A 110,511-nucleotide genomic window follows, 5' to 3' on the forward strand; every position below is an offset into this window, starting at 1 on the left:
ACCTGGCCTTGCTGCAATCGCTCGGATTCGAGGCGCGAGGGATCAGCGGCCGCGTGGTCATGGGCCAGCCCGAAGGCGCGTGGACAGCCCGCACTCACCGCTTGAGCCTGGTCACCCTGGACGGCGCACGCTACATCAGCGACGTCGGTTTCGGCGGCATGGTGCCCACCGCACCGTTGTTGCTCGATACTGCCGATGAACAACCCACGCCGCATGAGTCTTATCGCATCGAGCAACACGTCGATGGCTACACCCTGAGCGCCAGGGTCGCGGACGAATGGCGAGCGATGTACATCTTCGACCTGCAGCGCCAGGAGGACATCGATTACGCCGTGGGCAACTGGTATGTCTCGACCCACCCTGAATCACCGTTCGCCAGGCAACTGATGGTGGCGCGGACCGGGGAGGGGTGGCGGCGTACACTCAACAACGGCAGTTTTGCGATTCATCGCGTGGGGCTTGATAGCGAGCGTCGGCAAGTGGCCGATGTACAGGCGTTGATCGGCTTGCTGGAGAGCGAGTTCGACATACGTGTACCGGCCCATGCGACGTTGATGCGCACACTTGAACGATTGATAGTGCCGCAATAGCAAGAACATCGTGCACACAAAAAAGGGGCGAATTGGATAATTCTGCCCCTTTTTCGCACTTTTCCGGGGCTCGCTTCACGCTCGGTCTCCTTGTGATATTCACTGACCGCTTTGAGCGCGCCTTTCCCAGAGTGTTCAGACCCTGCAACGATTGTTTTGCCTATAAACACAAGCGGGTATGGATGATGGTCGCCCGGAATTCGAAAGACGGGTGAGCGCAGGATCGACGGCCTGTGCGGATATATTCCGTGGTTTTTTAGAAGGTTGCACACACTGGCACACAGGCTGCATGGATAACCGTTCATAATTTGACTGGCTAGTTGTATACAATTCTATAGACAGTTGTCCTGAGTCTTGAATACAGTGTGCGCATAACAAAAACCAGGGAACCCCCTAACATGAAAACGCCCCATGTTTCACACCAACGGCCTGAAGATGAGAATCTCGGGGTCGGCGCGAATATGGCTTACGGCCTGCAACATGTTCTGACCATGTACGGCGGCATCGTCGCGGTGCCTTTGATCATCGGTCAGGCAGCCGGGCTTTCGCCGGCGGACATAGGTTTGTTGATTGCTGCTTCATTGTTTGCGGGGGGGCTGGCCACGTTGCTGCAAACCCTGGGTCTACCGTTTTTCGGCTGTCAGTTGCCGCTGGTACAGGGCGTGTCATTCTCGGGTGTCGCAACCATGGTGGCGATTGTCAGTAGCGGCGGCGAGGGCGGGTTTCAGTCAATTCTGGGAGCGGTGATTGCGGCATCCCTGATTGGTTTGCTGATCACGCCGGTGTTCTCTCGAATCACCAAGTTCTTCCCGCCGCTGGTCACTGGCATCGTGATTACCACCATTGGCCTGACGCTGATGCCGGTGGCGGCGCGCTGGGCCATGGGCGGTAACAGCCATTCGCCCGAATTTGGCAGCATGGCCAACATTGGCCTGGCCGCTGTGACGCTGGTGCTGGTGCTGTTTCTGAGCAAGATTGGAAGCGCGACCATCTCCCGTTTGTCGATCCTGCTGGCCATGGTCATCGGTACGATCGTCGCGGTGGTGCTCGGCATGGCGGATTTCTCGTCCGTGACCCAGGGCCCGATGTTCGGTTTTCCTGCGCCGTTCCATTTCGGCATGCCGACTTTTCACTTCGCAGCGATCCTGTCGATGTGCATTGTGGTGATGGTGACCCTGGTTGAAACCTCGGCCGATATCCTGGCCGTCGGTGAAATTATCGGCACCAAGGTTGATTCCAAGCGCCTGGGGAACGGTCTGCGTGCCGACATGCTGTCGAGCATGATCGCGCCGATTTTTGGCTCATTCACCCAAAGCGCCTTTGCCCAGAACGTCGGGCTGGTGGCGGTGACCGGAATCAAGAGCCGCTTTGTCGTGGCCACGGGTGGGCTGTTCCTGGTGATCCTCGGCCTGCTGCCGTTCATGGGGCGTGTCATCGCCGCGGTGCCGACCTCCGTGCTGGGTGGTGCTGGTATCGTGTTGTTCGGCACGGTGGCCGCCAGCGGTATCCGTACGCTGTCTAAGGTCGACTACCGCAACAACGTCAACCTGATCATCGTCGCCACCTCCATCGGCTTCGGCATGATCCCCATCGCTGCGCCGAACTTCTACGATCACTTCCCAAGTTGGTTCGCCACCATTTTCCACTCCGGCATCAGTTCCTCGGCGATCATGGCCATCGTGCTGAACCTGACGTTCAATCACCTCACCGCCGGCAACTCCGACCAGCAGTCAGTATTTGCCGCAGGGACCGAGCGGGTGCTGCGTTATCAGGATCTGGCGGCGTTGCGCGAAGGGGATTACTTCAGTGACGGCAAGCTGCATGACTGCGATGGCAAGGAGATTCCGGTGGTGGAGCCCGACCATGGACATGGAGAGCCGCGGGCGATGCATGCGAAAAGTAGCGAGCATGTCTGACACGTTCCGCGAATGAAAAGAGCCGATCTGTTGAATAGACAGATCGGCTTTTTCTTTGTGGATCAAAAAAACGCAGCCACAAAAAAGCCCCTGATCTTTCGATTCAGGGGCTTCTTGATGTTGCTGTCTGGCTCCACGACCTGGACTCGAACCAGGGACCCAGTGATTAACAGTCACTTGCTCTACCAACTGAGCTATCGCGGAATGGCGCCTATGTTACTGATTCAAAAAGAGAAGTCAAGCGCCTGATAGAAAAATGATGAATTCGTCGGGACGGACGGTGGTTTATCGGTGATTGGCGGTTACCAGAACCACAGCAGAGGACTACCATGGCCGCCCGGAAGTGGTTACACGCGCTACCGGCCATTCGCCGAAAAGGTACGCGCCATGAATCACCCTAGCATCTCACCCCGTCAAAACGGGGTGCTCACATGAGCATTGCTCAGATCAGTCTGCCCAAGGGCGTCGGTCCGCACGCCGAAAAACTGTTCGATGCGATCACCCAGGCCAGCAGCGCCGACGAATTGAACCGCGCCGGCGGCAAGGCCGAAGGTTTTGTCCTCGGCCTGGAAAGCACCAAGGCGATCAAGAGTCAGGTCGCTGAATCGCTGTACGTCGCCTACGATGACGCCGCCAGCCAGCGAGCAACCGAACTGGCCTAGCCGCCGAAAGTGAAGGTGCCGAGCATCAGCTTGGCATAAAGCGCTGTGGCGCCCAGTTGCACCAGCCACAGCGCCAGGCCGCCGAGGAATACGCCGGCGGCGACTTGCATCACCAGGTTGTTGCCGCGTTTGGCCGGGGCGCGGGGGACGAATTCATCCAGGTCATCGCGGTCAGCGCGTAGGTCATCGTTTTTCATGTGGGGTCTCGTCGAATCTCGGGTGGGCATCAAACCTTTAGGGGCGAGCCGGGTGAAGTTTAGAGGGCTGGGCCTCTGCTTTGAGAATTATCTGCGACAAATAAAAAACGGGAAGCCAAAAGGCTTCCCGTTTTTCGTATCAGCGCGCGATTCAGATCACCTGAACAATGGCATCCGTCACGACATTGATGTTGCTCTGGTTCAGCGCAGCCACGCAGATGCGGCCCGTGTCGAGGGCATAGATGCCGAACTCATTGCGCAGACGATGAACCTGCTCAACGCTCAGGCCGGAGTACGAGAACATGCCGCGCTGACGACCAACGAAGCTGAAATCGCGCTGCGGTGCGTTTTTCGCCAGCAGTTCGACCATCTGGGTGCGCATGCCGCGAATCCGCAGGCGCATTTCGGCCAGTTCCGCTTCCCATTGGGCGCGCAGTTCCGGGCTGTTCAGTACGGCGGCGACGATGCTTGCACCGTGGGTCGGCGGGTTGGAGTAGTTGGTGCGGATGACGCGTTTGACCTGCGACAGTACGCGCGCGCTTTCTTCTTTCGATTCGCTGACGATCGACAGGGCGCCAACGCGCTCGCCGTACAGCGAGAAGGATTTGGAGAACGAGCTGGAGACGAAGAAGGTCAGGCCCGATTCAGCGAACAAGCGTACAGCGGCGGCATCTTCGTCGATGCCATCGCCAAAGCCCTGGTAAGCCATGTCGAGGAACGGCACGTGACCTTTGGCTTTCACCACTTCCAGCACGTTTTTCCAGTCCGCCGGGCTCAGGTCTACGCCGGTCGGGTTGTGGCAGCAGGCGTGCAGCACAATGATCGAGCCGTTTGGCAGCGCGTTCAGGTCTTCCAGCAGGCCGACGCGGTTCACGTCATGGGTCGCGGCGTCGTAGTAGCGGTAGTTCTGTACCGGGAAACCGGCGGTTTCAAACAGCGCTCGGTGGTTTTCCCAGCTCGGGTCGCTGATGGCCACGACGGCGTTCGGCAGCAGTTGCTTGAGGAAGTCAGCACCGATTTTCAGTGCGCCAGTACCGCCAACGGCCTGGGTGGTGATGACGCGGCCAGCGGCGATCAGTGGCGAATCGTTACCGAACAGCAGTTTTTGCACGGCCTGGTCGTAGGCGGCGATGCCGTCGATTGGCAGGTAGCCACGAGAGGCGTGTTGAGCGACGCGAATGGTTTCGGCTTCGACAACGGCGCGCAGGAGTGGAATTTTCCCCTCCTCGTTGCAGTAAACACCGACTCCCAGGTTGACCTTGTTGGTACGGGTATCGGCGTTGAATGCTTCGTTGAGGCCCAGGATTGGATCGCGTGGTGCCATTTCGACAGCGGAGAACAGGCTCATTTTTGCGGCGGCTCTGAATGGAGAGTGGAGGGACGTGTCGCGCTCCAGCCGAATGCACTAGAGCGGTGCACAAACGGGGAGCTAGTATAGAGGCCATCGGCGATTGATGGCGACAGACGATTCCGCTTTTACGGTAAGTTTTTCCGATTATTTTCCGACCGTTAGTCGATTGGCATCGTCAAAGACTTCGAGGGATGTAGGACGTTTGCCTTGAAAGCGAGTGCAATCGGCTCCACATTGAGCACAATCCAGTTTTTTCCTCGGGCGACGTGCGTCGTTTGTGGCCTTTTTCGTTCCTGCCAGTTTGACTGTGCAGGCGCGAATTCCTGCACCGAGAACCGAGAGGTACTACATGTCTGAATTTCAGCTAGTCACCCGTTTTCAGCCCGCCGGCGATCAGCCGGAAGCCATCCGCCTGATGGTCGAGGGTATCGAAGCCGGGTTGGCGCACCAGACGTTGCTCGGTGTGACCGGCTCGGGCAAGACCTTCAGTATCGCCAACGTCATCGCCCAGGTGCAGCGCCCGACCCTGGTACTGGCGCCAAACAAGACCCTGGCCGCGCAGTTGTACGGAGAGTTCAAGGCGTTCTTCCCGAACAACGCCGTGGAGTATTTCGTTTCCTACTACGACTACTATCAGCCTGAAGCCTATGTGCCGTCGTCCGACACCTTCATCGAGAAAGACGCGTCGATCAACGACCACATTGAGCAGATGCGGCTGTCGGCAACCAAGGCGCTGCTGGAGCGCAAGGACGCGATCATCGTCACCACGGTGTCGTGTATCTATGGCTTGGGCAGTCCGGAAACCTATTTGAAGATGGTGTTGCACGTGGATCGCGGCGACAAGCTCGATCAACGGGAATTGCTGCGGCGTCTGGCCGACCTGCAATACACCCGCAACGACATGGAGTTCGCCCGTGCGACCTTCCGTGTGCGCGGCGATGTGATAGATATCCACCCGGCCGAGTCCGACTTCGAAGCGATCCGCATCGAGCTGTTCGATGATGAAGTGGAAAGCCTGTCGGCCTTCGACCCGCTGACCGGTGAAGTCATCCGCAAGCTGCCGCGCTTCACCTTCTACCCCAAAAGCCACTACGTGACGCCACGGGAAACCCTGATGGGCGCCGTTGAAGGGATCAAGGTCGAATTGAAGGAGCGCCTGGAATACCTGCGTTCCAACAACAAACTGGTGGAAGCCCAGCGTCTGGAGCAGCGCACCCGTTTCGATCTGGAGATGATCCTCGAACTGGGCTACTGCAACGGCATCGAAAACTACTCGCGCTATCTGTCCGGCCGTGAGGCTGGCGCGCCGCCGCCGACCCTTTACGACTACCTGCCGGCCGACGCCTTGTTGGTGATCGACGAGTCCCACGTCAGCGTGCCGCAGGTCGGCGCGATGTACAAAGGTGACCGCTCGCGCAAGGAAACCCTGGTCGAGTACGGCTTCCGTCTACCGTCTGCGCTGGACAACCGGCCAATGCGTTTTGACGAATGGGAAAGCATCAGCCCGCAGACGATTTTTGTCTCGGCAACCCCGGGCAACTATGAGGCCGAGCACGCCGGGCGCGTGATTGACATGGTGGTGCGTCCGACCGGGCTGGTGGATCCGCAAATCGAGATCCGCCCGGCACTGACCCAGGTCGACGACTTGCTGTCGGAAATCACCAAGCGCGTCGCCGTCGAGGAGCGAGTGCTGGTCACTACGCTGACCAAGCGCATGGCCGAAGACCTGACCGACTACCTGGCCGACCACGGCGTGCGCGTACGCTATTTGCACTCGGACATCGACACCGTGGAGCGAGTCGAGATCATCCGCGATCTGCGCCTCGGCACTTTTGACGTACTGGTGGGGATCAACCTGTTGCGCGAAGGCCTGGACATGCCGGAAGTGTCGCTGGTGGCGATTCTTGATGCGGACAAGGAAGGCTTTCTGCGCTCCGAACGCTCGCTGATCCAGACCATCGGCCGGGCGGCGCGTAACCTCAATGGCCGGGCGATTCTCTATGCCGATCGCATCACCGGCTCCATGGAGCGCGCGATCGGTGAAACCGAGCGCCGTCGCGACAAGCAGATCGCCTTCAACCTGGCCAATGGCATTACGCCCAAGGGCGTGTTCAAGGATGTGGCCGACATCATGGAAGGCGCCACCGTGCCGGGCTCGCGCAGCAAGAAACGCAAAGGCATGGCCAAGGCCGCCGAGGAAAATGCCCGATACGAAGCCGAGTTGCGGTCGCCGGGTGAGATTGCCAAGCGGATCAAGGCGCTGGAAGAGAAGATGTACCAGCTGGCACGTGATCTGGAATTCGAAGCCGCAGCACAGATGCGTGACGAGATTGCCAAGTTGCGCGAGCGGTTGATTACAGTCTGATGGCGTGTGGCGAGGGGGCAGCCCCTCGCCACAGTGTTGAGCGCATGATCGGTATCAATGCGCTTCGCCGGCTTTAAGCCCCGCTGGCAACTTCCTGGTCAGTAACACCGCCAGCATGCTGACCCCCAGCGCGATTCCGACAAGATGAAACGCATCGTTGTAGGCCATGATCGACGCCTGTTGATGGGCAATCTCGCTGAGTTTGCCCAGCGCCGCCGTTTCATTGCCCAGGGTGCTGGTCAAGGATGCCAGGCGCTCGGCCACCTGCGGGTTACTCGGCACGATGGACTCGCGCAAATAATCGAAATAGGTCTTGGTTCGCGCATCCAGCAGGGTGGCGAGCAGGGCGATGCCGATGGCGCCGCCGAGGTTGCGCAGGATGTTGAACAGGCTCGACGCCGAGCCCGCGTCCTGCGGCAGGATGTAGGCCGTGGCGATCAGCGAGATGGTGACCATGATCAGTGGCTGGCCCAACGCGCGCACGATCTGAATCTGATTGAACTGCGGTCCGGCGAAGTCCGGGTTTAGCACGCCCGATGAAAAGCTCGCGAAGCCGAACAGGCCGAAACCCAGCGCGCACAGCCATTTTGGCGAGATGTATTTCATCAGCTTGGGCACCAGCGGAATCAGAAACAGCTGCGGCACGCCCATCCACATGATCACTTCACCGATCTGCAGGGCGTTGTAGTTCTGGATCTGCGCCAGATACAGCGGCAACAGATAAATCGAACCGTACAAGCCGACCCCCATCCCGACGCTGGAAATGCTCGATAGACCGAAGTTGCGATTGCCGAGGATGCGCAGGTTGATCAGCGGATTGGGCCTGGAAAACTGCACGATCACAAACGTAATCAGACTGAGCAACGCGATGCTGCCGAGGCTGACGATCAGGTTCGACTCGAGCCAGTCCTTGCGATGGCCTTCTTCCAGAAATACCTGCAAACAGCCAAGGCCCATGCCGAGGGTGACGATCCCGGCGTAATCGGTGCTTTTGAGCAGTTCCCAGTGTGATTCCTTCTTCTCCAGGCCGTACATCAGGCCCGCGATCATGAGCAGGCCGGGGGGGATGTTGATGTAGAAGATGTATTCCCAGCCCCAGTTTTCCGTCAGCCAGCCGCCCAGTGTCGGGCCGATCGACGGTGCGAAGGTGGCGGTCATGGCGAACATGGCCATGCCCTTGGCGCGGTGGTGTTCGGGAAGTTTGATCAGGGTGAGGGTGAACGCCAGCGGGATCAGCGCGCCACCGGTGAAGCCTTGCAAGGCGCGGAAGACGATCATGCTCTCCAGGCTCCAGGCCATGGAGCAAAGGAGGGAGGCGGCGAGAAACCCAAGGGACACCCACACCGCCAGGCGTCGCGCCGACAATAGCTGAACCAGCCACGCGGTCAGCGGGATCATGATGATTTCCGCCACCAGGTACGAGGTGGAAATCCATGAGCCTTCTTCCAGGGTCGCCGACAGCGCACCCTGAATATCCTTGAGCGATGAGTTGGTGATCTGGATGTCGAGCACCGCCATGAAGGCGCCGAGCATCGCGCTCATGACCGCGATCCAGTCCCGCCGGGTCGGTTCCCCGGCCGGCCGGATCAGTTGATCACCGGCCATTGTCAGGGGCGTCTTTGATATTCACTTTGACCGTGACCGACATGCCCGGCCGGATTTTGCCGCGCAGGGGATTGTCCGCGGCGAAGGTCAGTTTTACCGGAATCCGTTGTACGACTTTGGTGAAGTTGCCCGTGGCATTGTCCGGCGGCAACAGGCTGAACTGCGCGCCCGACGCGGCGAACAGGCTGTCGACCCGTGCTTCGATCGGGGTATCGCTGTAGGCGTCGAAAGTCAGCTCGGCTTTCTGACCGGGTTGCATATGGCCGATCTGGGTTTCCTTGAAGTTGGCCTGAATCCAGATGTCTTCATCCGGCACGATCGACAGCAAATAGGCGCCGGCCTGTACGTACTGGCCTTCGCGCGCGGCGCGTTGGCCGATCAGGCCGCTGATGGGGGCGTGGATTTCGCTGCGGGTGAGGTTCAGTTCAGCTTGGGCCAGATCGGTTTTGGCGTTGGCAATTTGCGCGTCGAGGCGTTTGATCTCGGCGGTCAGTGCGTTGATTTGCTGGCGCTGACCCTGGGCATCTGCCTGGGCCTTGGCCAGTTGCGAGCGGGCAATGTGGGCGTCGGCGGAGAGGGTGGTGACCCGTTCCTCCGAGACGTAGCCGGGTTTGCGCAAGGTCTCGGCGCGGTTCAGGTCGATCTGTGAGCGACCCAGGCTCGCTTGCGTGGACGCGACTTGCGCATCGCTGGCGGCAATCAGGCTGCTTTGTTGCGTCAGTTTGCTCTGGGCTTGCAAGCGTTCGGCTTCGCGAGTGGCGAGGGCTGCGTTTGCGCGGTCGACGGCGAGGTGGAAATCATCACCTTCGAGCTTGATCAGTAACTGATCTTTCTCGACATGCTGGTTGTCCTGGACCAGCACCTTGTCGATGCGTGCCCCCAACTGGCTCGACACGCGGGTGATCTCGCCCTGCACGTACGCGTTGTCAGTGCTTTCGTAAAAACGCCCCTTGAAAAACCAATGGGCAAAAAAGCCTCCGGCGATCAGCAGGACAATTAACAGGAAAATAGACAGGCGACGCTTGAGTTGGGCAGGCATGGGGCAAACTGTAGTCGAGAAATTGTCAGGAAAGTTATCAGCAGGCAAATCTTGCATACAGCCGATAAACGGTAAATGCCGTTGGCTGATATTCAGTCATTCGCCGTGGCAAACGGTCGTTGTAGACGCAACCTTGGCTTAAATGCCCTGCTGACTGGAGCCGGGCGGGTGTCGCCTGTTACCATTCGCCCCTTGTCTGATCCTCGCTTTCTATTCTTTTGTTGAGACTTGCCATGACCACCGTCCGCACGCGCATCGCGCCATCGCCTACCGGGGACCCCCACGTAGGTACCGCTTACATCGCATTGTTCAACTACTGCTTTGCCAAGCAGCACGGCGGTGAGTTCATCCTGCGGATCGAAGACACTGACCAGCTGCGTTCGACCCGTGAGTCCGAACAGCAGATTTTCGACGCCTTGCGCTGGTTGGGCATCGACTGGAGCGAAGGCCCGGACGTGGGTGGCCCGCACGGTCCTTACCGTCAGAGCGAGCGTGGCGAGATTTATCAGAAGTATTGCCAGCAGCTGGTCGATATGGGCCATGCCTTCCCGTGCTTCTGCACCGCCGAAGAGCTGGACCAGATGCGCGCCGAGCAGATGGCTCGCGGCGAGACGCCGCGTTACGACGGTCGTGCGCTGTTGTTGTCCAAGGAAGAAGTCGCGCGTCGCCTGGCCGCTGGCGAGCCGCACGTGATCCGCATGAAGGTGCCGAGCGAAGGCGTCTGCGTGGTTCCGGACATGCTGCGTGGCGACGTCGAAATCCCGTGGGACCGCATGGACATGCAAGTCCTGATGAAGACTGACGGCCTGCCGACCTACTTCCTGGCCAACGTGGTCGATGACCACCTGATGGGCATCACCCACGTGTTGCGCGGTGAAGAGTGGTTGCCATCGGCGCCGAAACTGATCCTCTTGTACGAATACTTCGGTTGGGAACAGCCGGAGCTGTGCTACATGCCGCTGCTGCGTAACCCGGACAAGAGCAAGCTGTCCAAGCGCAAGAACCCGACCTCGGTGACGTTCTACGAGCGCATGGGTTTCATGCCCGAAGCAATGCTCAACTACCTGGGGCGCATGGGCTGGTCGATGCCGGACGAGCGCGAGAAGTTCTCCCTGCAGGAGATGGTCGATAACTTCGATCTGAAGCGTGTGTCCCTGGGCGGGCCGATTTTCGACATCGAGAAATTGTCGTGGCTCAACGGCCAGTGGCTGCGCGACCTGCCGGTGGAAGAATTCGCCGCGCGCGTCCAGAAGTGGGCCTTCAATTCCGAATACATGATGAAGATCGCGCCGCACGTGCAGGGCCGCGTCGAGACCTTCAGCCAGGTTGCACCGCTGGCCGGGTTCTTCTTTGCCGGTGGCGTGAACCCGGACGCAAAACTGTTCGAGTCGAAGAAGCTGTCCGGCGATCAGGTTCGTCAGTTGATGCAGTTGATCCTGTGGAAGCTGGAAAGCCTGCGTCAGTGGGAGAAGGACAGCATCACCGCGACCATTCAGGCCGTGGTCGAGTCCCTGGAGCTGAAGCTGCGTGATGCCATGCCGCTGATGTTTGCCGCGATCACAGGTCAGGCGAGCTCGGTGTCTGTGCTCGATGCGATGGAAATCCTCGGTCCGGACCTGACGCGTTTCCGTCTGCGCCAGGCGATCGACCTGCTGGGTGGCGTGTCGAAGAAAGAAAACAAAGAGTGGGAAAAGCTCCTGGGCGCTATTGCCTGAGCACGTCTGACTCTGCGGTAGCCGTCGGAGGCCGGGATCTTTTGCTCCTGTCCTCCGGCGTTTTCTCCTGAATTTACGGGGGAAGGGCGGTAAGTGGTTGTTATGCCGACAAAAAATTTTGAAATTTTTCAAAAATAAGTTTGACAGGCTTTCGATACACCCTTAAGATTCGCCCCGTCCTCAGCGATGACATCAACGATGAGGGGCTATAGCTCAGCTGGGAGAGCGCTTGCATGGCATGCAAGAGGTCGACGGTTCGATCCCGTCTAGCTCCACCAATTTACACTTCAAGGTCTGGCCACACCGGCCTTGAAGCGATCAACACTCAGCGTTGATCAGTTGTATAGAAGGGTTTGCGTCCCCTTCGTCTAGTGGCCTAGGACACCGCCCTTTCACGGCGGTAACAGGGGTTCGAGTCCCCTAGGGGACGCCAGTTTTATAGAAGCGATGTTGCAAAATGTCGCTCCGCCGCGAGGCGAAAAATCCGGGGCTATAGCTCAGCTGGGAGAGCGCTTGCATGGCATGCAAGAGGTCGACGGTTCGATCCCGTCTAGCTCCACCAATTTTACAGTTCAAGGTCTGGCCACACCGGCCTTGAATCGATCAGCTCTCAGCACTGGTCAGTTGTATAGAAGGGTTTGTGTCCCCTTCGTCTAGTGGCCTAGGACACCGCCCTTTCACGGCGGTAACAGGGGTTCGAGTCCCCTAGGGGACGCCACGATTACCCGCTCTGCGGGATTTTATAAGGGTCATTCAATTATTGAATGGCCCTTTTGTTTGTCTGGCGTTTAGCCAAATTCCCCCATTTCTTTCAAACTGTTCTTCAGACCAGCGGTCACATCTACGACTTGCAGAAAATTATTATGAGAATAATATTCTAGTCGTAATATTCGGAGGCAACGATGAACGATAAAAAAGCTCAAACCCGTGAACGCATCCTCAAGGCTGCCAGCGCAGCGCTGATTCAGCGTGGCCCGGCCGAGCCTAGCGTGGGCGAAGTAATGGGCGCAGCCGGCCTGACCGTCGGCGGCTTTTATGCGCACTTCGAAAGCAAGGACGCAATGATGCTGGAGGCGTTCAAGCAATTGCTGGGGCGTCGCCGTGACCTGATTGCTGACATGGATGCCGAACTGACCGGTGAAGAGCGTCGCGCCCTGGTCGCGGCGTTCTATCTGTCGCGCAAACACCGTGATTCCAGCGAGTCTGCGTGCCCGATTCCGGCCTCGATCGGTGAGCTCGGACGTCTGCCCGATGCCTTCCGGATCGCACTGAATGAACACATGGAGCTGATGGTCGCGCAGTTGGCGGCCAGTCCCGAAGACACCGATAAAGCCCTGGCCGACATGGCCTTGATGGTGGGCGGTCTGGCGCTGGCACGGGCGCTGGGCCCCGGTGATTTATCCGACCGATTGCTTCGCGCTGCCAAGTCGGCTGTGCGTTGACCTGAAGGCTGCAGCCTGAGGAGAGAGCGATGAGCGCGTTAAAGTGGGTTCGTGGCGTCAATGGCACCTTGGGTTGGTTTGCTCCAAAACTGGTTGCAAGAAAAATGCGGCTGGCGTTCATGACGCCGCGAGATTTGCCTCCGCGTGATTGGGAATTGCCGCTCCTGGCCAAATCCGAACGGATCACTTTGCGTTTCGGTCTCTCGGCATTGCGCTGGGGGCAGGGCCCGGCAGTGCTGCTGATGCACGGTTGGGAAGGTCGGCCTACGCAGTTTGCCAGTCTCATCACTGCCCTGGTCGATGCCGGGTACACGGTGGTTGCCCTCGACGGCCCGGCGCACGGTCGCTCGCCGGGAACCGAGGCGAATGTCGCGCTGTTCGCTCGCGCCATGCTTGAAGCCGCCGCCGAGCTGCCACCGCTTCAAGCCGTCATCGGTCACTCCATGGGCGGCGCCAGCGCCATGCTCGCCGTGCAACTGGGCTTGCGCACCGAAACCCTGGTCACCATCGCGGCTCCTGCGCGAATCCTCGGCGTGCTGCGCGGCTTCGCGCGCTATGTGGGGTTGCCGCCGAAAGCTCGCTCGGCATTCATCCGTCAGGTTGAGAAAGACGTCGGCATGCGCGCTGCCACGCTGGATGTGGCGCACTACCAACTCGATATGCCCGGCCTGATCGTCCATGCCGAAGACGACAAGTTTGTTTCGGTGAAGGAATCGCAGGCGATCCACGAAGCCTGGTTCGACAGCCGTCTGCTGTGTCTGCAAGAAGGCGGTCATCAGCGAGTATTGGCCGACCCTCGGGTGATTGATGGCGTGCTATCACTGCTGGCCGGACGCAGCCTGCAATCGCGGCAATCGGCCTGAGCATCCGTTACACTGCCCCGGTCGACATCATTTGACCGGGAGTGGGGCATGGGCTGGGATCGGGCAACGCCATTTATCATCGATCTGCAAGTGGGCGCCGAGGACATCGACGGGCTCGGGCACGCCAATAATGCGGTGTACGTCACCTGGCTCGAGCGCTGTGCGTGGCGCCACTCCCAGCGCCTGGGACTGGATCTGGTCGAGTATCGTCGACTGGATCGGGCGATGGCGGTGGTGCGGCATGAGATCGATTACCTGGCGGCCGCTTATGAGGGCGACGAGCTGCAATTGGCGACCTGGATCGTCGATTGGGATCAGCGCCTGAAAATGACCCGACACTTCCAGTTGAAGCGCCCGAGCGACAACGCCACGCTGCTGCGGGCGCAAACCACCTTTGTTTGTATCGAACTGTCCACCGGTCGGCCCAAGCGCATGCCAGCGGAGTTCATCGAGGGTTATGGCCCGGCGTTGCTGTCGCTCCAACCCTTGTAGGAGCGAGCTCGCTCCTGCAAAGGAACTGCGATGTTCTGCAGATTTCTTGCGTAATCCAGTAAACTGCCGCACGTTTTTCGTTGAGTGTGTTTTTCATGCAAATTGCCTTGGCGCCCATGGAGGGGTTGGTCGACGACATCCTGCGCGACGTACTGACCCGCGTGGGTGGCATTGATTGGTGCGTAACCGAATTCATTCGTGTCAACGATCAGTTGCTCACGCCTGCCTATTTCCACAAGTTCGGCCCGGAATTGCTCAACGGTGCTCGCACCGCTGCCGGTGTGCCGCTGCGCGTGCAGTTATTGGGTTCCGATCCGGTGTGCCTGGCAGAGAACGCCGCGCTGGCCTGTGAGCTGGGTTCCGAAGTGATTGATCTGAACTTCGGCTGCCCGGCCAAAACCGTGAACAAGTCTCGTGGTGGTGCAGTGCTGCTCAAGGAGCCGGAGCTGCTGAACCAGATCGTCGAACATGTCCGTCGCGCCGTTCCGTCGCACATTCCCGTGACTGCCAAGATGCGCCTGGGCTTCGACAGCCCGGATGGCTCACTGGTGTGCGCCACGGCCCTGGCCGAAGGTGGCGCTGCGCACATCGTGGTCCATGCACGAACCAAAACCGACGGCTACAAGCCTCCAGCGCATTGGGAGTGGATTCCGCGGGTTCAGGACGTGGTCAAGGTGCCGGTGTTTGCCAATGGCGATATCTGGAGTGTCGAAGACTGGCGCCGTTGCCGCGAAATCAGCGGTGTGGAGGACATCATGCTCGGTCGCGGCCTGGTTTCACGTCCGGACCTGGCTCGGCAAATTGCTGCGGCAAGGGCCGGTGAAGAGGTCATTGAGATGACCTGGGCCGAGCTGCTGCCTCTGATTCAGGATTTCTGGCTGCAAGCCAAGGCGCAGATGACGCCTCGCCAATCACCGGGCCGTTTGAAGCAATGGCTGGCGATGCTTACCCGCAATTATCCCGAAGCGGTGGAGCTGTTCAGTGTCCTGCGTCGTGAGACCGAGCTGGATCAGGTCTCGCGTTTGTTGGGGCTGCAGGTCGCTGAAGCCGCCTGAAAATCGTTAAAAAAAATTTGGAAAAAATCTCTTGAAAAGCAATTGGCGGTCCCTATCTAAGGGTTACGCGATGCCGAATTCGGGTCGCGGAGACAAATAACTTGCTGATTATTTTCAGGAGATTTGAATCATGAGTACTGCATTTTCCCTGGCGCCTCTGTTCCGTTCCTCGGTAGGCTTCGATCGTTTCAACGACCTGTTCGAAACCGCCCTGCGTAACGAGCCAGGCAGCACCTACCCACCGTACAACGTCGAAAAGCACGGTGACGATCAATACCGCATCGTCGTGGCGGCGGCCGGTTTCCAGGAAGAAGACCTGGAGCTGCAAGTCGAGAAGGGTGTGCTGACCATCAGTGGCGGCAAACGTGACAGCAACGAAGGCGTGACCTTCCTGCACCAGGGCATTGCCCAGCGTGCATTCAAGCTGTCGTTCCGACTGGCGGACCATATCGAAATCAAGGCTGCCGGCCTGAGCAACGGTCTGTTGAGCATCGACCTGCTGCGGGTGATTCCGGAAGAGGCGAAAGCCAAACGCATCCCGATCAACGGGACGGAAAAACCGGCTCTGCAGCACTGAGTCAGAGCAACAAGAAGGGGCGCCATGGGCGCCCCTTTTTTGTATGCCATTCCCGCAAAGATCTGATTACCTCAGGAGTTTCTGAAACTCCTCCACCGGCAACGGCTGGCTGTGCAGGTAACCCTGGTAGAAATGGCAGTCCAGCCCTTGCAAGAACGCGAGTTGCTCCGGCGTTTCCACGCCTTCGGCGATCACCTTCAATTCCAGGCTGCGCGCCATGGCGACGATGGCGCGGATGATTTCGGCGTCGTTGGGGTCGGTGGTGGCGTCGCGGATGAACGATTGGTCGATTTTCAGCGTGTCGACCGGCAGGCGCTTGAGGTAGGTCAGCGAGGAGTAACCGGTGCCGAAGTCGTCCATGGCGAAGCTCACGCCGAGTTTTTTCAGGCGGCGCATCTTATTGATGGTGTCTTCCAGGTTCTGGATGACGATGCCTTCGGTGATTTCCAGTTTCAGCAGCGAGCAGGGCAGGCCGTGGCTGGCGAGGCTGTTTTCGATGCGTTCGACAAAGTCGTTCTGGCGGAACTGCCTTGGGCTGATGTTGACGCACAGGCTGAAGTTCAGCGGGTCAATCAGGCGATTGGCGATCAATTGCCGGAAGGCCTGACAGGCTTCGTCGAGAATCCAGGTGCCGACCTCCAGGATCAGCCCGCTGTCCTCCAGCACCTTGATGAATTCGGTTGGCGATTGCGCGCCGAGTTCGGGGTGGGTCCAGCGCACCAGGGCCTCGGCACCGACGATACGGTTATTCCGGGCGTCGAGCTGGGGTTGGTAGTGCACGCGAAACTCACCCCGGGACAGCGCCAGGCGCAGATCGGTCTCCATGCGCAGGCGCTCGCTCGCGGCCTTCTGCATGGTGTTGTGATACATCTGCGCGATGTTGCGCCCCGAATCTTTGGCGCGATAAAGGGCAATGTCAGCGCGTTTGAGCAAATCCGTCGGCGTGGAGCCATGATCAGGAATCAGTGCAATGCCAATGCTCGGCGTCACTTGCAGGCGCTGGCCATCGAGGAACATCGGTTCTGACAGCAGTTCGCGCAAGGTGTCAGCCAGTTCGCGCACCTGCTCACTGACTTCACTGCGCGAGCCTTCGAGACCGCTGAGCAGGACGACGAATTCGTCGCCGCCCAGGCGCGCGACAGTATCTTCCATGCGCACACTGGCTTCCAGGCGTGCGGTGATGATCTTCAGCACCGTATCGCCCACCGGATGGCCGAGGGAATCGTTGATGTGCTTGAAGTGATCAAGGTCGAGAAACATCAATGCGCCGCGCAGGTTGTGGCGTTTGAGCAGGGCAATCTGCTGGCTCAAACGGTCCATCAGCAGCGCGCGGTTGGGAAGGTTGGTCAATGGGTCGTGGTACGCCAGGTGGCGGATCTGCGCTTCGGCGTTTTTCAGCAAGCTGACGTCTCGGGCGGTCAGCAGCAGGCACGCGGTTTCGTTCAGGTTGATCGGTTCTACCGACACTTCCACCGTCAACAACTCGCCGCGCTTGTTGCGCCCGAGCATTTCCTGATGGTGAACCCGGCCCTTGATCTGCAGTTCAGCCAGCAATGCCGCGCGTTGTTTTTCTTCGGCCCAGATTCCGACCTGATACACCGTGCGCCCGATCACTTCGTCGGCGCGGTAGCCGGTCAGGCGGCAGAAACCGTCGTTGACCTCCAGATAGCGGCCGGTGTCGCGTTCGGTGATGGTGATGGCGTCGGGGCTTGAGTGGAACGCCTTGGCGAACTTCTCTTCGCTGGCCTTGAGCGCTGCTTCCGAGCGTTGTTGCTGGGTGATGTCGCGTAACGTGGTGACGATGCATGGCTGCTCGCCGACGTTGATCTGACGGCTGGAAATCACGCAGGTCAGAGACTGCCCGTCCTTGTGCTGGACGAGGATGGCCACGTTATTCAGGCTTTGCTCGCGGATTACCTGTTCGATGCGCTGCAGGCTTTTGGCCGAGGCGTCCCACAGGCCGATTTCGTCAGCGCTGCGGCCAATCACATCGGCGGTGCCCCAGCCAAAGGTCTGGGTGAAACTGGAATTGATCTCGATGAACTGACCGGTGTCCTGGCGGGTGACGCAGATCGGGTCCGGGCTGACCTGGAACAGGGTGGCGAATTTCTCTTCGGAGGCCACCAGCTGTTGCTCGCGTTCGACTTGATCGGTGATGTCCAGCAGGGTCCCGGCCATGCGCAGCGGCGCGCCATTTTCATCGCGGTACAGCCGGGCGCGACTTTCCAGGTAGCGTGAAGTGCCGTCTTCCAGTTGTACGCGGTAAGTCAGTTGATAGTTGCCCGCCGGGCCTTCGCGCAAGCTGCGGTAAGCGTCGCGCATGTTGTCGCGTTCTTCGCCGGGAACCCCTTCGAAAAATTCGTCGAAAGATTCATGAAAAGGCTTCGCATCCATCCCGTGCAGTTGGGCGGCGCGGGCCGAACCGTAAAGCATGCCGCTGGGAATGTGCCAGTCCCAAGTGCCCAGCTGCGCCGAATCCAGTGCCAGGTCGAGGCGTTCCTGACTGTCTTTCAAGGCGTGCTCGGCGGCTTTGCGTTCGGTGGTGTCGAGGAAGGTGCTCAACAGGTACGGCTGGCCTTCGAGCTCGACCTTTTGTGCGCTGAGGATGCCGTCGTGGATCTGGCCATTGCTGGCGCGAAACTGCACCTCCATGTTGATCAGTTCGCCCTTGGCCTTGGTGGCTTTGACCAGTGTCGTGCGTTGTTCGGGGTTCACCCAAAGGCCCAACTCCAGGGTGGTGCGGCCGATCGCGTCTTGCACCGGCCAGCCAAACAGGCTTTCGAAATACTGATTGGCTTCGGTGATCAGGCCGTCTTCCTGGCGTGTCAGCAACACCATGTTCGGGCACAGATGGAACAGGGTGGCGAACCGCTTCTCCGAACTGCTCAGCGCCTGCTCGCGCTGACGTTGGTGGGTGATCTCGCGAATCACGCCGATCATGCGTGGACGGCCATTTTTGTCCGGCAGCAGGCTGCCGTTGATCTCCAGCCAGTGCAGGCTGCCGTCGGGCCAGCGAATGCGGTGGTGCATCGCTTGCTCCAGCGGTGCGCCGGCGATCACGGCATGGAAGGCACGAATGGTTTTCGCCCGGTCTTCCGGCGGCAGCAAATCGAGGTATTCCAGATCGGCGGGCAACGGTTGGCGCGGATCAAAGCCGAACAGCGCCTGAGTACCCCGTGACCAACTGATCTGCCCGCGTTCGATGTCCCAATACCAGGCACCCAGCCGGGCGCCGTTCAGGGCGGCCAACAATTGGGGGGCACTTTCCCAGCTCTGCTCGGATCGTTGTGGATCAAGTGCCTGAATACGCGGCATCGGCGGAATACGGTCAACAGATTTCGGCATTGGCAAGCCTTAGGCTGATTTGGGCATTTTGCACAGGAATTTGCGGCTCTATAGCAGTAGCACAAGTTAACCCTGAATCCCTGGCAGATCGATTTGAGCATCCAGCAGGGCCATGAAGGCCCGTGCTGCATTCGATAGCGTCCGTTCTGTGTGCAGGATATAGCCTAGCTGGCGAGACAGTTGTATGCCCGGCAGGGGTATTCGTGCAACTTGATCGTCGAGCATGGTGCGCGGCAACACGCTCCAGGCCAGGCCAATCGACACCATCATCTTGATCGTTTCCAGATAATTGGTGCTCATGGCGATGTTCGGCGTCAGCCCCTGGGCTTCGAACAGGCGCTGGACGATGTGGTGGGTGAACGTGTTGCCGCCGGGGAACACCGCCGGATGCCGGGCAATGTCCGCCAGGCTGACCGGGCCATTATTGAGCAGCGAATGCTCCGGCGCGACCACGAAGTCCAGCGGGTCGTCCCACACCGGCGTGGCCTTGACCAGTGCGTGGGGTTCCGGCGCCAGGGTGATGACGGCCAATTCGGCACGACCATGAAGGATTTCTTCGTAGGCCACTTCCGAATCGAGGAATTGAATATCCAGCGCGACGTCGGGGTAGCGTCGAGTGAACTCCCTGAGTAACGGAGGCAAACGGTGCAGGCCGATGTGGTGACTGGTGGCCAGGGTCAGACGGCCGGTCACTTCGCCGGTGAGGTTGGTCAGGGCGCGGCGAGTATCATCCAGTACGTTCAGAATCTGATAAGCACGCGGCAGCAGCGCGCGGCCTGCCTCGGTCAGGCCGACTTCACGACCCAGTCGATCGAACAGCCTCACCTTCAATTGCTGCTCCAGCCCGGCGATGCGTTTACTGATGGCGGGTTGGGTCAGGTGCAGGCGCTCGCCGGCGCCGGAGAAGCTTCCTGTCTCGGCGATGGCAATAAAGGCATTGAGGTTGGCCAGGTCCATGGTTGTATTCCAGTTGGTTATCCAAAGCATAAAAAATATGAATTTGAGTTATTTAATGTAACCCCATAGGATCAGCCTCACAAGCCAAGGGGTTATTGAGATATCAAAGCCCGGGGCATAGAAACAAGCTGATGAGGAAAACGTCTGATGGCCGGCAAAACGCTCTACGACAAGCTCTGGGATTCGCATTTGGTCAAGCAGCGCGACGATGGTTCTGCGCTGATCTACATCGACCGTCACATCATTCACGAAGTGACCTCGCCGCAAGCCTTCGAAGGCCTGCGTCTGGCCGGGCGCAAGCCTTGGCGCATCGATGCCAACATCGCCACCCCGGACCACAACGTACCGACCACGCCGGAGCGCAAGGGCGGCATCGACGCCATCGTTGACCAGGTCTCGCGCCTGCAGGTCCAGACCCTGGACGACAACTGCGATGAATACGGCATTGTCGAATTCAAGATGAACGACGTGCGCCAAGGCATCGTTCACGTCATCGGCCCGGAGCAGGGTGCAACGTTGCCGGGCATGACCGTGGTCTGCGGCGACTCCCATACGTCGACCCACGGCGCCTTCGGTGCCCTGGCTCACGGTATCGGCACCTCCGAGGTCGAGCACGTGCTGGCCACCCAGTGCCTGGTCGCCAAGAAAATGAAAAACATGCTGGTGCGCGTCGAAGGCCAATTGCCGTTTGGCGTGACCGCCAAGGACATCGTGCTCGCAGTGATCGGCAAGATCGGTACCGCCGGTGGTAACGGCCATGCCATCGAATTCGCCGGTAGCGCGATTCGTGACCTGTCCGTCGAAGGGCGCATGACTATCTGCAACATGTCCATCGAGGCTGGCGCTCGCGTAGGTCTGGTGGCAGCCGACGAAAAAACCGTGGCTTACGTGAAGGGCCGTCCATTCGCCCCGAAAGGCGCTGAATGGGACTTGGCGGTCGAAGCCTGGAAAGACCTGGTGTCGGATGCCGACGCGGTGTTCGATACCGTGGTCGAGCTCGACGCGACCCAGATCAAGCCGCAAGTCAGCTGGGGCACCTCGCCTGAGATGGTTTTGGCCGTTGATCAGAACGTGCCGGACCCGGCCAAGGAAATGGACCTGGTCAAGCGCGGCTCCATCGAGCGCGCCCTGAAATACATGGGGCTGACCGCCAATCAGGCGATCACTGACATTCAACTGGACCGCGTGTTCATCGGCTCCTGCACCAATTCGCGGATCGAAGATTTGCGCGCGGCTGCCGTCATTGCCAAGGGCCGCAAAGTGGCCTCGACCATCAAGCAGGCCATCGTCGTGCCGGGCTCGGGTCTGGTGAAGGCGCAGGCTGAATCTGAAGGCCTGGACAAGATTTTCCTCGAAGCCGGTTTCGAATGGCGTGAGCCGGGTTGCTCGATGTGTCTGGCGATGAACCCGGACCGTTTGGAGTCCGGCGAACACTGCGCCTCGACGTCCAACCGTAACTTCGAAGGCCGTCAGGGCGCGGGTGGCCGTACCCACCTCGTGAGCCCGGCCATGGCCGCGGCCGCCGCCGTGAACGGTCGTTTCATCGACGTCCGTGAATTGATCTAAAGGAGCGCAGCATGAAAGCTTTTACCCAGCACACTGGACTTGTCGCGCCTCTGGATCGTGCCAACGTCGACACCGACCAGATCATTCCGAAGCAATTCCTGAAGTCGATCAAGCGCACGGGTTTCGGCCCGAACCTGTTCGATGAATGGCGCTACCTGGATGTGGGGCAGCCGTATCAGGACAACTCCAAGCGCCCGCTGAACAAGGACTTCGTCCTCAACGCCGAGCGTTATCAAGGCGCCAGCGTGTTGCTGGCCCGCGAGAACTTCGGTTGCGGTTCCAGCCGTGAACACGCGCCGTGGGCCCTGGAAGAGTACGGTTTCCGCAGCATCATCGCGCCGAGCTATGCCGACATCTTCTTCAACAACAGCTTCAAGAACGGCTTGTTGCCGATCATCTTGAGCGATGCCGAAGTCGACGAACTGTTCCAGCAGGTCGAAGCCAATCCGGGCTACCAGTTGCAGATCGACCTGCAAGCCCAGACCGTGACCCGCCCGGACGGCAAGGTCCTGAGCTTCGAAATCGACGCCTTCCGCAAACACTGCCTGCTCAATGGCCTGGACGACATCGGCCTGACCTTGCAGGACGGCGACGCGATTGCGGCGTTTGAAACCAAGCACCGTGCGAGCCAGCCTTGGTTGTTTCGCGACGCTTGATTGATTCGAGATTTTTGTAGTCAGCGCCGGCCCGCGATGAGGCCGGAACAGGCGCCACAAGACTAAAAGGAAGTCACCATGACCAGCACCGCCCAGCACAGCCAGGTAGTCCAAAAGCAATTCGGTGAACAGGCTTCGGCCTACCTGAGCAGCGCCGTACACGCTCAAGGCACTGAATTTGCGCTGCTACAGGCCGAACTGGCGGGGCAGGGCGATGCCCGCGTGCTGGACCTGGGTTGCGGTGCCGGTCATGTGAGTTTTCACGTGGCTGGGCTGGTCAAGGAAGTGGTGGCTTACGACCTGTCGCAGCAGATGCTTGACGTGGTCGCCGCAGCCGCCGCTGATCGTGGATTGAGCAACGTGTCCACGGTCAATGGCGCCGCCGAACGCTTGCCGTTTGCCGACGGTGAATTCGATTTCGTCTTCAGTCGCTATTCGGCCCACCATTGGAGCGATCTCGGCCTGGCCCTGCGGGAAGTGCGTCGGGTGTTGAAACCGGGTGGCGTGGCGGCGTTCATCGATGTGTTGTCACCGGGCAGCCCGTTGTTCGACACTTACCTGCAAAGCGTCGAAGTGCTGCGTGACACCAGCCATGTGCGTGATTATTCCGCCGGTGAATGGTTGCGCCAGATCAGCGAAGCGGGGCTGCACACCCGTAGCACCACGCGGCAGCGCCTGCGCCTGGAGTACAACTCCTGGGTCGAGCGCATGCGCACGCCACAGGTGATGCGTGCGGCGATCCGCGAGTTGCAACAGTCAATGGGCAACGAAGTACGCGAATATTTCGAGATTGAGGCCGATGGTTCGTTCAGCACGGATGTGTTGGTGCTGTTTGTAGAAAGATAGGTACCGATCGATAGATTTTTTCCGGGCGCGCCCCAGGGTGCACCGACTGATGACATGAGGAAAGCATGAGCAAGCAGATTCTGATTCTCCCGGGTGACGGTATTGGCCCGGAAATCATGACCGAAGCGGTCAAGGTGCTGGAACTGGCCAACGACAAGTACGCCCTGGGCTTCGAGCTGAGCCACGACGTGATCGGTGGTGCCGCCATCGACAAGCACGGCGTGCCGTTGGCCGATGAAACCCTGGAACGTGCCCGCGCAGCCGATGCCGTGCTGCTGGGCGCCGTTGGCGGCCCGAAATGGGACACCATCGAGCGTGACATCCGCCCTGAGCGTGGTCTGCTGAAAATCCGTGCGCAACTGGGCCTGTTCGGCAACCTGCGTCCGGCGATCCTGTACCCGCAACTGGCCGAAGCTTCGAGCCTGAAGCCAGAGATCGTCTCCGGCCTGGACATCCTGATCGTTCGCGAGCTGACTGGCGGTATCTATTTCGGCGCCCCGCGTGGTACCCGCACCCTGGAAAACGGCGAGCGTCAGTCCTACGACACCCTGCCGTACAGCGAAAGCGAAATCCGCCGCATCGCCCGTGTCGGTTTCGACATGGCCATGGTCCGCGGCAAGAAACTGTGCTCGGTCGACAAGGCCAACGTACTGGCCTCCAGCCAGCTGTGGCGTGAAGTGGTCGAGCAAGTGGCCAAGGATTATCCTGAAGTCGAACTGAGCCACATGTACGTCGATAACGCCGCAATGCAGCTGGTGCGTGCGCCGAAGCAGTTCGACGTGATCGTCACCGACAACATGTTCGGCGATATCCTGTCCGACCAGGCCTCGATGCTCACCGGCTCCATCGGCATGCTGCCATCGGCGTCCCTGGACACCAACAACAAAGGCATGTACGAGCCGTGCCACGGTTCGGCGCCGGATATCGCGGGCAAAGGCATCGCCAACCCATTGGCGACCATTTTGTCGGTATCGATGATGCTGCGTTACAGCTTCAACCAGCAGGCCGCAGCCGATGCCATCGAAAAAGCCGTCAGCCTGGTGCTGGACCAGGGGTTGCGTACGGGCGACATCTGGTCGGCCGGTTGCACTAAAGTCGGTACGCAGGAAATGGGTGACGCAGTAGTCGCCGCGCTGCGGAATCTGTAATCTCTCGGGCCCGCTGCCACTTTCATCCCCGAAAGCAGCGGCCCACTTTTCAAGAAGGTGTAGTTGCGATGAAACGTGTAGGTCTGATCGGTTGGCGCGGTATGGTCGGTTCCGTGCTCATGCAGCGGATGCTGGAAGAGCAGGATTTCGATCTTATCGAGCCGGTGTTTTTCACCACTTCCAATGTCGGTGGCCAAGGCCCGTCCGTGGGCAAGGACATTGCTCCGCTCAAGGACGCTTACAGCATTGAAGAGCTGAAAACCCTCGACGTGATTCTGACCTGCCAGGGTGGTGACTACACCAGTGAAGTCTTCCCGAAACTGCGCGAAGCCGGCTGGCAGGGCTACTGGATCGACGCCGCTTCCAGCCTGCGCATGCAGGATGACGCGGTCATCGTCCTGGACCCGGTCAACCGCAAGGTCATCGACCAGCAGCTGGATGCGGGCACCAAGAACTATATCGGCGGCAACTGCACCGTCAGCCTGATGCTGATGGGCCTGGGCGGTCTGTTCGAAGCTGGCCTGGTGGAGTGGATGAGCGCCATGACCTATCAGGCGGCGTCCGGTGCCGGCGCGCAGAACATGCGTGAACTGATCAAGCAAATGGGTGCGACCCACGCAGCGGTGGCCGATCAACTGGCCGACCCGGCGAGCGCGATCCTCGACATCGACCGTCGTGTCGCCGAAGCCATGCGCAGCGACGCGTACCCGACCGAAAACTTCGGCGTACCGCTGGCCGGCAGCCTGATCCCGTGGATCGACAAAGAGCTGCCTAACGGCCAGAGCCGTGAAGAGTGGAAGGCCCAGGCCGAGACCAACAAGATCCTCGGTCGCTTCAAGAGCCCGATCCCGGTCGACGGCATCTGCGTTCGCATTGGTGCCATGCGTTGCCACAGCCAGGCGCTGACCATCAAGTTGAACAAAGACGTGCCGATCGCCGATATCGAAGGGCTGATCAGCCAGCACAACCCTTGGGTCAAGCTGGTGCCGAACAACCGCGAGATCAGCATGCAGGAGCTGAGTCCTACCAAGGTCACGGGTACCCTGAATGTGCCGGTCGGTCGTCTGCGCAAGTTGAACATGGGGTCGCAATTCGTCGGTGCGTTCACCGTCGGCGACCAACTGCTCTGGGGCGCGGCCGAACCGCTGCGTCGCATGCTGCGGATCCTGCTTGAGCGTTGATCGATTGAAGCTGTGAAGGAACCCGTGCCTTGAAAGAGGCGCGGGTTTTTTTATTCCAGGCCGCCAGATGTTGATGAGGTGCCTGATGTTCCGTGATCGCGGGCAGAACAGACGCCACATAATTGCCTGCATCCCCACCACCCGGTAAAGTGCCGCTCCCCCGTTTCGCCTGAGGTAGAACCATGAGCCAGTCCTTCGATATTGCCGTGATCGGCGCCACCGGTACTGTCGGCGAGACGCTCGTACAGATTCTTGAAGAGCGCGACTTTCCGGTCGGCAACCTGCACTTGCTGGCCAGTAGCGAATCCGCCGGGCACTCGGTGCCTTTTCGTGGCAAGAACGTTCGGGTGCGGGAAGTCGATGAGTTCGACTTCGGCAAAGTCCAGTTGGTGTTCTTCGCCGCCGGCCCGGCCGTGACCCTGAGTTTTGCCGCGCGCGCCACGGCTGCCGGTTGCTCGGTCATTGACCTGTCCGGCGCGTTGCCGGCCGACCAGGCACCGCAAGTCGTGCCGGAAGCCAACGCGCAGGTGTTGGTCGGCCTGAAAAAGCCATTCCGGATCAGCAGCCCGAGCCCTTCGGCTACGACGCTGGCGGTGGTGCTGGCGCCGTTGCTGGGTTTGATCGATTTGCAGCGCATTAACCTGACCGCGTGCCTGGCGGTTTCCGCCCAGGGCCGCGAGGCCGTGACCGAGCTGGCCCGGCAGACCGCCGAGTTGCTTAACGTGCGCCCATTGGAGCCGACCTTTTTCGATCGGCAGATGGCGTTCAATTTGTTGGCCCAGGTCGGCAAGCCGGACGAGCGAGGTCATACGCTGCTGGAAAAGCGCCTGGTGCGTGAGTTGCGCCAGGTCATGGCCCTGCCTTCATTGAAGATTTCCGTGACTTGCATTCAAGCCCCGGTATTTTTTGGCGATAGCTTTAGTGTCAGTCTGCAATCAGCGAGTGAGATTGACCTGGCTAAAGTCATCGCCGCTTTGGAAGACGCCCCGGGCATCGAGCTGGTTGAAGCCGGTGATTACCCGACGGCGGTAGGTGACGCGGTAGGGCAGGATGTGGTCTACGTTGGTCGGGTACGTCAGGGTATCGACGACCTGTCGGAACTTAATTTGTGGCTGACGTCAGATAACGTACGCAAAGGCGCCGCGCTCAACGCTGTGCAGCTGGCTGAGTTGTTGATAAAAGACCTGCTGTAAAAGATACTTGGCAACAATTTTTCGAATGGTTCCGGCCCAGCGCTATGCTTGGCAGGAATGCTGAAGGCGAGCCACCCTGTGGGGCTTTCCGGGGCATGCATGAAACGATCGCGCGCGGCGACCTCTCGCCGCCGCGCAATGCCTTACGGCAGCGGCTATCAACACCTTCTCGCTGGCCGAGGAATGTTCAAACTAAGGATGAGCTATGGTTCAAGTTCGCAAACTGGTGTTAGCAATAGCGGCCGCCTCGGCGCTGTCCTCCGGTATGGCGCATGCCCTCGGGCTTGGGGAGCTGACCCTGAAATCGACGCTGAACCAGCCGTTGGTGGCAGAAATCGAATTGCTCGACGTCAAGGAGCTCACCGCTGCCGAAGTGGTGCCGAGCCTGGCTTCACCTGAAGATTTCGCCAAGGCCGGTGTCGACCGCCAGGCGTTTCTCAACGACTTGACCTTCACTCCGGTGCTGAGTGCCGGTGGTAAAAGCATCCTGCGTGTCACTTCCAGCAAGCCGCTCTCCGAACCTATGGTGAAATTCCTGGTTCAGGTGATGTGGCCCAACGGTCGACTGCTGCGTGATTACAGCGTTTTGCTCGACCCGTCCAAATTCTCGCCGCAAACCGCTGAAGCAGCCGCACAGCCCACGCCGACTCAGGGTGTGACCGCGCCCGTCACCGGTGCGACCAAACCTTCCCAATACACCACTACGCCGCGCGATACCCTCTGGGAAATCGCGGCGAAGGCGCGTAACGGCGGTTCGATTCAACAAACCATGCTGGCCATCCAGGCGCTGAACCCGGATGCCTTTATCGACGGCAACATCAACCGGCTGAAAACCGGGCAGGTGCTGCGTATGCCCGATCAGGCGCAAAGCACCAGCATGCGGCAATCCAAGGCGATTGCCGAAGTCGCTGCACAGAACACTGCGTGGCGTCAGGGGCGTCGCTATGTCGCTAAGCCGGCTGCGGGGCAGCAGCAACTCGATGCCACCAAGCGTGGTCGTGGTGAAGCGACTTCGTCGCAGCCCGCTCGGGACAACCTGAGCCTGGTCTCGGCCGAGTCGGGCAAGGCCCGTGGCAAAGGCGCCGCAGGCGATGCGAAAGCCTTGAACAACAAGCTGGCGGTGACTCAGGAAAGCCTCGACACCACCCGCCGTGACAATGCAGAGCTGAAAAGCCGCATATCTGATCTGCAAAGTCAGATGGACAAACTGCAGCGTCTGATCGAACTGAAGAACAATCAGCTGGCCAAGTTGCAGGCTGAAGGGGAAGCGGGTGCCCCGGCGCCGGCTGCTGCCCCTGCGCCGGCGATGACGGCTGAACTGACGCCTAATGCTGCGCCAGCGCCAGCCGAAATGACGCCTGCAGCGGTTCCGGCGCCCGTTCCGGCCGAGACACCTGTCGAACCGACCCCGGCAGCTTCTGACGACAAGCAATTCAACGAGCTACTGACTAATCCTTGGTTGTTGGGCCTGGCCGGTGGCGGGGCCTTGGTTGTGATGCTGTTGTTGCTGTTGCTGGCCCGTCGTCGCAAAGCCCAGCAAGAAGCCGAGAAACACTTGCGCATGGCCCGCGCCCTGGCAGAGGAGCAGCCGTTTTCTGCCGATCTTGACCTGCCGGAAAGCAGTTTCGAAGGCCTGGAGGTTCCCCCTCCGAGCGTAAAACTGGCCACCGCGCCGACTCCTGCGCCCGCTCCGGCTCCGGCCCCGGTTGTGGTCACGCCACCCATCGCCGCGCCACTGGTGGCGCCAGCCGCCGACCGCTCGGACGACGTGTTGGACAAAGCCCAGTCGCACATCGGCGCCGGCCGTCTGAATCAGGCTGCAGCCCTGCTGGAAGAGGGCATCAAGCAAGAGCCTCAGCGCAGTGATCTGCGCCTGAAGTTGATGGAGGTCTACGGCCAGCAAGGCGATCGCGATGCGTTCGTTGCCCAGGAGCGCCAATTGGTGGCCAACGGCGACAATTTCGCCCAGGTCGAAAAACTGAAGAGCCGTTTCCCGGCCATGGCGCTGATTGCTGCCGGAGGTATCGCCGCCGCAGCGGTCGCGGCCGAAATGGACGCACAGTACGTCAAGGACCTGTTGCAGGACGAGTCGCCAGCACCAGAGCCAGAGCCAGAGCCAGCGCCGGCTCCGGTCGAAGATGATTTCGACAGCGCTTTCGATCTGAGCCTGGATGACCTGGAAAACATTACTCCAGCAGTCATTACGCCTGCGCCGGAGCCTGAAGCGTCGACTGTGGCCGATCTGGAAGATTTCCCTCTGGACGATGACCTGAGTTTCGGGTCGGTGTTGCAGCAGCAGGCTGAGATCAAGGAAAACCTCGACGACCTGTCGGAGTTCGATCTGGACATGGATCTTGGTGCGGAGCCGTCGACAGCGGCGTTGGCTGAAGATGACTTCCTGCTCGACCTGGACGAAGGCGTGAAGGATTTGCCGGTCGTCGAAACACCGGCAGCCCCCGAGTTGGCATTGGATGATCTGGAGCTGCCGGCCGATTTTGATCTGTCGCTGGCTGAAGAAATGGATGCGCCGGATGCTTTCGCCGCGGAGCTGGATGACGTCAACGCCGAGTTGGAAAGCTTGTCTGGCAGCATCGGTGAGCCGACATTCACGGAGCAAGACGCTTTGGCTTCTGCCGAAGACGAGCCGGAATTCGATTTCCTTTCCGGCACCGACGAAGTCGCCACCAAGCTCGATCTGGCCCAGGCCTACATCGATATGGGTGACAACGACGGCGCCCGGGATATCCTCAATGAGGTGGTGGTAGAAGGTGATGACGGCCAGAAGAGCGAAGCCAAGGAGATGTTGGCGCGTCTGACCTGAGTGATCGGCTCTTGGTAAACAATGCGGCAGCCCGGTGAGGCTGCCGTTTTTGTTTTATCGCGGGGCAATGCTGTTGTACTGGTATCCACGTCCCACGGCTTTATAATGCCCGCCTTCGCGTACATCAGCAGGCTGTCACTCCTTGGCAAATATAGATAACCCGACCGCCGAAATGGCGGCCGACGGCTTTTTCCGGATCGCGTTGGGCGTTGAATACAAAGGCTCGCGCTATCGCGGCTGGCAGCGCCAGGCCTCCGGCGTGCTCACGGTGCAGGAAACCCTCGAAAACGCCTTGTCGAAAGTCGCCGACTCGCCTGTGTCGCTGCTGTGCGCAGGGCGCACCGATGCCGGTGTGCATGCCTGCGGACAGGTGGTGCATTTCGATACGCCGGTCGAGCGCTCGATGAAGGCCTGGGTCATGGGCGCCAATATCAACTTGCCGCACGACGTCAGTGTCAGTTGGGCCAAAGTCATGCCGGCGCATTTTCATGCGCGGTTCAAGGCCATTGCCCGGCGCTATCGCTACGTGATCTACAACGATCAGATCCGCCCGGCGCACCTGAACGAAGAAATCACCTGGAACCACCGTCCGCTGGACGTCGAGCGCATGGCCGAGGCCGCGCAGTACCTGGTGGGTATCCATGACTTCAGTGCCTTTCGCGCTGGTCAGTGCCAGGCCAAGTCGCCGATCAAGGAGCTGCATCATCTGCGCGTCACCCGTCATGGCAAAATGATCGTATTGGATATCCGCGCCAACGCTTTCCTGCATCACATGGTGCGCAACATTGCTGGTGTGCTGATGACCATTGGGGCCGGCGAACGCCCGGTGGAGTGGATGAAGGAAGTGCTGGAGAGCCGAATCCGCCGTTCAGGCGGGGTGACGGCTCACCCGTTTGGTCTGTATCTGGTGCAGGTCGAGTACCGCGACGAGTTCGAATTGCCCGAGCGTTACATCGGCCCGCATTTCCTGACCGGTTTCACCGAACTTGACGGCTGACGCCCTCGAACGCTTTTGTTACCATCCGGGACTTTCTCGGATTTGCCGTGGGGTTTTATCGACATGTCAGCCGTTCGCAGCAAGATTTGTGGGATTACCCGCATAGAAGATGCGTTGGCGGCGGTTGAGGCCGGGGCCGATGCCATCGGGTTTGTGTTTTACGCCAAGAGTCCGCGGGCGGTGACCTGCCAGCAGGCGCGCGCGATCATCAAGGCGTTGCCGCCATTCGTCACCACCGTGGGCCTGTTCGTCAACGCCGGTCGCGAAGAGTTGGCAGAAATCCTCGAGGCTGTACCGCTGGATCTGTTGCAGTTCCATGGTGACGAAGGCGCGGCAGAATGTGAAAGCTGGCATCGCCCGTACATCAAGGCGCTGCGGGTCAAGGCCGGTGATGACATTGCGGCAGCCTGCGACGCCTATCCGGGTGCCAGCGGCATCTTGCTCGATGCCTATGTCGAAGGTGTACCCGGTGGAACCGGCGAAGCGTTCGACTGGTCACTGATACCGCAAGGTTTGAGCAAGCCCATTATTCTGGCGGGAGGCCTGACCCCGGATAACGTCGCCGAGGCAGTTGACCGGGTCCGCCCGTATGCGGTGGATGTCAGCGGTGGGGTAGAGGAGAGCAAGGGCATCAAGGATCATGCGAAGATTCGGGCATTCATCAACGCGCTACGTTGATGTGACGGCTGGCAGACTGCCGCCGTCCACTGCTCTGTACAAAAAGGCTGAGGGTTGTTGGGTGGTACGCAGGTCACGTCTCGCTGACCCGGCCATCGACTGATCATCGCCGCACACATGAATTTAGCTCAAGGGCATACACGGGGCTGCGAACCAGAGCGTTCGGGCCGCCGGTACTGGAGAAAGAAAGCATGAGCAACTGGTTAGTAGACAAACTGATCCCTTCGATCATGCGTTCCGAGGTCAAGAAGAGCTCGGTGCCTGAAGGTCTTTGGCACAAGTGCCCGTCTTGCGAGGCTGTGTTGTATCGTCCGGAGCTGGAAAAGACCCTGGACGTTTGCCCCAAGTGCAATCACCACATGCGTATCGGCGCACGCGCCCGTATCGACATTTTCCTCGACGCCGAAGGCCGTGCCGAACTGGGGGCGGACCTGGAACCGGTTGACCGACTGAAGTTCCGTGATGGCAAGAAGTACAAGGATCGCCTGACTGCTGCGCAAAAGCAGACTGGCGAAAAAGATGCGCTGATCTCCATGAGCGGCACCTTGCTGGGTATGCCTGTGGTGGTTTCGGCGTTCGAATTCTCCTTCATGGGTGGTTCGATGGGCGCCATCGTCGGCGAGCGCTTTGTGCGCGCTGCCAACTACGCGCTGGAAAACCGCTGCCCGATGATCTGCTTCTCCGCCTCCGGTGGTGCGCGGATGCAGGAAGCGCTGATCTCCTTGATGCAAATGGCCAAGACCTCCGCGGTGCTGGCGCGTCTGCGTGAAGAAGGCATTCCGTTCATCTCCGTGCTGACCGACCCGGTCTACGGCGGTGTTTCGGCCAGTCTGGCGATGCTCGGCGACGTCATCGTCGGTGAGCCGAAAGCGCTGATCGGCTTTGCCGGCCCACGCGTGATCGAGCAGACCGTGCGCGAAAAACTGCCGGAAGGCTTCCAGCGCAGCGAGTTCCTGCTGGAGCACGGCGCCATCGATATGATCATTCACCGTCAGGAGCTGCGTCCGCGCCTGGGCAACCTGTTGGCACAGATGATGGGCCTGCCGACGCCCAAGTTCGTCGCAACCCCCATCGAGCCAATCGTAGTTCCGCCGGTGCCAGCCAACGTATGACCCAACGTACCCTTGGCGAGTGGCTCGCCTACCTCGAGCAGTTGCATCCCTCGGCCATCGACATGGGCCTTGAGCGCTCGAAACAGGTAGCGTCCCGCATGGGGCTGGGCAAGCCGGCGCCTCGGGTGATCACGGTCACCGGCACCAACGGCAAGGGTTCGACCTGTGCGTTCGTGGCCTCTTTGCTGCGGGCCCAGGGCCTGAAAGTCGGTGTCTACAACTCTCCGCACCTGCTTCGTTACAACGAGCGGGTGCAGGTCAATGGCGTTGAAGCCACTGACGCCGAACTGTGCGAAGCCTTCGCGGCGGTCGAGGCGGGGCGCGGCGACACTTCCCTGACCTATTTCGAGATGGGCACCCTGGCGGCGTTTTGGCTGTTCCAGCGCTCCGGGCTCGATGCCGTGGTGCTGGAGGTGGGGCTGGGCGGACGTCTGGACACGGTCAATGTGGTGGACGCCGACATGGCACTGGTCACCAGTATCGGGGTCGATCACGCGGATTATCTCGGTGATACCCGTGAGTCCGTGGCCTTCGAGAAGGCCGGTATCTTCCGCCAGGGCGCGCCCGCGCTCTGTGGCGACCTGAATCCTCCACAGCCCCTGCTGGATAAAGCGCGAGAGCTTAAATGCCCGTTTTTCCTGCGCGGGCGCGATTTCGATCTCGGTATCATCGATCACGACTGGCAATGGCGAGGTCTGGACGCTCAGGGGCGCGTGGTCGAGCTGCATGATCTGCCGTTGCTTGATCTGCCGATGGAAAACGCCGCGCTGGCGTTACAGGCTTATCTGTTGCTCGGGCTGCCGTGGGTGGCTGCGCAGATTATTCAGGCGCTGCAGGCGACGCGGGTGGTCGGTCGTCTCGATCGTCGGTCGTTCGATTGGCAGGGCAAACGTCTTAACCTGTTGCTGGATGTGGGGCATAACCCCCATGCAGCGGAGTATTTGGCCCGGCGTCTGGCCAGTCGGCCACTGGCTGGCAAGCGTCTGGCGGTGTTCGGGTTGCTGGCGGACAAGGATCTGGATGGCGTCATTGCTGAGTTGAGTGCTAGTGTCGAGCACTGGGCTGTCGCGCCACTGGATTCGCCTCGGGCGCGGCCAGTGGCCGATTTGCGCGAAGCGCTGCATAAGCGCGGCGCTTCAGTAACGTCCTATGACAGCGTGGCCGCCGCCCTGGAAGGGCAGTGTGCGCTGGCGACGAGCGACGATGAAATTCTGTTGTTCGGATCATTTTATTGTGTCGCCGAGGCCCTTGAGTGGTTGGCTCGGCGCTCCACGGAGGAAGCGGCAAATGGCATTGCTGGATAAGGCTTACAAACAGCGCATGGTCGGCGCCCTGGTTCTGGTCGCGCTGGCCGTGATTTTCCTTCCAATGCTGTTTTCCCGTCAGGATGAGCAGCGCCAGGTGACTGTCGAGGCACCGACTGCGCCGCAAGCGCCGGCGATGGCACAAGTGCAGGTTGAACCGGTGGTCGTGCCTGAGCCCCAGGCTTTGCCGCAGGAGCCGGTGCCCAGCGACGATGAGATTGCCCAGGAAGCCAAGCCAACGCCACCTGTCGCGCCGAAAGTACCCGCCTTGCCGGTTCCGGCCGTAAAACCGGTCGCTCCTGCTCCGGCGCTGGCCGCCAAGCCTGCGACCGCACCTGCCCAGCCAATCACGGCCGCTCCGGGCAAGCCGGACACCACGCAAAGCCGTGTCGACGCCAATGGCCTGTCGATCAGCTGGTCGGTGCAACTGGCCAGCCTGGCTAATCGCGAAAGTGCGGAAAAGCTGCAGAAAACCCTGCGCAGCCAAGGCTACAACGCCTATATCCGTTCCACCGATGGCAAAAATCGGGTGTTTGTCGGTCCGCTGATCGAGCGTGCCGAGGCCGATCGCCTGCGCGATTTGTTGAACCGCCAGCAAAACCTCAAGGGTTTTGTGGTGCGTTTTCAGCCTGAGCGCGGCTAAATCTATCGCCTCGATTTGAAATGCACTGACAATCGCAGCTTACCGATAAGCATGGGCTCTGCTAAAATGCGCCGCCTTATCCGTCTGTAGGCTGCACTGTGCCATTTACCTGGGTTGACTGGGCGATCGTTGCAATCATCGCCATCTCCGCATTGATCAGTCTGAGCCGCGGCTTCGTCAAAGAAGCGCTGTCGCTGGTGACCTGGATCATCGCAGGAGTCGTTGCCTGGATGTTCGGTGGCGCATTGTCCGAGTACCTCGCCGGATACATCGAAACGCCGTCGGCCCGTGTGATCACGGGCTGTGCCATCATGTTTGTCGCCACGTTAATCGTAGGCGCAATGATCAATTATCTTATCGGCGAGTTGGTACGCGTCACCGGGCTTTCCGGGACCGATCGATTCCTCGGCATGGCCTTCGGTGCCGCGCGTGGCGTGTTGCTGGTGGTCGTGGCGGTCGGGCTGTTGAGCCTGGGGCCGGTACAGCAGGACGGGTGGTGGGAAGAGTCCCAACTCGTGCCAAAGTTTTTATTGGTCGCAGACTGGTCCAAAAACCTGATTCTCGGGTGGAGCAGTCAGTGGCTTGCCAGCGGTATCAGCGTACCCGCTGAAATACCGTTCAAGGAGCACCTCTTGCCGACGGCGAAAACGCCTCAGTGAGTTGTGTTCAGTTCAGATCCATTAAGTAGGGGTTGCGTCGCATGTGTGGCATCGTCGGTATCGTCGGTAAGTCGAACGTCAATCAGGCGCTGTATGACGCGCTAACCGTCCTCCAGCACCGCGGCCAGGACGCTGCCGGTATCGTGACCAGCCATGAAGGCCGGTTATTCCTGCGCAAGGACAACGGTCTGGTGCGTGACGTGTTTCATCAGCGTCACATGCAGCGTCTGGTCGGTCACATGGGCATTGGCCATGTGCGCTACCCGACTGCGGGCAGCTCGACCTCGGCCGAAGCTCAGCCGTTTTACGTCAACTCGCCTTATGGCATCACCTTGGCGCACAACGGCAACCTGACCAACGTTGAACAGCTGGCCAAGGAGATTTACGAATCTGACCTTCGCCACGTCAACACCAGTTCCGATTCGGAAGTACTGCTCAACGTGTTCGCGCACGAACTGGCCCAGCGCGGCAAGTTGCAGCCAACCGAAGAAGACGTATTCGCCGCCGTGACTGACGTGCACAACCGTTGCGTCGGTGGTTACGCCGTCGTGGCGATGGTGACCGGCTATGGCATCGTCGGTTTCCGCGACCCGCACGGCATCCGTCCGATCGTGTTCGGCCAGCGTCACACTGACGAAGGCGTCGAATACATGATCGCCTCCGAAAGCGTTTCCCTGGACGTACTCGGTTTCACCCTGATTCGCGACCTGGCACCGGGCGAAGCGGTCTACATCACTGAAGACGGCAAGCTGCACACCCGTCAGTGCGCGACCAACCCGTCCCTGACCCCGTGCATCTTCGAACACGTCTACCTGGCTCGTCCGGACTCGATCATCGACGGCGTGTCGGTCTACAAGGCCCGTCTGCGCATGGGCGAGAAGCTCGCCGAGAAGATTCTTCGTGAGCGTCCCGAGCACGACATCGACGTGGTCATCCCGATCCCGGACACCAGTCGCACGGCTGCTCTGGAGCTGGCGAACCACCTGGGCGTGAAGTTCCGCGAAGGCTTCGTGAAGAACCGTTATATCGGCCGCACCTTCATCATGCCGGGCCAGGCCGCGCGAAAAAAATCCGTACGGCAGAAACTCAACGCCATCGAGCTGGAATTCCGCGGCAAGAACGTGATGCTGGTGGATGACTCCATCGTGCGCGGCACCACTTGCAAGCAGATCATCCAGATGGCGCGCGAAGCGGGTGCCAAGAATGTCTACTTCTGCTCCGCAGCGCCGGCCGTGCGTTTCCCGAACGTCTACGGCATCGATATGCCGAGCGCCCACGAACTGATCGCCCACAACCGTTCGACCCAGGACGTGGCTGATCTGATCGGTGCCGATTGGCTGATCTATCAGGACCTGCCTGATTTGATCGAAGCGGTCGGCGGCGGCAAGATCAAGATCGAGAAGTTCGATTGTGCAGTCTTCGACGGCCAGTACGTGACCGGCGACGTCGACGAGGCCTACCTGAACAAGATCGAGCAGGCACGTAACGATGCCTCCAAGGTCAAGACCCAGGCGGTCAGTGCGATCATCGATCTGTATAACAACTGAATCATTACCGGCCCCTAGGGGCCGGTTTTGTATCTACCAACGAATTCTTATTTTTCAAGAACGGGGCAAGGAGTGACAGCATGAGTCAGGATTGGGATGCCGGTCGGTTGGACAGCGACCTCGAAGGCGTAGCGTTCGATACCCTGGCCGTACGTGCAGGTCAGCACCGTACGCCGGAAGGCGAACACGGTGATCCGATGTTCTTCACTTCCAGCTACGTATTCCGCACTGCCGCCGACGCGGCCGCACGTTTTGCCGGGGAGGTGCCGGGCAACGTTTATTCGCGCTACACCAACCCGACCGTTCGCGCTTTCGAAGAGCGCATTGCCGCGCTGGAAGGCGCCGAGCAGGCTGTGGCCACCGCGACCGGCATGGCCGCGATCATGGCGGTGGTGATGAGCCTGTGCAGTGCTGGCGATCACGTGCTGGTATCGCGCAGCGTGTTTGGCTCGACCATCAGTCTGTTCGAAAAATACTTCAAGCGCTTCGGCGTCGAAGTCGATTACGTCCCCCTGGCGGATTTGTCCGGCTGGGATTCGGCAATCAAGGCCAATACCAAATTGCTGTTTGTCGAGTCGCCGTCCAACCCGCTGGCCGAGCTGGTGGATATTGCCGAGCTGGCGAAAATCGCTCACGCCAAAGGCGCGATGCTGGTGGTCGACAACTGCTTCTGCACCCCGGCGTTGCAACAGCCGTTGAAATTGGGGGCGGACGTCGTCGTTCACTCGGCAACCAAGTTCATCGACGGCCAGGGTCGTTGCATGGGCGGTGTCGTGGCCGGTCGCAGTGAACAGATGAAAGAAGTGGTCGGTTTCCTGCGTACCGCCGGGCCGACCCTCAGCCCGTTCAACGCCTGGATCTTCCTCAAGGGCCTGGAAACCCTGAATCTGCGGATGAAGGCGCATTGCGCCAACGCCCAGCAACTGGCCGAGTGGCTGGAGCAGCAGGACGGCGTCGAAAAAGTCCATTACGCCGGGCTCAAGAGCCATCCGCAGCACGAGTTGGCCCAGCGTCAGCAGAAGGGCTTCGGTGCGGTGGTGAGTTTCGAGGTCAAGGGTGGCAAAGAGGGCGCCTGGCGTTTTATCGACGCGACCCGCCTGATTTCGATCACCGCCAACCTGGGCGACAGCAAAACCACCATCACCCACCCGAGTACCACCTCTCACGGGCGTCTGGCGCCCCAAGAGCGTGAAGCTGCGGGCATTCGTGACAGCCTGATCCGCGTTGCGGTGGGGCTGGAAGACGTGGCTGACCTGCAAGCCGACCTGGCGCGCGGGTTGGCTGCCTTGTGATCGAAATGTCCACGCCAGCCGGCTCCAATGGCCGCGTTGCACTGGTTACCGGTGCCGCGCGGGGCATCGGCCTGGGGATTGCCGCCTGGCTGATCAGCGAAGGCTGGCAAGTCGTGCTGACGGATGTGGATCGGGTGCGCGGTTCGAAAGTGGCGAAGGTCCTTGGCGAAAACGCCTGGTTCATCGCCATGGACGTGTCGAACGAAGGGCAGGTGGCGCTGGGTGTCGCCGAGGTGTTGGGGCAGTTTGGGCGTCTGGATGCGTTGGTGTGCAATGCGGCGGTAGCCGATCCGCATAACATCACCCTGGAAAGTCTCGACCTGGCGTACTGGAATCGGGTATTGGCGGTGAATCTCAGTGGGCCGATGTTGTTGGCCAAGCACTGTGCGCCTTACTTGCGCGCTCACAGCGGGGCGATCGTCAATCTGGCCTCGACCCGCGCCGGGCAATCGGAACCCGATACTGAGGCTTACGCAGCGAGCAAGGGCGGTTTGCTGGCCTTGACTCATGCGTTGGCGATCAGCCTTGGCCCGGAGATTCGCGTCAATGCGGTCAGCCCCGGCTGGATCGATGCGCGAGATCCTTCGGTGCGACGCGCCGAGCCGCTGACCGATGCCGATCATGCGCAGCATCCGGCCGGCCGGGTAGGGACGGTCGAGGACGTGGCGGCGATGGTCGCGTGGCTGTTGTCGAAGAACGCCGGTTTCGTGACAGGCCAGGAGTTCGTGGTCGACGGCGGCATGACCAAGAAGATGGTTTACGAGTAGCAGCTGCAGGTCTCAGGCTTCAAGCTGCCAGTTAAGGCTGCCTGAGTCAGTCCTGCTTACGTAGCTCCGCTCTACTCTTGCAGCTTGAAACTCGTCGCTAAAAGCTGTTTTTGAAAAAAAACTTCAATCCTGCTATTGACTTAGGTTCGCTACCTGCGTAAATTTCGCGGCCTCGGAGATGCAAACGGGTGATTAGCTCAGCTGGGAGAGCGTCTGCCTTACAAGCAGAATGTCGGCGGTTCGATCCCGTCATCACCCACCACTCCCGAGAGTCTTGCGAAAGCAAGATGGAAGCTGAAATGCCTCCACCGACGCGCAGCGGTAGTTCAGTCGGTTAGAATACCGGCCTGTCACGCCGGGGGTCGCGGGTTCGAGTCCCGTCCGCTGCGCCATATTTTCCGAGTCAGATTCATCTGGTTCGAGATTGAAAAGCTACTGAGTTTTCAATCAGACGAGTTACCTGGACGCAAGTCCACAGCGATACGCAGCGGTAGTTCAGTCGGTTAGAATACCGGCCTGTCACGCCGGGGGTCGCGGGTTCGAGTCCCGTCCGCTGCGCCATATCTGCTCCGAGGCCCACTGAACGCCTTGGAGCTACGAAGAAAGCCAACTGCGCTACTTCGAGTCGATAGCAAAGACCCTGGTCGAAAGACCGGGGTTTTTTGTGTCTGAAATTTGACCTTTCTCCTGTTTCCCTCCTGGCTGCAACCCTATATCCAGTGCACATCCCTGTAGGAGCGAGCCTGCTCACGAAGGCGTCGGCACATTCAAAATTTACATTGGCTGGAAAGACGCTTTCGCGAGCGGGCTCGCTCCTGCTGGGAGAGTAGATGTCAGTTCGGCCGGTGGTCTGCTGTGGTGCAAAGCCGCAGTTTTTTGATTCTTTGGTCAGTTTTTTGTATCTGGTTATTTGCCGCGAGCGCATAAGCCTATAAACTTAACCTTTTGGTCAGCTTTGCACTGCCGCTACAGCCCTTTGCAGCGTCAAGGAAGGGCTTCTGCAAGACTCGAGATTTCCAGTACATAACCAGAAGGGCGGACCCCATAACCGCCCAGAGGATGATCCATGTCCAACCGTGAAATATCCCGGCGTTCGTTCCTTCAGGGCGGGCTGGTAGCGGGTGTGAGCGTGACGCTTACACCGCTCAGCAGTCAGGCGCTGGCCGCCTTGATGGAAAACAGCGTGACCGTGCCATCCGAGCAATGGCTCGGCAACAACGGCAAGGCGCGTGCCCGTAACGATGCCTTGTCCAAGGTCTGCGGCAGCAAGGTTTTTGCCCGTGATATCCGTTCCAGGGACATGCCGGGCTGGCCGCAACAACAAGGCCACGCGATGCTGCTGAAAACCGTCAAGGCTGATCGCATTTACGACGGTTACGACCTGTCATGGCTCGGTGCCGACCTGCAGCCGGACCGCATCGTCACCGCCGAGGATTTGGTCAAGGACGGCATCGTCTTCCCGGAAGAACACGCCCCCGATCCATTGTTGCCGGCCGGCAAGGTGCCGATGTTCATTGGTCACCCGGTGGCGATCCTGATCTGGAATGACTTCGAGCGTTTCCGCCAGGCCAAGGCCAAACTCAAGTTCAATGACAAGGCGATTCGGTACGGGGCCCAAGTGCCGTACTACGAAGGCGATCCCTATGGCAGCTTCCGCTATGTGCGGGTGGGCGGCGCAACCTCGGCGGACGAAGACGAATTCGCCAGCCTCAAGGATTCGATCCTGTTCCCGATGCTGCGCAATCGCCGTCCGGTGTGGAATTCCCAACCGAACCTGCACGGTAACCTGACTGAGCGCGGCTTGTTCTACGCCGAGCGCATGAAGCAACAGCTCGAGACGCCGCCAGACAACTGGCTGGTGTTCGACGAGCGTTACAAGACCCCGTCGATCGAACCGGCGGCGATGGAGCCGGACAACGGCAACGGCTGGTATGACCCGGCGACCAAGACCCTGCATTTCGTGGTGGCGACCCAGTGCCCGCTGGAAGCTGCAACCGAGACCGCGAAGATGATCGCGCCGTCGCGTTTCGGCCTGGCGAACCTGAACATGCACCCGGGCTACACCGTTGGCTACGGCTCGAAAGACCACAACATTTTCGTTTATTACGCCGCCTTGGCAGCGCTGTACGGCGCCGGTGTACCGGTGCGTCTGGCCAACGATCGCTACGAGCAGTTCCAGAGCGGCATCAAGCGTCACCCGTTCGACATTCGCTATCAGCTGGCGGTCGACAAGAATGATCACAGCTTCAAGATTTTCCGCGCCGACATGAGCGTCGACGGTGGCGGACGGGTCAACTACAGCCCTTCGGTGGCGGTGGTGGGGGCCACGGCGGCGCAATCGATCTACTACATGCCGCAGAACGATTTGCAGGTCACGGCCTATCATTCCCGCGCCGTTGAAGCCGGGTCGATGCGTGGCTATGGCACCCTGCAGAGCATGGCGTCGACCGAGATGATGGTCGACGAAATCGCCGGTCGCCTGGGCGTCGATGCCATCGACCTGCGCAAGAAAAACGCCCTGCGTTCGGGCATGAAAAACACCCAGGGCGCAGTGCCGGCAGGGGCGTTGCGCCTGCACGAGATTCTCGACAAGGCGGCGGTTCACGAGGTCTGGAAAAACCGCGACGCGATCAAGAAGCAGCGCGAGGCGGCTGATCCGGATCACTGGTATGGCATCGGGTTCGCCATTTGCCAGAAAGACTTCGGCACCGGCTCCGAAGCGCCGATGGCCGGCATCGAATTCACTGCCGAAGGCCGCATCACCCTGCGCCACATCGGCATCGAAATCGGTACCGGCATGTCGACTTCGCAAGCGATGGTCGTGGCCGATTTCCTCGGTAACCCGGCGCACGAAGTAAAGACCGGCGAAACCGAATGGAAAGAGATGCAGCTGACCACCGGCGGCAACCCTTACATCATGAGTCAGGCCGAGCAGGACAACTTCCTGCGCAATCCGCGCTGGGTCGGCAAAATCGCTTCGGCCTCGTCGGCGACCAACTCCGCCTACTACTTCAGCCACGCCACCCGTGAAGCGGCGCGCGTGCTGTTCAATCACGGTTTGTGGCCGGCGGCACTGGAGATCTGGCGTCAGGGCCCTTATGGCGGCCAGGCCAACCCGTATGTGGTGCGCCGCGAGGACGCTCACTGGGTCGACGGCAAACTGACCGCCAACGGCATGGAGCCGTTGCCTTTCGAAGTGCTGGCCAAGCGTGCTCACGAGCGTGGTCTGGTGACGGCTGCCACGGTGCACGGCTTCAACCGCTGGAGCTGGGCCGAGGCCGAGTTCAGCATCGATGGCGTGCGTGAGCGCTTGCCGCTCGATGGCCTGGCGGTCAAGTACGGCGACGGTGCACCGAAGGCGAAGCTGGCGCAAATGAACAGCGCCGGTTTCCATTTGCTGGATCGGCAGAACATCGCCTACCCGGCGACCCAGTTGAACAACGCAGCCGTGACCTACTACAGCCCTGTCGCCACACTGGTCGAGTTGAAAGTGAACAAGGGTTCGGCGCAAGTCGAAGTGCTCAACCACCACTCGTGGGTCGAGTGCGGTCGGGTGCTGGTGCCCGAGCTGGTCAAGGGTCAGATCGAAGGCGGCATCGCCATGGGCATCGGCCATGCGCTGATGGAAGAAATGCCTCTGTACGAAGGCGGACCGGGGGAGGGTGACTGGAACTTCAACCGTTACCGCTTGCCAATGGCGCGCCACGTGGCGGTGTGGAAACAGACTGCGGAAATCCTGCCGCCTCTGTCGCCGAGCGACCCGTCCAAGGGCATCGCCGAGGTGGTGATGATCCCGGTGGTCGGTGCCATCGGCAACGGTGTGGCCCACGCCATCGGCAAGCGCGTACGCGACCTGCCTATCACTTCTGCACGCATCAAGGAGGCCCTCAATGGCTAACCGTCCGCTTCAACTGACCCTCAACGGTCAATCCGTCGGCCCGGTGGACATCCCTGATGACCTGCCGATGATCGACTACCTGCACGAATACAAGAACCTTACCGGCTCGCGCCTGGGTTGCGGCCAGGGCATTTGCCATGCCTGTGTGGTCATCGTCGACAACCCTGACGGCACCAGCGAAGAAGTGCGCACCTGCATCACTGGCGCGCATTATTTCGAAGGCAAGAAAGTACGGACCATCGAAGGTCACGCGACCCGCGACGAGCAGGGCAAGGTCACCGAGCTGAATCCGATCCAGCAGCGTTTCGTCGACGAGTTCGCCTTCCAGTGCAGCTACTGCGCGCCCGGTTTCGTCAACGCGGCGACCGTGCTGGTGGAAAAGCTGCAGCGCCAGCCCATCGTCAAAAGCCAATTGGAAAAGGTCATCGAGGACAGCCTTGGCCACCACATCTGCCGCTGCACCGGGTACGTGCGCTACTACAGCGCCACGCGCAACGTGCTGACCGATCTCGGCCTGGTCAAGGAGGGTTAAGCATGAAGCACCTACTTACCCGCCTGGCGCTGGCGGTCGGCCTGGCTGCGCCGGTGTTTTTGGTTCATGCCGATGAGCAGGTTAAACGCGGCGAATACCTCGCCCGCGCCGCCGACTGCATGGCCTGTCACACCGCGCCGGGTGGCGCGCCGTTCGCGGGCGGTCTGCCGATCGTTTCGCCGTTCGGCACCATCTATGGCACCAACATTACCCCGAGCAAAGAGCACGGTATCGGCCTGTACAGCGATGACGAATTCTTCGCCGCGTTGACGGAAGGCAAGCGCCGCGACGGCGCGAACCTGTACCCGGCGATGCCGTACACCTCGTATCACTTGATGCCGCGCGAGGACTCCGACGCGATTCATGCGTACCTGAAGACTGTCGAGCCCATCGAGCGCGCCGCGCCGGTAACCCACCTGAGCTTTCCGTTTAACGTCCGCCTGGGCCTGACGGGCTGGAACATGCTCTACGGCAAAGATGTGAAGCTGGCGCCGGCTGAAGGCAAGAGCGAAGCCTGGAAGCGCGGCCAGTACATGGTCGACGTGCTGGGGCACTGCGGCGAATGCCATACCCCACGCGGCTTGCCTGGTGCGATGCAACAGGACAAGCGCATGACCGGCGGTCTACTCAATGGCTATCTCGCGCCGAGCCTGCTGGCCACTGACCTGGCGGCTCGGGGGTGGAGTCATCAGGACCTGAGCTCGTTCCTCAAACACGGCATGAGCGCCCAGGGCACGATGTTCAACGAGATGTTCCCGGTGTTCCACAACAGCACTCAAGGCCTCAATGACCCGGACCTGGCAGCCATGGCGACCTTCCTGCTCGGCGATCAACCACCGGCGGCAAAAGTGCTGACCGATGTGCCAGTGGAGCAATTGACTGCGAGTGCCCAGCGCGGGCGTCAGGAATATTTGAATGTTTGTGCCGGTTGCCATGCGGTGGGTGGTGAAGGTAAACCGCACATCGCCGTGGCCATGCGCGGCAACACAACGCTGCGCCTGGAAGATCCGCGCAACCTGGTGCGGGTGATCGACGATGGTATCGGCGAACAGAAATTTACCGGGTTCGAACACATGCAACCGATGCCGGGTTTTGCCCAAAAGCTCAGTCACGAGCAGCTCACCGATCTGCTGAACTACCTGCGTCAGGGCTGGGGCGGGCAATCGGGTGACCTGGCGGTAAACGACGTGCAGAAGCTGCGGGCAGAAGCTTCGCCGCTCGAGCACAAGGCGCACTGACATGCAGCATCTCGACCTGCAAGTGGTGCGCCGGGCTCTGGAGTGGTCGGCGGCCGGTCAGCGCGTCTGGCTGTGCACCGTGCTCGCCACCTACGGCTCGGCGCCCCGAGCGCCGGGCTCGCTGCTGGCGGTGAATGCCGAAGGGCTGTGGATCGGATCGCTGTCCGGCGGCTGCGTAGAGGAGGACTTCCTTGAGCGCGTCGCCGAGGGCGCCTTTGAGCAAGCGGTCAGCGTCGTTCGCTACGGTGAAGGCGATGACCCGCGCTCGCGGGTGAGCCTGCCCTGTGGCGGCGTGCTCGATGTGCTGGTGGAGAAGTTCGAGCCCGGTTGCGAGGAGCAGGCGCATTTGCGGGCGTTGGAGGCGGCGCTGTTGGGTCGACGCCGGTTGATCCGCGAAGTCGATCTGGCCAGCGGCGCGCGCAGTCTGTTCGATGATCGCGAGCAGGGCGTGCGGGTCGAGCGTGAGATCGACCGGGTCCGACTGCGCATCGGCGCGGCTCAGCGTTTGTTGCTGGCCGGGTATTCCAGCGTGGCGCACGCCTGCGCGGAGTTTGCCGTGGGCCTGGGCTTTGAAGTGATCCTCTGTGATCCGCGCGACGAGGTGCTGGAAGGCGTGGTGCTGGAGGGCGTGGAGATCCGTCGCCAATTGCCCTCGGTGTTCATCGCCGATGGCGGCTGCCATAGCGATACGGCGGTGGTGGCACTGACCCACGATCCGCGCATCGATGACCTGGCAATGATGGAAGCGGTGCGCACCGAGGCGTTTTACATCGGTGTGATGGGGTCGGTGCAGACATCGCAAAAGCGCTTCGAACGGCTGCGGCGCATTGGCGGGCTGGGTGATGTCGAACTGGCGCGGATTCATGCGCCGATCGGTCTGAACCTGGGCAGCAAGACGCCGGCGGAAATTGCGCTGGCCGTGCTGGCAGATATCTTGCGGATTCGCAGTGGAATTGCACGGGATCGACTTTGAAGCGCTGTCAAAAGAAAGGGCCGCATCAAGCGGCCCTTTTCATATCTGGCGGTCAGTACCCGAACTTGTCCCGCAATCCGTAATACCAGGCGCCCAATGCCGCAAAGGGTGTGCGCAGCAATTGGCCGCCAGGGAATGGGTAGTGCGGCAGGTCGGCAAAGGCGTCGAAACGCTCCGCCTGACCGCGCAATGCCTCGGCCAGCACCTTGCCCGCCAGGTGCGTATAGGTCACGCCATGGCCGCTGCAACCCTGGGAATAATAGATGTTGTCGCCCAACCGTCCGACCTGAGGCAGGCGGGACAGGGTCAGCAGGAAATTGCCGGTCCAGGCGTAATCGATCTTCACGTCCTTGAGTTGCGGGAAGGCCTTGAGCATTTTTGGCCGAATGATCGCTTCAATGTTTGCCGGGTCGCGCGCGCCATACACCACGCCGCCGCCGAAAATCAGGCGCTTGTCACCGCTGAGACGGTAGTAATCGAGCAGGTAGTTGCAGTCCTCGACGCAGTAATCCTGGGGCAGCAGGCTTTTCGCCAATGCATCGCCCAAGGGTTCAGTCGTAATGACCTGTGTGCCGCACGGCATCGACTTGGCGGCCAGCTCGGGTACGAGATTGCCCAGGTAGGCGTTGCCCGCCACGATGATGAATTTGGCCCGGACCTTGCCCTGCAGTGTGTGCACCACCGGGTTCGTGCCGCGTTCGATGCGCACTGCCGGCGATTGCTCGTAGATCGTGCCGCCCAGCGACTCGACCGCAGCTGCTTCGCCCAGCGCCAGGTTAAGCGGATGGATGTGCCCGCCGCTCATGTCGAGCATGCCGCCGACGTACTGATCGCAGTCCACGACTTCACGAATACGCCGTTGATCCATCAACTCGAGCTGCGTGTGCCCGAAACGTTCCCACAAGCGCTTCTGGGATTCCAGGTGACCCATCTGCTTGGCGGTGATGGCAGCGAACACGCCACCGTCCTTCAAGTCGCACTGGATGTTGTACTTGGCCACTCGCTCACGAATGATCCGCCCACCTTCGAACGCCATTTGCCCCAGCAACTGAGCTTGCCTGGGGCCGACACTGCGCTCGATCACGTCGATATCGCGGCTGTAGCTGTTAACGATCTGGCCGCCGTTGCGTCCCGACGCGCCGAAACCCACCTTGGCCGCTTCAAGCACCGTTACCCGAAAGCCGTTCTCCAGCAGAAACAGAGCCGAGGACAACCCGGTATAACCGGCGCCGATCACACAGACATCAGTCTCAACGTCATCCTGCAAAGCCGGACGCGGTGGGGTCGCATTGGCCGATGCGGCGTAGTAGGACTCTGGGTAGGGGGTGTGCGCCATCCTGCAGCCTCTGTTTAATATATTTTACGAGTGTGTTGATCCTACCCGAGTTAAAAAACGACCGCCAGCCACCGGAAAATCTTCTTTGCAGCAGCAAAATTAAATATTTTGCATATTCATAGGGTTAGCTCGAAAAAAGGTGTTGACACCCCTCCGGAATTCCGTAGAATGCCGCCTCACAGCAGGCACGTAGCTCAGTTGGTTAGAGCACCACCTTGACATGGTGGGGGTCGTTGGTTCGAGTCCAATCGCGCCTACCAAACAAAATCCGCTCTGCTGGGCGGTCTAGAGGGGTCACCGGAAACGGTGACCCCTTTTTGCTTTCTGCCTTTGGGCAAACTTTGGGAATATTTTGGGCAAACGACCACCGGACTACACCTTCAGGTCGGCTTTGACCTTCATATAAACCACCGTGTCATCACCGTGCCCTGCCTGGTAGTGTTCGGTCATCTTCACGTCCGCGTGCCCCATCAAGCCCTGAATGTATTCCTGCTCGAAACCCTGCTGCTCGTACAGCCATGCACCGAGCGCGCGGATCTCGTGGAGGGTGGGGCGCTCGCCGGCCGGCATGTCGTCGTAGGCGTGTGAATCGTCCCGAGCTTAGCTGATGCCAGCACCGCAGTGATCGACAAGCTTGCCGAAATCCAAGACAAAACCCAGCCGCAAACCCGCAACAGCCAACAAACTGTTGTGACCGGCGGCCAGGATCAGACCGTTCTGACAGCCAAAAGCGAGGCCATGCAGAACACCCTGCTGCATCGTTGCGACTCCAGCATCAAGCTGGAAGACGCCGGTCGCGAGTTCCGCGGCATGCGCCTGGTCGACATGGCTCGCGAGTTCGTCGAGATGGCCGGCGGCAATGCTCGCGGCATGACCCCGCAGGAATTGGCGCGCGCTGCTCTTGGTTGCGATCGTCAGGCAGTCCGCGCTGCTGGCATGCACAGCCCCAGTGACTTCCCGCTGCTGTTGGGTAGCACCGTCAATCGCACTCTGCGTGACGCGTACACCAACGCTCCGCAGACCTGGCGCCCCCTGGGTCGTCAGACCACAGTGCCGGACTTCCGCGCTGTGACCCGCGCCGCTCTGGGCGACATCTCCGCGCTGGATCCAGTCAAGGAGCATGGCGAATACAAATACGGCACGCTGACCGAGGACGGCGCACCGATCAAGGTCGCCAAGTTCGGCAAGATCATCGCGATCACCTGGGAAACCATCGTGAACGACGACCTGGGAGCCTTGACCCGCATTCCGGCTGCATTGGGTAACGCGGCAGCTGCGACCGAGTCGAACGTCGTTTGGGCCCTGTTGCTCGGCAACCCGAACTTCACTGACGGGGCGTCGCTTTTCGACACTACACATGGCAGCGTCGCAGGCAGTGGCGGTGCAATCAACACCACTACTTGGAAGGTCCAGGACTGGCGCTACGGCAAGAAGCTCGCCGAACAGGCAGGCCTGCAAAAGGATGATCTAACCGCCATCAGCAATGCGGCGGCCGTACAGGTCCGTGCTGATCAGGACAAGCGCCTGGCGCTCGAGCTGCGTCTTGCGGCCAGCGACCAGCGACCAAACCCACTATGAGGCTTTGACCAATGCTCAAAAAGACCAAGCTCGCCTGCGCGATCGCCTTGCCACTTCTGATTTGCGGCTGTCAGTCCTTCTCGCCGAGGATTCAACCGGTGGCTGTTCAGTGCCAGCCAGTCCCGGCGCCGGCGGCGTGGTTCATGGAGGAGCGCGCGCCCGACTTGACTCAGCGCATGCTCAACGAATTATCGGAATCACCGGAGACGGCGACCAGGGATTGATTGCGCTGGCTGCGTGCCAGGCGTATGTGAGGGAAGTTTCGCGCTGAGGCTGAAGGGCTACAATCGACCCGACGCTGAAAGTGGCGAGAGGCAGAACTCGACCCACAGCTGCCGGTCGTAGCCGCCAGACATTTACCCAGCAAACTGTTAAGGGATTTATGTCCCGTTGATTCAATCCCACAACCGATAAGGTAAATCCTGCGCCTGTCTGGTCTGGATGCAGGTCTTGAGCACAGCGGTAGGAGAGGAACTGCCTTTCGCTGCCCAAGAGTAATCCGTGTATCACCATGCTATGATGTGATATTTATTATAGTTTTTTTATTTTATGGGTTTTAAAGAGTATATTTCATGTTGGATTCGAAAATCTCCGTTATTATTGCTGCATATAATGTAGAAAATTATATAGTCGAGACGATGGAGTCGCTCTTGGGACAAACTGTTCAACCATCGGAAATCGTGATTATTAACGATGGATCGACAGATGGAACGCTGGCGTTAATTAACTCAAAATATGGCCATGACAGCAGAATAAGAATCATCACCCAAGAAAATAAGGGTGTCGGCGGGGCCCGCATGGCGGGATTCAACGCCGCTACAGGGGACTATTTATTTTTTTGCGACCCGGATGATGTGGTCAGCCTCGATCTTTTTGAAGGCTTCAATAAAGCAGTAAATGAAAACAGCGATTTAGAACTTTATTACTTCTCGAAACGTTCTTTTGTTGATTCAAGTGGCGAGCGTAATTACTTTAGACGCGATACCGCACCTTCCCGCGAGGGTTGGTTCAGTAAGGGCGTGGAACTGTTCGAGGATCTGATCCTCAGTAATAAATACAAGGCCACGACGTGGCAGTACATTTTCAAAAAGACCATGACTGAACGCTTCGACGTGACTTTCAAGGGGCGTGCGCACGAGGATCAGTTGTTCAGCATGAACATCTATCTTCATAGCAAGCTCTGCTACGCAACGCAGGCCGACCGATATTTCCAAAGGGTGCGTCAAGGGTCGCTGACCAATAGCGTCAAAGACGAACACCATGTCCTGACAAGCTACGACGCTTACCGGGACACCCTAGCTGCGCTCAAGCCCCATCTTCATCTCTTCAACCGCAAGCGTCAGGTAGCAACGGCTTATATGAGGCGAGGTGTCACTTGGACGATCAAGGGGTGCATTCGAAACCGTGTGAGGTTACCACGCCGATTTTTTACGCTGACACGCAAAGATTCCCGCGAGTGTGGCGTGGGGTGCGAGGGCGGCATGCTATTGGCCCTGCCGGAATGGCATTTTCTCGCGAAGAAAGTTAGCTTCGAGTTGAAGATCCGTTTGCGTCGGGGCCGCCCCGGCGCTGTCTGACTGCGGGCTTATTCGTGAACACCTACGGATGAGTTTCGCTGCGCAACCGCAAGGTATCGCCTGTCGACTAAAGTGGGTACAGCAAGGCGCGCTGGCGAGTTTGTATCTACTACGACTGACCGGATTTGGCCGATTTGTGCCTGATCACGATCACTCCGGCGTCATCATCACCGCCAGAGTCATCTTGATGAACTCCTCATTCCGGTCGATTGCGTCCAGGGCGCTGCGAACGTTGTCGGCTACATCGGCTGCGCCACGCTGCTCAACCCAAAGAGTGAGCTCCATGATGGCGGCTTCCAAGGCAAGCTGGTTTTCGTTGATCTTGAATAGCAGGGAAGGGAGCGGGTCTGAATTTGGCATCGCGATTCCTCCGTGGACGAGGAAAGCGTAGCAGTCGGTAAGCTGGTCTGGATGGGGGGTATTCAGTCGGCAGAATGCCAGGGAAGGGAGTACTACTGTAGGAATATACAACGCTAAGTTATTGATTCTTATAGGGTGATGATGCGGTTTTTTACCTGTTGAAAAACACCTATTTTCTTTATAGATCAAATGATTATGTCTGTTTCGGGGTCACCTTGACATGGTGGGGGTCGTTGGTTCGAGTCCAATCGCGCCTACCAAACAAAATCCGCTCTGCTGGGCGGTCTAGAAGGGCTCACCGAAAGGTGGGCCCTTTTTTGTTGTCTTGGATTTTCAAAACTTTTGCATAACGTTTGCAGAACTCCCGCCTCAAAGCGCCAATGAGCCGTGAGCGTAATTTGGGTCAGTGATCATCACGTCATGCGTTCAGGTGGGCTTTCGCGTTCATGAGCGCTGCTTGGTTATCGCTGTACCCGTCTTGGTCTCGCGGACCCGCAGAAGGTCGCGAGATCTATCCAGTGGATGACCGGTCATGACGATCACGACCTATCAAGATGGCGTGATCGCTTATGACTCCAATGTCCTTGTTTCTCTTCGCTGTGGCTGCAGGTGAGGTCAGCGAAGTGAGGAGGGCAGCTTTGAGCCTTTCGCAAACTCGACTGCCGCGGTAATGGCAGCCCGGGCTTGAGGGCTATTCTTCCAGCATGTCGAGCCTGACGCTGCGGATGCCTGGGCCAGGATGTCACCAACATTCGATGTGCCGAGTTCGGCAAGCGATTCGATCCCCATCTGTTCAAGCCGGGCAATGACAGCCGGGCCTACCCCCTTGAGCGCTAAAAGAGCGGTTCTTTCTTCCAGTGAAAATGGCATCCGTGAAGTCCTTTTGATCAGTGAGCCCTATTAAGTTGGCCCAACGCTATGGGTAAAGTCGGGAGGTTGCCGAATAATTAATGCAAAAACCAGTAGATGTCACTGTCGTCGCGCAGACTGGTCCTCGGGCCTTGAGCATTGATGAAAAACTGAATAAAAATCAGTTCCAGCTACATTGAACTGTGATCGTTGAATTGCATCCAACTAAAACAGACCACCCAACGTTTGTTTCGCGAAATTAAGCGGGAGGGCAAGTTGATGGGGCGGCGAGCGATGATTCGTTTTTTTGCGGCTTACTTGTCCATTTGCCTCTTGCTCCAATGGGCGGTGGTTCAGGCGTCCCCCTGGATTGCCTCTCGTGTTCTTTTGAGGTGGATCCTCTAACGCCGTAATTCAGGCGTAAAATGAGCCGTGCTACCTCCCCACGAGGAGTCTCCCATGATTTGCGACCCAACAAACAAACAGGCATCCGACGACAAGCTCGTCTGGGATCAATACTTTTGCGCTGCCTTGATTGCCGAAAGTAACCTGACCGCTCCGGTCGTCGGCGGCACCACTGGCGCTACTCACGAAGACAGACAGAATATGTTGATCGAAAGGGCCAAGGCGCTTGCCGACAAAATGATGGAAAACAGAAAGTGAACAGAGCCCAGCCATCGCGCTGGGCTCGTTTTTTCTACGGCCTGCCATGAATGGCTTTTCGGCTCAGGCGATCAGCTCGACTTTTCCGGTCGCCAGGCGATAGATGCCGCCCACTATTTTCAATTTGCCTTTGCTCAGCGCATCAGTCAGCAGGGGCGTGGCCTTTTTGAGGCGTTCGACCGAGTTTTTGACATTTTGCACGGTCGCATTTTCCACCAGATCCCCAGGTTGTTTGAGGGCGGCCTCGACAGATGACTTGAGTGCGTCAGTCAGTTTCGGAATATGCCCAGGGAATACGGTGTGGTCTTTGACGGCTTTTATGCCGGCCTCGATGGCGCCGCAACTTTCGTGTCCCAGTACGAGAACCAGTGGTGCACCGAGCACGGCGACGCCGTATTCAATGCTTGCCAGTCCTTCGTCGGTAACGAAGTTACCGGCAACGCGTATGGCGAAAAGATCACCTCGCGCGGTATCAAATGCGTATTCGGGTGCGATGCGCGAGTCAGAGCAACTCAGTACGGCCACGAAGGGATTCTGGCCGGAAACCAGTGCTTCGCGCTCGTCCTTGAAGTCGTGGGTCTTTGAGTTACCGCTCACGTACCGTTCATTTCCCTGGATCAGCCGTTGCAGTGCCTCGTCAGGGTTGATTGCATTTTGAGGTTTTGGAAGGGCGGATGTTTTTTCGGCTGCCTGGATGATTCGGTTGGGCAGTGCGCCGGTGAGAAGCAGAGCGCCTGCTCCCAGTCCGGCAAGCCGAAGAAAACGGCGACGATCATTTGTGGGTGGAGCAGAGTTTGAATCACATGATTCACACATGATTTTGTGTACTCAAGTCAACACGGTGGGAGTGACTGCTGTTGGGGGTGGTGGCTGCAGGAGCCTGCAATTGCCAGCGTGTTGGAGTCTAGTCGGTCCGGAGCGCCGCGTTCTCCAAGGGTGGGCCTCGAATGTCGACAGTTTGCGAGGCGGCGCAATCCATCGATTCATGGGCTACTACTGACAGGCTGTTTCAACTTTGTCCTGACAGGAGTTTCTCGATGCTGATTCACTGGACGCTTGCCGCCGTTCACCTAATTGCTGATCATCGTGGCGGCCACGGGCATGGCGCGGGGGGTGACCTATGGTTGAGCGTTGGGAGGGGGCGGCGAGAATATCTGGCCGTCATGGCCTGCGACTTGGCCTGAATCAGCAGGGTCAGCGACTGAGCGGAGTTTGTGGTGACACCTGAATCTTTAGCCAGCCGTCGTTCCGGAGCGAACGGGCTGGCTACTGACGGCGCTGGGTTCAGGGGGTTTGCGGTTTGTCGGGCGCGGTCAGGCCGGCCTGAATGCGCTGGTAAATTTCTTCGCGATGCACCGCAACGTCTTTCGGAGCGTTGATGCCGATCCTGACTTGCTGGCCGCTTACGCCCAGGATGGTGATCGTAATGTCATCACCAATGTTTATGCTTTCACCGACTTTGCGGGTGAGTATCAGCATGGTCTTCTCCTTGATTGCTTTGTGGGGCACCTGATTCGGACAGTGCAGAGGTCGGTGGTATGTATAGATTAGTGCGAAGTCTCAAAGTTTGGGTGCCTCTTTCTGACGTGCAGATGCAGCATTAATTCCCAAGGCGTAACTATACAGAGGCCGCATCCATCATTCTCGTTGTTTTAAGCCCATTTTGCGGCACTCGAGAAGTATTCATGAATGATAAAATCGCTGTTTTAGGCATTCAGAGGGAAACGCTGTGCGCAAAATGGTCTTGGTTATGGCAGTGCTGGCGCTGGCGGGATGCGGTGAGGGCAAGCGCGTTGAACCTCCTAAGCCTGTGCCGGCAACGGCCGCTGCTCCAGTGCAGGCCTCGGGTCCTCAATGGGATCTCGAGGTTCGAGGTGAAACGCCTCAGGCTGTCAGCGACCTCAGCGGCTGGTTGATCGAACACAGTTTCATGTCCAGTGTCGTCAAGGAGAACGGCAAGGTCCGCATTCTGATGGGCCCTTACAGTTCGAAAGCCGAAGCCGAGGCTAAACAGGCCGAGGTGAACGCGGCCATCGTCCGTGCGAAGAAACAGAATGTTGAAGTGCTGGTCCTTGAGCGTCCGACAGCCCAGTAACGATCCATTTTACGGGTGATGTCCGGTGGTGCCTCCTGGAGGATGTCCACAGTGACTCGTTTTTCGGCGGTCTGAAAATAACAAGGCCTCGGGTGTTGAACCCGAGGCCTTGTTCGTTTCGTAAAGCGCTTAACCGCAGGCTTTCATGTCTACTGGCCCGACAAACTCGTTACCGCGCCCCATCACGCACGCCACGCTCTGGTTACGCTGACGTTCCCAAGCCTGGACCGGATAGGTTTTGTCCCAGGCTTCGTACAGTTGCCGATCCTGTTTCGACAAACGCAAGCCGTACTGTTTGCTCATGTAGAAATAAGTCCGGGCGATCATGCCGCGAATGGAGGGGCGCGGCATGACTTTCTTTGCCTTGAAATCGATTTGGGTCAGGCACGAGCCATATTGGCCAGGCTGTTCCGGCAGCCAGCCGAAACTGAAGTTGCTGCGATCGCCATTCACCTCCCCGATGCTCGGCACCAGGTTATGCAGATCCGCCTCAGCCTTCTGATAGGTCGGATCGTAGCGCGTGCAATTCTTGCGGCCTCCCTCCTGCCAGCACTGGCGCTGGTGACCGATTTGCCAGGCTGGAACAATGTGTTCCCACTCGATGCGTGCCGCGCGTTTGGCATTTTTACGCGGTACATAACCGCAGGCCGAGAGATTCACCCGGTTACCGGTGTATTTGCAGCCGCAATAAAATTCGGTGGACTGTGGGGCGTACAGCTTCCAGGCAACTTTCTTGGCTTCGTTGAAGGTGCGCGGTGCGTCAGCCTGGGCCCCCATGGCGAACAGCAGCAACAGCAAAGCAAAACAGCGGACAATCATTGACTCAGTCTTCCTTCGGCACAACCCAAAAAATCTGCACGCCGCCATCGTCGCGATAGGCGAGGGTCACGTTGTCGTTCTCGTCAATTTCTTCGAGCAAGCGCTCCCACTCATCCACCGGCTCATCGGGAAGTCGGAAGATCAGTGCGGCCTTGGCTTTTTGGGCAGTCGGGGAGTTGATGATTTTCTGAACGCGCAGACCCATGCGTACATAGGCGTCATGTGAGGCGGAGGTGGTGTCCACAGAATTATCCTTATTAAGCTGTACGTGCATACAGTATTTAACTGTAGGCAATTTCGCAACTGCTTAAAATTCCAGAACATCCTCTGACAGCCGTTTTTTCCAATTGGTGTAGGGCGGTAGGCGTTTTTTTTGTCAGGCGAGGTGCGAGCCACTCGCCAAAGATCGGCGAGTGGCGAAGCAGTGCCCGACCGGAACCGGTCGGGCGAGGGCGAATCAGTATTCCCAGAACATCCGTTGCAGCTCTTTGCTGTCGTTGGTCTTGGTCAGGGCGACCATGGCCAGGATGCGGGCTTTTTGCGGGTTCAGGTCATGGGCCACGACCCAGTCGTATTTGTCGTCAGGCTGTTCGGCGTTACGCAGGACGAAACCACCGGCATTGACGTGTGACGAACGAATGATCTGCACGCCGTCCTTGCGCAGTGCCTGCAGGGCTGGAACCACACGCGAAGAGACCGAGCCATTGCCGGTGCCGGCGTGGATGATGGCCTTGGCGCCTGACTGAGCCAGTGCCTTGTAAGCGGTGTCGCTGACGTTGCCGTAGGAGTAGGCGATTTCAACATCGGGCAAGCTCTTGATGGTCTTGATGTCGAATTCCGAGTCCATGGTGTGGCGCTTGGCCGGCAGGCGGAACCAGTAGGATTTACCTTCAACCACCATGCCGAGCGGCCCCCAAGGGCTTTTAAACGCCTCGGTCTTGATGTTGATCATTTTGCTGACGTCGCGACCCGACTGGATTTCATCGTTCATGGTCACCAGGACGCCTTTGCCCCGCGCATCTTTACTGCTGGCCACGGCCACAGCGTTGTACAGGTTCAGCATGCCGTCGGCGGACATCGCGGTACCTGGGCGCATGGAACCGACGACGATGATCGGCTTATCGGTTTTTTCCACCAGGTTCAGGAAGTAGGCGGTTTCTTCCAGGGTGTCGGTGCCGTGGGTGATCACAATGCCATCGACGTCATTGCTATCGGCCAATTCGGCCACGCGACGGCCCAATTGCAGCAGGTTCTCGTTGGTGATGCTCTCAGAGGCGATTTGCATGACCTGCTCGCCGCGGACGTTGGCCACTTGACTCAGTTCGGGGACGCCGGCAATCAATTTGTCGATACCGACTTTTGCCGCTTGGTAGGTCGCGCTGTTGGCGGCGCTGGCGCCCGCGCCGGCGATGGTGCCACCGGTAGCCAGAATGACCACGTTTGCCAGTTTTTGTTGGGTTTCAGCTTCTTTTGCCTGAAGAGCGGTCGGCAAAAGCAGAAGGAGGGCCAAGGCGCCCGGCACAAAGGTCTTGAAAGCAGATGTCATTATTTTTCTCTCTAGGGGTGACGGTGCAGATGCAAGTTCATCTAGATGTGCCCCAAACGAATCTGAACGCCTGGGGTGTCGGATCAAGAGCAGGATCTGTACCAGACACTCTTTGAATGGAGAAAATGGCTTAACCGATTGATTTGTTTAGTGAATTAAACTTTCTGTCGGCGCGCGATGGCCGTTGCGTGTCCGGGTTTCCGATTTTTTGCAGCTTCTGTGTTCGGCTCTCCGACAGCCTTGTTGAATCCCCCCTGTTTCAATTGTGAATCATTGCTAAAGAAACTCGCGCTCAGGTCGATGCTCTTTCAATGGATTTTCATTTAAGGAGTTCACATGTCGTTATCTGTAGGTTTTCCAAACGCGGCGGGCATCACCATTGGTGGACAGTCGGCCACGACGCTTCGTGCACTGAGTGATGCGGCCGCCGATGCCGCTGCTCAAGCGCTAGGCACGAAGGAGGATGACGACAAACAAGTCAGGACCGGCCCTGTTGGTTTGGACAAAAGCGCAGACACTCAAAAGTCCGAAGCCGACGATAACACCAGTGTCGCCGTGAAAGTCTTGCTCAAGCGCCTGAAAGAGCTGCAGCAACAGTTGCGCGAGCAGCAGCAAACACTGGCGGCAGCTCAGGCAGCGAGCTACCCCACGCCGGAAACCAAGATAGCCATAGTGTCAGGCATTCAAGGGCAGATCGCGCAAACCAACAGCGCCATCCTGGAAGTCAGCGCCAGCTTGATCAAAGAAATGGCCAAGGGCAGCAGCACTGGATCGGTAGTCAATACTACGGCCTGAGGTGAATGCCGGCCGTCGCGCTATTCAGCGCGTCACGGTCGTTGACAAATGTCAGCAGGGTTCGCATAGTTCGATCTACGCAAACGTTTGCGCGGCGTCATCGATGAGTTAAATCCATCGCCGGGCGCCATCAAGCCAAACGCCAGCGCAAGCATTGCTCAAAATAATCATAAGATCGGAGTGAACCCATGAAGCTGCCATTCGCTGGACGCCTTCTCGCTGTCGCTATGCTGGCTGCCGCATCCGTCGCGCTGCCTGTTTCTTCGGCCTTCGCCGAGACGCCTGCAAAACCAAAAGTCGCGCTAGTGATGAAATCCCTGGCCAACGAATTCTTTCTGACCATGGAAGACGGCGCCAAGGCCTATCAGAAAGGCCACTCCGATGAATTCGATCTGATTTCCAATGGCATCAAGGACGAAACGGATACGGCCGGCCAGACACGTATCGTCGAGCAAATGATCCTGGCAAAAGTCAATGCGCTGGTCATCGCCCCTGCTGACTCAAAAGCCATGGTGCCGGTAATCAAGAAAGCCGTTGATGCGGGTATCACCGTGATCAACATCGACAATCAGCTGGATCCAGCCGTCGTCAAAAGCAAGAACATCAATGTCCCGTTCGTAGGGCCGGATAACCGCAAAGGTGCGCGTCTGGTCGGTGAGTACCTGGCCAAACAGCTGAAGGCCGGTGATGAAGTCGGCATCATCGAAGGCGTGTCCACCACCACTAACGCTCAGGCTCGTACTGCAGGCTTCAAGGACGCGATGGAAGCGGCGCAGATCAAGGTTGTGTCCGTACAGTCCGGCGACTGGGAAATCGACAAGGGTAATAAAGTCGCCGCTTCGATTCTGAGCGAGTACCCGCAAGTGAAAGCCCTGCTGGCTGGCAACGACAGCATGGCCGTGGGTGTGGTGTCTGCCGTGCGTGCCGCAGGCAAGGCCGGCCAGGTGCAAGTGGTGGGGTATGACAATATCAACGCCATCAAGCCGATGCTCAAGGATGGCCGGGTCCTGGCCACTGCCGACCAGTTTGCGGCCAAGCAAGCGGTGTTCGGCATCGAGACTGCGCTCAAGATCATCAAGGGTGAAAAAGTCGACATCGGCGCCAATGGTGTGATCGAGACCCCGGTAGAGCTGGTTACCAAATAAGCCCTTGGCGACACAAAGGTGCTCGCCCGTCCGGGCGAGCGCATGGAGAGTTTTTATGTCCGTTCGCGACCCGAACGCTGTCCTCTCGGTCAGCGGTATCGGCAAGACCTACGCCCAACCGGTCCTGGCCGGCATCGACCTGACGCTCATGCGCGGTGAAGTGCTGGCGCTGACCGGTGAGAACGGCGCTGGTAAAAGTACGCTGTCGAAGATCATTGGTGGCCTGGTCACGCCCACCACCGGCCAGATGCAGTTTCAGGGGCAGGATTATCGCCCTGGCAGCCGGACCCAGGCTGAAGACCTGGGCATACGTATGGTCATGCAGGAACTCAATCTACTGCCGACCCTGTCGGTGGCGGAAAACCTGTTTCTCGACAATCTGCCGAACAATGGTGGCTGGATCAGCCGCAAGCAACTGCGCAAGGCCGCCATTGAAGCCATGGCTCAGGTCGGCCTCGATGCAATCGACCCGGACACGCCGGTCGGTGAGCTGGGTATCGGTCATCAGCAAATGGTCGAGATCGCCCGCAACCTGATCGGCGATTGCCATGTGCTGATCCTCGACGAACCCACGGCGATGCTCACGGCGCGTGAAGTCGAAATGTTGTTCGAGCAGATCACCCGCCTGCAGGCACGGGGTGTATCGATAATTTACATCTCCCATCGCCTCGAAGAGTTGGCCCGGGTGGCGCAGCGCATTGCGGTACTGCGAGACGGCAACCTGGTGTGCGTCGAGCCGATGGCCAATTACAACAGCGAACAGTTGGTCACCCTGATGGTGGGCCGTGAACTGGGCGAGCACATCGACATGGGGCCGCGCACCATCGGCGCTCCGGCGCTGACGGTCAAAGGGCTGACCCGCTCCGACAAGGTTCGCGACGTGTCCTTTGAAGTGCGTGCCGGTGAGATCTTCGGCATTTCCGGTTTGATCGGGGCAGGGCGCACCGAATTGCTCCGGTTGATCTTTGGCGCCGATATCGCCGACAGCGGCACCGTGGCCCTGGGCTCCCCGGCGCAGGTAGTCAGCATCCGGTCTCCGGTGGATGCGGTCGGTCACGGCATCGCCCTGATCACCGAAGATCGCAAGGGGGAAGGCCTGCTGTTGACGCAATCGATCGGCGCCAACATTGCGCTGGGCAACATGCCCCGCATTTCCAGAGGCGGCTTCGTCAACAATGGCGAAGAGTCTTCCCTGGCCCAGCGGCAAATCGACGCCATGCACATCCGCAGTTCCGGCCCTGCACAACGGGTGTCCGAATTGTCCGGCGGCAACCAGCAGAAAGTCGTGATTGGCCGTTGGCTGGAGCGCGATTGCTCGGTGCTGCTGTTCGACGAGCCAACCCGTGGCATCGATGTCGGCGCCAAGTTCGACATCTACGCCTTGCTCGGCGAACTGACTCGGCAGGGCAAGGCGCTGGTGGTAGTGTCCAGCGATCTGCGCGAGCTGATGCTGATCTGCGACCGCATCGGCGTGCTGTCGGCAGGGCGCCTGATTGACACGTTCGAGCGCGACAGCTGGACCCAGGATGACTTGCTTGCGGCCGCTTTTGCCGGCTACCAAAAACGTGATGCGCTGCTCAACGAAGCAGCGCCTAGGGATCTTCAATGAAAACCGCATCTTCCGCCGGCAAACGCAGTGGCAATTTTTACGGTCTCGGCACTTACCTGGGCCTGGCCGGTGCCTTGCTGGCGATGGTGGTCCTGTTCTCGCTCCTGAGCAGCCACTTTCTTTCTTACGATACCTTCAGCACGCTGGCCAACCAGATTCCGGACTTGATGGTCCTCGCGGTCGGCATGACGTTCGTGCTGATTATCGGTGGCATCGACCTGTCGGTCGGTTCGGTGCTGGCGCTGGCCGCGTCGACAGTCAGCGTGGCGACACTGGGCTGGGGCTGGAGTGTCCTGCCCGCCGCGCTGCTCGGCATGGCGGCCGCCGCATTGGCCGGGACCATCACCGGTTCCATTACCGTGGCGTGGCGGATTCCGTCGTTCATCGTGTCACTCGGCGTGCTGGAGATGGCACGTGGCGTGGCGTATCAGATGACCGGCTCGCGCACCGCCTACATTGGTGACGCCTTTGCCTGGCTGTCCAACCCGATCGCCTTCGGCATTTCACCGTCCTTCATCATTGCCTTGCTGATCATCTTCATTGCCCAGGCCGTGTTGACCCGCACGGTGTTCGGGCGCTACCTGATTGGCATCGGCACCAATGAAGAGGCGGTTCGCCTGGCGGGGATCAATCCCAAGCCCTACAAGATCCTGGTATTCAGCCTGATGGGGCTGTTGGCCGGTATCGCGGCGTTGTTCCAGATTTCGCGCCTGGAAGCGGCGGACCCGAATGCGGGTTCCGGTCTTGAGCTGCAGGTGATCGCGGCCGTGGTCATCGGCGGTACCAGCCTGATGGGCGGCCGCGGTTCGGTGATCAGCACGTTCTTTGGTGTGTTGATCATTTCCGTGCTGGCGGCCGGCCTGGCGCAGATCGGCGCGACCGAACCGACCAAGCGCATCATCACCGGCGCGGTGATCGTGGTGGCGGTGGTGCTCGATACCTACCGCAGTCAGCGCGCCAGTCGGCGGGCCTGAGTCATGGCAACGATCAAGGATGTAGCGGCACTTGCGGGCATTTCCTACACCACGGTTTCCCATGTGGTGAACAAAACCCGGCCAGTCAGCGAGGAAGTACGGGTCAAAGTCGAGGCTGCCATCAAGACCCTCGACTACGTTCCCAGCGCCGTGGCCCGTTCCCTCAAGGCCAAAACCACCGCGACCATCGGCTTGCTGGTGCCCAATAGCCTCAATCCGTACTTTGCGGAGCTGGCGCGGGGCATCGAGGATTACTGTGAGCGCAATGGCTACTGCGTGATTCTCTGCAACTCCGACGACAATCCGGACAAGCAGCGCAACTACCTGCGCGTACTGCTGGAAAAACGCATCGACGGGCTGATCGTCGCGTCGGCCGGCGGCGACAGCAGCCTGGCCCAAGGCCTGGCGGGCGTGCGTACACCGATGGTGATCGTCGACCGAGGCCTGGAAGGTGTCGATGTGGACCTGGTGCGCATCGACCACGAATACGGCGCGTATCTGGCGACTCGACACCTGCTGGAGTTGGGGCATAGGGATATCGCCACCATCAGCGGGCCGACCACCACCAGTGTGGCGCAAATGCGGCTGGCCGGATTTTGCCGTGCACTGACGGACGCAGGTATCGAGGTGCCACGCGAACGCATGCTGGAAAGTGACTTCACCAGTACCGGCGGTTACAACGCTGCCGCGATCCTGCTGGAGCGCAATCCGCCCAGTGCAATCTTCGCCGCCAACGACATGATCGGCATCGGTGTGCTGCGAGCCGCCGCGGAGCGCAACATTCGCGTACCGACACAGTTGTCGGTGATCGGCTTCGACGATATCCAGATGAGTCGCTATGTCTATCCGGCATTGACCACCGTCGGCCAGTCGATTCTGCAGTTGGGCGAGATGGCGGCCGAAGTGCTGCTACGACGGATCGCCAAGCCGCAACTGAGCACTGAGCAACGGATTGTGACGCCCAGCATCGTGATGCGTGAATCGACCGCGCCATTAGCAGGCGTGTTTGCCGAATATCGCTGAAACAGAACGAATGAGTAGTGATGTATGCCAGCAAAAGTAGTGGTAATAGGCAGTCTGAACATGGATTTGGTCACCCGCGCGCCTCGGCTGCCGCGGGGCGGGGAAACGCTGATTGGTGAATCCTTTACCACGGTTTCTGGCGGCAAGGGCGCGAATCAGGCCGTAGCCGCCGCGCGACTCGGGGCGCAGGTGTCGATGGTTGGCTGCGTGGGCAGCGATGCCTACGGTAAGGAGCTGCGCGAAGCGCTGTTGGCCGAACGGATCGATTGTCAGGCAGTCAGTACCGTGGACGGTTCCAGTGGCGTGGCGTTGATCGTGGTCGATGACAACAGCCAGAACGCGATCGTGATCGTCGCCGGTGCCAACGGTTTGCTGACGCCAGCCGTGATCGGCTGCTTCGACTCGGTGCTGCAATCGGCCGACGTCATCATCTGCCAGTTGGAAGTGCCGGATGCGACGGTCGGCCATGCGCTCAAGCGTGGTCGAGAGCTGGGCAAGATCGTGATCCTCAACCCCGCGCCGGCCAGTCGTCCGCTTCCGGCGCACTGGTACGCGAACATCGACTATCTGATTCCTAACGAGAGCGAGGCGTCGGCACTGAGTGGCGTGTTGGTGGACTCTCGGCAATCGGCGCAATCAGCCGCTAACCGATTGATCGAGATGGGGGCCGGAAAAGTGATTGTCACGCTTGGGGCCGATGGCGCCCTGTTCAACGATGGCACGCGTTCCGAGCATTTTCCGGCGCCAGCGGTGAAGGCGGTTGACACCACCGCGGCCGGCGATACCTTCGTCGGCGGATTCGCCGCCGCGCTGGCGTCTGGCCAAAGTGAGGCTGAAGCGATTCGTTTCGGGCAGGTCGCTGCGGCGCTGTCGGTCACCCGTGCTGGTGCGCAACCCTCCATTCCCACCTTGTCCGATGTACAGGCTTTTAATACACCATGAAAAAGACACCCTTGCTCAACGTCGCGCTGTCGCGGCTGATTGCTTCGCTGGGCCACGGCGACAAAGTGGTGATCGGCGATGCGGGGTTGCCGGTACCTCCGGGGGTCGAGCTGATTGACCTGGCCTTGACCCACGGCATTCCGGACTTCATCAGCACTTTGAACGTTGTACTCAGCGAAATGCAGGTCGAAAGCCATGTGTTGGCGCAAGAGATTCTGGAGAAAAAGCCGTCGGCGCTGGTCGCGCTGGACAAGCTGAACGCCGAGGGCGCGCTTGGCCGGCGTGAGCTGCTGAGTCATGAACAATTCAAAGTCCTCAGCCGGCAAGCCCGGGCGATCGTTCGTACCGGTGAATGCCAGCCTTACTGCAATATCGTCCTGGTCGCCGGAGTGACGTTCTGAATCGCTTGGTTTCTCTGTTTCTGTCCTGCACAAGGCATGGGTCATGTGTCGCTATACTCGGAAACTGTAACTCTTGCGTCGGAGTCTGTTGCTTTTGTCCCTGATTAACCCAAGCAGCGTTCAGGCTGTGGAAAAGATCGACTTGATCATCGATACCGACCCCGGTGCTGACGACGTGATCGCATTGTTGTTTGCACTGGCATCGCCGGACGAACTCAATATCCATGCGTTGACCACGGTCGCTGGCAACGTTCGGCTGGACAAGACGTCACGCAACGCACGATTGGCCCGGGAGTGGGCGGGGCGCGAGGACGTGCCGGTCTACGCCGGGGCGCCGACACCGCTGCAGCGAACGCCTATCCATGCCGAAGATATTCATGGCAAGGAGGGTCTGTCGGGTGTCCTCGTTTACGAACCGAAGAAAGGTTTGGCCAAGGGCGGTGCGGTCGACTTCCTGATCGACACCCTGAAGGCAGCCAGGCCCCACAGCATCACCATCGCCATGTTGGGGCCGCAGACCAACCTGGCGCTCGCGCTGATCCAGGAGCCCGAAATCGTCCAGGGCATCAAGGACGTCGTGATCATGGGTGGTGCGCATTTCAATGGCGGCAACATCACACCTGTCGCGGAATTCAACCTGTTCGCCGATCCACACGCTGCCGAGGTTGTACTCAAAAGTGGCGCAAGGCTGACTTACCTGCCGCTGGATGTGACCCACAAGATTCTCACCAGTGATGCGCGACTGCAGCAGATCGCGGCGCTGGACAACAATGCCAGCAAACTGGTCGGCGATATTCTGAGTGAGTACATCAAGGGCGACATGGAGTACTTCGGTATCCCGGGTGGCCCCGTGCATGACGCTACGGTCATTGCTTACCTGCTCAAGCCGGAGCTGTTCAGCGGTCGCCATGTCAACGTAGTAGTCGACAGTCGCGAGGGGCCGACCTTCGGTCAAACCATTGTCGACTGGCATAACGGCCTCGGGGCGCCGAAGAATGCGTTCTGGGTGGACAGCGGCGACGCCCAGGGATTCTTCGATCTGCTGACCGAACGCTTGGCCCGCCTGAAGTAACCCTTACGAGCGTTCGGAATGTCCGCCGCCCTGATGGGGCGGGTATTTCTCGAAAATCTGTTGGATAAAGGATTGGGCAGCTTCGGTGCCCAGTTCCTTGACCAGTAAATCGATACCGATGATTGCGAGCTCTTCCGGGCTGCCGGGGCTATAAGAGCTGTGGCCCTCTGACCACTTGGCGTTAATGGCGGCGTCGATGCTTACGGTGGTCATTGTGGTGCTCGTGCGGTCGGGAGGGTCTGAGTGCCGAGTTAACCATTTTGCAAGACTTTTGGCACTCCAACTTAGGCATCAATGGAGGGCTATGCGACACTTGGTCTTTAACGACTTTTCAAGGACTGCGCTGTGCAGATCGATTTGAACACGCCTGATGGCTTGACCCTTGAGGCGGTGCGTCAGCTGCTGGCTGCCGCCAGCGATGATGAGCACACCCAGTTGCGGGTGACCAAGGGCGGTATCGCCTATATTTCATCGGGTGTCGTGGGCGGCACCGATATCGACGGGTTGCTGTTTCGCCTGGAGACTTGGGCCAAGGGTTCTGGTTATGTCGGACGGGTCGCGGCCAGTGACGAGGTCTGGGTCATGCAAATCTTCAATGCGCTGAAGCAGAACTGGCCGAAGCCGGCATTCGATTACATCGACGTCTACTGACCCGTTCATATTCAGTCACGATTAAGGCATGAAGGGCAGGGCAATGCTCAGGCAAACTTGCCGTTTGTCTGCGGCGGCGGCCTTGTTGCCAGAACGCTCGATGAACCAAGCGCCGGATTGGCGGTCGCACAAATTCAGCTTAACTATTGAAAAAGGAGGCTTCATGCCTTGGAAGCTCGCGTCATTGGGTGCTCTGTTGGCCGTTGCCACGCTGGCCGGTTGCAGCACTGCCGCTACCGATTCGGCAACTGACCCTGTCACGACGACTGACACAGGTCACAGCCGTTGCGAAGCGAAAGCGGCCGAATTCACCCTGGGCAAAACGGCTTCGGCTGAACTGCTGGAGCAGGCGCGCAAGCGTGCAGGCGCACAGAATGCGCGGTTCCTGTCGCCAAATGACATGGTGACCCTGGAGTATCGCTCCGATCGTCTCAACCTGAGCACCGACGCCAATAAAGTCGTGACTCGCGTGAACTGCGGCTGATCGCCAACTTTTGCGTTATCCATAAAAAACCCCGTCACATGGACGGGGTTTTTTTAGTGCGCCTGGAAATTACTCTGGGCGAACTTGAGCAGCTTGCATACCCTTTTGGCCTTTCTCAGCCACGAAGGAAACGGTTTGGCCTTCTTTCAGGCTTTTGAAACCGTCGCTTTCGATAGCTTTGAAGTGTACGAACAGGTCGTCACCGCCACCTTGAGGAGTGATGAAGCCGAAGCCTTTTTCATCGTTGAACCATTTAACGGTGCCGGTTTGGCGATTAGACATGGTGTATCTCCAAGAAACATATATTTTCAGTAGTACTGTGCTGCTCAGGCCAACTGGGCACACCGGGGTATCATAGTCGAAATGTTCGCTTTGGGAGCCCCCCACGGGTGCTGTTTGCCCTACAGTCGCACATTCTTTGTTGACTGATATCGCTGAAAGCCCTGATTTAAAAGGCTTTCAGCCGAAAGTAAAGGTGATAAAAAAAGCTGTAAAACCTGCATAAAATGTCCAAAAAAGCGATTTTCAGGGGCTGTTTGCTGGCTGAAAATGCCATTTTGAAGCTTGAGCGGGCTTATTTTTGCGTCGGATTGGTGGCCTTGCACTTGGCAATCTGGGTAAGGGCTTGCTGTTGCAGTTCATTGCTGGCCTTGTTGTCCATCAGGGCCTGTAGATCTTTGGCGGGGTACGATTTGATTGCATCGGCACCGCAAGCACAGTGGGCCTTGGCCGCAGCGTCGCCGATCCTTTGTGCGGCCGCAGGGACGCACTGAGCCATGTATTTATCGCGCGCGGCTTTGGGCCATTCAGCGTGGGCTGCCAGCGGCAACAGCAGGACGATGGGTGCGACTACAGCGAATAAACGATTCAGACGCATGCCGAGGATGCTCCTTTGTGGGTCGATGACTTAATGTTCGAGGGGTAAAGCGGGGATCAAGTTCAGCACTCTGGCATAAAAACGTAAGATTTACCCTGTTGGTAAAGCTCTGCACCGCGACGACCATTCATCTGTGCTAGCATGCCTGGCTCGGGCGTTTGCAGGCTCCGGTCGACCTTCAGTCCCGGTCGCGGCAGGCGCACGAATAACCCTGATTTGAATCCCAGTCACTCTGGTTCGGTTTTCCGGTTGGCCGCAAGGCTCCTGCCGCTGTAAGGCAGGCGTTCGTCAGTGAACGGCCTGGATCGGATCTTGTACTGGCTCATCCCAACCCACGTGACCTTTGGTAGGGGTCACCACTAGGAGAGGAGGCGCCATGCCAACTATTACTCTTCCCGACGGCAGTCAACGTTCATTCGATCACCCGGTATCCATCGCCGAGGTCGCAGCATCCATTGGTGCGGGCCTGGCCAAGGCCACGGTGGCCGGTAAGGTCAATGGCAAGCTGGCCGATGCCAGCGACATCATCGACAGCGACGCAACGCTACAAATCATTACGCCAAAGGATGAAGAGGGGCTGGAGATCATTCGCCACTCTTGCGCCCACTTGGTCGGTCACGCGGTCAAGCAGCTGTATCCAACCGCCAAAATGGTGATTGGCCCGGTCATTGACGAAGGCTTCTATTACGACATCGCCTTCGAGCGTCCTTTCACTCCGGACGACCTGGCCGCCATCGAACAGCGCATGCAGCAGCTGATCGAAAAAGATTACGATGTCATCAAGAAAGTCACTCCGCGCGCCGAAGTGATCGAAGTGTTCAAGGCTCGCGGTGAAGACTACAAGCTGCGTCTGGTCGAGGACATGCCGAACGAACAGGCAATGGGCCTGTACTATCACGAAGAATACGTCGACATGTGCCGCGGTCCGCACGTGCCGAACACCCGTTTCCTGAAATCATTCAAGCTGACCAAGTTGTCCGGCGCCTACTGGCGTGGCGATGCCAAGAACGAGCAGTTACAGCGCGTTTACGGCACCGCATGGGCTGACAAAAAACAACTGGCGGCGTACATCCAGCGTATTGAAGAAGCTGAAAAGCGCGATCACCGCAAGATCGGCAAGCGTCTGGGCCTGTTCCACACCCAGGAAGAAGCGCCAGGCATGGTGTTCTGGCACCCGAACGGCTGGACGCTGTACCAAGTGCTCGAGCAGTACATGCGCAAGGTTCAACGCGACAATGGTTACCTGGAGATCAAGACTCCCCAGGTCGTTGACCGCAGCCTGTGGGAAAAGTCCGGGCACTGGGCCAACTACGCCGACAACATGTTCACCACGCAGTCGGAAAACCGCGACTACGCCATCAAGCCAATGAACTGCCCTTGCCATGTGCAGGTGTTCAACCAAGGCCTGAAGAGCTACCGCGAGTTGCCAATACGTCTGGCCGAGTTCGGTGCCTGCCACCGTAACGAGCCATCGGGTGCCCTTCACGGCATTATGCGCGTTCGTGCGTTCACTCAGGACGACGCCCACATCTTCTGCACCGAAGAGCAGATGCAGGCCGAATCCGCAGCGTTCATCAAACTGACCATGGACGTTTACGCCGACTTCGGCTTTAAAGATGTCGAGATGAAACTGTCCACTCGTCCGGAAAAGCGCGTCGGTTCCGACGAGTTGTGGGATCGCGCCGAAGCTGCATTGGCTGCAGCCCTTGATAGCGCAGGCTTGCCGTACGATCTGCAGCCCGGTGAAGGTGCGTTCTACGGTCCGAAGATCGAATTCTCTCTGAAAGATTGCCTGGGTCGTGTCTGGCAGTGTGGTACCCTGCAGCTCGATTTTAACCTGCCAGTCCGACTGGGTGCCGAATTCGTCTCCGAAGACAACAGCCGCAAGCATCCGGTGATGTTGCATCGGGCGATTCTGGGTTCCTTCGAGCGTTTCGTCGGAATTCTGATCGAGCACTACGAGGGTGCATTCCCTGCGTGGCTGGCGCCGACTCAGGCAGTGATCATGAATATCACTGATAAACAGGCAGATTTTGCCGCCGAGGTCGAAAAAACTCTCAACGAAAGCGGGTTTCGTGCCAAGTCTGACTTGAGAAATGAAAAGATCGGCTTTAAAATCCGCGAGCATACCTTGCTCAAGGTTCCCTATCTCTTGGTTATCGGAGATCGGGAAGTCGAGATGCAGACTGTCGCTGTGCGTACTCGCGAAGGTGCTGACCTGGGCTCGATGCCCGTCGCCCAGTTTGCTGAGTTCCTCGCGCAAGCGGTTTCCCGGCGTGGTCGCCAAGATTCGGAGTAATTATTATTAAGCGTGAAATGAGACAAGATAAACGAGCTGCACCGAAAGCCCCGATCAACGAGAATATCTCGGCACGCGAGGTTCGGTTAATTGGGGCTGAAGGCGAGCAGCTTGGGATTGTGTCAATTGAAGACGCGCTTCTTAAGGCTGAAGAGGCCAAACTGGATCTGGTGGAAATTTCCGCCGATGCAGTACCCCCTGTTTGCAAACTGATGGACTACGGCAAGTCGATCTTCGAGAAGAAGAAGCAGGTTGCTGCGGCCAAGAAAAACCAGAAGCAGATTCAGGTTAAAGAAATCAAGTTTCGTCCAGGGACGGAGGAAGGGGATTACCAGGTAAAACTGCGCAACCTGGTACGTTTCCTGAGTGACGGGGACAGGGCCAAGGTATCCTTGCGATTCCGCGGCCGTGAGATGGCCCACCAGGAGCTGGGGATGGAACTCCTCAAGCGAGTTGAAGGTGACTTGCTCGAGTACGGTTCGGTCGAACAGCATCCTAAGATGGAAGGACGCCAGCTGATCATGGTCATCGCCCCGAAAAAGAAGAAGTAATCAACAGGGCACGGCAGGCCTTCTGATTATGTTTATCAACTGAATGCGGAGTATCCGAACATGCCAAAAATGAAGACCAAAAGTGGTGCTGCTAAGCGGTTTCTGAAAACTGCTAACGGTATCAAGCACAAGCACGCTTTCAAGAGCCACATCCTGACCAAAATGTCGACCAAGCGTAAGCGTCAACTGCGCGGTAGCAGCTTGCTGCATCCGTCTGACGTGGCAAAAGTCGAGCGCATGCTGCGCCTTCGTTAATTTTAGTCAAGAATAGAGGAAGTAACTCATGGCTCGTGTAAAGCGTGGCGTCATTGCCCGTAAACGTCACAAAAAAATTCTGAAACTTGCTAAAGGCTACTACGGCGCTCGCTCGCGCGTATTCCGTGTTGCCAAGCAAGCGGTAATCAAGGCAGGCCAATACGCCTACCGTGACCGTCGTCAGAAAAAACGTCAGTTCCGCGCTCTGTGGATCGCTCGTATCAACGCTGGTGCTCGTATCAACGGTCTGTCCTACAGCCGTTTCATCGCCGGCCTGAAAAAAGCGTCCATCGAGATCGACCGTAAGGTTCTGGCTGATCTGGCAGTGAACGAAAAAGCGGCGTTTGCTGCGATTGTCGAGAAAGCTAAAGCCACCTTGGCTTAAGTACCCCCGACAGTCACCCGGTCTCACCTCTGTGGGGCCAGGTGTTAAACGTCATAAATAGGGGAAGAGCCTTCAAGCTCTTCCCCTATTTTGTATCTGGAGTCTGTACATGGAAAACCTGGATGCGCTCGTCTCGCAAGCTCTAGAGGCTGTGCAAAGCGCTGAAGATATCAATGCCCTGGAGCAAATCCGGGTTCACTACCTTGGCAAAAAGGGTGAATTGACTCAGGTGATGAAGACCCTGGGGAATTTGCCGGCAGAAGAGCGTCCGCAAGTCGGTGCGCTGATCAACGTTGCCAAGGAGCGTGTCACAGACGTTCTCAATGCGCGCAAGGCATTGTTTGAAGAGGCCGATCTGGCCACCAAACTCGCAGCCGAGTCCATTGACGTGACCTTGCCTGGCCGTGGTCAGACCTCTGGTGGTCTGCATCCGGTTACTCGCACTCTGGAACGCATCGAGCAGTTCTTTACCCATATTGGCTACGGTATTGCCGAAGGCCCTGAGGTCGAAGACGACTACCACAACTTTGAAGCGCTCAACATCCCAGGCCATCACCCGGCCCGGTCGATGCATGACACCTTCTATTTCAATGCCAACATGTTGCTGCGCACCCATACCTCGCCGGTACAGGTCCGCACCATGGAATCCAAGCAGCCGCCGATCCGCATCGTCTGCCCTGGTCGTGTGTATCGAAGCGACTCGGATATCACCCATTCGCCGATGTTCCACCAGGTCGAAGGCCTGCTGGTCGATCGCGACATCAATTTTGCCGACCTCAAAGGCACCATCGAAGAGTTCCTGCGCGTGTTCTTCGAAAAAGAACTGGCCGTGCGATTCCGCCCTTCTTACTTCCCGTTCACCGAGCCATCCGCCGAAGTCGACATGGAATGCGTGATGTGCAGCGGTAAAGGCTGCCGTGTCTGCAAGCAGACAGGCTGGCTGGAAGTGATGGGCTGCGGCATGGTTCATCCGAACGTGCTGCGCATGTCCGGGATCGACCCGGAAGAGTTCTCGGGCTTTGCCTTCGGCATGGGCGTTGAGCGTCTGGCCATGCTGCGTTACGGCGTGAACGACTTGCGTCTGTTCTTCGACAACGACTTGCGGTTCCTCGCGCAATTTCGCTAGTCGTAACGAATTCTTAGGAGAGCAGGATGAAATTCAGTGAACAATGGCTGCGTGGCTGGGTAAGCCCGCAGGTAAGTCGTGACGAGCTGGTTGCTCGTCTGTCGATGGCCGGTCTTGAGGTCGATAGCGTCACGCCGGCCGCCGGTGTATTCAGCGGCGTCATCGTGGGCGAGGTGCTGAGCACCGAACAGCACCCGGACGCCGACAAACTGCGTGTTTGCCAGGTCAGTAATGGTTCGGAGACGTTCCAGGTCGTTTGTGGTGCGCCAAACGTACGCCCGGGCCTGAAGATTCCGTTCGCCACCATCGGTGCCGAGCTGCCGGGCGATTTCAAAATCAAGAAAGCCAAGCTGCGTGGCGTTGAATCCAACGGCATGCTGTGCTCCCAGGCCGAACTGCAAGTCGGAGAAGGCAACGACGGCTTGATGGAATTGCCTGTCGATGCGCCTGTAGGCCAGGACATTCGTGAGTATCTGAACCTGGACGACACCAGCATCGAGGTCGACCTGACCCCGAACCGCGGCGACTGCCTGTCCCTGGCGGGCCTTGCTCGCGAAGTCGGCGCGCTGTACGCCGCCCAGGTCACTCGCCCCGTAGTGGCTGCGGTTCCAGCGGCGCATGATGAAGTGCGCTCGGTTGAAGTGCTGGCACCTGCCGCCTGCCCGCGTTACCTGGGGCGTGTCATCCGTAACGTCGACCTGTCCCTGCCTACGCCGCTGTGGATGGTTGAGCGCCTGCGTCGCTCCGAGGTGCGCAGCATCGACGCTGCTGTCGATATCACCAACTACGTCATGTTGGAGTTGGGTCAGCCGTTGCACGCCTTCGACCTCGCCGAAATCAACGGCGGCATCCGCGTGCGGATGGCCGAAGAGGGTGAAAAGCTTGTTCTTCTCGATGGACAGGAAGTCAGCCTGCGTAGCGATACGCTGGTGATTGCCGACCATACCCGTGCGCTGGCAATTGCCGGTGTCATGGGTGGTGAGCACAGCGGTGTCAACACTGCGACCACTCGCGACATATTCCTGGAAAGCGCGTTCTTCGATCAGATCGCTGTCGCTGGCAAGGCCCGTTCATATGGCCTGCACACCGACGCGTCGCATCGCTATGAGCGTGGTGTGGACTGGCAACTGGCCCGTGAAGCTATGGAGCGCGCCACTGGCCTGCTGCTGGAAATCACCGGTGGCGAAGCGGGTCCGATCATCGAAACCGTCAGCGAGCAGCACCTGCCGTCGATCGCGCCGGTGACCCTGCGTAGCCAACGCATTGCCCAGATGTTGGGGATGGAAATGGATTCGGCCGAAGTCGAGCGTCTGCTCAGTGCTTTAGGCCTGGGAATTACCGCCGACGGAGCAGGGCAGTGGCGCGTAGAAGTGCCAAGCCATCGTTTCGATATCAGCCTGGAAGTCGACCTGATCGAAGAGCTGGCTCGTTTGTACGGCTATAACCGCCTGCCGGTTCGTTACCCGCAAGCGCGTCTGGCGCCGCAAGCCAAGGCTGAAGCCCGTAGCGATCTGCCCGAACTGCGCCGACTGCTGGTAGCTCGTGGTTATCAGGAAGCGATCACCTACAGTTTCATCGATCCGAAACAGTTCGAGTTGTTTAATCCGGGTGTTGAACCGCTGCTGCTGGCCAATCCGATTTCGAACGACATGGCTGCGATGCGTTCGTCCTTGTGGCCTGGCCTAGTCAAGGCACTGCAGCACAACCTGAACCGTCAACAGGACCGTGTACGTCTTTTTGAAAGCGGCCTGCGCTTTGTCGGTCAACTTGAAGGCTTGAAGCAAGAGCCAATGCTCGCGGGTGTGGTTTGCGGTAGCCGTCTGCCTGAAGGCTGGGCGCAAGGTCGCGACACCGTGGACTTCTTCGACGTCAAGGCTGACGTGGAAGCGGTGTTGGGCTTTGCCGGTGCGCTGGACGCGTTCACGTTCGTGCCGGGCAAGCACTCAGCATTGCACCCGGGTCAAACTGCGCGTATCGAGCGTGAAGGGCGTCTGGTCGGTTTTGTCGGCGCGATCCACCCTGAATTATCGAAAACGCTTGGGCTGGACCGTCCCGTGTTCGTTTTCGAACTGGTTCTGGCAGAGGTCGCCTCGGGCAAAATGCCTAAATTCCAGGAGTTATCGCGTTTTCCTGAAGTGCGTCGTGACTTGGCATTGATTGCGGACAAAGACGTTGCAGCCGCGGCTGTGCTGGACGTAATCCGTGAAAATGCAGGCGAATGGCTGACAGACCTCAGGCTATTTGACGTGTATCAGGGTAAAGGCATTGATCCTGATAGAAAAAGCCTCGCAGTTGGCTTGACCTGGCAGCATCCATCGCGCACTCTTAATGACGATGAGGTGAATTCTGCGACGCAAAACATCCTCACCTCGCTCGAACAAAGGTTGAACGCCACGTTAAGGAAGTGACGTATGGGGGCTTTGACGAAAGCTGAGATGGCGGAACGTCTGTATGAAGAGCTGGGCCTGAACAAGCGGGAAGCCAAGGAATTGGTCGAACTGTTTTTCGAGGAAATCAGGCACGCTCTTGAAGACAACGAACAAGTCAAATTGTCCGGTTTCGGCAATTTTGACCTTCGGGACAAACGCCAGCGGCCTGGCCGCAATCCGAAAACGGGAGAAGAAATCCCGATCACGGCTCGCCGTGTGGTCACCTTTCGTCCAGGGCAGAAGTTGAAGGCCCGAGTTGAGGCTTATGCTGGAACCAAGTCATAACGACGAGCTACCCGTCATCCCAGGCAAACGCTACTTCACCATCGGTGAAGTCAGCGAGTTATGTGCGGTAAAACCGCACGTGCTGCGCTATTGGGAGCAGGAGTTTCCTCAACTCAACCCCGTCAAACGCCGCGGAAACCGCCGGTATTATCAGCGTCAGGACGTGCTGATGATCCGGCAGATCCGAGCGCTTCTTTACGATCAAGGATTCACCATCGGCGGCGCACGCCTGCGTTTGTCCGGTGATGAAGCCAAAGACGACACCACGCAATACAAACAAATGATTCGCCAGATGATCGCTGAGCTGGAAGATGTTCTGGTGGTCCTCAAGAAGTAAATTCCTGCTTTTAAATACTTCCAGTTTTCAAAAGCTTGCGATATATTCTTGAGCGTTCCTCGAGATGAGGAACAGGTTTCACGCCTAGTCGGGGCGTAGCGCAGTCCGGTAGCGCACTAGCATGGGGTGCTAGGGGTCGAGTGTTCGAATCACTCCGTCCCGACCATATTTTTCAATGACTTAGCCCAATCTGAAAAGGTTGGGCTTTTTCATTTTCTGGCTCAGGGGTAAACAAGGGGGTAAACACATTTCCGCCCTGCTAGCCGCGGCACGCGGATATTCTGAGTTCACGCCGCTTTTGGCCCTTCCTCGCGTTGCCTTTAGCGCCAATCCTGTTTTGATATTTCACTTCCTTTCAGGGCTTCATCAATTTATCGAAGCTTTGCGCCTTCAAGATGGCTTCGACGATACAGCAGGCTGTCCCGTTCAGTGACTTCCTCGCCCAAGGCGTAGCTTGCACACTATCCGATCCGCACAGCTCGTTCCGGTGTCGCAGGTGTGGCTTGATCCTAGGTGGCCGGATACGTCGGCCTTGATGTATTCCGCCAATGTCGAAGTCCTTAACATCAATGGCGACCTCGGCCGTGCGATGAGCTGGTGTTGGCTCCACATCCACGATTACACCGTGTTCGGCATCGATCAGATAGTTCGTGAGATAGGCGAAGAACGCTGAGTCTCCCGGAACAGCGGTCCAGCGGGCTTGAGGGGCAGTCAGTGATAGGCGCTTCGGTAGTGTTTCGGCCAGGACCTCTTCATTGAGGGCTTCAAGGTACTCACGCACGGCGCGGGTGCTAAGGGGCAGATCGCTGCAGATGGCCCGTTCATTTCCTGGTACGTCGCGCTGCCGACTCGCATCCGCTTTGATGATGCTGGCGTCCACGGCAAACGCTTCGCCCTTGACCAGGCCTGCGTCCATGCAGCGACGCAGTACCTCATTGAGCAACCAGCGAAACAGATCACTTTCCCGAAAACGGCCATGTCGATTTTTGGAAAAAGTCGAATGATTGAGTGCTTCATCTTCCAGCCTAAACCGGCAGAACTAGCGATACGCCAGGTTCAAATGGACCTCTTCGCGCAACCGTCGCTCTGAGCGAATGCCGTAACAACACGACACCTTCCATTAATGCTTTGTCAGCATACGAAATGATCCCGACAGATATTTTTTTCGGAAGCCCGGAGGGGCCAGGGAGGCGAATCAACAATGTTCAATCCCACTGCGGCGCGTCGATTCTATTGGACGTCAACATTGGCGAAATCTGTGCTGTTAAGCTTCTAAAGCTGAAACAGGAGGTGCTGGTTTATGGGGTGAATGATCGAGATGGCAGCTGGAGCTATTGCTAAAGCTTGGCGTGATGCGAGTAAACGCAATCAAATGGTGGTCCTAGCGATGGCTTTTTGATAGCTTTGGACCAGTCGCTATGATTTGCGGAAAAAAGGAGCTCGATCACGTATGGCCGCAGCTGTGCTATCAACGTCTATAGACGAGATTGAGCGTATTGAGGATGACGATAGTCATCATGATTTTGGTGGTGGCCATGGAAGTAAAGGCCATGACTTTGCCCATTTCTGGCTTATCGTTCGTCTCCTTGAAGTCGAGCAGGGTGGGCATGAGGACTATATGTTCCTCTGTGAGTACGTGCAAGATATCGCGGAGTTTGATTCAAGTACTTCGCCAGAAAAAGTCGCGCTTTATCAGTTGAAAAAGAAGGAGGATGGTTATTGGGGTGTATCTGATCTTACTGGGCAAACTGCGAAGGATAAAAAGCCGAAAACCTCAAAGCCTGTAACGAAATTGTTCAAAAGTGTTCAGGCGTTTAAAACGATCGACGCACGGGGTGTGTTCGCCTCAAATGCAAAATTTGATGTGAGCCTAGCGAGTGGCGATAGCTCAGTGAATGTCGCCAATATTTTTTTAGGAGAATGGGATGCTGTTCATTCCAATGCGCTGCTCCTTGGGTTCGGGGAAATGGAAGGGATCGCGCCTTCCGAGGTAAATCTTAATAAGCTAGAACTGCGTCGCATAGCGTTACATGTTGATGACCTGCAGCAACATACTAACGGTAAAATGATTCACTTTCTTCAGGCTGTTGCGCCAGAACATATAAATCAGGCGCCGTCTTTGGTCGATACATTGTATGTGCGGATAAAAGCGACCGCTCGGCGGACTGATAAGTGTAAGTCTTGGGCGGAGCTTGTGGAACAACGTGGATTCGGTAAGCTGGCGTTTAAGGCAGCAGTAGAGAGTCTATCGGCTACTCCTGATAGGGAGGGCTCTAGGCGTCGACTCTTCGATAAACTATCGCACCATTGGACATCGCGAAAAAGTGACCGGGTATTGGCGGCACTCTCTAGATGTGCGCGAGAAAAAGTACTTCTAGGCACTGGTAATCGTTGGCATATCGACAATCATGTCGTTTATGCTGCTTGCGAATATGCTGAATCTATTGATCAGAGTGATCAGGCTTGCTTTGAAGCTATTGCTGCTGCCTTGGCGGGTCAGCTTCCCGAGCTATCGGTTGATGAGATCAGTGCTCTCGCTATCTATGAGATGACCGAATGGAACCTAAACCAAATCCCCGTTTAGTATTGCGGGCTATGCGCAAGAAAAAAAATGTCGAACTTGCAATTCAAAAGAATCAGAATCTGCTCCGAGGCGGAGCAGGCAGGGATGCAACTGGAATTTCATCCTCGGAAGAGCTTGCTATGGGGGAGAAACGGAGCGGGTAAGTCAGCAATCTTAAAGTCCGTATTTCGGGCATTTGACGCTGAGCCACATGGGACCCTTCCGAACTGGGATTATTCGGCCATACTTGCAGTCGATTTCACTGTAGGGAGCAGAGAGCTGACCACGGTTCGACGTGAAGATCTCCGTGCTCTTTTTGAAGGTGGTAGGCTTATCGGTGTTGCTACGAACAGCTCCAAATGGAATGAAATATTTGCAGCGGTAGTGGGATTTGATCTACGTCTTCTTGACCGTTCCGGACGGTTTAGGCATGCTGCGCCTAGTAACTTTTTTCTTCCGTTCTTCATTAATCAGGATGGTTCTTTTGGGGCGAATTGGGACACTTTTTCGAGCCTAAAACAATTTCAGCGTCCAGTAGAACATACCTTAGAGTATTTTGCTCGAGTTAGGCCTGCTCGCTATTTCGAACTGAAGGCGGATGAGCAGGAAAAAAAGGCAAAAAACAGCGTGCTGAAGGTCGAACTTGCTACGCTTAGTCGAACCCGTATCCGGCTTCGTCGAAACACAAAAATTACTCCAGTCAAACTAAGTGCTAAAGATTTTCATTCTGAGGTTAAAGAACTAACTGCTCGATCGATAGATTTGGCTAGAAAGCAGGATGGCCTTAGAAAAAATATAGTCGAGGATCAAGAGCTAGTGTTCTCTCTTTCTGAACAGATTCGTCTCTCGAATGCTGCTTTGAAGGAGCATGCTGCAGACTTTAAATTCGCGGCAGAAGTTTCTGCGAAAGATCATAAATTTGTATGCCCGACGTGCAATGCAATGCACGATGATTCTTTTCATACGTTCCTCGGGCTGGCAGAAGATGCTAGAGAGCTGACATCGCTTAAAACGTCGCTGGAGCGTCGCCTAGAAAGTATTCGTCTGCGTCTTGATCGAAATCGACGTATGGCACTGGAGCTCCGTCAGCAATATGGCGCGATTCAAGATCTGCTGAATGTGAAACGGGGGAAGTTCACTTTCGACGATTTTATAAAAAGTTACAGTGCTAACACCGCTGATGCTCAGCTGGCAGCGGAGGAAAAGTGCGTCGTTAATGAAGTTGAGGTTGTCGCGGGTTTACTTTCTGGTATAAAGTCCGAGTTGAAGGTGCTTGGGGTGGCGCATGATTCTAAGGCGCCGTTGGAAAGGTTCAGAAACTGTTTTGCACAGGCTATAGTCGAGTTGGATGTGGATAAGCCTGACGGGTTGGAAAAGTGGGGGCTTTCGAAGCGTCCGTTTAACTCAGGCAGTCGCTATGCACGCTCCATAATTGCTTACTATGCGGCTCTATGGCGGACCATTGCCCAAGATGGCTATTTGCCTGCCCCGGTTGTTATTGACTCTCCTAATCAAGGTGCTCAGGATAAAGAGCATTTACAGGAACTATTGGCTGTACTGGCTGCAACTGCTCCTGCCCATACGCAAGTAATTCTTGCTCATGAGGAGCTGCCTGACTCTTTTGATGCGGATAAAGTGGTGAATCTTCGCAAAGAAGAGCGTCTGCTGACACATGAGGGATTTAAAGAAGTGTCTCCTGAACTGTTCAGATTTGTTGAAGATGCACGCGCTGCAGTCGCGGGAATATTTTATGAGTCCGATAATGAGGATTCAAATAGCTCTGAATTTCCTGATTATTAGGCCCAGCCAGGGTGCATTCGCGGATTAGGTTGAAATCGGCGAGGGTAAGGCGCTCAAGGCATCCAGGATTCTGCTGGTACTGATCGCGAATCTGGTTTTCCGCGAAAAAAAAAACGGGCCCTCCCGATGATATCCGACTTAACCAGGAGGACCTGATTCATCTGGACACCTGGATGAGCATTTCAACAGCTGCGCGTGCAATCCGAGTCTCTTCCGGCTCCGGGAAGACAGGGGGCCAGAAGAGCCAGCAGACCATGCGCTGGAGCGCAGCCGAGGAGGCCTTACAATCAATTCATATGGTTTGTGACACCAACGGAGTGCCTTTGCGCTTTTGGCGTCTCCGGTATAAGCCAGAGATATATCGAATGCTAAGGTGCTTCTGGATCAGGTTCGTATCCCCGGTAAGCAGGTGCGGCATCGCAAGCGCTGTGCTTCTGACCATTCACTGAGGCTGTGCGTAGGCACCGCATTCATAACATATGAAGGTGAGGATTGTCTGAAGGCACGGAATTGAACAGCAAGCCCGGGTTAATCAGAAAATATCCCTTCAAGAGTGCTTTTTTTCTTGGGCCTTGCACTTGGCACACCCAGATATTCAAACCGTCGTCACGCTTCCTGTGGACCTTCAGTTTCTCGAACTGCTTCTGCACCCAGCGCCATTCTTCACCTTCGAGGTCTGTCCCTAGAGCGATATTAGGAAATTCCTGAACGTAGCGTTGGAACAGACCCGGTGTAACCAGAAACACCGAACCGCTCACGATGTGCACCTTGGCCTTGCTGTCATTGATGATCAGCTTGTGGCTCAGAATGCCGTCCTTGACCCAATTCAGGAATGTCTGACCAGGGTCTGAAGGGACGCTTGAGCTTTCGAGGGGGGGCTCTGGTGGTGCATCATTGCTTTCGGATTCTGCCGGATCGAACATATCCAACAGTGTTCCGAGATATTCGGCATCTTCCATCGCCCCGGGATCGGTTTGCGATGGGTTTTGATCTGCTCCGGCACTGCCAGCTTCGAAGGTGGGTGGTGATGCCGGAGCTATTGTCGGCTGGTTATCGACGGCCACGCTCACCGTTCCGCTGAAAGCTTCAGGCCGGTCTTCGCTTCCCCAAATCAACGCTGGTTGAAGGCGTAGAAAGGTGAAACTTTGCTGCCAGCTTCCCTGTGCCACCCGCGCGGTCCAGATGGCTTTGCCTTCCGGGGTCGACTCGACCAGCCCATGGGATTGCAGCTCGTCGAACACGGCGATGTTGGAGGAGGGGATGCCCTCAATCGATTGCGACAGCAGATAAGCGCGCAGCTTGTCGGTGACGACCTTGCTCACCAGCCACAGGGCGTCCTGGGTCAGCCAGCCGGCGGCACCCGGTTGATTGAGCTTTAGCTCGTGTTGAACCAGATGGCGTAGTCCAGTGATTAAGTGATGTTGCAGTGAACGGATCGGCGCCTGCAGCGCCTTACTCGGGTTGCCCCCCATGTTTTGTGCGGTGGAGACCCGATCGGCCTGAATCACCAGTTCGCCCAGTACACCGGCATGTTCGTACTGACCGGCCAGGACATACAGCAGGCTGGCCCACAGCGACGGAAAACCACTGAGCCAGTCGAGGATCGGGCGGTCGAGAATCTGGGTGTAGAGCAAGCCAGCGGCGGCGCCGTGCAGGTGGTAATCGCGACCTTTGAGGTAACGAAAACGGTAGGGCTGATCCAGTGCCCCCTGCCAGGGGTGCCAAACGCTGCCATCGTGGCGTTCGACCTGCAGGTCCACGGCGATCTTGCCGATGTCGTGGAGCAGGGCACCGTAAGCAATACCAGCGGACCAGGCATCAGTCTGGGCGGCTTGGTCTTCGGGTGCGGCACCGGTGGGCAGCAGATACGACTGACGCAGTTTCAGACTGCAGGCAACCAGCTCCAGGCCATGGTCGAGCATGCCGCCGAGGTAAGCATGGTGGTGCGTCTCGCTGGCGGGGAATTGCTGGACCTGTTTGGCGTAGCGATGGATTGGATTTAAATAGAGCTGGATGAACTGTGCATGGGAGAGGGCGGTGTACTGCCAGATGCGATCGAGCAACTGGCGGCGGTGCTCCGCCGCTAACAAGGTGTGGGCTGATTCAACGGGTAGGTAACCTTCGGCGACGTTCACGGTCGGTGATAGAGGGGGATTTTGCCTTTTGCGGCGAAACAGGCTGAGGAGCATCGGGACCTCCGGGAACTGGCTGGGTCAGTGGCCTTTTTGCCTTTTCGGATAGAGCTCTTACCCTTGAGCCCCATTCCTTTCCAACCCTTCCCCGTCCTTTTTGGCTGGTGTCCTTTTGCGCGGCAATCCGAATACTGATATTGCTAGGCAACGTTTTTCAGGGGGCTGGTACGGAAAAGACATGAATCGGTACACTGCGGTGGATAATTTTTGAGTCTTGCCATGAACCTCACTGACGCAACGATAGTGCTGCTACTCGCGGCGCGTATACATGGGACCGACGAAGCCGTCAGGGCCTCGGCGAAAAGCGTGGTCAAGAAGTTGCCGCGCAGTAAGCGCGATCTGATCTACAAGGTGATCGACAGCCAAAGCCCGCTCGAGTTGGTTGGGTTTCTAGCGGAGAACCTGGATGACTGATCCAGCGGTATCTTCACGTATGGTCACGCTCTCATATGGGCCCTCAGTCGGTAGTTCAATCGGGGGTGGAAGTCCGCCGAGACAGATTGAAAGTTGTCCACGAAAAGCGTGTGTATATCTGTGGATAAATGTCTACGTGCCTCGGAGTAGGCTGGTCGCAACGGATTGATTACTTACTGAACAGCACTGCTCGTCGCAGCTGGATGGTGTTTTATCTGCACATCGAAGGGCGCTTCCTTGGGCATGTGATCAGCTGTGGCAAAGTGCCGCTCCTGGAAGTCGTTGGTTCTGAAGGCAAAAAAGGCCCAACTTGCGTCGGGCCCAATGAAGCATCTGTAGCAGTGAGTCTCTGCATAGTGGACGATTAAACCTCGTCGTTCATGCATGGTGAGTCATCAAAGACCGCTGGCTTCAACTGCCGCTCCAAATTACGCAAGTACTCCGATGCGCTTCTGGCTTGGCCACTGGCGCGAAAGATCGCACGCTTGTCTGCCTTGAGCAGACTGAGCCAGGAATCGATGTAGCCCTCGTGCCGTAACTCTCCCTGTATACCGGCATAGGCACATAAAAACGCAGCGCCCATCTCGGCGATCAACTCCTCGAAGGCGTAGCCTGGGGAGCCGAACGGACAGGAGGAAACCACACCTTCGCGCTGCAACCGAGACTGATGTCCAGTCCAATGAGTTAGCTCATGAAGAGCAGTGGCGTAGTATCCACCTTCATTGTGAAATTGCGCTTTTGTCGGCAGTTGGATGAGATCCCTGATCGGGTGGTAAAAGGCATCGTCGGCAGATCGATGAGTGATGTTTGCCCCAGAACTTAACAACAGATTTTCCGCAGCGCTGTTGGCTTGGAAGGGATCGCTCGGTTCCGTTTCGATCAGTGTTTCAGTGAGAGCTTCGAGCCCCTCCGTTTGCTCGATATTGAACAGGAAGTGCGTCCTGAGAATGCCAACGTGAATGACCTTGGGCTGACCGTTCTCATCGAGTACGGGTTGGCCTGACTCCGTCTGTTCCTCGCGCTCTATCGGTTTGTAGAGCACTGCCAGGGTGCTGTGCTCACCCTTACGGATGTGCCCACCGGCCTTTTTCGCTTGGTTGAAGGTCAGCCAACGATCTTGGGTGAATCCCTGCAGCCGAGCCTCGGCCCAAAGCAACGGTAAATTGATGCCCGCATAGGGACGACGCGTGATGGCGTTGATGGGGTAGGGTTGGCCGATGTAAGCGGAGCCACTTGAGGACCAGGGTTTGATCCAGGGAACTGCGCCCTGGGCCAAAGCGGCAACGATCTTGTCAGTCACGTCTTGGTAGATATCGCGCATGGCATTTTCCTCGGGAGAACGGAGGAACGCCTTGCCCGTCGGGGGAGGGTTCCCCGATTGGGTGATGTGTTGGATTGATGCAGGTCTTGCTGCCGTCCGAATGTGAGTGTGGGGGCCGAGTCCGGGCCGTAAGCACTTAGCGTTGATGCTCTGCTGCAAGAGCTATCAGCAAGGCACCAGGCTGGTCCGGTTCTTGGAGTAGGTTGAGGCTCAGGCGCAGTAACGGGTCATGGTGTGGATGACCCGATGGTGCGATGTGGACTACTTCGAACAGCACATAGAGTTTGTGTGGATGGGCCAGGTGGGCTTCGAAGGCCGCGCGTAATACGTTACTCAGTCGATCAGCCTGTAGCCTCTGATCTGAACGCACGAGCAGTACCGCGCTTTGCCAGGCGCTAGGGGTGAATACAATGGGTAACTGAATGGTGTTCAGGGCTTCAATTGTGAGTGAGTCGGACATGGTGTAGCTCCGTTGAAAATGCGAAGAAATCTGTCCCGTGCGGGAAAGAATTTCCCCGCAGTGGGTTGAAGAAAAACAAGAAGGTTCGACTGGCGAGCAGGAGAACAGTGGGCATTCATCACCGCAAAAGCGGTCATCGTGCGAGCTACCGAACGCTAATCGCACTTGGGGAGAACCATCACCAAAGTGATGACGTAACCTTGAAGGTTCTGGCTACCTGGGCAGGGTGCTGTTGATAACAGCGATCCATACCTTGTATTTAGCTGAGCAATGTATGCAGATCAATAGCCTCAGCGACGGCGTCTAACGAGGTTGATCTATTGAATTCCAGGTTGGTTTTTTCGGCTGTACGAACTGATAAACGGTCAGGCACCGTTGGTTTCTAGTAGTAGGCTAGTACTGCCGCATTCACCATGAAAACGCTCAGAAGAGGGCGAGGCCATGCAGACTCAACACCACAATCAAGTCTCGCGCGCACATTGTTGGGCATATGCTGTGGGCAAGGCGGTAAAGCGTGCTTATCGCAAGTTGAGTGCATTCGAAATGCGTGTGGCCGAGCGTGCGGCGGTAGGAGGTATCCCAGCAGGAAAACTGCTTGTGCGTGGCAGTTTTCTGGTCATCAAATTGGCAGTCGCTGCCGGACTCCTGGTAGTCAGCTTATGGCTAACAGTGTCGGTGATGATCCTCGTTGTTTTGTGTTGGGCTATCGCCAATGGAGCTCCTATCAAACCTAAGGATGCTCTCAGGTACAAGGCATATGGCGACCCATATGGTGAGTATGAATTTGGCCGCGCGCCCGGTCAGCCTGATTTAAAAGACTTGTAGTCGAGCTGATCAACCCTTCCTCAAGGCCTTTCCAGCAGACATCAGAGCTCCAGCACCCCTAGCTCCAGCATCTTGCGCTTGGGCCGCTCCTTTGCTAAGCATGCCGTCGGCTATTGAGCCCACGCTATATCCTGCCCAGCTCATCGCAGCCAAAAATAACATTGGAAGCACGATGAACATTGCCCCCATCACATACTCGATCACCTGCGCCGTGACAGTCCCCTCCATGAAGCCGGATGTGGGCAGCGATAACAGCACCTGATTGGAAGCCGAAACTTGGTTGTACAGGGTGTCGAGCATGCTCGAATCGATCCAGCGAGCCAGCTCCCACCAGAAGCTCAGCATATGCAACGTGAACAGCGCGAACGTCACGGTCATGACGGTCTTCAATTGGTAGGTACTGACCAACAGAACCAGCGGCAAGCTGATGATGACACCCATGATCAGGAAGGCCTGCACCATCGGCAGGGCGGCGCGTAGCGCATTCATCGCCGGGAAGTTGCTGAAGGAGCCCAGAGCCAATCCGGTATTGGTGGCCAGGTTGTTGAGTCCCTGATTAATCGAACCACCGCGAGCGCTGGAGCCATAGTCCTGGTACACCTGTCCGGGCGCCATGGACATCGATTGCTGGCGCGGGCTGACCAGTTCACGCAAGGTGGCATCTTCGATCTCGTTGCTCGAACGGCCGGTCAACCAACCTTTCAACTGAGTTAGCAGCGAAGGATCGACCTGCTCGATCAAGCGCCCGCGCAACCCGACACCGCTATCGCTCCACCACTGCTTGCAGGTAGGGTAGCCTGCACCATTCTCTAGCCGAGGCAAGGAGACATCGCGGTTTTCGTCATACGGCCAACTGGCCCGCGGTGTATGGGAACGATCCGTATCGTAGTAGCCGGGCGTGTCGAGAAAATAGCTTGAGCCAATCCAGGACGCGTCATGACTTTGCGCCTTGTCCAACTGCGGACGGTTGGTGAACAGCCGCGAACGGGAATAGCCATAGCAATCACGAGTGAAGTCCGCGACTTCCTGCAGCAGTACTTGACTGTCGATGCGCGAACTGTCGATCTCCATGCGCATCTGCCGGATATCCGGTGCGCAGGGGATGGAGGCGGTAGCAGCGGCGGTCACGCCTTTGCTCAAGGCGTGTACCAGAAACCACCAGACTGGCACGTTGGCGGATCGCTCATCGATGGTATTGAAGGTGGCGCCCCAGGCGGTTTCCGCCGGCTTGGCCACGCTCACGCCGCAGCGCTGGCTGGCCGCATCGTCGAACGCAATTGAGGCGAGGCTCAGCGGAAAGACGGGCGCGCACCCGAACAACACGACGATGTAGGCCAGCCACAACCGGTTCTCGATACGCGGCACCGAGAGCAGTCCTTTGTTGCCTTCGTCTGCGCCTTGCTGACGGGCCGACAGCCATTCTTGCAAGATGATTGCACCAAAGGGTGCGGCGAACAGCCCGGTATCGGACAGTACGCTCCAGATGCCGTTGTTGATGATCCAGGCCAGTAGGGAGAGGTAAAACTCCAAATAGCTGTTGGTGCTCATGAGCATGGTGGTGACCTCACAGTCGGGTGAGTTCGACGCAGGTAAAGAGCACGAGCCCTAATGCCCCGATGCGTTTCACGCGCAGTCGATCTTGGGGGCGATGTCGGGAGTACCGAAGCAGATCCCACCAGAGCGCAAAGAGGGAGCCGTAGAGCAGGGCACGCCACCACCGCAGATAGGGCCGTACGAGTTCGAATGCCTGCTGCCAGGCCGCGAAGCTACCCAGCGCAGTGCGGCCGATCCAGGCGACCAGTGCGGCGGCCAGGATCATCACTGCGGCAATCCCCAGACTCGAAAGCAAAGTGAATAGCGGTGAGCGTTTCATGGCTCATTTGCGCCTGGCGTCAGCATCATTGAGCCGGCCGGGTTCTGGGTCGCCTTGCTCTACGGTGCGCGAAGCGTCGGCGCCACCGGCATGCCGGTCTAGCACCAGGCTGGCGGTATTGGTGGCCAGCATCTGCCGGACCTGCAGCTCGGTCTGCAGCAGGCGTATTTCTCGCTCCAGAGCGTCGATGTTTTTCGTCAAGGCGGTTTGGGCTGGCTCGGCGGAGGCGATGTTCGGTTCGTGACTGCCCGCCAATAGGGTGCGCAGTAGCAGGAGCGCCTTGTCGAGCACGCTGGACAGGGCCGTCTCACTGGCCAGGCGCCGTGCCAGTAGATCCTGGTCTGGATCGTCGCGCAGGGCTTCAACCACACCACGGGTCACCGGCAGCATTGGGCTCGAGGCTTTAGTCAGATTGTCAGGGGTAGGCGACAGTGAGCCCGACAGCAATCCTTGCAAGGCCTTGAGGCGTTCGCTGTAGGCTTCCTGGATCAGCGGCGTCAGTCCGCTGCCAGCGGTCGCCCGCAGGGTTTCGCAGGTGTCACAGGTCGAGACTTCGCTCTCGCCCAACACACGGACGGCCCAATCGGATTCCTCCTGAGGTGAAGCCCAGGTCTGGCAAATGGCTCCACCCAGACAGTCGCTGCTACTGATTGAGGCACTGTCATCCACCGACCGGTTATGCAGCAGGTTATAGCCCGCGCGCACCACGTCGGCGGTCACCCGGATGGGCGTTTGTCCGGTGCCCCCAGCCTTCTGCCCTCCGACCCAGGACACCCCATTGTTGCCGTTACGGGCCTCGGTGTTTTTTACCGCGGCCACCGCATCACCGCCGGTTTGCTCCAGATTACTCTGCATCTCCTGGTTCTTGGCCAGCGCGCCCCAGCCAGCTTGACCAACCTTGTCCGCCATCTTCTCGGCCATGGCCTGGCAGGTGAGTTTGGATCGATCGAAGTCGATACGACCCTGCATCACGCCGTTGCTGAGCAACTCATAGAGACCGGGGTTGGCGCGCTGAATGATCAACGCCGGCAGCGACATCACGGCTTGGGTCGCGTTCTGCACGACGCTGCCCATGATCTGCTGGAAACCTTCGGTCATACCGTTCAGCTGGTTTTGTAGGGTGTTGGTGAGGCTCATATTTCCGCACATCATGTTCGCCCGCCAGGACACGCCAGCACCGAGACCGCTGGGTCGGTAGAGCGAACTGGGAGAGCCCACCGCTGAGCCGCCACCGATGGTGTACATCACTCGGTCGTCGAGCACTTCGCCTTGAGTGCCCAGGCGGTAATCGCCTTCGGCTGCGTGGGCATGCGTGGCCATGGCGAGCAGTCCACAAAGCAGCAGACTCATCGTGCCCATCCAGGGTCGTGCGAGAAACCGACTCATCAAGCACCTCCTTCGAAGTCGATGCTGAACAGGAAGGTCTGCCCCTCACGCTTGCAGCAGCTATAAGGACGCCACAACGACCACGAATAGCCGCCGTCCGCACTCTGTATCGGATCGCTGGGGAAGATGGCGCACGTGGGCTGAACCTGGGGGTAGAGCAATTGCCATTTGTGGGTCGAAGCGTCGTTTTCGACGATCGGGCCGGGTGGCCAGTAGCCGTCACGTTTGGCCGGCGTGAGTGGTAAGTACACATGCGGCTGCCAGTTGCGGGTAATCACATCGCCGGCCCGTTGCGCCATGACGGCGGCTGCTTTGAAGTCGTCGGGCTGTACCAGAAAACCCTGACGGGGATAGACGTTGCCCCACATGTTTCCCGAGGCCTGATGTCCGATCTCACGAACACCAGGCATGAGGGATTCTGGATAGAAACTTTCCGGAATGCCGCGGCGCCAGGCTAGCGAGTCCAGGGTACTCAGGTAGTAGGGCCTGAACGCGGTTGCGCCGCTGGCGCAGGCATAGCCGGATTGAGAGGCTAGTTGCGTAGCCGCCCAGCCTCCAGGATGACCGATACCATCGACGTTTTTGAAGCGGAGCAGATTGTCGCGGCGGGTACCCGGCGTGATCAGGTTGCCGCCACCCTCCGCGCCGCTGATGGGAGAGGATAGGGCAGCCATCTCTGTCCAAGGATTGCTGCCCGTGGTGGCGTAGCTCGAGACCACTAGCTCGGGGATGAAATGACGCACCTTGGTCGAGGTTCTGACTTTACAACCGAAGGGAGTACAGAACAGCCAGAAACAAATGCCGACGACCCTGTATGCGAGGCAATTTGGCGAAAGTACAGAGGACGTGATGCTGCCGGTGTCCAGCGCCACGCTTGGGCCGCACGCCAGCAGGACGCTCAGCGCCAAGGGCCGTAGCTTTGTGGGCGGGATGGACAAGCAGGCAACAGGCATGATTCAGGCTCTCGGTGTATGGCCTGGGTAGATTCGGTTACGGACAAAAGACTGTCAGTGGAATTTATGAAGGCGGATCTATCGGGTTTGTGAAATGTGAGGCTATTATTTGACGTGAGGGGAACTGCGCAGGATATCTGGTTCTATAAGTAGCTGATCTGCGGTGATTTCGAAAATGTTGGCGAGTTTGCACAGGACCAACAGCGACGGATTGCCCGTGCATCGTTCGATTTGACTGACATAGGTGCGATCCACCTCGGCCATGAGCGCCAACTGCTCTTGGGTAAGGTTTTTCACGCGCCGCATCAAGCGGATATTCTCCGCCAGTTGCAGGCGAAGCTGTTCGTAGTCTTGAGTCATGCGCGCAAATTGCGCCTTGAGGGACTCTCAATCCACGGGATATAGTCTACATCGGTATATCTAAGCTATTGCGTCGAGCGTCAGTCAGTCCGTGATGACCTTTGGGACTGGATCCAGCGTCTAACAATAAAATTAGAAAAGGTGCCTATGGACAACAACTACATTTCAATTCCAGCGGCCGATGGATGCGGCAGCCTTATGAGCCCATGGGGCAACGAATTTGCTTCGATGATCGAACGTGGCGTGCAATGTGCTGAGGCTTGGCTTGAGTCAGCGGATGAGATTCCACTGTGGTGGGCGCTGGCACAAACACGTAAGACCTTTCCTGTCGGTGACTGCCAGGATGCTTTTGAAGCCGGATTCCTGTTGAGGATTCAGCAGCGGCTCCGGGGTGAATCGCAATAACCGATCACTCGCTTGAAAGCGCGATACCTGAATAGAATTCCCCTATGTGGGTTCTATTCCTCGCGCTCTATCGATCCGTTCAGCTACCCGGAAAGCAGCTTCCAGCTCTGAGCAGCCGTGGTCCTGCATCAGTGTCCAGCGTTCGGCCTTTTCCTCCGGCTCCGTCATGGCCAGCGCGAGGTAAAGACTGGGCGGCACGGCTCGAAACAGCGTCTCGAGCTTCTTCGATAGCACGACCCCTTCGGTGTATTTACCTGGTTCTTTGCTGGCGGACAGCAGCAGGGCTTTCTGTGCCGGCGTGAGCTTCTTGAACCGTGCGATTTCTTCGATTTCCGCGGGCGGCATGTTTAAACAAATCCACCATTCGATCATGTTGAGCATGGTCTGCGCGGCAGCGGGGAAGTCGGCAAGGTTTTGCGTCGCCAGCCAGAACCACGCGCCGAGCTTGCGCCACATCTTCGTCCCCTTGACCACGAATGGCGCTAGGAGCGGGTTTTTGGTGATGATATGGCCCTCATCGGTGACCATGATGATCGGTCTGCCCAGGTACTGGTCGCGTTCGGCGAGGTTGTTCACGGTGTTCATCAGGCTGATGTAGCTGATGGACATCTGGGCCTCGTAGCCTTCGCGCGCGTAAGTGGCCAGGTCGACAATGGTGACATCGCTCTCGGGCCAAGGCGTGCCCTCGCGATCAAACAGTTCACCCTCGAAACCCTGGCAAAACAGATCGATGGACTCGCCCATTTCCTGGGCACGCTCGCGACGCTTCTCCGGCAAGTGCGTGTCGGCGGCGACGCGCAGCAAGGCGTCGCGCACGTTGCGGGTGAGGACCTTGCGGTCCGCTGCGACACAGGTCTGTGCCGCATCCAGGATGCACTCGCGGATCAAGCTGCGGTCGGCTCGGCTCAGTCGGGCTTCTTCCTTCGCTTCGCCACCGGTGATCATCAGTCGGGCAGTGATTTCCAACTCGCCGAGGACATCGCGCTGGTCCTCGCGACTGGCTACCGGTTCATCGTCCAGCTCATCGATCGACAGACTCGCCACTTGATCCGGCTGCCCGACCAGGCGCCAAGCATCGGCGAACGGGGCGAGACTGACCGAGGCGCCAGGTTTTAATTGGACCTTGTTGACCGACAAGCCCTGTGTCGCGAAGTAGTCGCCCTGCAAGCCGAATGAGTTGCCAGCCTCGACGATAAATAGGCGAGGGCGGTACACCGCCATGACTTGCATCAGTAGGGTGACCAGGGTGGCCGACTTACCGGCTCCAGTGGGACCGAACAATAGCAGATGGCCGTTCATGGCCCGGTCTAGACGTGACAACGGATCAAAACTCAATGGCGAGCCACCACGATTGAACAGGGTGATCCCCGGATGGCCGGTGCCCGTGCTGCGGCCCCAGACCGGAACCAGATTCGCCAAGTGCTGGACGAACATCAGGCGGGTGTACCAGTTGCGCGTGTCGCGGGCCGGGTTGTAAGCCATCGGTAACCATCGCAGGTAGCTGTTACAGGCGGCGACTTCATCGCCTTCGCGTACAGGTTGTAAGCCCGCGCCCAGCAGTGCGTTGGCCAGGCTGACCGAGCGCTGGTGCAGTTGCTGTTCGTCGTGACCACGCACGTAAAACGCCAGGGTTCCTCGGTACAGCTTGTGCTGGCGACCGATGATCGCGCGAGCCTCTTCGACATCCTGGCGGGTCTGGGTCGAGGCCAGGTTTTCACCGATGGCTTTGCGTGCCAGACGGTTCAACTGATCCTCGAGCACATCCTGGGGTTTAACCACCAGAGTCAGGCTCATCACCGTACCTTCGGGTAATTGGTCGAACAGAGCATTCACTGCGTCGCCCTTGCGGGTTTCTCCGGTGAGTTGGCCAATCAAGGGCGCCCGGCGCAGCTTGTCCACCACCATCACGCGGTGGGGCTGGTCGTCGAAATACCAGAGCCCGTGCTGCGCATCCGAACGCGGTTCGTTGAAGAACAGCCGTTCGGCAAAGTCATGATCGAAGGGCAGTTCCAGCGAGTCACCGTCGCCCGACTCCGGATAGGCCACGCGGCGGTAAAACTCTCCGGGCGCTTCATCGGTGAGCCTGGGGGCTGGATTGAACCAGGGCAATAACCAGGCATACAAATCTCGGCCATCGACTCGCGTTGATTGCACCCCGCACGCCTGCAGCGAGGCGCCGATCCGTTCGCAAGCCTGATGCAGTGATTGCACCGGAGTGAGTCCCGTCTGCTCAGCATCAGCCTCAAGCCAGCGATAGACCACCAAGCGCACACGCCGGTTATTGCCACGCCAGGGCAGGCACGTGACTACCTTATCTTCAAACAGACCGCCAGGCTTGGAGATGGTCTTCAGATGACGGCGCATGAGTTCCAAATAGGCCTCGGTGAAGACCGTGCTGCGTGCGCTGTCCCGAACATACTCCGTGAGCCGGTTCAGGTAGGGGGTGAAGTCATGGTCGTCCTGACAGAAAAACTGCGCCACCCACGGTGCCTGATCCAGTTCGTCAAAACTGTCCTGCAGGGCATCTTCGAGCGCATCGCGCGCAGCCATCAGCCAATCGGGTTCGCGTCCTTCGGTGCCGAGGGGCAGCAGCTCGAACACTGCGCCCACCGAGCGATTGTCATCCAGCAGAAAGCACTGCTCGGTCTCAAGGTATTCGACCCACGGCAGGTGATCGGTGAAACTGGGGTTGTGCGCATAGAATGCAGCTTCGTCGGCCACGGTGGCGCGAGGGCGTAATGGGTTGCGCCAGGCTTTCCACCCAGGAGTGCGGTCGTCCGCGTCGTCGCTGTGCATTACAAGTCTTCCTGACGTTCACCGGGCAGCGCGTACTGCACGCGTTGGTAGAACGGAAAGACTGTCGAGTAACCGGGGACCGGTGCCTGCTCGGTACCACTCAAATGCGGATACACGTAAAGCACTAGATCGGGATTGGGCAGGCGAGGGAACAGGTTGCGGATCTCGTTCGCCGCTGTGCGAGTGTACGGCTCCTGGAGAGAAGAGGAGAAGTCTGCTTGATCCAACGGGCGGCGTAACTGCTGCCGAGCATCTAGCAGTTGCTGCTGGGTGCCCTGTGAACCGGCGCCATTCCAGATGTCCAACATGGTCTGCTCGCCATGGGGTAGGAGCGTCTCCTTGTCGGAGGAACAGCCGACCAGGACCACGCACAACAGGCTAATCCAGGTCAGGCAGGGAGGCATGGTGTGGTTCATGGCGAACGCTCCGGCCGTTGGGCTCATAGTCGATAGTGATTTCATGGTCGAGGTGCAGGGCGACCTGCGCGGCAGGAGGGACGTACACCGCGGCAAAGGCCTCGCCATAGAGCTTTTTGACCCACTCGCGGATATCACTGACCCCACCACTGAGGATGGAGTTGAGTGCACTGTTGCCCGTGCTGCTGGTGACCCCGAGCGTACTGCCGCCCGAATTGATCACGCTGCTGTCGTTCCGCTCACCCCCGAGCAGGGCGGCGACCCCGGCACCGGCGGCGGTGATCAGGCTCTGGCTGCCGAGGTACTGCTGGGCGTTCGAGCGACGCTCGCCGGCAATGCACGGGATGCCATACGGATCGGACAGGTAGCCGAGCCCTCCGCGGATTTTGTCGGTGTTCGTGCTCTGGGTGGTGGAGGCATTGCGACTGGCCAGCGCCTGTGGCTGCGGCACGGTGCGGATGGTGCCGTCGGTGAAGACAAAGGTGATCGACTCGACTTGCCCGCGTACGCAGGACAGCGTCCAGTCACCGGACGCCGTGCCACTCATCACCGCACCGGCCACCTCCGGCAGGTCAATGCCGTTGGCGGTCAGGTTCTCGGGGCCGACCAACACCTTGAAGGGGTAGGGGTCATTCACCGTGCCGTCCACCGGGACCCGGCCGATCAGCGCTGTCATGGCGACCGAGCCCATTAAGGTCGCGTTTTCAGGAATGGTGTAGATCGGCTTCGCGCCTTCGCTGCGATCGACGGAGCGCGCCAGGTCGCGCTCACCTTTGGTGACCGCGCGCAACTGTTTCTGGCTGCGATCGATGGCGTTGTCCTTCAAGCCCTCAAGCGCGTTGAAGGTGCTGGGCAGAGTCAGCGCAGAGGCGCTATTGGCTGTGTGGCGAGTGTCGCTGGGCAGCGTATCCGAGGGCTCAATCCACTGCAGCGCCTCACTGGCCGGACGATGCCCGTCGAACTGCGCCCCATCCCCCGGCTGCAGCCCCAGCCCGATCGGCAGATCCTGGCCTTTGCTGGTCAGGCCGGACAACTGCGCCTGCAGTTGGGTCAGCAGACCATGGGCCTGACGGCTGTCTTGTTCCGCTTTGAGTCGGGCATCGTTGGCTTGGCGGCGGCCCTCGTCGACCTGTTGGGTCACACTGCCGAGGGCGCTCTGGATACGCGAATCGACACTGTTTTCCCGTTCACGCAGACGGTTATTCTCCGTCTGCAGCGCGTCATTGTTCTTCTTCAGGCTGAGCATGTCGCTGCGCATCGCTTTCACCTGGCCAACCAGGGTGGCGACCGTGTCGTGCGGTGTATCGCCCGCGATACCCAGCGACTTGGCCTGTTCGGCGGACAGTTGGAGGTTAGCCTGATCAACCAGATCCTCCGCAGAGGGTGTGCTACCCCCCGCGACCCAGGATTTCAGAATGATCAACACCACGGCCAGCAGCGCACCCGGTACCAGCCATTTGAGCAGCGCATTAGCTTTCATCGTCAGCACCTCGCACCGCAGGTGGGGGCAACAGAAGGGCGTGTTCGAGGCCCGTGCCGCGGGTGACGAGGTAGGCGATCGTGGTGTCTTCGGCACTGCTGACCGGCCCGAGGAAGGTATGCTGAAAGGCGGCGGCAAACAGCTGGGCTTGAAGTCGGCGCGGATCGAGTGACACCGTCTCGGCACCACGGTTGCGCAACTTTACCGCCGTCACCCAGTAATCCCCGAGTCGCCACGCAGCGATGGGAATGCTGTACACGTTCTCGCTTGGTAGCAGGGTCGGCAGTGCGGTACGCCGCTTAAGCGGTACCCGCCGTACGCCGGGCAGGGACTCCACGGTGCGCAGCGGCGCGTACAGGCTTTGTGCGGCATAGCGGGTCAAGGCGACCGGGATCGGTGTGCGTTCTGGAGCAGGGGCGCTGCTCGGTTCACCGTCGGTGGCCTGTGGCGGCTGAGCGTTTCTGAGGATGCGTACGGGCTCCAGCGCTTGATCACTCGGGGTTGCCGCGATATCCAGCAGGATGATCTCGCCCGTCGTCACCGATTGCAGTTGTAATCGGGTCGGTGCAATCGCTTCCGCCGCGTGCAGGTACAGCGTGCCACCGGTGGATTGCACACGCAGTTTGCCGCTCAGCGATGAGGGCAGACCGACGCGGACGTCCTCGTCGATAAAGACCACCCGCTCTTGACCGATGACCAATGGGACGGCGAGGGGCAGGCGCTCCCAGCGCATTAGCTCAACGGCCTGAGCCAGACCCCCATACAGCGCCAACAGCACGGCGGGCCCAATCACTAACATTCGTTTCATGGCTCACCTCCGGGCAGGGCGATTTTTTGCGGTGTGCCCTGGTAACAATCCAGCGCCAATCCCCATTTATTGCGTTCGGGATCCAGGTCAAAACGCACTACGCGCAAGGGATAACGCACCACCACCCGTTTCACCGGCTCGGCGGCGTAATACTCATCGGCATTGAGGTCGAGCTGGACTAGCCAGCTGTCGCGGTCGAGTTGCTTGACCCGTAAGGCCGGATCCTCGCTGTAGCCGCGGCCCAGCACTTCATAGACCCCACGTACGCGCTGACGCAGCTCGCCGGCGGCCTTGCGGTACTCGTAGTCGCCGTCGAGGAAAGTCTTGCAGCCGGGTGTCAGGTAGGACTGCAGCCCATAGATGGCGCGGCGATAGTCCTGTTCGCCATCCGAAGGCCAGCGGTTGAGCTGGCCGAAGATGTATAGGGCGAAGGCATAGACATTCTCCGGGGGCACGTCCCACCATTTGCGGGTGCTGCCCGAGCGCAGATCGGGCGGGACATGGACGGTCAGATCGGTTGGTGCCGAACGCCAGCCGTACCAGAGCCCAGTACAGATCAGGGCGAGAATCACTACCGCCAGACGCAGGCTGACTATATGGGCTTGTTGCGCATCGACCTTGTTCCGAAAGCGGCTCATGGTTGCCACCGTGACAAGGCAGGGCGCAGACGTCGGGAACGGCGTACCGTCCAAGATCCGGAGTGGAGGATCAAGCTCCCGCGCCCTAGACGCCAGCGGCTGGCCAGGATCCATTCGAGTTTGCGGTACAACCAGGTTTCGGGGCGGGCCCGTTTGGCCCGACGCAGGAGTGTACCGCCAGCAAAGAGTACCAGTGCCATGCCCGCGATCATGCTGGTCGGCGCCACGGCAATCGAGGCCGTGGCGATCGCCAGGGGGACACCGAGCAGGATGCCAAGGACTGCGCCGAAACCGAGGGCGAGCCACATCTCGTCATTGGTCAAACCGCGCAATACCGCCGGATCACGATTGAGCCGTTCCGGCAGAAAGACCAAGGTGCCGTCGGCGAGGCATTCGATAGCGTCGTTCATGGCGACCTCACAGAATCGCGGCAGCCTTGGTCAGGAACCAGATGATGATCACCACCAGCAGGGCACCGATGCCGACCACCGCGCCGAGGTCTTTCCAGGTCTTACGTTGGTTCTGCACGTCGGCATACACGGTCAGCGAATGCCAAGCCACGCCCAGGAAAGCCAGTAGGGCAATCAGCAGGCCGAGCAAGATACCGCCGTCGTAGGCGTAGTTTTTGATCGTCTCGATCAAGCCGGTGCCTTCACCCCGGGAAGGTGCTTCCATAGTCGGGAGTGCGGCCAAGGCTAGGCTGGGCCCGAGTGCTAGCAACAGACCGATCAGGCGCTGGCTGGCACGGTCACGCAGGTTGTTGTTCAGGGGGGCAAAGCACTTGAGCATGACGCCGATCTCCTGGATTAGGACAGGGTGAAAAACATCAGGACCAGCAACACCAGCACGACCCGCGCGGCACTGCCGCCAAACGCGCCGAAGCGCACGTTGCCAGTCGCCCAACCCCGGTACGCCGTCCACATCACCCAGGTGCACCAGAGCAAGGCCAGGACTAGCGTCAGGGATAGCCAGAGCGTCGAACTGTTCTGGGTCGAGAAACCGGAGGCGTTTTGGAACGCGGCGGTCTGCGCGGCCGTCATGCTCATGGCGAGGTCTCCGCGGGCGGCGTGTCGAGGCGGTAATCACCGACCAGTTCCGCGGGATCGCGCGGTTCGGCGCGGGAAGGGGACAGGTAGCCCTGTACCCCTTGGCGGATGTGCTGAATGTCTTGGGATAGGCGGGAATAGTCGAAGCGATAGCGTTCGCTATATTCAGCCGTGCTGGCGGTCTCAGCTCGCGTGGCAAGGCGTTCGATCGTGTCGAGTTGCTGCAGGATCAGACTGAACTGAGTCTGTTCCTGTGCGGAGGCCGCGTAGCTGCTGCCCTGGACGATGGCCAGTGACAGCAGTAACCAGCAGCGAAAGGTGGTAGTTGGCATGATCCTGCCCCATGTCGGTATGGGCACAGAATCGAGTTAATGGCAGGAGTTGTGCAGCAAAAAAAGCGAGTTAGGGTAGATCGCTTTTTTTGGGGGCTGTCTGACTAATTCAATCAATGTCTGAAAGCGTTAGTCGATACCTACTGAGCTTTGGCTTGCCGCTGACGTCGTACTCACTGCAGGGAAGGGAGAGGGCGAAACACCGATATCCAGATATTGTGCATATGGTAGAGGCAAGCGGGCAGGTTAGATGTACCACGGATGACGGCGGGGGCATTGCGCCTAAACCACGCCCTGAAACCGGGCGTGGCGGTATTCGCTTGCGTTAATGCCACTGAGCGAGCAAGCGTAGATGCTGCCCCTGCGCGACCTCCTGGACTACGGGCGATAAACGCAGTTCGGTACCTGACAGGAACTGCGCCAGGCGAGCCAGCGAGCGCGGGGTCAGGGCGCCCAGGCGTGGGTAGCCGCCGATGGTCTGGCGATCGTTGAGCAGGATGATCGGCTGGCCGTCCGGCGGCACCTGGATGGCGCCCAGGGGAATGCCCTCGGAGATCAGCGCCTTGCCCTGGTAGTGCAGGACCGGGCCGAGCAGGCGCACGCCCATGCGGTCGGCCCTCGAGTCGACTTGCCAGGGGCTGTTGAAGGCATCGAACAGGCTCTGTCCGGCGAAGTCGGCGATTTGCGCGCCAAGCACGGTTTCCAGGGGCTTGGTCGGGCTCAGGTCGGGGATTCGGGGCGCCTCTAGTTCCCGTGGCACCGGGGAGGTGCCGGGCCAGCCGAGCAGATTGCCCGCCGCCAGTGCCAGCCCCGAGCCGTCGAGGCCGCCCAGGCCTTCACGGCAGACGGTGGCCTTGCTGCCCATGGCGGGTGTCGCATCGAAACCGCCAGGGGCCGCCAAGTAGGCGCGTGCGCCCTGGATCGGCTGGCTGAAAACGAGGCGTTGGCCGCGGCGTACGAGGAAACTGCGCCAGGGTTGCAACGGCTGGCCGTCGAGGCTAGCGCCGAGGTCGGCACCGGCCAAGGCCAAGCAGGCATCCTGCTGAGCAATCAGGCTGAGACCGCCGAGGGTGATCTCGATCACCGCCGCTTCCAGCGAATTGCCAAGCAGCCAGTTGGCCCAGGACATGGAGATCCAGTCGGTGGCACCGCCCTGGGTCACGCCCAGTTGGCGAATGCCAAAGCGGCCGCTGTCTTGCAGCAGGACCAAGGGGGTACTTCGTTCTACCAGCAAGCCACTCATGCGTCCGCCTCCAGTGGTGTGTCATCGCCGCCCAGGCGGATGAATTCGTCATGGCTGACCGCTTCGAAGCGCACCCGGTCACCCGGTTGCAGAAGGCTATAACCCTCAAGCGAGTGGTCGAACAGTCTCACTGGCGTGCGCCCGATCAGGTTCCAGCCACCTGGAGAGGCTTGGGGGTACACGGCGGTCTGGCGTTCGGCAATACCGACGCTACCGGTCGCCACACGTTTGCGCGGGGTGCTCAGGCGCCGACTGGCGAGGATTTCCTCGACAAGACCCATAAAGGCGAAACCGGGTACGAAGCCCAGGGCAAACACCTGGTACTCGTGGCTGCTGTGGCGCTCGATGACTTCCTTGATGGGCAGCCCACTACGCTGCGCCAGCAGCTTCAGCTCGGGACCCACGCTGTGGTCGTACCAGGTTGGCAGGCTGTGGCAGCGGCCACTGCCGCCAGCATCGGGTTGCAGGCCGTCGAGGGCCTGAGCGATCAACCCCCGCGCGTCGCTCGCCAGCAGTTGGCGCAGGTCGTAATGCACCATCAGCGTGGTGTAGGAGGGCACCAGGTCAATCAGGCCTTGGCCGAAGCATTCGCGCAAGCGCCGGGAAGCCGCCAGTAGCCAGGGCATGTTGGCTTCATCGATGGTGTCGAACAACCGCACCATCAGGCAATCTACGGCGACGATTTCGATGCGGATCTTCATGCCTTCTTCAGCTCCCCGAGGGCTAGGCGAATACGTTGTACGGCGGCAATCGAACTGTCGTTGTCGCCATGCACGCAAATCGTATCGACCTGCAGGTGCAGGGTTCTGCCATCACTGGCAATCAGGTCTTCGCCACGGGCCAGGGTCAGGGCCTGGTCGATCACGGTTTGGGGTTTGTGGTGAACCGCGCCGGGTAAGTTGCGTGAGACCAGGTACCCGGCCGGGTCGTAAGCGCGATCGGCGAAGGCTTCGAACCAGACCGGTACGCCGAATTCGGCGCTTAGGGCCAGGGCCGTGCTGTTATCGCGTTGGGACATGAGCATCAGCCGCAATTCGCCTTCGTAGGCGGACACGGCCTTGAATACCGCGCGCAGCTGTCTGGCGTCGCGCATCATGTCGTTGTACAGCGCGCCGTGAGGTTTGACGTATTGCACCCGGCCGCCCAGCGCGCGGCAAATGCCTTCCAGTGCACCGATCTGGTAGAGCATCAGGTCTTCGACTTCTTGCGGCGAGCAGCTCATGGAGCGACGTCCGAAGCCGACCAGGTCCGGGTAGGCCGGATGGGCACCTATGCACACGTCGTGGGCCAGGGCCAGGGTCACGGTCTTGCGCATGGTGCTTGGGTCGGAGGCATGGAAGCCGCAGGCGATGTTGGCACAATCGATAAAGGGCATGATGTCGGCGTCGCAACTCATGTTCCAGGTGCCGAAGCTCTCTCCGATATCGCAGTTCAGTAATGGTGTGTTCATGGTTATTGACTCCTGCCTTGGCTGTACAGCGAGGCTGTAAAACGCCCCGGGGCGGTCGAGTGCCCCGGGTGTCGATGGACCTTGCCGTTACTTTTCCCACTCGGCTTTGCGAATCAGCAGGCCGTGGTTGCCGTTGTAGGCGGCGCGTTGGGGTTGTTTCCAACCGTCCAGCAGCGACTCGTCGAGGCGATAGATTTCCACGCCCAGCGGACGGCAGACTTTGAGCGGATCTTCGGCGTCGGGGCCCCACATTGGCAGCGACAGGTCGCCGCCCGGGCAGGTGGAAAGGGCGCACAGCAGGTCGATTTCGGCGAAGAACTCCAGGTAGTCGCCCTGTTTGGCCGGGCAGGCTTTCATGAAGTACATGTCGTCGTGATTGAGGCCGGTGCACTGAAAGATATTCAGTACGTCGTGCACGTCGAACTCGGTCAGACCGTGAGGCAACACGGCGCGGGTCAGGTTGGAATGGCAGTGGTGGTGGAAGTCCTCGCCGGTGAGCATCTTGTTCACGTAAGGGTCGCAGCGGGTGCCCAGCAAGTCGTGGAGACGGCCGCCGTGTTCGTCGATGCCGTAGTTGGCCAGGCTGTCGTCGGTGATGGTGACCATCGGCCGCAGGAATGGCAGGTTCGACCACAGGCGGTCGTAAGTGCTGACGTGGGCGCCTTGCAACTGGCGGGTACGGGCCGCCCACATGCGCTCGCGGGGGTCATTGGCATTCCACACGTTGAAGTCGCCTACCTGTGGGCCTACCGGGGTGGTCACGCGAAAAACATGGCCCGCCGGCACTTTCCAGGCGCGACCAGTGCGGATCGGTACTTCGAACTGCTCGACCAGGGTCCGGTTTTCCCTGGATTCGCGCACGCGATCATAGAAGGCTTTGTCGACCTGCAATGCGGCGCCTTTGCTGACCTGGTAGGCCGCTGGATAGTCCTTGTACATGGTGGGTCCTCTTTATTTGTGTTTTGGAATGCTGCTCAGAATGTCCAGCAGCACGAGTTCGGAGTCGTTGAGGTAGCTGCTCATGGCTTCCTCGGCTTCTTTTTTACGACCTTCGCCCAGCAGATCGTGGATATGCCGATCTCGTTTGAGCCAGGGTTTCTGGAAGGTTTCCTCACTGGGGGCGCTGGAAAAAACCAGGCGCATCTGGGCCGCGACATGGGTGAAAAACTCGTCGAACAGCGGACTGCGCAACAGGCCCACGACATGTTGGTGAAAACGCAGGCTATGGGTGCCGAAGGCTTGCCAGTTCTCGCGGTCCTGGGCCAGTTGCGCTGCCTCGATAGCTTCGAGCATCAAGTCGGACTGGTACTCGCGCAGCGGCTTACTCGCCGCGATAGCCTGCAATTCGAGGGTGCGGCGGACCTTGAAGATATCGCGCACTTCGTCGATGCCCAGTCGGCGCACCATCACACCTTTGTTGCGCACGTAGCTGGTCAGGCCTTCGCGGCCCAGCTGGTGCAGCGCCTCGCGCACCGTATTGCGCGAGGCGTTGTAGGCATTGACTAACTCGCTTTCCACCAGTGGCATGCCCGGCAACAGGCGCCCGCCGATGATGTCTTCGCGCAGCTCGATGGCAACCTGATCCGTCAGCGGTAGAATTTTTTTCTTGGGTTGACTCACCATTGTGCTCCCTCGGCTCACGCCAGTTGTACGTCTTTGAGGAACTTGGTCATGCGCTCGCTGCGCTGCTCCAGCATCTCTCGCGGCGCAGCGTTCTGTATAATCTCGCCGCCTTCCATAAACACCACCCGATCGGAGAGCTTGAAGGCGAAGTTCATTTCGTGGGTGACGATCACCATGGTCATGCCTTCGCGAGCCAGTTCCTCGATCACGGCCAGTACATCGCCGACCAGTTCCGGGTCGAGGGCCGAGGTCGGCTCGTCGAACAGCATGACCGAAGGTCGCATCGCCAGCGCCCGGGCAATCGCCACGCGCTGCTGCTGGCCGCCGGAAAGCTGGTGCGGGTATTTGCCGGCATGCTCTAGCATGCCCACCTTGCGCAGCAGTGCCAGGCTCAACAGGCGCAGTTCTTCGCCGCCCCCATGGGCGTGATAGGCCGGTGCGAGCATGACGTTTTCCAGAGCGGTCTTGTGCGGGAACAAGTTGAAGCCTTGGAAGACCATCCCGACATGCACGATGCCCTGCATATGTACCTTGTTACCCAGGGGCCCCTCCGGTTCCTTGGTGCCACGCAGGAACGGTTGGCCTTGCAGTGTGATTTCGCCATGATCTAGGCTCTCTAGGCCGTTCATGGTGCGGATCAGCGTGGTTTTGCCTGAGCCCGATGGGCCGATGATCGACACCACCTCGCCCCAGCGCACATTCAGTTCAACGCCCTTGAGCACTTCCAGCTCGCCATAGGACTTGCGTACGCCCCGCGCTTGCAGGGCGAACTCGCCTGGCTCGGCCTGGCCGGCGGCACGCCGGGTCGCCACCTGCCCGAGTTCGGCAGGCGCGATGCTCTTCGGTTTGCGCCGGGTCACGTCCAGATGGTTCTCCAGCAGGCGCAACAGGCGGCTGAACACGGTGACGATAAACACGTAGTAGAAGGCCACCGCGAACATGGTTTCCATGACCAGGAAGTTCTGGGTATAGAGCTGTTGGCCTACCAGAAGGATTTCCGACAGCGAAATCACCGAGACCAGCGAGGTCAGCTTGACAATGGTAATGTATTCATTAGCCAGGGTCGGCAGGGCTACGCGGAGTGCCTGGGGCACCACGATCAGTCGCTGTACACCGCGATAGCCGACGCCCAGGGCCTTGCCAGCTTCCAGTTGACCCTTGACCACCGCCAGCAGGCCGCCGCGATGGATCTCGGCGATATACGCCGCTTCACTGAGCACTAAGGCGATCAGGCCTGCCGAGTAGGGATTGGACAGCAGCGCGCTGGTGGAAGGAAACACCTGGGGCAGGTTGTAGACGAAAATCAGCAGAACCAGTAGCGGCAGACTGCGGAAAAACCAGATATAGAGGCCGGCCGCATCCCGTAACCAACGCCGCTGCGACTGTCGTGCCAGGGCCAGGAAGAAGCCGAAGACGATACCCAGCAGCCAGGTTTCCAGGCTCAGCTCGACCACGGTCGCCACGGCTCGCCAGAAGTCGCCGTTCCACAACAGGCCCAAGGTGTAGTGCCAATCGAATTGCATGTACTTACTCCGCGTTGCTGTGATCTTTCCGCAAGTTGGAAAGGATCGATGAATCCGCTACCGGGCTCGCTCGGCGCGGTGTCTCAGTGTGTGCTGGCACCCAGCGCCGCACTGATTTCCTCGGCATTCGGTTCGGCCAGGTTGTAGCGGGCGAGCAGCTCGCCGTAGCTGCCGTTCTGTTTGATCTGGCCGAGAGCCGTGGTCAATTCTTCCAATAGCGCCTGGTTGCCTTTGCGCACGGCCAGCCCGATGACCACCGGATAGATCAGTTCGCTGGAACTGATAACGGTTTTGCCCTGCAGTTTTTCTACGGTGATCTTGGCTACCGCAGGATCTTCCATCTGCACGTCGACCGCCTGGGCCAATAGGGCCTGAGCCGCTTCGGGCGAGGTCGGGAATTCACGAGACTGGATCGCCGGCTTGCCCGAGGCCAGGCAGTATTCGGCGGAAACCTTGTTGAGCTTGGGAACCCAGGATGCGCCCTTGATTGAGCCCACGCGCTTGCCGCAAAGGTCTTCCGGTCGCTGTGGCCTAAAGTCGCCGGCACTGAGCACCATCAGAGAGGAGCCGGTCTTCAGATAGCTGAGAAAGTCCACCTGCTTGGCGCGTTCCGGGGTGACATACAGCGCCGAGGCAACCACATCGAAGCGTTGGGCATTGACGCCCAATATCAGGTTGGCAAAGCGGGTATCGAGGAAGCGCGGCTCCAGCCCCAGTTGCTTGCCTATCAACTGCATGAACTCGGGGTCGAAGCCCGATGGCTGCTTTTGCTCCAGATAGGTGTAGGGCGGGTAGGTAAGGTCGGAGCCTACCGACAACTCTCCCTGTTTCAGCGTGCCCTTGATCTCTGCGGCAGACACTAGCGGCGCCACGCACGCCAGGGCTATCGTCAGCGCCACGTTGCGCGTGGTTTTCTTGCCCGTCAGACCTTTTTGCATGTTCGTTATCCTCTGTTGGTGAAAGCAATATGGCTATGATTGTTCAACAATCTATTGTTTTAATTAAAGCCATTATCATGCCAAGTAACGATTTTAAGACCGATTTGAATGTTTTTCGTCTCTGAAACGCCTTTTATGGGCAGGCGGGTATATCAAAGCGGTGCGATTCGTTACCGAACGCTACGTCGTGGCGCAAGAGAAATGGATTTTTGCGCGGGGAAGAGGCGGAGTTGTTACCGGCGGGCAACTGCAACAGCTGATGGGTACGCTGTGCGAAGCAGTGCTCAAACACGGGGTGATCCCTGTCGATGAAGATCCGGTATGGATGCTTATCCCGGGCGTCAAGAAGACTCATCGCGCCGATGGTTGGGCCATGCCACCAGCTCGTTTGTGGACTTGGCAGCAGTCTTTTTACGATTTCAACCCGAGCCGTGCCGGTGAGTATGGTAGAAACCTTCTGAGCAGCTGGAGCTGCAAGCAGGTCTGTGACGACTTCGCCGGCTGCATGACCCATGCTCGCCGCAAGTTTTGCGATTTGTATGCTGTTAGCAAGTTCTAGGTCGCGGAGAAGGCACAGTCCTTGATCGACGTGTTCAAGATTTAATAGCTTCGTTTAATTCTTAGAGATATTTTTTGAACGTCGCCGCTGTGATAGCCGTGGTCACCCCGAGCATCACGGCGCAAGGCAGAAATACCGCCATGGGGTTGAGCGAAAAGGGCAGCGACAGGTAAAGGATCCAGGGCACGATCAGTAGTGGGATGACCGCTCGCTTGGCCCGGTGATAGACAAAGCTGCTTTCGCGCCCAGCTCCAAACTTGCGCAGGTCGCGGCGCATTAGGCCGTCGATAAAGCCGGTAAACATGGCCAGCAGAAACAGGGGGATCGCCAAGGCCAAAATGGTCAGGCGCACCACAAAGGTGAAGCTGACATACACCGCCGCCAGGACGAAATCCTCAATGCTCACATACAGCTGATTGATCCCGCTCCAGAAACCCTTGCCCTGGCTCGACACCCGCGCCTGCTGGGCAAAGTCTGCAAAACCGGTCTTGACCAACAACCAGTGGTTGAGGAAATCCATCCACTTGATAATCGTCTGCCCTGGTTGTTGGAGGATCAGTGAGGATTTGAAGTGCTCACTGAGCCAACTCAGTTCGCTGCTCAGCATTGCCTGACTGTGTCCCCAGCCTTGATCACCCCAAAACAGCAGCAGACCGGCCCACTCGATCAGGATCGAGAACAACAACGAGGCGATCAGCAAACCGATAATGCGCAGGAACAGGCCAATCGCCGAAACGATCAGCCCTGGGCGCTGGATCGGTTGCGGTGGAGGGGGCTGAACTGAAGTCATCCTTCTTGACTCCGCGAGGCTCACTGCCGGGGCGTCATTGTCACGGCACCTGCTGAGTAGGCGCACTTGAATCCACCACTGAGGAGGTACGTGGTGGCGTGGCGCGATCTGGATCGAAGTCGAGCGTCGGACCGCCACCGCTTGCACTCCACCAGTGCCCCGCCTGCTCGTTATAGCTGGCGCGCATCCGCTGAGTGAGCTCCTGCAAGTCTTTGGGCATGGCGTCGTCGGGCGAAGGCTTGGGCAGTGGCATACGGACTTTCCAGAGCTGACCACCCACTTGGAAGGAGAACATCTGCCCCTTGGGCAAGCTGACGATATGGGCCGGCTCGATCAGCGGCACGCTGGTGCTGCTGACTCGGTCTTGGGATGACGAGGTGAAGTCTGTGGTGGCATCCGGGTCGGACGTGTCAGTGGCGCCCGAGACCAAGGTTTTGGTCAGCACGTTGATTTTCGGCAACTGTTGGGTGAGCAGCTCGGCAGTAGCGGTTTCACGCACCCGGAGCATCTGTAGGGTGTTGAAGTTACCGATGACCTGGCCGGCTTTGGCGCGGTTACCGATACGTGCCTCGATATCGCTGAGGGTTTGGGTGTAAGCCGTCACCTGAATGCCTGCGCCACCGCCCTTGTTGATCAGCGGAATGAATTCATCGCCCATCAACTCGTTGAACTCATCGGCGTGCAGGTTGATCGGTAGCTTGTTGGCGCTGCTGTCCGCGGTAGGCAAGCCATGGTCGATACCATGCTTGTAGATATGCCCGGCCACCGAGACCAGGTCGGCGAACATGGAGTTGCCCACCGCCGCGGCGACCTCGGCATCGGTCAGGGCATCCAAGCCGACATAGACGATCCCGCGTTTGCGGATGATCTGCATCCAGTCGAAGATCGGTCGCGGATCCTCCAGGTCGGTGTAATTGGGGGCCAGCAACTGCGCAGTCTTACCGGTGGTGAGCTTCTCTAGTAGTGGCAGCAGTGAGGCAACGATTTTGTCGAAGTAGGTGCGGTCGTAACGCACTGCCGAGCGCAATCCATCCAGCACCGGGTCAAAGACCCGTTTCGCCGCCAGGTATTGTTCGATGGCCACCACGCGTTTTTCGCGTCCGACCATATGCCGAGGAATGTTCTTCTCGTTGAGTTTGCCTTCGAGTTGGACAATGACTGCCCAGGCCTGCGGGTCAGTCTTGGCGAAAAACTGCTGGGCGTACTCGATAAACAGCGCATCGATGTTGACCACATGCCGTTGGATTTGCAGGTAGTCCGGGCGCCGGCCCAGCTCGATCAGGGCTCGGGCGATGATATTGACGAAACGCCAGGCAAACTCGCGAAAGGCGGCAGAGTTGCCTTCACCGCTGAGTTGCCCGGCAATGCGCGAGGCCACCTCCGAGATACGCCCGAAGCGTCCTACGGCGTTGTAGCGGGCCGAAATCTCTGGCCAACCCAGATGGAATACATAGAATTCCTTATCCCGGCCGGCCCGTTTGGCCTCCACGTACATGCGTTTGAGCAGGTCGGCATCGCCTTTGGGGTCGAACACGATCACCACCTCAGGTTTGACGCGGTGGATGTCTTGGGTGATGTACACCTCGGCCAGGCGTGTCTTGCCCACACGGGTGGTACCCAGCACTAGGGTATGTCCGACCCGTTCGCCCAGTGGCAGATTGACTTCCATCTCATTCGGCTCAACCCCATGCAGTAGCGGTGAACCGCCTACAGGGGGCAACGGCCGTAGCGGATTGAAGGTGCTGTCCCACGCGGTGATTCGTGCCAGGGCCGACAGTGGAAACGGCGCATGCTCCAGGTGCCGCTCGAGACCGCGGGCCAGGCGGTGGCGGGTCGGGGGATCGACATAACAGGCCACGGCCGGGTCCTGGGCCTCGACCAGGCGCTGGGTGTGCAGGCGAGTCCAGCGAAAGCCGCGGCCCATGAACAAGCGCTGGCGGCTCACGGGGATCTGCCGACTGGTCAGTTCGTAGCGGGGCAAGCGACGGATATTGCGCCGATAGCGCAGCACGTCCCAGGCTTGGCGCAGTCGAATGAAACCAAACAAGGCATAGGCCAACGCCGCAACCAGGCCAATTTCGGGGGACAGCGCCACGGCCCAAGGTGAATACAGGCACAGCGCGGCGGCCGCGATGCAGATCGCTACGGTGTAAAGCTCCACTGCCGGCCGGAGCTTGGATTCCATCGCATGCTCGGCCATGGTCGGGGCTCACTGTTCCAGTGCCGTGGCGGTGATCAAGACGGGGTAGTGCTCGATCTGCAAGCGGGTGGCGATCTCGTTTCCGTTCACCGGGAGGATGGTGAGTCCCGGCGCCGCCGCTCGAATTCGGAGCAAGGCTTCGGTATCGGCGACCTCAACGGCCAGGCCGGCCGCACCCATTTCGCGCAGTCCAGCCGCGCGTTGACGCAGCCAGGTCAGTGATTGAGGATCGCCGCCGACGAGGAAGAAGGGTTGTAGGCCCGGCATGTTCAAGGTTCGGGGTGTGATCGGGCCACGACTCAAGTGGGAGCTGCGGACTGGCAGTATCCACGCCTCATCGGTAAACGTGGACAGATCGGCATGCATGGCCCGATCAGTCTGAACTCGGTCACTCCTCTGAGCACCCGTTACGTGAAAATAGGGCCGGGTGACGTCTTCCGGTGAATCTCCGACCACGGTCAATTCCGCCTGGGCGAAAGATGCCCGAAGCAGGATGCAATAACAGGTGAGGGGTATGCGCTTCATGGTGGTGTGACCTCGTTGAGGGAAATCAGCAGCCCTTCGAGTTGCCGGGAAAACCCCGCGCGGTAGCGCGCAGCCGGTGCACCTCCCGCTGGGCGGTGATAGCGCCCAGCCGCCAACACCCAATCACCGGTGACGGTGTGATGCTCACGCAGCAAGGCGGCGGTCACGGCGAGATTTCGATAAGGGTCGAGGGCGTCGCAGGGGCTGGAAAAATGGTGTCCCTGGTAACCCAGATTGGTTTGCCCGAGACCGACATCAATCCGCTTGGAGTCATGCTGGGCGAGCGCTAGGAGCAAAGCCTGGCACGCCGCCTGGCGGGTGGCGAAGCGATAAGGGCTTCCGGCGATATTCAGGGTCCAGGGCCAGGGCAGTAGTCGACCCCGGACGCGGACTCCACTCTCCTGCAAGGCAATGGCGAACAGCACCGTCGACGGGATGTCGGCGCGCTGTGCCGCCAGTTGGTAGGCGGGTGGCGGCAGTTCAGCGGCCTGAGTCGCCAGCGTCATCAGCATGAGTACCAGGCTACTCAGTGGAGGCGTTGCCATTGTCCATTCACCTGTTGGAAAGTCATAGGCAAAGGTCCTGGTGCACCGAAGCTGAACCAGTGACCCCGGTCATGGTTCAGGGTGATCTGCCGGCGTTGCACCCGGGCCGGGTCAATGCCGGCTTGACGCGCCCAGCTGCGCACACGCTCATCCTCACCTTGGCTGCCCACCAGGTAGATATCGAATGCCACGTCACGGCTTTGCAGGCGTTGCGCTTCGGCGGAACAGGCTGGGCATTGGTCCTCGACAAACAAGGCAGGGCGGGGCGCGACCGGTGAGCTTGCTGAGGACGGGGATGCCATGCCCTGGATGGGCAGCAGTCCGGGAAACAGCTTGGCCCAAGCGGCGTTGTAAGCGTTCTGGTAGGCCAGTTCGCGCTCGGCCCGCTTAGCCTCCAGCGTGACCTGTAATTCGGCATAGCGCTGACGTGCCTGGTCGCTCTCGGCTTCAATTCCGAGTGCGGTCAACGGGTCGAGGTTCGGGCTCCAGAAGCCACGTGGCCCAGCCTGGATGCGCTCGAAGCGTGACCACTCCTGCTCGGTGAGTCCCCAGTTCGCCGCTTGCGCGATGCGGGAGCGTGCCAAAGGCGTCGACGGCGTATCCTGAATCAATGATTGGGTCGTGACGGTATCACCGAGCGCAGAGCCTGCGGCCAGCAGCGACATGAGGCAGACGATGGTGGGTAGCGGCGCTCTGTTCATGATCGCTTCTCACGGCAGTGGCACGGTCTGATCGGGTTGACCCGTCACCGCGAAGAGTGCGGATCTTGGCTCCAGTGCTTTCAAGCGCCAGGCCCCGATTTGTTCACCGCTATGCAGCAGCCGGATATCCGTGAGCGAGCGACTGCCAGGCGGCGCGGTGGCGAGAAAGTGCTCACCCGCGCGGGACTCGACCGCCAGCACCGAGAACGGTGGTGAGAGTGCGACGAGCTGGGGGCTAGCGGTCTTTTTTGGTTTGGGCGCTGAAGATGTTGCGGGTGGGGTGGGTGACCGGGGCTTGAGGTCCAGAAGTCGTTGCTCGGCCTGCTCCAGGCGTGCGCGCAGCGCCGTCATGTCGGCCTCGGTGGCACGGGTGGCCAAACCCTTGCGCAGTTCTTGGATATCTTGCGCCCACTGATCCAACAGGGGATCGAGAGTATTGGCCTGTTGCTCGCCTGTATCGACTGCCAGTTTCAAGTCGTTCAATGCGAACTGCAGCTTTTCTTGCGCGTCCTTTAGGGTACTCAAATCGTGTCGCAAAATGTCCAGGGGCTGTAGGCGTTGGGTGGTCGTACTCTGCAGCTCGTCCAGACGCAGGTACTGGTTGTATAACTCACCGCTCAGGCCGGCGATCGCCAGGCAAAGGCCCCCAACGATGAGGGGTTGAAAGGTCGAGGCTTTCATGGGCGCGCCTCCGGTGAGCGGGACAGGACAGACGTCAGCGGCAGGGCGGCGAGATCGATTGTTTGTTGGGTGAAGCAGACCGAACGACTGCCTTCATCGACCGAGAGTGGCCAGGTCGGACCGGCCAGCACCTGCAGTGCGCTCCGCAGGGTGATGGGGCCAAGCCGGTAATGGGCTGCCGGCAGGGGCCGGGTGAAGAGCACTTGTACCGATGGGGTGGGCGGGCAGAGCGAATAGCCTGAGCGCTGGAGCACGTGGTGCAGGGCGTCCTGCACCGAGGGATTTAGGTTGGAGGGGATGGTCACCTCGATAATTTGCGCGAGAAGATCCCGCTGTTCTGGCGTGGGTTCCGTGCTGACCAGCGTATAGCGGCCGTAACGAAGTTCTGGCTGATGACGTTCTGATGCTACGCCTATGGGTCCCTGGGCCCGATTGGCACCCCTGTCGATCAGAGGTGGGGGTGATGAGGTACTGGTGACCTGCGCGGTGCAGGCGCTGAGCAGGCCCAGCAGGCAAATAGGCGTGAAGAAACGGCCCATAGAAAAAAATCCTCATGTCAGATTCAGTGCAGAATCTGACATGAGGAACAGGATCATTCAGTGAGAAAGCCGACTCAGGATGGGTCGTTTTAATGCATTGCACTTCACGTTGTTACTCTTCAAAAAACGGCGAGTCCGGCCAAGACAGGTTAATGGAGGATTTCATCCGAAATGGACAGTGTAGATAGCGTGCTGGGAGTGCCTGCAGATACAAAGTGCCCCTTCAGTGGCGGCCTTCGGCGGTTTTGGAAGGGTTAGCGTGTGCTATCTTTTTTTGATAGCATAAGACGCATGAAGAACAGGCACCGAAAAACTATGGAAGCTATCTACCGCACGCCAACCAGCGCGGCGGTAGTTTTTTCTGACATTGAGGCCTTGGTCATTCATCTGGGCGGCCAGGTACTGGAGCGTGAAGGCTCGCGGGTCAAGCTCGTACTGAGAGACGCGCAATGGCGCTGCCATCGACCGCACCCAGGAAAAGAAGCCAAGAAGTATCAGGTAGAAGAAGCTCGCGAGTTTCTTCAGCGAGCAGGAGTTGAGCTATGAACAGCATGACCTATAAGGGCTATACGGCTCGAGTCGAGTTTGATGAGCGTGACGACATCTTCGTCGGCCGAGTGTTGGGTGTGCGCGACATCATCAGCTTTCACGCCGATTCCGTGGCCGAGCTGCGCGCCGAGTTTGCTGCCGCTGTAGAGGATTATTTGGCTGACTGTGCTGAGCAAGGGCTCAGCCCTGAGAAGCCAGCCTCTGGAAAAGTGATGCTGCGCATTCGTCCCGAAGTGCATGCTGCCGCGACCATTGCTGCCCAATCCGCCGGCAAGAGTCTGAACCAGTGGGCTGACGAAGTGTTCGAGCGTGCTACGCACGCGTGATGCCAGACAGCAAAAAGCCCGCACCGGCGGGCTCTCTGTAGATAGGGCCAAATCCTTTTGGCTGACCGCACGATGCTTGGCAGATGTGACGAAGGCATGACAGGGCGGATACGATTAAAGCCCGATGCTTTGCCGGGCGTATCATCCTGAGCATGTAAATCATGCTCCATTGATTTAGTTCAGCTGTTTGGAAGATCTTCCTCTGCCGCTGAAGGCGATTGTGTGCCTCTACCGATCTCTCATGCCCGAAGCGTGTTCTTCGCTGGACGATTGCAGTCTTGAAGACTTGAAACTTCTTCAATCCCAGCAACAGCTCATCGTCTTCCCTTCGTTTGCTGTGGTCAGTTGACGGCGGGACATTCATCCACAAGATTGTGTCTCCATGCTGGGTGCATATGAACAAGGCGCCCGAAGGCGCCTGTAAGGGTTAAAGCCAGCCATATTCGGCCAGGGAGAGGGGACGGCCTTCGCCTACGATAAAGTGATCCAGTACACGCACTTCGACCAAGGCCAGGGTTTCCTTCAGGCGTGCGGTCAGAAGGCGATCTGCCTGGCTGGGTTTCGTA

The 110,511-nt window shown here is 58.8% G+C and carries 109 protein-coding genes, 10 tRNA genes and 3 pseudogenes (2 of these 122 running past the window's edge); 70 read left to right on the forward strand and 52 right to left on the reverse strand.

Translation table 11 applies throughout. The features are described 5' to 3' along the window. Nucleotides 1–590: the 3' portion of an arylamine N-acetyltransferase family protein gene (locus tag ACX3YD_RS09035; RefSeq protein WP_458959722.1), read on the forward strand. The gene continues 238 nt to the left of window position 1, outside the view; 590 of the gene's 828 nt are visible here — the last part of the coding sequence; the start codon falls outside the window, past its left edge; its stop codon occupies nucleotides 588–590. 398 nt (nucleotides 591–988) lie between these two features. Further along, nucleotides 989–2,506 carry a nucleobase:cation symporter-2 family protein gene (locus tag ACX3YD_RS09040; RefSeq protein ID WP_090463710.1) on the forward strand — a complete coding sequence of 506 codons (1,518 nt, stop codon included), beginning with the start codon at nucleotides 989–991 and terminating at the stop codon, nucleotides 2,504–2,506. A gap of 128 nt (nucleotides 2,507–2,634) precedes the next feature. Here the strand turns inward: ACX3YD_RS09040 and ACX3YD_RS09045 are convergent. Next, nucleotides 2,635–2,710 (reverse strand) — tRNA-Asn (locus ACX3YD_RS09045). Nucleotides 2,711–2,937: 227 nt separating this feature from the next. Here ACX3YD_RS09045 and ACX3YD_RS09050 point away from each other — a divergent pair. Then, nucleotides 2,938–3,168 (forward strand): hypothetical protein, encoded by a 231-nt coding sequence (locus tag ACX3YD_RS09050; protein ID WP_020795513.1) that lies wholly within the window; start codon nucleotides 2,938–2,940, stop codon nucleotides 3,166–3,168. Here ACX3YD_RS09050 and ACX3YD_RS09055 read toward each other — a convergent pair. Continuing rightward, entirely contained in the window at nucleotides 3,165–3,365 is a 201-nt protein-coding gene (locus tag ACX3YD_RS09055; protein WP_458959723.1) for a hypothetical protein, read from the reverse strand. The genes ACX3YD_RS09050 and ACX3YD_RS09055 overlap by 4 nt on opposite strands. 151 nt (nucleotides 3,366–3,516) lie before the next feature. Next, nucleotides 3,517–4,713: an amino acid aminotransferase gene (locus ACX3YD_RS09060; RefSeq protein ID WP_458959724.1), complete on the reverse strand. Its 1,197-nt coding sequence runs from the start codon at nucleotides 4,711–4,713 to the stop codon at nucleotides 3,517–3,519. A gap of 352 nt (nucleotides 4,714–5,065) precedes the next feature. On the opposite strand from ACX3YD_RS09060, the gene uvrB reads away from it, so the two are divergent. Further along, a complete protein-coding gene (uvrB, locus tag ACX3YD_RS09065) occupies nucleotides 5,066–7,081 on the forward strand; it encodes an excinuclease ABC subunit UvrB (protein ID WP_458959725.1) in 2,016 nt (671 codons plus the stop codon). A 54-nt stretch (nucleotides 7,082–7,135) separates the two neighbouring features. Here the strand turns inward: uvrB and ACX3YD_RS09070 are convergent, their stop codons facing one another. Together ACX3YD_RS09070 and ACX3YD_RS09075 are read right to left on the reverse strand one after the other, a co-directional pair. Then, entirely contained in the window at nucleotides 7,136–8,686 is a 1,551-nt protein-coding gene (locus ACX3YD_RS09070) for an MDR family MFS transporter (protein ID WP_458959726.1), read from the reverse strand. Then, nucleotides 8,676–9,725 (reverse strand): HlyD family secretion protein, encoded by a 1,050-nt coding sequence (locus tag ACX3YD_RS09075; protein ID WP_103402719.1) that lies wholly within the window; start codon nucleotides 9,723–9,725, stop codon nucleotides 8,676–8,678. Before ACX3YD_RS09075 ends, ACX3YD_RS09070 begins: the two co-directional genes overlap by 11 nt. A gap of 233 nt (nucleotides 9,726–9,958) precedes the next feature. On the opposite strand from ACX3YD_RS09075, the gene gltX reads away from it, so the two are divergent. The 10 genes from gltX (at nucleotide 9,959) to ACX3YD_RS09125 (ending at nucleotide 15,869) form a co-directional block, all read left to right on the forward strand. After that, the gene (gene gltX, locus ACX3YD_RS09080; RefSeq protein ID WP_090463698.1) at nucleotides 9,959–11,440 is read left to right on the forward strand and encodes a glutamate--tRNA ligase; all 1,482 of its coding nucleotides are present in this window, start codon (nucleotides 9,959–9,961) and stop codon (nucleotides 11,438–11,440) included. A gap of 202 nt (nucleotides 11,441–11,642) precedes the next feature. Further along, nucleotides 11,643–11,718 (forward strand) — tRNA-Ala (locus ACX3YD_RS09085). A gap of 79 nt (nucleotides 11,719–11,797) precedes the next feature. Next, nucleotides 11,798–11,873 (forward strand) — tRNA-Glu (locus ACX3YD_RS09090). A 53-nt stretch (nucleotides 11,874–11,926) separates the two neighbouring features. Next, nucleotides 11,927–12,002, forward strand: a tRNA-Ala gene (locus ACX3YD_RS09095). 80 nt (nucleotides 12,003–12,082) lie between these two features. Next, nucleotides 12,083–12,158: transfer RNA gene (locus tag ACX3YD_RS09100), tRNA-Glu, on the forward strand. A 184-nt stretch (nucleotides 12,159–12,342) separates the two neighbouring features. After that, nucleotides 12,343–12,882, forward strand: coding sequence for a TetR/AcrR family transcriptional regulator (locus ACX3YD_RS09105; RefSeq protein ID WP_047531265.1), 540 nt, complete (start codon nucleotides 12,343–12,345; stop codon nucleotides 12,880–12,882). Nucleotides 12,883–12,911: 29 nt separating this feature from the next. Continuing rightward, a complete protein-coding gene (locus tag ACX3YD_RS09110) occupies nucleotides 12,912–13,745 on the forward strand; it encodes an alpha/beta fold hydrolase (protein ID WP_458959727.1) in 834 nt (277 codons plus the stop codon). A gap of 48 nt (nucleotides 13,746–13,793) precedes the next feature. After that, nucleotides 13,794–14,237, forward strand: a complete 444-nt coding sequence (locus ACX3YD_RS09115) for an acyl-CoA thioesterase (RefSeq protein WP_103402721.1) — start codon at nucleotides 13,794–13,796, stop codon at nucleotides 14,235–14,237. Nucleotides 14,238–14,332: 95 nt separating this feature from the next. Next, nucleotides 14,333–15,292, forward strand: a complete 960-nt coding sequence (locus ACX3YD_RS09120) for a tRNA dihydrouridine synthase (protein WP_047531259.1) — start codon at nucleotides 14,333–14,335, stop codon at nucleotides 15,290–15,292. 130 nt (nucleotides 15,293–15,422) lie between these two features. Further along, nucleotides 15,423–15,869: an Hsp20 family protein gene (locus ACX3YD_RS09125; RefSeq protein WP_047531258.1), complete on the forward strand. Its 447-nt coding sequence runs from the start codon at nucleotides 15,423–15,425 to the stop codon at nucleotides 15,867–15,869. A gap of 66 nt (nucleotides 15,870–15,935) precedes the next feature. Here ACX3YD_RS09125 and ACX3YD_RS09130 read toward each other — a convergent pair whose 3' ends face one another. Next, on the reverse strand, nucleotides 15,936–19,214 hold the full coding sequence (locus tag ACX3YD_RS09130; RefSeq protein ID WP_103402723.1) for a PAS domain S-box protein: 3,279 nt from the start codon (nucleotides 19,212–19,214) through the stop codon (nucleotides 15,936–15,938). A 66-nt stretch (nucleotides 19,215–19,280) separates the two neighbouring features. Then, nucleotides 19,281–20,171 carry a LysR family transcriptional regulator gene (locus ACX3YD_RS09135; protein ID WP_047531254.1) on the reverse strand — a complete coding sequence of 297 codons (891 nt, stop codon included), beginning with the start codon at nucleotides 20,169–20,171 and terminating at the stop codon, nucleotides 19,281–19,283. 147 nt (nucleotides 20,172–20,318) lie between these two features. On the opposite strand from ACX3YD_RS09135, the gene leuC reads away from it, so the two are divergent. The 23 genes from leuC to ACX3YD_RS09250 all read left to right on the forward strand — a co-directional run bounded on the left by leuC (nucleotide 20,319) and on the right by ACX3YD_RS09250 (nucleotide 45,222). Then, nucleotides 20,319–21,737: a 3-isopropylmalate dehydratase large subunit gene (gene leuC, locus ACX3YD_RS09140; RefSeq protein WP_458959728.1), complete on the forward strand. Its 1,419-nt coding sequence runs from the start codon at nucleotides 20,319–20,321 to the stop codon at nucleotides 21,735–21,737. Nucleotides 21,738–21,748: 11 nt separating this feature from the next. Continuing rightward, on the forward strand, nucleotides 21,749–22,393 hold the full coding sequence (leuD, locus tag ACX3YD_RS09145) for a 3-isopropylmalate dehydratase small subunit (protein WP_047531250.1): 645 nt from the start codon (nucleotides 21,749–21,751) through the stop codon (nucleotides 22,391–22,393). 78 nt (nucleotides 22,394–22,471) lie between these two features. Next, on the forward strand, nucleotides 22,472–23,239 hold the full coding sequence (locus ACX3YD_RS09150; protein ID WP_103402725.1) for a class I SAM-dependent methyltransferase: 768 nt from the start codon (nucleotides 22,472–22,474) through the stop codon (nucleotides 23,237–23,239). Nucleotides 23,240–23,304: 65 nt separating this feature from the next. Then, entirely contained in the window at nucleotides 23,305–24,387 is a 1,083-nt protein-coding gene (gene leuB / locus ACX3YD_RS09155; protein ID WP_090463676.1) for a 3-isopropylmalate dehydrogenase, read from the forward strand. Between the two features lie 68 nt (nucleotides 24,388–24,455). Then, a complete protein-coding gene (asd, locus tag ACX3YD_RS09160) occupies nucleotides 24,456–25,568 on the forward strand; it encodes an aspartate-semialdehyde dehydrogenase (protein WP_047531244.1) in 1,113 nt (370 codons plus the stop codon). A gap of 182 nt (nucleotides 25,569–25,750) precedes the next feature. Further along, nucleotides 25,751–26,761, forward strand: coding sequence for an aspartate-semialdehyde dehydrogenase (locus tag ACX3YD_RS09165; protein ID WP_458959729.1), 1,011 nt, complete (start codon nucleotides 25,751–25,753; stop codon nucleotides 26,759–26,761). A gap of 205 nt (nucleotides 26,762–26,966) precedes the next feature. Further along, the gene (locus ACX3YD_RS09170) at nucleotides 26,967–29,582 is read left to right on the forward strand and encodes a FimV/HubP family polar landmark protein (protein WP_458959730.1); all 2,616 of its coding nucleotides are present in this window, start codon (nucleotides 26,967–26,969) and stop codon (nucleotides 29,580–29,582) included. A 172-nt stretch (nucleotides 29,583–29,754) separates the two neighbouring features. Then, entirely contained in the window at nucleotides 29,755–30,579 is an 825-nt protein-coding gene (gene truA, locus ACX3YD_RS09175) for a tRNA pseudouridine(38-40) synthase TruA (RefSeq protein ID WP_047531238.1), read from the forward strand. Between the two features lie 63 nt (nucleotides 30,580–30,642). Continuing rightward, a complete protein-coding gene (locus ACX3YD_RS09180) occupies nucleotides 30,643–31,257 on the forward strand; it encodes a phosphoribosylanthranilate isomerase (protein ID WP_458959731.1) in 615 nt (204 codons plus the stop codon). A gap of 191 nt (nucleotides 31,258–31,448) precedes the next feature. Continuing rightward, entirely contained in the window at nucleotides 31,449–32,369 is a 921-nt protein-coding gene (gene accD / locus ACX3YD_RS09185) for an acetyl-CoA carboxylase, carboxyltransferase subunit beta (RefSeq protein ID WP_047531234.1), read from the forward strand. Further along, nucleotides 32,366–33,673 carry a bifunctional tetrahydrofolate synthase/dihydrofolate synthase gene (gene folC, locus ACX3YD_RS09190; RefSeq protein WP_458959732.1) on the forward strand — a complete coding sequence of 436 codons (1,308 nt, stop codon included), beginning with the start codon at nucleotides 32,366–32,368 and terminating at the stop codon, nucleotides 33,671–33,673. The genes accD and folC overlap by 4 nt, the downstream gene beginning before the upstream one ends. Beyond that, nucleotides 33,657–34,316, forward strand: a complete 660-nt coding sequence (locus ACX3YD_RS09195; protein WP_047531230.1) for an SPOR domain-containing protein — start codon at nucleotides 33,657–33,659, stop codon at nucleotides 34,314–34,316. The genes folC and ACX3YD_RS09195 overlap by 17 nt, the downstream gene beginning before the upstream one ends. 98 nt (nucleotides 34,317–34,414) lie before the next feature. Continuing rightward, the gene (locus ACX3YD_RS09200; RefSeq protein ID WP_458959733.1) at nucleotides 34,415–34,975 is read left to right on the forward strand and encodes a CvpA family protein; all 561 of its coding nucleotides are present in this window, start codon (nucleotides 34,415–34,417) and stop codon (nucleotides 34,973–34,975) included. Between the two features lie 41 nt (nucleotides 34,976–35,016). Beyond that, nucleotides 35,017–36,522: an amidophosphoribosyltransferase gene (gene purF / locus ACX3YD_RS09205; protein ID WP_047531226.1), complete on the forward strand. Its 1,506-nt coding sequence runs from the start codon at nucleotides 35,017–35,019 to the stop codon at nucleotides 36,520–36,522. 80 nt (nucleotides 36,523–36,602) lie between these two features. After that, a complete protein-coding gene (locus ACX3YD_RS09210) occupies nucleotides 36,603–37,814 on the forward strand; it encodes an O-succinylhomoserine sulfhydrylase (protein WP_458959734.1) in 1,212 nt (403 codons plus the stop codon). A 5-nt stretch (nucleotides 37,815–37,819) separates the two neighbouring features. After that, complete coding sequence (locus ACX3YD_RS09215) at nucleotides 37,820–38,581, forward strand: SDR family oxidoreductase (protein WP_161793936.1); 762 nt, start codon at nucleotides 37,820–37,822, stop codon at nucleotides 38,579–38,581. Nucleotides 38,582–38,767: 186 nt separating this feature from the next. After that, nucleotides 38,768–38,843: transfer RNA gene (locus tag ACX3YD_RS09220), tRNA-Val, on the forward strand. A gap of 53 nt (nucleotides 38,844–38,896) precedes the next feature. Beyond that, a tRNA-Asp gene (locus tag ACX3YD_RS09225) sits at nucleotides 38,897–38,973 on the forward strand. A gap of 92 nt (nucleotides 38,974–39,065) precedes the next feature. Continuing rightward, a tRNA-Asp gene (locus ACX3YD_RS09230) sits at nucleotides 39,066–39,142 on the forward strand. 505 nt (nucleotides 39,143–39,647) lie between these two features. Beyond that, nucleotides 39,648–42,479: a xanthine dehydrogenase family protein molybdopterin-binding subunit gene (locus tag ACX3YD_RS09235; RefSeq protein WP_458959735.1), complete on the forward strand. Its 2,832-nt coding sequence runs from the start codon at nucleotides 39,648–39,650 to the stop codon at nucleotides 42,477–42,479. Continuing rightward, complete coding sequence (locus ACX3YD_RS09240; protein ID WP_007982256.1) at nucleotides 42,472–43,011, forward strand: (2Fe-2S)-binding protein; 540 nt, start codon at nucleotides 42,472–42,474, stop codon at nucleotides 43,009–43,011. Before ACX3YD_RS09235 ends, ACX3YD_RS09240 begins: the two co-directional genes overlap by 8 nt. Before the next feature lie 2 nt (nucleotides 43,012–43,013). Continuing rightward, nucleotides 43,014–44,249 carry a c-type cytochrome gene (locus tag ACX3YD_RS09245; RefSeq protein ID WP_458959736.1) on the forward strand — a complete coding sequence of 412 codons (1,236 nt, stop codon included), beginning with the start codon at nucleotides 43,014–43,016 and terminating at the stop codon, nucleotides 44,247–44,249. A gap of 1 nt (nucleotide 44,250) precedes the next feature. Continuing rightward, on the forward strand, nucleotides 44,251–45,222 hold the full coding sequence (locus tag ACX3YD_RS09250; protein WP_458959737.1) for an XdhC family protein: 972 nt from the start codon (nucleotides 44,251–44,253) through the stop codon (nucleotides 45,220–45,222). A gap of 52 nt (nucleotides 45,223–45,274) precedes the next feature. Here ACX3YD_RS09250 and ACX3YD_RS09255 read toward each other — a convergent pair whose 3' ends face one another. Further along, the gene (locus ACX3YD_RS09255) at nucleotides 45,275–46,558 is read right to left on the reverse strand and encodes an NAD(P)/FAD-dependent oxidoreductase (protein WP_458959738.1); all 1,284 of its coding nucleotides are present in this window, start codon (nucleotides 46,556–46,558) and stop codon (nucleotides 45,275–45,277) included. Between the two features lie 183 nt (nucleotides 46,559–46,741). On the opposite strand from ACX3YD_RS09255, the gene ACX3YD_RS09260 reads away from it, so the two are divergent. Beyond that, nucleotides 46,742–46,818 (forward strand) — tRNA-Val (locus tag ACX3YD_RS09260). Between the two features lie 112 nt (nucleotides 46,819–46,930). Here the strand turns inward: ACX3YD_RS09260 and ACX3YD_RS09265 are convergent. Next, a complete protein-coding gene (locus ACX3YD_RS09265; protein ID WP_458959739.1) occupies nucleotides 46,931–47,128 on the reverse strand; it encodes a tyrosine-type recombinase/integrase in 198 nt (65 codons plus the stop codon). Between the two features lie 366 nt (nucleotides 47,129–47,494). On the opposite strand from ACX3YD_RS09265, the pseudogene ACX3YD_RS09270 reads away from it, so the two are divergent. Both ACX3YD_RS09270 and ACX3YD_RS09275 read left to right on the forward strand, forming a co-directional pair. Beyond that, a pseudogene (locus tag ACX3YD_RS09270) lies at nucleotides 47,495–48,407 on the forward strand (phage major capsid protein). Between the two features lie 301 nt (nucleotides 48,408–48,708). Continuing rightward, nucleotides 48,709–49,713, forward strand: a complete 1,005-nt coding sequence (locus ACX3YD_RS09275; RefSeq protein ID WP_458959740.1) for a glycosyltransferase family 2 protein — start codon at nucleotides 48,709–48,711, stop codon at nucleotides 49,711–49,713. Between the two features lie 150 nt (nucleotides 49,714–49,863). Here the strand turns inward: ACX3YD_RS09275 and ACX3YD_RS09280 are convergent, their stop codons facing one another. Together ACX3YD_RS09280 and ACX3YD_RS09285 are read right to left on the reverse strand one after the other, a co-directional pair. Continuing rightward, on the reverse strand, nucleotides 49,864–50,073 hold the full coding sequence (locus ACX3YD_RS09280) for a hypothetical protein (protein WP_458959741.1): 210 nt from the start codon (nucleotides 50,071–50,073) through the stop codon (nucleotides 49,864–49,866). A gap of 615 nt (nucleotides 50,074–50,688) precedes the next feature. Continuing rightward, nucleotides 50,689–50,943, reverse strand: coding sequence for a helix-hairpin-helix domain-containing protein (locus tag ACX3YD_RS09285; RefSeq protein ID WP_458959742.1), 255 nt, complete (start codon nucleotides 50,941–50,943; stop codon nucleotides 50,689–50,691). A 438-nt stretch (nucleotides 50,944–51,381) separates the two neighbouring features. On the opposite strand from ACX3YD_RS09285, the gene ACX3YD_RS09290 reads away from it, so the two are divergent. Then, nucleotides 51,382–51,585, forward strand: coding sequence for a hypothetical protein (locus ACX3YD_RS09290; RefSeq protein ID WP_047531197.1), 204 nt, complete (start codon nucleotides 51,382–51,384; stop codon nucleotides 51,583–51,585). 63 nt (nucleotides 51,586–51,648) lie between these two features. Here the strand turns inward: ACX3YD_RS09290 and ACX3YD_RS09295 are convergent, their stop codons facing one another. Together ACX3YD_RS09295 and csrA are read right to left on the reverse strand one after the other, a co-directional pair. Then, the gene (locus ACX3YD_RS09295) at nucleotides 51,649–52,401 is read right to left on the reverse strand and encodes a carbonic anhydrase (RefSeq protein ID WP_458959743.1); all 753 of its coding nucleotides are present in this window, start codon (nucleotides 52,399–52,401) and stop codon (nucleotides 51,649–51,651) included. Nucleotides 52,402–52,869: 468 nt separating this feature from the next. Further along, a complete protein-coding gene (gene csrA / locus ACX3YD_RS09300; protein ID WP_007938114.1) occupies nucleotides 52,870–53,064 on the reverse strand; it encodes a carbon storage regulator CsrA in 195 nt (64 codons plus the stop codon). A 250-nt stretch (nucleotides 53,065–53,314) separates the two neighbouring features. Between csrA and ACX3YD_RS09305 the strand changes: the two genes are divergently transcribed. Beyond that, nucleotides 53,315–53,680, forward strand: coding sequence for a penicillin-binding protein activator LpoB (locus ACX3YD_RS09305; RefSeq protein WP_103406209.1), 366 nt, complete (start codon nucleotides 53,315–53,317; stop codon nucleotides 53,678–53,680). 129 nt (nucleotides 53,681–53,809) lie between these two features. Here ACX3YD_RS09305 and ACX3YD_RS09310 read toward each other — a convergent pair whose 3' ends face one another. The 3 genes from ACX3YD_RS09310 to ACX3YD_RS09320 form a co-directional block, all read right to left on the reverse strand. After that, nucleotides 53,810–54,499, reverse strand: a complete 690-nt coding sequence (locus ACX3YD_RS09310; RefSeq protein ID WP_458959744.1) for an endonuclease — start codon at nucleotides 54,497–54,499, stop codon at nucleotides 53,810–53,812. Between the two features lie 4 nt (nucleotides 54,500–54,503). After that, on the reverse strand, nucleotides 54,504–54,773 hold the full coding sequence (locus tag ACX3YD_RS09315; RefSeq protein ID WP_052193599.1) for a DUF1654 domain-containing protein: 270 nt from the start codon (nucleotides 54,771–54,773) through the stop codon (nucleotides 54,504–54,506). A gap of 183 nt (nucleotides 54,774–54,956) precedes the next feature. Continuing rightward, complete coding sequence (locus ACX3YD_RS09320; protein WP_047531181.1) at nucleotides 54,957–56,045, reverse strand: asparaginase; 1,089 nt, start codon at nucleotides 56,043–56,045, stop codon at nucleotides 54,957–54,959. A gap of 336 nt (nucleotides 56,046–56,381) precedes the next feature. On the opposite strand from ACX3YD_RS09320, the gene ACX3YD_RS09325 reads away from it, so the two are divergent. The 8 genes from ACX3YD_RS09325 to ACX3YD_RS09360 all read left to right on the forward strand — a co-directional run bounded on the left by ACX3YD_RS09325 (nucleotide 56,382) and on the right by ACX3YD_RS09360 (nucleotide 64,006). Next, nucleotides 56,382–56,840, forward strand: coding sequence for a hypothetical protein (locus tag ACX3YD_RS09325; protein WP_103406212.1), 459 nt, complete (start codon nucleotides 56,382–56,384; stop codon nucleotides 56,838–56,840). A 188-nt stretch (nucleotides 56,841–57,028) separates the two neighbouring features. Then, on the forward strand, nucleotides 57,029–57,985 hold the full coding sequence (locus tag ACX3YD_RS09330; protein WP_047531179.1) for a sugar ABC transporter substrate-binding protein: 957 nt from the start codon (nucleotides 57,029–57,031) through the stop codon (nucleotides 57,983–57,985). Nucleotides 57,986–58,040: 55 nt separating this feature from the next. Next, a complete protein-coding gene (locus ACX3YD_RS09335; protein ID WP_458959745.1) occupies nucleotides 58,041–59,594 on the forward strand; it encodes a sugar ABC transporter ATP-binding protein in 1,554 nt (517 codons plus the stop codon). Continuing rightward, complete coding sequence (locus ACX3YD_RS09340; RefSeq protein ID WP_103406214.1) at nucleotides 59,591–60,568, forward strand: ABC transporter permease; 978 nt, start codon at nucleotides 59,591–59,593, stop codon at nucleotides 60,566–60,568. The genes ACX3YD_RS09335 and ACX3YD_RS09340 overlap by 4 nt, the downstream gene beginning before the upstream one ends. 3 nt (nucleotides 60,569–60,571) lie before the next feature. Then, nucleotides 60,572–61,591: a LacI family DNA-binding transcriptional regulator gene (locus ACX3YD_RS09345; protein WP_047531173.1), complete on the forward strand. Its 1,020-nt coding sequence runs from the start codon at nucleotides 60,572–60,574 to the stop codon at nucleotides 61,589–61,591. A 24-nt stretch (nucleotides 61,592–61,615) separates the two neighbouring features. Then, entirely contained in the window at nucleotides 61,616–62,533 is a 918-nt protein-coding gene (gene rbsK / locus ACX3YD_RS09350; protein ID WP_103406215.1) for a ribokinase, read from the forward strand. Further along, nucleotides 62,530–62,934, forward strand: coding sequence for a D-ribose pyranase (gene rbsD, locus ACX3YD_RS09355; RefSeq protein ID WP_047531171.1), 405 nt, complete (start codon nucleotides 62,530–62,532; stop codon nucleotides 62,932–62,934). Before rbsK ends, rbsD begins: the two co-directional genes overlap by 4 nt. Before the next feature lie 73 nt (nucleotides 62,935–63,007). Next, nucleotides 63,008–64,006, forward strand: a complete 999-nt coding sequence (locus ACX3YD_RS09360) for a nucleoside hydrolase (protein WP_256590378.1) — start codon at nucleotides 63,008–63,010, stop codon at nucleotides 64,004–64,006. Between the two features lie 3 nt (nucleotides 64,007–64,009). Here ACX3YD_RS09360 and ACX3YD_RS09365 read toward each other — a convergent pair whose 3' ends face one another. Beyond that, a complete protein-coding gene (locus ACX3YD_RS09365; protein ID WP_047531169.1) occupies nucleotides 64,010–64,219 on the reverse strand; it encodes a hypothetical protein in 210 nt (69 codons plus the stop codon). A gap of 132 nt (nucleotides 64,220–64,351) precedes the next feature. Between ACX3YD_RS09365 and ACX3YD_RS09370 the strand changes: the two genes are divergently transcribed. Both ACX3YD_RS09370 and ACX3YD_RS09375 read left to right on the forward strand, forming a co-directional pair. Further along, nucleotides 64,352–64,657 (forward strand): hypothetical protein, encoded by a 306-nt coding sequence (locus tag ACX3YD_RS09370; RefSeq protein ID WP_047531168.1) that lies wholly within the window; start codon nucleotides 64,352–64,354, stop codon nucleotides 64,655–64,657. Between the two features lie 163 nt (nucleotides 64,658–64,820). Continuing rightward, nucleotides 64,821–65,141 carry an I78 family peptidase inhibitor gene (locus ACX3YD_RS09375; RefSeq protein ID WP_047531166.1) on the forward strand — a complete coding sequence of 107 codons (321 nt, stop codon included), beginning with the start codon at nucleotides 64,821–64,823 and terminating at the stop codon, nucleotides 65,139–65,141. A 69-nt stretch (nucleotides 65,142–65,210) separates the two neighbouring features. On the opposite strand, the gene ACX3YD_RS09380 is transcribed toward ACX3YD_RS09375, so the two are convergent. Further along, a complete protein-coding gene (locus tag ACX3YD_RS09380; protein WP_003179963.1) occupies nucleotides 65,211–65,423 on the reverse strand; it encodes a cold-shock protein in 213 nt (70 codons plus the stop codon). Between the two features lie 292 nt (nucleotides 65,424–65,715). Next, nucleotides 65,716–66,018: a hypothetical protein gene (locus ACX3YD_RS09385; RefSeq protein WP_458959746.1), complete on the reverse strand. Its 303-nt coding sequence runs from the start codon at nucleotides 66,016–66,018 to the stop codon at nucleotides 65,716–65,718. 376 nt (nucleotides 66,019–66,394) lie between these two features. Here ACX3YD_RS09385 and thrS point away from each other — a divergent pair, with 376 nt between their 5' ends. The 9 genes from thrS to ACX3YD_RS09430 all read left to right on the forward strand — a co-directional run bounded on the left by thrS (nucleotide 66,395) and on the right by ACX3YD_RS09430 (nucleotide 73,851). Further along, nucleotides 66,395–68,317, forward strand: a complete 1,923-nt coding sequence (gene thrS / locus ACX3YD_RS09390) for a threonine--tRNA ligase (protein ID WP_458959747.1) — start codon at nucleotides 66,395–66,397, stop codon at nucleotides 68,315–68,317. Beyond that, nucleotides 68,317–68,868 carry a translation initiation factor IF-3 gene (gene infC, locus ACX3YD_RS09395; protein WP_172668659.1) on the forward strand — a complete coding sequence of 184 codons (552 nt, stop codon included), beginning with the start codon at nucleotides 68,317–68,319 and terminating at the stop codon, nucleotides 68,866–68,868. The genes thrS and infC overlap by 1 nt, the downstream gene beginning before the upstream one ends. Nucleotides 68,869–68,928: 60 nt before the next feature. Then, a complete protein-coding gene (gene rpmI / locus ACX3YD_RS09400) occupies nucleotides 68,929–69,123 on the forward strand; it encodes a 50S ribosomal protein L35 (RefSeq protein ID WP_002553160.1) in 195 nt (64 codons plus the stop codon). A 28-nt stretch (nucleotides 69,124–69,151) separates the two neighbouring features. Next, a complete protein-coding gene (gene rplT, locus ACX3YD_RS09405) occupies nucleotides 69,152–69,508 on the forward strand; it encodes a 50S ribosomal protein L20 (protein WP_007905879.1) in 357 nt (118 codons plus the stop codon). Between the two features lie 109 nt (nucleotides 69,509–69,617). Next, nucleotides 69,618–70,634, forward strand: a complete 1,017-nt coding sequence (gene pheS, locus ACX3YD_RS09410) for a phenylalanine--tRNA ligase subunit alpha (protein WP_047531155.1) — start codon at nucleotides 69,618–69,620, stop codon at nucleotides 70,632–70,634. A 26-nt stretch (nucleotides 70,635–70,660) separates the two neighbouring features. After that, nucleotides 70,661–73,042 carry a phenylalanine--tRNA ligase subunit beta gene (gene pheT, locus ACX3YD_RS09415; RefSeq protein WP_458959748.1) on the forward strand — a complete coding sequence of 794 codons (2,382 nt, stop codon included), beginning with the start codon at nucleotides 70,661–70,663 and terminating at the stop codon, nucleotides 73,040–73,042. Between the two features lie 3 nt (nucleotides 73,043–73,045). Further along, nucleotides 73,046–73,348 (forward strand): integration host factor subunit alpha, encoded by a 303-nt coding sequence (ihfA, locus tag ACX3YD_RS09420; protein WP_002553164.1) that lies wholly within the window; start codon nucleotides 73,046–73,048, stop codon nucleotides 73,346–73,348. Then, nucleotides 73,329–73,685 (forward strand): MerR family transcriptional regulator, encoded by a 357-nt coding sequence (locus ACX3YD_RS09425; protein WP_003179985.1) that lies wholly within the window; start codon nucleotides 73,329–73,331, stop codon nucleotides 73,683–73,685. Before ihfA ends, ACX3YD_RS09425 begins: the two co-directional genes overlap by 20 nt. An 89-nt stretch (nucleotides 73,686–73,774) precedes the next feature. Then, a tRNA-Pro gene (locus ACX3YD_RS09430) sits at nucleotides 73,775–73,851 on the forward strand. 408 nt (nucleotides 73,852–74,259) lie between these two features. Here the strand turns inward: ACX3YD_RS09430 and ACX3YD_RS09435 are convergent. Further along, nucleotides 74,260–74,799, reverse strand: a pseudogene (locus tag ACX3YD_RS09435) (transposase); the annotation flags it as partial. A 336-nt stretch (nucleotides 74,800–75,135) separates the two neighbouring features. Between ACX3YD_RS09435 and ACX3YD_RS09440 the strand changes: the two are divergent. The 3 genes and pseudogenes from ACX3YD_RS09440 to ACX3YD_RS09450 all read left to right on the forward strand — a co-directional run. Then, nucleotides 75,136–76,269 (forward strand): dsDNA nuclease domain-containing protein, encoded by a 1,134-nt coding sequence (locus ACX3YD_RS09440; protein WP_458959749.1) that lies wholly within the window; start codon nucleotides 75,136–75,138, stop codon nucleotides 76,267–76,269. Nucleotides 76,270–76,296: 27 nt separating this feature from the next. Continuing rightward, nucleotides 76,297–78,048, forward strand: coding sequence for a hypothetical protein (locus tag ACX3YD_RS09445; RefSeq protein ID WP_458959750.1), 1,752 nt, complete (start codon nucleotides 76,297–76,299; stop codon nucleotides 78,046–78,048). 131 nt (nucleotides 78,049–78,179) lie between these two features. After that, nucleotides 78,180–78,478: pseudogene (locus ACX3YD_RS09450) on the forward strand (IS5/IS1182 family transposase); the annotation flags it as partial. Nucleotides 78,479–78,518: 40 nt separating this feature from the next. Here ACX3YD_RS09450 and mobH read toward each other — a convergent pair. Then, a complete protein-coding gene (mobH, locus tag ACX3YD_RS09455; RefSeq protein WP_458959751.1) occupies nucleotides 78,519–80,237 on the reverse strand; it encodes a MobH family relaxase in 1,719 nt (572 codons plus the stop codon). Nucleotides 80,238–80,459: 222 nt separating this feature from the next. Between mobH and ACX3YD_RS09460 the strand changes: the two genes are divergently transcribed. Continuing rightward, nucleotides 80,460–80,654 (forward strand): DUF7740 domain-containing protein, encoded by a 195-nt coding sequence (locus ACX3YD_RS09460; RefSeq protein WP_458959752.1) that lies wholly within the window; start codon nucleotides 80,460–80,462, stop codon nucleotides 80,652–80,654. A gap of 364 nt (nucleotides 80,655–81,018) precedes the next feature. Here ACX3YD_RS09460 and ACX3YD_RS09465 read toward each other — a convergent pair whose 3' ends face one another. Both ACX3YD_RS09465 and ACX3YD_RS09470 read right to left on the reverse strand, forming a co-directional pair. Then, complete coding sequence (locus tag ACX3YD_RS09465; protein ID WP_458959753.1) at nucleotides 81,019–81,975, reverse strand: ArdC family protein; 957 nt, start codon at nucleotides 81,973–81,975, stop codon at nucleotides 81,019–81,021. A 136-nt stretch (nucleotides 81,976–82,111) separates the two neighbouring features. After that, the gene (locus ACX3YD_RS09470; RefSeq protein ID WP_458959754.1) at nucleotides 82,112–82,435 is read right to left on the reverse strand and encodes a hypothetical protein; all 324 of its coding nucleotides are present in this window, start codon (nucleotides 82,433–82,435) and stop codon (nucleotides 82,112–82,114) included. 441 nt (nucleotides 82,436–82,876) lie between these two features. Here ACX3YD_RS09470 and ACX3YD_RS09475 point away from each other — a divergent pair, with 441 nt between their 5' ends. Then, a complete protein-coding gene (locus ACX3YD_RS09475; protein WP_458959755.1) occupies nucleotides 82,877–83,260 on the forward strand; it encodes a DUF3742 family protein in 384 nt (127 codons plus the stop codon). Between the two features lie 9 nt (nucleotides 83,261–83,269). On the opposite strand, the gene ACX3YD_RS09480 is transcribed toward ACX3YD_RS09475, so the two are convergent. The 5 genes from ACX3YD_RS09480 to ACX3YD_RS09500 form a co-directional block, all read right to left on the reverse strand. Further along, nucleotides 83,270–84,814, reverse strand: coding sequence for a conjugal transfer protein TraG N-terminal domain-containing protein (locus ACX3YD_RS09480; protein ID WP_458959756.1), 1,545 nt, complete (start codon nucleotides 84,812–84,814; stop codon nucleotides 83,270–83,272). 10 nt (nucleotides 84,815–84,824) lie between these two features. Then, nucleotides 84,825–85,133: a hypothetical protein gene (locus ACX3YD_RS09485; RefSeq protein WP_458959757.1), complete on the reverse strand. Its 309-nt coding sequence runs from the start codon at nucleotides 85,131–85,133 to the stop codon at nucleotides 84,825–84,827. A gap of 3 nt (nucleotides 85,134–85,136) precedes the next feature. Continuing rightward, a complete protein-coding gene (locus tag ACX3YD_RS09490; RefSeq protein ID WP_458959758.1) occupies nucleotides 85,137–86,519 on the reverse strand; it encodes an integrating conjugative element protein in 1,383 nt (460 codons plus the stop codon). Then, a complete protein-coding gene (locus ACX3YD_RS09495) occupies nucleotides 86,519–87,472 on the reverse strand; it encodes a TIGR03756 family integrating conjugative element protein (RefSeq protein WP_458959759.1) in 954 nt (317 codons plus the stop codon). Before ACX3YD_RS09495 ends, ACX3YD_RS09490 begins: the two co-directional genes overlap by 1 nt. Nucleotides 87,473–87,577: 105 nt before the next feature. Then, entirely contained in the window at nucleotides 87,578–87,832 is a 255-nt protein-coding gene (locus ACX3YD_RS09500) for a helix-turn-helix domain-containing protein (RefSeq protein ID WP_458959760.1), read from the reverse strand. A 147-nt stretch (nucleotides 87,833–87,979) separates the two neighbouring features. On the opposite strand from ACX3YD_RS09500, the gene ACX3YD_RS09505 reads away from it, so the two are divergent. Beyond that, nucleotides 87,980–88,237 carry a LasR-specific antiactivator QslA gene (locus tag ACX3YD_RS09505; RefSeq protein ID WP_458959761.1) on the forward strand — a complete coding sequence of 86 codons (258 nt, stop codon included), beginning with the start codon at nucleotides 87,980–87,982 and terminating at the stop codon, nucleotides 88,235–88,237. A 42-nt stretch (nucleotides 88,238–88,279) separates the two neighbouring features. Here ACX3YD_RS09505 and ACX3YD_RS09510 read toward each other — a convergent pair whose 3' ends face one another. From ACX3YD_RS09510 to ACX3YD_RS09585, 16 genes are all read right to left on the reverse strand, one after another. Next, the gene (locus ACX3YD_RS09510; protein ID WP_458959762.1) at nucleotides 88,280–91,033 is read right to left on the reverse strand and encodes a conjugative transfer ATPase; all 2,754 of its coding nucleotides are present in this window, start codon (nucleotides 91,031–91,033) and stop codon (nucleotides 88,280–88,282) included. Next, entirely contained in the window at nucleotides 91,033–91,449 is a 417-nt protein-coding gene (locus ACX3YD_RS09515; RefSeq protein WP_458959763.1) for a TIGR03751 family conjugal transfer lipoprotein, read from the reverse strand. The genes ACX3YD_RS09510 and ACX3YD_RS09515 overlap by 1 nt, the downstream gene beginning before the upstream one ends. After that, nucleotides 91,412–92,929, reverse strand: coding sequence for a TIGR03752 family integrating conjugative element protein (locus ACX3YD_RS09520; RefSeq protein ID WP_458959764.1), 1,518 nt, complete (start codon nucleotides 92,927–92,929; stop codon nucleotides 91,412–91,414). Before ACX3YD_RS09520 ends, ACX3YD_RS09515 begins: the two co-directional genes overlap by 38 nt. Next, a complete protein-coding gene (locus tag ACX3YD_RS09525) occupies nucleotides 92,919–93,737 on the reverse strand; it encodes a TIGR03749 family integrating conjugative element protein (RefSeq protein ID WP_458959765.1) in 819 nt (272 codons plus the stop codon). Before ACX3YD_RS09525 ends, ACX3YD_RS09520 begins: the two co-directional genes overlap by 11 nt. Then, nucleotides 93,734–94,375, reverse strand: a complete 642-nt coding sequence (locus ACX3YD_RS09530) for a PFL_4703 family integrating conjugative element protein (protein WP_458959766.1) — start codon at nucleotides 94,373–94,375, stop codon at nucleotides 93,734–93,736. The genes ACX3YD_RS09525 and ACX3YD_RS09530 overlap by 4 nt, the downstream gene beginning before the upstream one ends. Continuing rightward, the gene (locus ACX3YD_RS09535; RefSeq protein ID WP_458959767.1) at nucleotides 94,372–94,785 is read right to left on the reverse strand and encodes a TIGR03750 family conjugal transfer protein; all 414 of its coding nucleotides are present in this window, start codon (nucleotides 94,783–94,785) and stop codon (nucleotides 94,372–94,374) included. The genes ACX3YD_RS09530 and ACX3YD_RS09535 overlap by 4 nt, the downstream gene beginning before the upstream one ends. Before the next feature lie 7 nt (nucleotides 94,786–94,792). Continuing rightward, on the reverse strand, nucleotides 94,793–95,164 hold the full coding sequence (locus tag ACX3YD_RS09540) for a TIGR03745 family integrating conjugative element membrane protein (RefSeq protein WP_151141572.1): 372 nt from the start codon (nucleotides 95,162–95,164) through the stop codon (nucleotides 94,793–94,795). Between the two features lie 17 nt (nucleotides 95,165–95,181). Continuing rightward, complete coding sequence (locus ACX3YD_RS09545) at nucleotides 95,182–95,421, reverse strand: TIGR03758 family integrating conjugative element protein (RefSeq protein WP_045060801.1); 240 nt, start codon at nucleotides 95,419–95,421, stop codon at nucleotides 95,182–95,184. Beyond that, nucleotides 95,418–95,753, reverse strand: coding sequence for an integrative conjugative element protein, RAQPRD family (locus tag ACX3YD_RS09550; RefSeq protein ID WP_458959768.1), 336 nt, complete (start codon nucleotides 95,751–95,753; stop codon nucleotides 95,418–95,420). The genes ACX3YD_RS09545 and ACX3YD_RS09550 overlap by 4 nt, the downstream gene beginning before the upstream one ends. 325 nt (nucleotides 95,754–96,078) lie before the next feature. Then, nucleotides 96,079–96,996: a 5-oxoprolinase subunit C family protein gene (locus ACX3YD_RS09555; RefSeq protein WP_458959769.1), complete on the reverse strand. Its 918-nt coding sequence runs from the start codon at nucleotides 96,994–96,996 to the stop codon at nucleotides 96,079–96,081. Then, entirely contained in the window at nucleotides 96,993–97,697 is a 705-nt protein-coding gene (locus tag ACX3YD_RS09560; RefSeq protein WP_223509110.1) for a 5-oxoprolinase subunit B family protein, read from the reverse strand. Before ACX3YD_RS09560 ends, ACX3YD_RS09555 begins: the two co-directional genes overlap by 4 nt. Beyond that, a complete protein-coding gene (locus tag ACX3YD_RS09565; RefSeq protein ID WP_458959770.1) occupies nucleotides 97,694–98,446 on the reverse strand; it encodes a 5-oxoprolinase subunit PxpA in 753 nt (250 codons plus the stop codon). Before ACX3YD_RS09565 ends, ACX3YD_RS09560 begins: the two co-directional genes overlap by 4 nt. Nucleotides 98,447–98,533: 87 nt before the next feature. Continuing rightward, entirely contained in the window at nucleotides 98,534–99,385 is an 852-nt protein-coding gene (locus ACX3YD_RS09570) for an urea carboxylase-associated family protein (protein ID WP_223509114.1), read from the reverse strand. Nucleotides 99,386–99,397: 12 nt separating this feature from the next. Next, complete coding sequence (locus ACX3YD_RS09575; protein ID WP_458959771.1) at nucleotides 99,398–100,066, reverse strand: GntR family transcriptional regulator; 669 nt, start codon at nucleotides 100,064–100,066, stop codon at nucleotides 99,398–99,400. 17 nt (nucleotides 100,067–100,083) lie between these two features. After that, nucleotides 100,084–101,592, reverse strand: a complete 1,509-nt coding sequence (locus ACX3YD_RS09580) for an amino acid ABC transporter permease/ATP-binding protein (protein ID WP_033040901.1) — start codon at nucleotides 101,590–101,592, stop codon at nucleotides 100,084–100,086. Between the two features lie 83 nt (nucleotides 101,593–101,675). Continuing rightward, entirely contained in the window at nucleotides 101,676–102,530 is an 855-nt protein-coding gene (locus ACX3YD_RS09585) for an ABC transporter substrate-binding protein (RefSeq protein ID WP_151141586.1), read from the reverse strand. Nucleotides 102,531–102,717: 187 nt separating this feature from the next. Here ACX3YD_RS09585 and ACX3YD_RS09590 point away from each other — a divergent pair, with 187 nt between their 5' ends. Further along, nucleotides 102,718–103,089, forward strand: a complete 372-nt coding sequence (locus ACX3YD_RS09590; protein ID WP_458959772.1) for an IS66 family transposase — start codon at nucleotides 102,718–102,720, stop codon at nucleotides 103,087–103,089. Nucleotides 103,090–103,150: 61 nt separating this feature from the next. On the opposite strand, the gene ACX3YD_RS09595 is transcribed toward ACX3YD_RS09590, so the two are convergent. Genes ACX3YD_RS09595 through pilL2 form a run of 7 tightly spaced genes read right to left on the reverse strand, consistent with a single transcriptional unit; the run spans nucleotide 103,151 to nucleotide 109,070 of the window. Continuing rightward, nucleotides 103,151–103,879 carry a TIGR03747 family integrating conjugative element membrane protein gene (locus ACX3YD_RS09595; RefSeq protein WP_458959773.1) on the reverse strand — a complete coding sequence of 243 codons (729 nt, stop codon included), beginning with the start codon at nucleotides 103,877–103,879 and terminating at the stop codon, nucleotides 103,151–103,153. Nucleotides 103,880–103,919: 40 nt separating this feature from the next. After that, nucleotides 103,920–106,079 (reverse strand): type IV conjugative transfer system coupling protein TraD, encoded by a 2,160-nt coding sequence (traD, locus tag ACX3YD_RS09600; RefSeq protein WP_458959774.1) that lies wholly within the window; start codon nucleotides 106,077–106,079, stop codon nucleotides 103,920–103,922. Between the two features lie 9 nt (nucleotides 106,080–106,088). Continuing rightward, complete coding sequence (locus tag ACX3YD_RS09605; protein WP_458959775.1) at nucleotides 106,089–106,604, reverse strand: integrating conjugative element protein; 516 nt, start codon at nucleotides 106,602–106,604, stop codon at nucleotides 106,089–106,091. After that, nucleotides 106,601–107,149: a lysozyme family protein gene (locus ACX3YD_RS09610; protein ID WP_458959776.1), complete on the reverse strand. Its 549-nt coding sequence runs from the start codon at nucleotides 107,147–107,149 to the stop codon at nucleotides 106,601–106,603. Before ACX3YD_RS09610 ends, ACX3YD_RS09605 begins: the two co-directional genes overlap by 4 nt. Next, nucleotides 107,131–107,850 carry a TIGR03759 family integrating conjugative element protein gene (locus ACX3YD_RS09615; protein ID WP_458959777.1) on the reverse strand — a complete coding sequence of 240 codons (720 nt, stop codon included), beginning with the start codon at nucleotides 107,848–107,850 and terminating at the stop codon, nucleotides 107,131–107,133. The genes ACX3YD_RS09610 and ACX3YD_RS09615 overlap by 19 nt, the downstream gene beginning before the upstream one ends. A gap of 9 nt (nucleotides 107,851–107,859) precedes the next feature. Continuing rightward, nucleotides 107,860–108,531 carry a chemotaxis protein gene (locus ACX3YD_RS09620; protein ID WP_458959778.1) on the reverse strand — a complete coding sequence of 224 codons (672 nt, stop codon included), beginning with the start codon at nucleotides 108,529–108,531 and terminating at the stop codon, nucleotides 107,860–107,862. Then, on the reverse strand, nucleotides 108,528–109,070 hold the full coding sequence (gene pilL2, locus ACX3YD_RS09625; protein WP_458959779.1) for a PFGI-1 class ICE element type IV pilus protein PilL2: 543 nt from the start codon (nucleotides 109,068–109,070) through the stop codon (nucleotides 108,528–108,530). Before pilL2 ends, ACX3YD_RS09620 begins: the two co-directional genes overlap by 4 nt. A gap of 315 nt (nucleotides 109,071–109,385) precedes the next feature. Between pilL2 and ACX3YD_RS09630 the strand changes: the two genes are divergently transcribed. After that, nucleotides 109,386–109,616 carry a type II toxin-antitoxin system HicA family toxin gene (locus ACX3YD_RS09630; protein ID WP_458959780.1) on the forward strand — a complete coding sequence of 77 codons (231 nt, stop codon included), beginning with the start codon at nucleotides 109,386–109,388 and terminating at the stop codon, nucleotides 109,614–109,616. Then, nucleotides 109,613–109,945 (forward strand): type II toxin-antitoxin system HicB family antitoxin, encoded by a 333-nt coding sequence (locus ACX3YD_RS09635; RefSeq protein ID WP_151141604.1) that lies wholly within the window; start codon nucleotides 109,613–109,615, stop codon nucleotides 109,943–109,945. Before ACX3YD_RS09630 ends, ACX3YD_RS09635 begins: the two co-directional genes overlap by 4 nt. Nucleotides 109,946–110,372: 427 nt before the next feature. Here the strand turns inward: ACX3YD_RS09635 and radC are convergent, their stop codons facing one another. Beyond that, on the reverse strand, nucleotides 110,373–110,511 hold the end of the coding sequence (gene radC / locus ACX3YD_RS09640) for a RadC family protein (RefSeq protein ID WP_458959781.1). Its footprint extends 356 nt past the window's final position; the window shows 139 of its 495 coding nt (coding positions 357–495); its start codon lies off the right edge, out of view — the gene reads right to left on this strand; the stop codon is at nucleotides 110,373–110,375.

This window comes from Pseudomonas fluorescens group sp. PF-1 (assembly GCF_054481335.1).

Bases quoted from the DNA above. Each gene is read 5' to 3' on its own strand.
- ACX3YD_RS09040 (WP_090463710.1), top strand. From the start codon at position 989: ATGAAAACGCCCCATGTTTCACACCAACGGCCTGAAGATGAGAATCTC.
- ACX3YD_RS09050 (WP_020795513.1), top strand. From the start codon at position 2,938: ATGAGCATTGCTCAGATCAGTCTGCCCAAGGGCGTCGGTCCGCACGCC.
- ACX3YD_RS09055 (WP_458959723.1), bottom strand. From the start codon at position 3,365: ATGAAAAACGATGACCTACGCGCTGACCGCGATGACCTGGATGAATTC.
- ACX3YD_RS09060 (WP_458959724.1), bottom strand. From the start codon at position 4,713: ATGAGCCTGTTCTCCGCTGTCGAAATGGCACCACGCGATCCAATCCTG.
- uvrB (WP_458959725.1), top strand. From the start codon at position 5,066: ATGTCTGAATTTCAGCTAGTCACCCGTTTTCAGCCCGCCGGCGATCAG.
- ACX3YD_RS09070 (WP_458959726.1), bottom strand. From the start codon at position 8,686: ATGGCCGGTGATCAACTGATCCGGCCGGCCGGGGAACCGACCCGGCGG.
- ACX3YD_RS09075 (WP_103402719.1), bottom strand. From the start codon at position 9,725: ATGCCTGCCCAACTCAAGCGTCGCCTGTCTATTTTCCTGTTAATTGTC.
- gltX (WP_090463698.1), top strand. From the start codon at position 9,959: ATGACCACCGTCCGCACGCGCATCGCGCCATCGCCTACCGGGGACCCC.
- ACX3YD_RS09105 (WP_047531265.1), top strand. From the start codon at position 12,343: ATGAACGATAAAAAAGCTCAAACCCGTGAACGCATCCTCAAGGCTGCC.
- ACX3YD_RS09110 (WP_458959727.1), top strand. From the start codon at position 12,912: ATGAGCGCGTTAAAGTGGGTTCGTGGCGTCAATGGCACCTTGGGTTGG.
- ACX3YD_RS09115 (WP_103402721.1), top strand. From the start codon at position 13,794: ATGGGCTGGGATCGGGCAACGCCATTTATCATCGATCTGCAAGTGGGC.
- ACX3YD_RS09120 (WP_047531259.1), top strand. From the start codon at position 14,333: ATGCAAATTGCCTTGGCGCCCATGGAGGGGTTGGTCGACGACATCCTG.
- ACX3YD_RS09125 (WP_047531258.1), top strand. From the start codon at position 15,423: ATGAGTACTGCATTTTCCCTGGCGCCTCTGTTCCGTTCCTCGGTAGGC.
- ACX3YD_RS09130 (WP_103402723.1), bottom strand. From the start codon at position 19,214: ATGCCGAAATCTGTTGACCGTATTCCGCCGATGCCGCGTATTCAGGCA.
- ACX3YD_RS09135 (WP_047531254.1), bottom strand. From the start codon at position 20,171: ATGGACCTGGCCAACCTCAATGCCTTTATTGCCATCGCCGAGACAGGA.
- leuC (WP_458959728.1), top strand. From the start codon at position 20,319: ATGGCCGGCAAAACGCTCTACGACAAGCTCTGGGATTCGCATTTGGTC.
- leuD (WP_047531250.1), top strand. From the start codon at position 21,749: ATGAAAGCTTTTACCCAGCACACTGGACTTGTCGCGCCTCTGGATCGT.
- ACX3YD_RS09150 (WP_103402725.1), top strand. From the start codon at position 22,472: ATGACCAGCACCGCCCAGCACAGCCAGGTAGTCCAAAAGCAATTCGGT.
- leuB (WP_090463676.1), top strand. From the start codon at position 23,305: ATGAGCAAGCAGATTCTGATTCTCCCGGGTGACGGTATTGGCCCGGAA.
- asd (WP_047531244.1), top strand. From the start codon at position 24,456: ATGAAACGTGTAGGTCTGATCGGTTGGCGCGGTATGGTCGGTTCCGTG.
- ACX3YD_RS09165 (WP_458959729.1), top strand. From the start codon at position 25,751: ATGAGCCAGTCCTTCGATATTGCCGTGATCGGCGCCACCGGTACTGTC.
- ACX3YD_RS09170 (WP_458959730.1), top strand. From the start codon at position 26,967: ATGGTTCAAGTTCGCAAACTGGTGTTAGCAATAGCGGCCGCCTCGGCG.
- truA (WP_047531238.1), top strand. From the start codon at position 29,755: ATGGCGGCCGACGGCTTTTTCCGGATCGCGTTGGGCGTTGAATACAAA.
- ACX3YD_RS09180 (WP_458959731.1), top strand. From the start codon at position 30,643: ATGTCAGCCGTTCGCAGCAAGATTTGTGGGATTACCCGCATAGAAGAT.
- accD (WP_047531234.1), top strand. From the start codon at position 31,449: ATGAGCAACTGGTTAGTAGACAAACTGATCCCTTCGATCATGCGTTCC.
- folC (WP_458959732.1), top strand. From the start codon at position 32,366: ATGACCCAACGTACCCTTGGCGAGTGGCTCGCCTACCTCGAGCAGTTG.
- ACX3YD_RS09195 (WP_047531230.1), top strand. From the start codon at position 33,657: ATGGCATTGCTGGATAAGGCTTACAAACAGCGCATGGTCGGCGCCCTG.
- purF (WP_047531226.1), top strand. From the start codon at position 35,017: ATGTGTGGCATCGTCGGTATCGTCGGTAAGTCGAACGTCAATCAGGCG.
- ACX3YD_RS09210 (WP_458959734.1), top strand. From the start codon at position 36,603: ATGAGTCAGGATTGGGATGCCGGTCGGTTGGACAGCGACCTCGAAGGC.
- ACX3YD_RS09215 (WP_161793936.1), top strand. From the start codon at position 37,820: ATGTCCACGCCAGCCGGCTCCAATGGCCGCGTTGCACTGGTTACCGGT.
- ACX3YD_RS09235 (WP_458959735.1), top strand. From the start codon at position 39,648: ATGTCCAACCGTGAAATATCCCGGCGTTCGTTCCTTCAGGGCGGGCTG.
- ACX3YD_RS09240 (WP_007982256.1), top strand. From the start codon at position 42,472: ATGGCTAACCGTCCGCTTCAACTGACCCTCAACGGTCAATCCGTCGGC.
- ACX3YD_RS09245 (WP_458959736.1), top strand. From the start codon at position 43,014: ATGAAGCACCTACTTACCCGCCTGGCGCTGGCGGTCGGCCTGGCTGCG.
- ACX3YD_RS09250 (WP_458959737.1), top strand. From the start codon at position 44,251: ATGCAGCATCTCGACCTGCAAGTGGTGCGCCGGGCTCTGGAGTGGTCG.
- ACX3YD_RS09255 (WP_458959738.1), bottom strand. From the start codon at position 46,558: ATGGCGCACACCCCCTACCCAGAGTCCTACTACGCCGCATCGGCCAAT.
- ACX3YD_RS09265 (WP_458959739.1), bottom strand. From the start codon at position 47,128: ATGCCGGCCGGCGAGCGCCCCACCCTCCACGAGATCCGCGCGCTCGGT.
- ACX3YD_RS09275 (WP_458959740.1), top strand. From the start codon at position 48,709: ATGTTGGATTCGAAAATCTCCGTTATTATTGCTGCATATAATGTAGAA.
- ACX3YD_RS09280 (WP_458959741.1), bottom strand. From the start codon at position 50,073: ATGCCAAATTCAGACCCGCTCCCTTCCCTGCTATTCAAGATCAACGAA.
- ACX3YD_RS09285 (WP_458959742.1), bottom strand. From the start codon at position 50,943: ATGCCATTTTCACTGGAAGAAAGAACCGCTCTTTTAGCGCTCAAGGGG.
- ACX3YD_RS09290 (WP_047531197.1), top strand. From the start codon at position 51,382: ATGATTTGCGACCCAACAAACAAACAGGCATCCGACGACAAGCTCGTC.
- ACX3YD_RS09295 (WP_458959743.1), bottom strand. From the start codon at position 52,401: ATGTGTGAATCATGTGATTCAAACTCTGCTCCACCCACAAATGATCGT.
- csrA (WP_007938114.1), bottom strand. From the start codon at position 53,064: ATGCTGATACTCACCCGCAAAGTCGGTGAAAGCATAAACATTGGTGAT.
- ACX3YD_RS09310 (WP_458959744.1), bottom strand. From the start codon at position 54,499: ATGATTGTCCGCTGTTTTGCTTTGCTGTTGCTGCTGTTCGCCATGGGG.
- ACX3YD_RS09315 (WP_052193599.1), bottom strand. From the start codon at position 54,773: ATGCACGTACAGCTTAATAAGGATAATTCTGTGGACACCACCTCCGCC.
- ACX3YD_RS09320 (WP_047531181.1), bottom strand. From the start codon at position 56,045: ATGACATCTGCTTTCAAGACCTTTGTGCCGGGCGCCTTGGCCCTCCTT.
- ACX3YD_RS09325 (WP_103406212.1), top strand. From the start codon at position 56,382: ATGTCGTTATCTGTAGGTTTTCCAAACGCGGCGGGCATCACCATTGGT.
- ACX3YD_RS09330 (WP_047531179.1), top strand. From the start codon at position 57,029: ATGAAGCTGCCATTCGCTGGACGCCTTCTCGCTGTCGCTATGCTGGCT.
- ACX3YD_RS09335 (WP_458959745.1), top strand. From the start codon at position 58,041: ATGTCCGTTCGCGACCCGAACGCTGTCCTCTCGGTCAGCGGTATCGGC.
- ACX3YD_RS09340 (WP_103406214.1), top strand. From the start codon at position 59,591: ATGAAAACCGCATCTTCCGCCGGCAAACGCAGTGGCAATTTTTACGGT.
- ACX3YD_RS09345 (WP_047531173.1), top strand. From the start codon at position 60,572: ATGGCAACGATCAAGGATGTAGCGGCACTTGCGGGCATTTCCTACACC.
- rbsK (WP_103406215.1), top strand. From the start codon at position 61,616: ATGCCAGCAAAAGTAGTGGTAATAGGCAGTCTGAACATGGATTTGGTC.
- rbsD (WP_047531171.1), top strand. From the start codon at position 62,530: ATGAAAAAGACACCCTTGCTCAACGTCGCGCTGTCGCGGCTGATTGCT.
- ACX3YD_RS09365 (WP_047531169.1), bottom strand. From the start codon at position 64,219: ATGACCACCGTAAGCATCGACGCCGCCATTAACGCCAAGTGGTCAGAG.
- ACX3YD_RS09375 (WP_047531166.1), top strand. From the start codon at position 64,821: ATGCCTTGGAAGCTCGCGTCATTGGGTGCTCTGTTGGCCGTTGCCACG.
- ACX3YD_RS09380 (WP_003179963.1), bottom strand. From the start codon at position 65,423: ATGTCTAATCGCCAAACCGGCACCGTTAAATGGTTCAACGATGAAAAA.
- ACX3YD_RS09385 (WP_458959746.1), bottom strand. From the start codon at position 66,018: ATGCGTCTGAATCGTTTATTCGCTGTAGTCGCACCCATCGTCCTGCTG.
- thrS (WP_458959747.1), top strand. From the start codon at position 66,395: ATGCCAACTATTACTCTTCCCGACGGCAGTCAACGTTCATTCGATCAC.
- rpmI (WP_002553160.1), top strand. From the start codon at position 68,929: ATGCCAAAAATGAAGACCAAAAGTGGTGCTGCTAAGCGGTTTCTGAAA.
- rplT (WP_007905879.1), top strand. From the start codon at position 69,152: ATGGCTCGTGTAAAGCGTGGCGTCATTGCCCGTAAACGTCACAAAAAA.
- pheS (WP_047531155.1), top strand. From the start codon at position 69,618: ATGGAAAACCTGGATGCGCTCGTCTCGCAAGCTCTAGAGGCTGTGCAA.
- pheT (WP_458959748.1), top strand. From the start codon at position 70,661: ATGAAATTCAGTGAACAATGGCTGCGTGGCTGGGTAAGCCCGCAGGTA.
- ihfA (WP_002553164.1), top strand. From the start codon at position 73,046: ATGGGGGCTTTGACGAAAGCTGAGATGGCGGAACGTCTGTATGAAGAG.
- ACX3YD_RS09425 (WP_003179985.1), top strand. From the start codon at position 73,329: ATGCTGGAACCAAGTCATAACGACGAGCTACCCGTCATCCCAGGCAAA.
- ACX3YD_RS09440 (WP_458959749.1), top strand. From the start codon at position 75,136: ATGGCCGCAGCTGTGCTATCAACGTCTATAGACGAGATTGAGCGTATT.
- ACX3YD_RS09445 (WP_458959750.1), top strand. From the start codon at position 76,297: ATGTCGAACTTGCAATTCAAAAGAATCAGAATCTGCTCCGAGGCGGAG.
- mobH (WP_458959751.1), bottom strand. From the start codon at position 80,237: ATGCTCCTCAGCCTGTTTCGCCGCAAAAGGCAAAATCCCCCTCTATCA.
- ACX3YD_RS09460 (WP_458959752.1), top strand. From the start codon at position 80,460: ATGAACCTCACTGACGCAACGATAGTGCTGCTACTCGCGGCGCGTATA.
- ACX3YD_RS09465 (WP_458959753.1), bottom strand. From the start codon at position 81,975: ATGCGCGATATCTACCAAGACGTGACTGACAAGATCGTTGCCGCTTTG.
- ACX3YD_RS09470 (WP_458959754.1), bottom strand. From the start codon at position 82,435: ATGTCCGACTCACTCACAATTGAAGCCCTGAACACCATTCAGTTACCC.
- ACX3YD_RS09475 (WP_458959755.1), top strand. From the start codon at position 82,877: ATGCAGACTCAACACCACAATCAAGTCTCGCGCGCACATTGTTGGGCA.
- ACX3YD_RS09480 (WP_458959756.1), bottom strand. From the start codon at position 84,814: ATGCTCATGAGCACCAACAGCTATTTGGAGTTTTACCTCTCCCTACTG.
- ACX3YD_RS09485 (WP_458959757.1), bottom strand. From the start codon at position 85,133: ATGAAACGCTCACCGCTATTCACTTTGCTTTCGAGTCTGGGGATTGCC.
- ACX3YD_RS09490 (WP_458959758.1), bottom strand. From the start codon at position 86,519: ATGAGTCGGTTTCTCGCACGACCCTGGATGGGCACGATGAGTCTGCTG.
- ACX3YD_RS09495 (WP_458959759.1), bottom strand. From the start codon at position 87,472: ATGCCTGTTGCCTGCTTGTCCATCCCGCCCACAAAGCTACGGCCCTTG.
- ACX3YD_RS09500 (WP_458959760.1), bottom strand. From the start codon at position 87,832: ATGACTCAAGACTACGAACAGCTTCGCCTGCAACTGGCGGAGAATATC.
- ACX3YD_RS09505 (WP_458959761.1), top strand. From the start codon at position 87,980: ATGGACAACAACTACATTTCAATTCCAGCGGCCGATGGATGCGGCAGC.
- ACX3YD_RS09510 (WP_458959762.1), bottom strand. From the start codon at position 91,033: ATGCACAGCGACGACGCGGACGACCGCACTCCTGGGTGGAAAGCCTGG.
- ACX3YD_RS09515 (WP_458959763.1), bottom strand. From the start codon at position 91,449: ATGAACCACACCATGCCTCCCTGCCTGACCTGGATTAGCCTGTTGTGC.
- ACX3YD_RS09520 (WP_458959764.1), bottom strand. From the start codon at position 92,929: ATGAAAGCTAATGCGCTGCTCAAATGGCTGGTACCGGGTGCGCTGCTG.
- ACX3YD_RS09525 (WP_458959765.1), bottom strand. From the start codon at position 93,737: ATGAAACGAATGTTAGTGATTGGGCCCGCCGTGCTGTTGGCGCTGTAT.
- ACX3YD_RS09530 (WP_458959766.1), bottom strand. From the start codon at position 94,375: ATGAGCCGCTTTCGGAACAAGGTCGATGCGCAACAAGCCCATATAGTC.
- ACX3YD_RS09535 (WP_458959767.1), bottom strand. From the start codon at position 94,785: ATGAACGACGCTATCGAATGCCTCGCCGACGGCACCTTGGTCTTTCTG.
- ACX3YD_RS09540 (WP_151141572.1), bottom strand. From the start codon at position 95,164: ATGCTCAAGTGCTTTGCCCCCCTGAACAACAACCTGCGTGACCGTGCC.
- ACX3YD_RS09545 (WP_045060801.1), bottom strand. From the start codon at position 95,421: ATGAGCATGACGGCCGCGCAGACCGCCGCGTTCCAAAACGCCTCCGGT.
- ACX3YD_RS09550 (WP_458959768.1), bottom strand. From the start codon at position 95,753: ATGCCAACTACCACCTTTCGCTGCTGGTTACTGCTGTCACTGGCCATC.
- ACX3YD_RS09555 (WP_458959769.1), bottom strand. From the start codon at position 96,996: ATGAGTGGCTTGCTGGTAGAACGAAGTACCCCCTTGGTCCTGCTGCAA.
- ACX3YD_RS09560 (WP_223509110.1), bottom strand. From the start codon at position 97,697: ATGAAGATCCGCATCGAAATCGTCGCCGTAGATTGCCTGATGGTGCGG.
- ACX3YD_RS09565 (WP_458959770.1), bottom strand. From the start codon at position 98,446: ATGAACACACCATTACTGAACTGCGATATCGGAGAGAGCTTCGGCACC.
- ACX3YD_RS09570 (WP_223509114.1), bottom strand. From the start codon at position 99,385: ATGTACAAGGACTATCCAGCGGCCTACCAGGTCAGCAAAGGCGCCGCA.
- ACX3YD_RS09580 (WP_033040901.1), bottom strand. From the start codon at position 101,592: ATGCAATTCGATTGGCACTACACCTTGGGCCTGTTGTGGAACGGCGAC.
- ACX3YD_RS09585 (WP_151141586.1), bottom strand. From the start codon at position 102,530: ATGCAAAAAGGTCTGACGGGCAAGAAAACCACGCGCAACGTGGCGCTG.
- ACX3YD_RS09595 (WP_458959773.1), bottom strand. From the start codon at position 103,879: ATGACTTCAGTTCAGCCCCCTCCACCGCAACCGATCCAGCGCCCAGGG.
- traD (WP_458959774.1), bottom strand. From the start codon at position 106,079: ATGGCCGAGCATGCGATGGAATCCAAGCTCCGGCCGGCAGTGGAGCTT.
- ACX3YD_RS09605 (WP_458959775.1), bottom strand. From the start codon at position 106,604: ATGAAGCGCATACCCCTCACCTGTTATTGCATCCTGCTTCGGGCATCT.
- ACX3YD_RS09610 (WP_458959776.1), bottom strand. From the start codon at position 107,149: ATGGCAACGCCTCCACTGAGTAGCCTGGTACTCATGCTGATGACGCTG.
- ACX3YD_RS09615 (WP_458959777.1), bottom strand. From the start codon at position 107,850: ATGAACAGAGCGCCGCTACCCACCATCGTCTGCCTCATGTCGCTGCTG.
- ACX3YD_RS09620 (WP_458959778.1), bottom strand. From the start codon at position 108,531: ATGAAAGCCTCGACCTTTCAACCCCTCATCGTTGGGGGCCTTTGCCTG.
- pilL2 (WP_458959779.1), bottom strand. From the start codon at position 109,070: ATGGGCCGTTTCTTCACGCCTATTTGCCTGCTGGGCCTGCTCAGCGCC.
- ACX3YD_RS09630 (WP_458959780.1), top strand. From the start codon at position 109,386: ATGGAAGCTATCTACCGCACGCCAACCAGCGCGGCGGTAGTTTTTTCT.
- ACX3YD_RS09635 (WP_151141604.1), top strand. From the start codon at position 109,613: ATGAACAGCATGACCTATAAGGGCTATACGGCTCGAGTCGAGTTTGAT.